The organism is Adlercreutzia sp. CNCM I-6207, assembly GCF_977072305.1.
This window is the reverse complement of record NZ_CDRVLZ010000013.1, coordinates 1-85,831: the sequence shown is the minus strand read 5'-3', so window position 1 is coordinate 85,831 and position 85,831 is coordinate 1. Positions and strand designations below refer to the sequence as shown.

Below are 85,831 nucleotides of genomic sequence, written 5' to 3'. Positions count from 1 at the left end.
TTCGACGAGGGAGGGCGCAAGGTGTACGATACGATAGCCGGCCGCAGGAGGCGGCTGGGGCTGGCCGCCTAGGCCGTCCGGAAAAACGTCCGCACCCCCCTCAGCTTGGAAAATGTGCTTTTTTGTTTTCGGAAAACACCCATTTTGACCTGGTAAAACTCAAAAAATACCAGGTCAAATCCCTATTCAAAAAAGCACATTTTCCAAGCTGTGCTAACAGCCAATTCGCGGTCACATCCTTTTCTATGGGTGTTTTCGGCAGTCGTTCCCAAGAGGGGCGCGATCTCCTAAGATAGTGCGATACGCGAAAATGGCCCCGAAGCCCAAGGAGGTTTCCGTGGAATTGTTGGAAGAGCGCATTCGCCGCGATGGCGTGGTGAAGGCGGGCGGTGTGCTGAAGGTGGACGCCTTCTTGAACCACCAGATGGACATTGAGCTGTTCTCCCAGATGGCCGAGGAATGGAAGCGCCTGTTCGCGGGCAAGCCCATTAACAAGATCCTCACCATCGAGGCCTCGGGCATCGGCATCGCCGCCGTGGTGGCGCATCATTTCGGCGTGCCCGTGGTGTTCGCGAAGAAGACCCAGTCCATCAACTTGGACGGCACCATGTATTCCACGCGCATCCAGTCCTTCACCCACAACCGCATCTACGACGTCATCGTCTCCACCCGTTTCCTGGGGCCCGACGATCACGTGCTCATCATCGACGACTTCCTCGCCAACGGCTGCGCTCTGCGCGGGCTGCTCGAGATCTGCGAGAGTGCCGGGGCCACTGTGGAGGGCATCGGCATCGCCATTGAGAAAGGTTTCCAGCCCGGTGGCGACGAGCTGCGCGAGGCAGGTTACGACCTGCAGTCGCTCGCCATCGTCGAGGCCATGGATCCCGCTACCGGCGCCATCGAGTTCCGCTCATGAGCCGCAAGAGAAACGTGGAAAGCGAGGGCGGCGTGGTTTTCATCGACCCGAAGATGAAGGCGCTCTCGTCCCTTGATGGCGAGATCGGCTGGCTGGCGGCCTTCCCCTACGGCCTGCAGCACGTGCTGGCCATGTTCGTGGCGAACTTGGCGCCCATCGCGATCATTGCGGCAGCGGCGGGCCTTCCCGAAGACTTGCGGGCCACGCTCATCCAGAACGCCATGTTCATCGCCGGCATCGGCACCTTCGTGCAGCTGTTCCCGCTGTGGCGGGTGGGCAGCGGGCTTCCCATCGTCATGGGCATCAGCTTCACGTTCGTTTCCGTGGCCTGCACCATTGCGGCGACCCAGGGCTACGGGGCGCTCGTGGGAGCGGTCATCGTCGGCGGCCTCATCGAGGGGCTGCTGGGTTTGTTCGCCCGCTGGTGGCGGCGTATCATCACACCCATCGTGGCGGCCGTGGTGGTGACCTCTATCGGGTTCTCGCTGCTCGGCGTGGGGGCGGCCTCCTTCGGCGGCGGCTCCGGCGCGGAGGATTTCGGCAGCGCCACGAACCTCATCCTCGGCACCGTCTCGCTTCTGGCGTGCCTTGTGTTCCAGGGCCTCGCCAAGGGCGCCACTAAACAGCTTTCGGTGCTCTTCGGCCTTGTCGTGGGGTATCTGGTGGCCATTCCTCTGGGCAAAGTGGACTTCTCCGGCTTCGCTTCGGCGCAGCTCTTCTCGCTGCCGGGCGTGCTGCCTGTGACGCCGGAGTTCAACCTCGGCGCCATCATCACCGTCACGCTCATCTTCCTCGTCTCCGCCACCGAGACCGTGGGCGACTGCTCGGCGCTCACGGCCGCCGCGCTGCGCCGCAACCCCACGGACAAGGAGCTCTCCGGCGCCGTGACGGCCGATGGCCTCGTTAGCTCGCTCGCCGGCGTGTTCGGCTGCTCGCCGGTCACCTCGTTCTCGCAGAACGTCGGCCTCATCGCCATGACCGGCGTGGTGAACCGTCGCGCCATCGCCACGGGAGCGGTCGTGCTCGTGCTCGCCGGCTTCGTGCCCGTGGTGAGCCTCGTGTTCGCATCGCTGCCCGAGGCGGTGCTCGGCGGCTGCACCATCATGATGTTCGGCAACATCATCGTCAGCGGCTTCCAGATGATCGCCAATGCCGGCTTCTCCCAGCGCAACATCACCATCGCCGCGCTGTCGCTGGCCGTCGGCATCGGGTTTACGCAGATGGGCGACATCTTCGCTATCTTCCCGGAGCTCGTGCAGAGCGTCTTTGCCGACAACTGCGTGGCCGTGGTCTTCGTCGTGGCCATTCTGGCGAGCTTGCTTTTGCCCAAAGATCAGAAGGTGGAGGGCCCGCTGATCGTGGAGGAGGGCAACGATTCGGTGGATATCGCCACAGACGCGTTAGAATCTTAGATCCATGGAAACCATCGCGCACATAGCCGAACACGTGCTGGAGCATTCTCTGGCCGACACCCTGTACCTCATCCCGTTTCTGTTCGTCACCTACCTGGCCATGGAGTGGCTCGAGCACAAGACCGGCGGCAAGACCCAGGAGGCCATTCGCCACGCCGGTGCGGCCGGGCCCATTGTGGGCGCGTTTCTGGGCGTGGTGCCCCAGTGCGGCTTCTCGGCCGTGGCGGCCACGCTGTACGCGGGTCGCGTGATAACGCTGGGGACGCTGTTCGCCGTGTTCCTCTCCACCTCCGACGAGATGCTGCCCATTTTCCTGGCCGAGGCGGTGCCCGGCAATACCATCTTGTCCATCATGGGGGCGAAGGTGGTCATCGGCATGGTCATGGGCTTCATCGTGGATGCCGTGCTGCGCCTGGCGCGCCGCGACAAGGAGCGCCTGCGCATCCATGAGCTGTGCGAGCAGGACCAGTGCGGCTGCAACCACGACTGTCACACCTGCGAGCAGGCCCCCGAACGCGCCTACGAGCACCACGATGACGTGGAGCACACCCATGAGCATGGGCACGGTTGGAAGGGCATCCTGAAGAGCGCCACGAAGCATACGGTGCAGGTGACGTTGTTCATCTTCCTCATCACCATCGCGCTGAACGTCGTGCTGGAAACGGTGGGGGAGGACGCGCTCGCCCAGTTCCTCGGCGACAATCCGAACTTCTCGGTGTTCGCCTGCGCGCTTGTGGGCCTTATTCCGAACTGCGCCGCCAGCGTGGTCATCGCCCAGCTGTATGTGGAGGGCGTCCTGGGTGCTGGGGCCATGCTCGCGGGACTGCTCGTTTCCGCTGGCGTGGGGCTGCTCGTGCTGGCCCGGGCCAATCGCCACTGGAAGCAGAACGTCGCCATCATCGCGGTGCTGTACGCCATAGGCGTGTTCTGGGGCCTTATCTGCAATGGCCTGGGGGTCGTGTTCTAGCGGCATCGCCGAGCGTTTCCACTCCGTAAAAACCTGACGAGCCGTCAAAAAAGTTCTTGCATCGCCCAGTCGTAAGTACTACGCTCGCAAAGTTAACTTTTTCGGTCATCAATGGGAAGAAGGCGATGGCGTTGGCAGGCCGTGGAGAAGTCATCGAGCGACTTCTTGCCGCCCATGAAGCGTGGTTCGACGTCGAGCGCGACCACGACTTCGCCGGCCGCACCTTCCCGGGTTACGCCGAGTTCCATTCCTCGGTCTCTCGGTACGTGCTCGTCAAGCGCGCGAAGTTGTGGGAGGCGGCCAGCCACGAGCACCTGTTCTTCTGGGGCACGCCCCGCCTGACCACAGGCGAGCTGGACGACTTGGTCGGCTGCGTTACCGGCGAGGGGCTCTCCCTCGTGCGGCCCGCGCCCGATCACATGACGACGTACTTGTCGCTCGCCATCGTCGCCGATGCCGTAGACGATCTCGCGTGGGAGCGCGTGCGGCGCACACGCTTCCGCAAGAACTTCGCGCTCGGCTGGCGGGGGTGGGCCGATCTGCGTCTGGCGGTGGCCGACTTGTCGCGCGGGCGCGTGACGACCAATTCACAGGGAAAACCGCTGGGGGAAACGCTCCAGGCCAATGCGTTCATCGACGGCGGCGTTGCTGTGCGCGACGCTCGTTGCGGCAACGCGAGCAGCGCTGTTCGCGACGCCGTGCGCGATGGGCATCGGCTTGACGCGTCCGCCCCGGCGTTTCCGCAAGATCGGGAGGGCCGAGCCTGCGATGGCGCGCGCCCTCTCTTTGAAGCCCAGGGCGAGAAGAGAGGAAGTACGTTATGAATGCCCTGATCATTCTTCTGGTAGCCATCGCGGTTCTCGTGTGCGGCTACGTCTTCTACGGCGGCTGGCTCGCCAAGCAGTGGGGCATCGACCCCAACCGCCCCACGCCGGCCCACGAGTTCGAGGACGGCAAGGACTACGTGCCCGCCGCGCCCTACGTGGTGCTCGGCCACCATTTCTCGTCCATCGCCGGCGCCGGCCCCATCAACGGCCCCATCCAGGCGGCCATCTTCGGCTGGGTGCCGGTGCTTCTGTGGGTGCTCATCGGCGGCATCTTCTTCGGCGCCATGCACGATTTCGGCGCGCTGTTCGCCTCCATTCGCCACAAGGGGCAGACGCTCGCGACGGTCATTGCCGAGAACATCGACGACACGGCCAAGAAGCTGTTCTGCATCTTCTCGTACCTGACGCTCATTTTGGTGGTGGCCGCCTTCGCCTCCATCGTGGCGAGCACCTTTGCTGTGGCACCGGTGCCCACTGACGACGCCGCCAAGGCCGTGGCAGTCGAGACGGGGAATTTGGCCAACATGCGCACGGCCATGATCTCGGTGCTGTTCATCGTGGTAGCCGTCATCTACGGCGTTATCACCCGTGGTCGCAAGATCCCCGCGGCCGCGAACATCGTCTCAGCTCTGGCCATCATCGTGGTCGTCGTGGCCCTCGGCTACAATCTGCCGGTGATCGCGCTGGACAACACCACCTGGATGATCCTTGTGGGCCTGTATATCCTCGTGGCCTCCGTGGCCCCGGTGTGGATCCTTCTGCAGCCGCGCGACTACCTGTCGAGCTATCTGCTCTACGGCATGATCGCCCTGGCGCTTGTCGGTATCATCGGCGCCGGCGTCATGGGCAACGCCGCCTCGCTGGACATTCCCGCATTCACCGGCTTTTCCGCTGCGGCTGGCACATCCAAGGTGGCTGCCTCGGGCTTTCTGTTCCCGGCGCTGTTCATCACCATCGCCTGCGGCGCCATCTCCGGCTTCCACAGCCTCGTGGCCTCGGGCACTACCTCCAAGCAGCTCGACCGCGAGGCCGAGGCGCAGCCCATCGCCTACGGCGGCATGCTGCTCGAGTGCTTGGTGGCGGTCATCTCGCTGTGCGCGGTGGCCTTCGTGTTCTCGGGCTACATGGACGGCACCTACGCCTCGCCGACCCAGGTCTTCGCCGCGGGCCTCTCCCAGATGCTCGCCTGCGTGCCCGGGCTCGCCGGCGCGGAGTCGGTCGCCTACGCTCTGCTTGTCTTGGCGGTGTCGGTGTTCTGCCTGACCTCGCTCGACACCGCGACGCGCCTGGGCCGCTACATGTTCCAGGAGCTTTTCACGCCCCACGGCATGGAGGCAAGCGACCTTACCGGTTGGCGCGCGGTGCTCGTGAACCCCTGGGTCGCCACCATCATCACGGTGGTGCTCGGCGTGGGGCTGGGCATGACCGGCTACCAGCTCGTGTGGCCGCTGTTCGGCGCCGCCAACCAGCTGCTGGCCGCGCTCGGGTTGCTCGCTGTGTGCGCGTGGCTGGGTAACGCCGGCCGCAACAACAAGATGTTCTACTTCCCCATGGCGTTCATGATGGTGGTGACGCTGACCTCGCTGGCGCTGACGGTGTGGGCCAAGATCGGCCTTCTGGCGGCCGGCACGATGGATGCCGCCACGGTGCTGCAGCTGGTCATCGGCGTGCTGCTCATGGTGTTCGCCGTCATCTTGGCCGTCAAGGGCTGCAAGACCATCTTCGGAAAGAAGCGGGTCGCGTAGAATCGGGTCGCGTAGAATCGGGTCGCGTAGCTGCAAGCATCCTGCTGCTGGTCTCTTCGCATTGCTGCCCCAGAACGGGCACCCGGGAATCCTGGGGGCTCGTTTCGGGGCATAATTTCGAGTTGTTAGACATAAGGGAGCGCGCTAACAGGTCTGTCGATCGGTTTGGCGACTGCGCATCTCGAGGCAACTGGGCAAAAGGCCAGGTCGCAACCTTGTCACTGCTCTGCAGCAGGATCATGCTACGGCGGAACGATCATTTTGCTCGACAGTGAGAGTCTAACAACTCGAAATTCTTGCCCGAAACAAGGACTTGGATTGTTCGAGCACTAAAGTGGGCATAGGGAATTTTGTTTCGCACCCCATAGCGCAAGGGGGTGCATCCCCGTTATAGTGTCAGGAAGCGACAAGCAAGACGAGAGGAGACGCCCATGACCGCACTTTCCGCCGGCATGACCCGCGAGCAAGCGGCTGAACTGCTCGCTGCCCACAACAAGGATCCGTTCCATATCGAGCACGGCGAGACCGTCGAGCAGACCATGCGCTACTTCGCCCGCGAGTACGATCCGGAAAACGAGGAGTTCTGGGGCATCGTGGGCCTTCTGCACGACTTGGATTGGGAAGAGCACGACGACGAGCCGGAGAAGCACACGCTGTACGCCGCGCCGCTCATCGAGGAGGCGGGTGGTACGCCGGAGCTCATCCGCGCTATTCAGTCGCACACCTCCGACTACAACACCGATCTGCCCAAGCCGGAGCTTCAGATGGAGAAGATCCTGTTCGCCACCGAGGAGCTGACGGGCCTCATCGGGGCGGCCATCGTCATGCGGCCGAGCAAGTCGGTCATGGACTTCAACGTGAAGTCGCTCAAGAAGAAGTACAAGGACAAGCGCTTCGCCGCCGGCGTGAGCCGCGAGGTCATCGCCTCGGGCGCCGATATGCTCGGTTGGGAGCTGGACGAGCTGTTCGCCCGCACCATCGAGGCCATGCAGTCCTTCGCCCCCGACCGCGACACGTTCGTCGAGCCGGAGTAGGGGCCTTCTGAGGAAGGTCGTTGGCTTTCGCCGGACGCCTTCTATGGTAAAGAACAGGCGAGCCGCCGCGGCTACGGCGGGCCGCCTCGCAATGCTTTCGAATAATTGTGTTGTGGGGCCGCTTCCGCTGTCAGACGGGGGCGGCTTTTTCTATTGCAACAACTTTGCAAAGAATCGGTGGCGGCAGGCTGGCGGGTCTACAATGGAAAGCGGACTTGATTCGGTTACCTGTTGCCCGACGGGGTGCCGGGGCCGATGCGCGAAGCAGAAAGGATGCCCATGTGGTGCAAGAAGATCCTCGTCGCCTATGACGGCAGTGCCCCCTCCCATCGAGCGCTGGAGGTGATGCGCGAGATTGCCGCCCAGAACCCGGCGGTAGAAGTGGTGCTCGTGCACGTCATGCGCCTGTTCTCGTCGGGCTCGGCCGCCGCCGGCATGGACACCGTCATGGTGGACGACGCCATGGCCATTCGCGAGGAGCTGGAGGCCATCGCCGCCGATATGGTGAACCCGACTGAGGTGCGCGTGCTCAAGGGCACGTCCCCGGCCGACCTCATCGTGAACTGCGCGAAGGAGGAGGGCTGCGACCTCATCATCATGGGCAGTCGCGGCCAAGGCGGCGTGAAGGGCTTTTTGGGTTCCGTGAGCTATGCCGTCACCAAGGAGTCGCCCATGACGGTGCTCATCGCGAAAGAAGGCGACTGCCGCTAATGGCCTCATCTGCTGCCAAGGTTGCTATTCCTTCGCGTTGCGAAAGGCCCGCGCCTGCGCCCGCACCGCTCTGGACGCGCAACTTCATCGCTGGCACCTTCCTGAACTTCTTCATCGCCGGCAACTACTTCATGCTCATGGTGGTCATGACCGCCTATGCGCTTACCGTGTACCAGGCGCCGGCCGCCGTGGCTGCCTTCTGCGCCAGCGCCTTCATCGTGGGCACGCTGTTCTCGCGTTTCGCCGCCGCGCCGATGATGGAGCGCTTCGGACGGCTGCCGCTGCTTATCGTCGGGTGCATCGCCGAGGTGGCGCTTTCGGCGTTGTACCTGCTGAACGAGCCGGTGGGCGCGCTCATCGGCGTGCGTCTGGCCCACGGGTTCTCCTACGGCGTGTGCTCCACCACCATCGCTACGGTCATTACCAGCGTGGTGCCGCCCGAGCGCAAGGGCGAGGGCATCGGGTACTTTATGCTGTCCATCACCCTTGGCAGCGCCATCGGGCCCTTTGCGGGCATTTTCCTGGCGAACAACTTCGGCTATCCGGTGGTGTTCGTTGTGGCGAGCGTGCTCGTGGCTCTTTCCATTCCGGCGGCGCTGCTTCTGCGCCCCGCATCTTCCACGAAGGTGAAGGGGAGCGAAGCGGCCGCCGAGGCCGAGGTGGAAGCGGCCGCCGATGCCGTGGCCGGTGCGGTGGCGGAGGCCCCGGACGAGGAGGCGCGCGAAGATGCCGCCGCCAACCGCGACGAGGCGCTGGCGGCCTCTACCCGCGTGCCCTCCACTCATTTGGAAGAGAAGGTCGCCGCCAAGGTGGAGCATTCGCCGCTCGCCCGTTTCGTGGAAGCCGGCGTACTGCCCATCTCGGTGGTGTGCGGCCTTCTGTTCTTCGGCTATTCCAGCCTGCTCACGTTCCTCACGCCCTACGCCACTGAGATCGGCCTGGCCCGGGCCGCCAGCGTGTTCTTCGTCGTGTACGCGCTGGCCATGTTCGTCACGCGCCCCTTCACCGGCCGCGCCTTCGACCGCGTGGGGCCTCATCCCGTCATGGTGCCGGCGTTCGTGTCCTTCGCGCTCGGCATGGTGGTGCTCGCCTTCGCGGCCAACGACTGGATGATCCTGGGGGCTGCGGCCCTGCTCGGCTTCGGCGTGGGCACCGTGCAGTCGTGCGGGTTGGCTATGGCCGTGCGCGTGACGAGCGATGCGCGCCTGTCGGTCGCCAACGCCACCTTCTACATGCTGCTCGACGTGGGCGTGGGTGTGGGCCCTATCTTGCTCGGCATCGTGGCGCCGCTCATAGGGTACGCGAATCTGTACCTCTGCATGGCCGTCGTAGGCGCGCTCGCCCTGGCCCTGTTCCTCGTTGTCGCCAAAACAGAGAAGGGCGCGCGGTAGGGGAGGGTTCTCGCGGTTGCGTCTCCGTCTCTCAGCAGGCAATGAAAAAGCCGCTCCGGAGAGCGGCTTGCTTGTGCGGAAAATGGCTGGGGTACTAGGATTCGAACCTAGGTAGCTGGTACCAAAAACCAGAGTCCTGCCGTTGGACGATACCCCAGTGCCGTATCGAACGAAAAGTGGTGGGCCCTGCGGGGATCGAACCCGCGACCTTGGGATTAAAAGTCCCCTGCTCTACCGACTGAGCTAAAGGCCCACTTCTTTACGCAATCGCATAGTCTAACGCTCCGTGCGATTTCGGTCAATGAGCAATTGGCCCACGGGGCATCCCCGTTTTTGTGCAAAACACGGCAGATCTCGTAATTGGAGGTGTTGGATGAGGGGTTTGTGAAAAGTATGACCTGGGAAAACGTGTCTTCATTCTTGAAGAACGTGCGTTCCGCACTACGAGAACTACTGTGTTTTGCACAATTGGAGGCATCGGAGGCCCAGAGCGTCGACGTGCCGGTGTGCCGCGGTGTCGGCGCGTCGGTGCGACAAAGCGCCGGGATGCAGGGTTGCAGAATAGTAGCGATGCGATGGTGTTTCGCGAGAGAGAAGTCGCAACTGGTAAACTTAACCGTGAACATCAGGGATAGCGGGGCCGCATGGCCGCCGCTTCAGGGCGTCGCGTCGACGCCCGACGCATTTCGGGAGGCAACCATGCTGCACGCCCACGATGAATCAGTTCGCGCCCACTTGCTGGAGGGCGGCTTCGGCCTGGAGAAAGAGTCGCTGCGCATCGACGGCGGCGGCTTTCTCGCCCATACGCCGGCCGACTTCGCCGACGACGTGCACATCGTGCGCGATTTCTCCGAGAACCAGGTGGAAGTGAACACGCCGGTGTGCGCCACGCCGGCCGAGGCGATCCAATCGCTGGAGCACTACAACGGCCTCGTGCAGCGGGCCATCGCGAATTTGCCCGAGCGCGAGCTTTTGTGGCCCTTCTCGAACCCGCCCTATATCCTGAACGAGAAGGACATCCCCATCGCCCAGTACTTCGGCGACGATGCCGGCAAGACGGAATACCGCGAGTACCTCTCCGACCGCTACGGCCGCTACAAGATGGCCTTTTCCGGCATTCACCTGAACTACTCTTTCGGCGAGGCGCTGCTGCGTGCCGACTACGAGCTCGCCCGCGCGGAGAGTCCCGACGCCCCCGCCATTTTCGAGGCCTACCGCGACCAGTTCTACGTGCGCCTGGCCGAGAACTGCGTGGCCTACAGTTGGATTCTCACCGCGGTCATGGCCGCGAGCCCGGTGTGCGACTCCTCCTTCGTGGAGAAGGGCCGCATCGGCGGCGACCTCTTCCAGGGCCTGGCCACCGTACGCTGTTCGGAGCTCGGTTACTGGAACTTCTTCGCGCCCATTCTCGATTATACGAGTGCGGCGGCCTACGCCGATTCCATCCAGTCCTACATCGACAGCGGCATGATTCGCTACCCCTCCGAGCTCTATTACCCCATCCGGCTGAAAAACTTCGGCCCCTACAGCCTGGAGGGCTTAAAAGAGGGCATCAGCCACATCGAGCTGCGCATGGTGGACTTGAACCCGCTCGTCCGTTCCGGTATCGACGAGCGCGACGTGCTGTTCAGCCAGCTGTTTTTGGTATGGGCCGCCGCCCAAGCGCCGGCGAACCTCACGGTGAAGGACCAGGTGCAGGCCGTGCAAAACTTCAAGAACGCCGCCCACTACGATTTGAAGACCGTGAAGATCGTCATGCCCGACGGCACCGCCTGCTCGGTGGTGAAGGCTGCCAAGCGTATCATCGATGCCATGGAAGCGTTCTTCGATGACTTCGGCACCTCGGTCCACGAATGCCTGGCCTTCCAGCGCCTGAAGTTCGAGGACCCTCACACTCGCTACGCCTGGAAGATCCGCGAGGAATACGGCCAGGGCTTCGTAGCCCGCGGCCTGCAACTGGCCCGCAAGCTCCAGAAAGGGTACGTGGAGTAGGGAAGGACCCTATCCGAAGATGGCTTTCAAGGCCATGTCACGGGTGGCTTTCATGTTGATCTTGCAGCCGCGGAGCATGATGTCGCCGATGCCGTAGATGAAGATGCCCAAGTACTGCTTGGCCGCATCGATGTCCATATCGGCCGAAACGGCGCCGATTGCCTTTCCATGCTCCAGCGCAGTTGCGAATATGGCGCAGGTCTCGTCGTACTGGGCCTGGGCGCTCTCGGTGATGGCCGGAATCTGCCCCGACGTCGATTCGACGGTGGCAACGAACCGGGCCCGCTGCTCATCGTTGCGCAAATTGCTGGTGATGCTCGCAATGAGGGCCGCGAAGGCCTGCTTGAACTCGGCGGGCTCCGTGCAGCCGAGCGCTTCGTCGGCGCTCACGTTGATGAGCGGGTCGATCATCTCGTAGGTGGCCAGCAGCAGGTCCTCTTTGGAAGAGAAGTGGTAGTAGAGGGCCGGCCTCGTGATGCCGAGCTCTTCGGCGATGGCTCCCATGGAGGTGTGGTTGTAGCCCTTCTCCGCGAAGGCCCGATAGGCGATTTCCAGTATTTGATCTCGTGTTGACATGGGGTTTTCCTCGCTCTGCAACCAATAGACTCGTTCGCTCGAAGCTTTTTCGATCGCCTATATATTACCTGAAATCTTTACAGCGTGTAAAAAAACTTACACATTGTAAAAAAATCCATTGACTTTGAGCGGGAAGGTCACTATAGTTTGCCTTACTTACAGTAAGTAAGGAACAAGAGGGGCGTTCGCAAGAGCGCGGGCAGGACGAAAGGAGCAGCAAGTGGAAATTGAGAAGTTCCGATTCCCGGGAGAGTTCGAACCGCAGACCGACGTGTTCATCAACTGGCTTCCCGACTATTGCGCCGGTGAGGACGGCGACAAGGGTCGTGAGGTGCTCGTCGAGGTGGTGAAGAATCTGCTGGGTCACGTGAACGTTCATGTGAACTGCGGCTGCGAGACCTCCCTTGAGGCCTGCAAGCAGATGCTGGCCGATGCGGGTGTGGATGTGTCCGACCCCGATACCGAGGGTCAGCGCAACACCGCCGCTGACAACGGGGATGAGAAGTTCAGCCCCTTCATCCGCTTCACCCAGTTCGACGACTGGAGCGTGTCCATCCGCGACAACGGCCCCGATGTCATGATCGACGACGAGGGCAACACGCTGGCTGTGAACATGCGCTGGAGCAACTACTCCAACAACGACAAGATGGAGCCTGCCCAGCAGCTGGCCCGTCGCTGCGGGGCACAGATGGCCATCGACCTGGATGTGTTCGATGCCATTAACTCCGATATGGTGTCCGAAGGCGGCAATCGCGAGTTCAATGGCGCCGGAGTGATGATCGCCGTGGAGGACACCGAGGTCAACAAGCGCAATCCCGAGTACACCAAACAAGAGATCGAGCAGGAGTACAAGCGCGTGTGGAACCTGGACAAGATCATCTGGATCCCGCAGCCGCTGCTCGAAGACGACGACATACGCAAGGGGCCCATCGACGAGCTGGCCGACGGCACGCTCGTATGGCCCGGCTCCTTCGCCGCCCATGCCGACGAGTACTGCCGCTTCGTGGGCGAGGACACGGTGCTTCTGGCCGAGGTGACCGACGAGGAGGCCGCCGAGAGTCCTGTCAGCGCCGAGAACAAGCGCCGCATCGACGCCGCCTACGAGATCCTCAAGAACGAGACGCTGCCCGACGGCCGCCCGCTGAAGATCGTGCGCATGCCCTTCCCGGAGCATCTCATCTTTCGCGGCAGCCAGGACAACCCCACGGTCATGGGCTGGAAGCAGTTCTTCGACGAGAACGGCGGCGTGGCCTTCGACGGTACCCCGTGGCCCGAGGGCGACTACTGCTTCGTCAACTCCTGCAGCTACTGCAACTTCCTCGTGTGCAACGACGTGGTGTTGGGCCAGCGCTACTGGCACGAGGGCATGGATCCGAAGATCAAGGAGAAGGACGAGCGCGCCAAGGCGGTGCTCGAGAGCGTGTTCCCCGGCCGCGAGGTCGTCATGCTGGACACGTACTGCCTGAACCTGTTCGGCGGCGGCGTGCACTGCTGGACCAAGAACGTGGCAATGCCCCAATAACGTGAGTTCGCAAGGGAAGAAAACAAGAGGAAAGGAATCTCACCCATGCTTAACAACTTCGTAGGAAAGGACATCATCAACATCGGCGACATGACCCCCGACCAGTTCCAGTACCTGCTGGATCTGTCCAAGATGCTGAAGGCCGAGAAGATGACCGGCGTCGATCACGCCCGCTTCCACAACAAGAACGTGGTGGCCCACTTCGAGTGGGAGTCGACCCGCACCCGCTGCGCCTTCGAGACCTCCTGCCATGACCTGGGCCTGGGCTTCACCTACCTGTCCAACTCGCACTTCGGCAACAAGGAGACGGTGAAGGACTCCATCCGCGTGTTCAGCGAGATGTACGACGCCATCGTGCTGCGCGCCCAGCGCGAGGAGGCCTACGTGCGCGAGGTGGCCGACATCGCCACCATTCCAGTCATCAACGCCTGCTGCGAGGGCGACCATCCCACCCAGATGCTGGCCGACGCCCTCACCATGCAGGAGCTTTTGGGCAACCTGAAGGGCCGCAAGCTGGCCTTCGTGGGCAACTGCGCCACCACCGCCATGTGGTACGGCCGCCTGTGCGCGCTTCTGGGCATGGACTTCTACGCCGTGGGCCCCGACGACGAGCGCTACCAGCTGTGCGACTCCTTCAAGGAGAACATCGAGGACCTGTTCGACAAGTGGGCACCGAACAACGAGATCGTGCTCACCTCCGACAAGGAGAAGCTGAAGGGCATGGACGTGGTGACCACCGAGTGCTGGATCTACCAGAACCCCGACGTGCACGACGAGGACCTGGCCGCCACCGGCGACTGGACGAGCTTGGAGTACTCTTACGACGCGTGGCTGCGCCACTCCGACATCATGGAGCCCTACCGCGTGACGAGCGACCTGATGGAAGATTACGTGAAGAACCCCGACTGCCTGGTCATGCATATGCTGCCGGCCTACCACAACGCCGACATGAAGCTGATGCAGAAGTTCCTGGCCGAGGCCAAGAACGAGCGCGACCGCCGCATCCTCACCGAGGGCATCTGCATCTCCGACGAGTGCTTCGAGAAGCACGCCAGCGAGATCTTCCGCGAGGCCGGCAACCGCCAGCCCACCATCAAGGCCTGCCTGGCCGCTGTTCTGGGCATCTAGTCGTCGACTCACCACGGGCGGGCGGCCCGCGCGGCTGCCCGCCGTTCCCGTAAGGAGAAAGCATGTCTACTGAAGTAGCAAAGAAAAGCGGAAGCGGCTACGCCTGGCTCGTCATGGTCGGCTTTGGCATGGTCATGTGCGCCACTATCGGCGCCATCACCGTCATGGGCGGCCTGTTCTACTATCCGGTGTGCGAGGAGCTGGGCTTCGATCTGTCATCGTTCACCCTGTACGTGACGCTATCCATGGTGTTCATGGCGCTGGGCATGCCCATCTGCGGCAAGATCATGGCATCGGGCAAAATCAAGCTGTCGGTGCTCATGACCGTGGCCGTGCTGCTGGAGCTCGTTCCCTTCGCCTGCATGTCCATGTTCACCGAGATGTGGATGTGGTTTGTGGCGGCTGTGCCCATCGGCTTCGGCCTGTCGGCCACCAGCACCGTGACCGCTGCGCCCACCCTGGGCAACTGGTTCCACAAGAAGACCGGTTTCGCCATTGGCATGATCTTCACCATCCAGAGTATCTTTGTGGCGGTGGCGAGCCCCATTTTCAGCAACATGATCGAGATGCTCGGTTGGCGCATGAGCTACGTGGTGCTGGCCATCATCGCCGCGGTCATGGCCCTGCCCTTCACCATCTTCGTCATTCGCTATCGTCCCGAGGACAAGGGCATGCTGCCCTACGGCTACGACCCGAACGCCGTTGAGGAAGAGGGTGGCGCGGTCGCCGAGACCGGCGTGCCCTACAAACTGGCCCTGCGCTCGGTGCCCTTCGTGATGGCCGTCCTCGTGGTCATGATGTCCATGACCATCTCGAACATGAACGTGGTGTTCCCCACCTATGCCGAGGTAGTTGGCCTTGGCGCCATTGTGGGCGGCTTCATGGTGACGGCGGCAAGCCTTGCCGATATCGCTCTCAATCCCATCCTGGGCACCACGGCCGACAAGTTCGGCCCCACCAAGTCGTTCATCGGCTGGACCGTGGTCACCATGGTGTCGTTCGTCATCCTGTACTTCAGCGTGAACAGCCCCATTCTGGCCATCGTGGGCGCGGGCATCAACGATGTCATGTACGCGCTCTGCGGCGTGGGCCTAGCCACCTTCACCATGGCCTGGTTCGGCAAGAAGGACTATGAGCGCATCTTCTCCACGGTCATGATGTTCGGCTATCTTGTTGCCAGCCTGGGCGTGCCCATCATGATGAAGATCTACGAGGTTACCGGTGCCTTCGAGAACGTGTTCGTCTTCGGGTTCATCGTCTGCGCCATCATCATCGTATGCCTGCTGGTGGGCGAGAAGCAGTCCGCGAAGCTGCCCCAGGAAACCGTCGAGGTTGCCGCCGAGGCCGCCCCGCAGGAGTAAGCCCCAAAGCCACCTGCCCTTGTGCCGGGCAGGTGGCTTTTCGCGTTTTCCGATTCTCGAGAAAAGGAGAGGATGAGGGGAATGACCTATCGCTACCATCCCGAGCTCCAGGAGCTCGTAGACGACCCCGCGGGCTTCCCGCCTGCGGAGAAGTTCGTGGGAACCCTTGAGGAAATGCGCGCGTTCGCCGACCCCCTCTACGCCGAGATGCGGGACTTGCCGCTGGCGGAGGGGGTCGTGGCGCGTGATGTGGAGATTGAGACGGCCGACGGCTATCCCATGCGGGCCCGCTGGTACCGGAAGGAGGGGTCGGACGCGCGCTCGGCGGTGATGTACGTCCACGGGGGCGGCATGATCCTCATGGGCATCGACGAGATGGACGCGGATATCTCGCGCTATGTGGCCCTAAGCGGCGTGCCGTTTCTGTCCATCGGCTACCGCCTGGCGCCCGAGCATCCGCGCCCCCAGGCCGAGGATGCCCTCGACGGGTACCTGTGGCTCATCGGCCATGCGGACGAGCTGGGCATCGATGCGCACCGCGTTGCCATCATGGGCGACAGCGGCGGCGCGGGCATTGCGGCGGGGGCCGCTATCCTCGCGCGCGACAGAGGCGTGCCGCTGGCCAAGCAGATTCTCATCTACCCCATGCTGGACGACCGAACCGTGGCCTGCGACGATGAGCTTGACGGCCTTGCACACGTGTGGTTCGCGGAGAACAACAAGATGGCCTGGGAGGCCGTGCTGGGCGAGCGCCGGGGAACCGATGAAGTGCTGCCCTGCGAGGCCCCGGCGCGCAACGAGAGCTTCGAGGGCCTGGCGCCGGCTTTCCTGGAGGTGGGCGAGCTCGACCTGTTCCGCGACGAAACCATCGAGTACGCGAAGCGCCTGATGGCGGCTCACGTTCCCGTCGAGCTCCATGTGCTCACGGGCCTCACGCACACCTTCGACACGTTCCCGCTGCCCATTGCCGACAAGGCCTTCGAGTACCGGTCCTATGTAATCTCGCAGCTGTGAGAGATCGACTTTGGAAACGAATCTTCGAGCTTAGAAACGGAGTTGGATGCAATGACATCTGCGAAAACCGTTGAACAGGGGAATAAGCCCCACTATGCATGGCTTGTGATGATTGCCTATGGTCTGATGATGAGCGGCACCATCGGCTCGTTCTCGGTGGTGGGCGCGCAGTGGTTCTATCCTGTCAGCACGGACATCGGCTGCGAACTCTCTACCCTGACGCTCTATACCACCATAGAAATGGTGTGCATGGGCCTGGCCATGCCCCTGGTGGGCAATTTGCTCACGCGCGTGAAACTGCCGGTCATCCTGATCGCGGCCGTGGCCATGGAGGTGCTGGCCACTGTGGCCATGGCCTTCTACGATGAGCCCTGGATGTGGTATGTCTCCGGTGTGTTCGTCGGTCTCGGGCTGGCGGCCACCAGCACCGTTACCGTCACGCCCACCATGGGTAATTGGTTCGCGAAGAAGACCGGCTTCGCCATCGGCGTGGTGTGGGCCATCCAGGCGCTGTACTGCGCCGTGGCAAGCCCTTTGTTCGCCACCATTATCGAGGCCATTGGCTGGCGCTCCTCATATTTCGTGCTCGCCGCGGCATCCGCATGCCTGGCGCTGCCTGCCATCGTCTTCGTTATCCGCTATCGCCCTGAAGATAAGGGGCTTCTGCCTTACGGGTACGAGGAAGCGGCTGGGCGCGCTAAAACCCTGGCTCCCAGCACCGCGCCCGGCGTGCCGGCAGCCGCAGCGTTCCGCAGCGTGCCGTTCCTCCTCTGCGTGGGCGTGGTGATGCTGTGCCAAGGGACGGCCTGTATGAACGCCATTTTTCCAACCTACGCCGAAGTGGTGGGACTTGGCGCGGTGGTGGGCGGACTGATGGTGTCCTCGGCGAGCCTCTGCGACATTGTCTTTAACCCCCTGGCGGGTGCCACCAGCGATAAATTCGGCTCGACGCGCGCCATGGTGCTGTGGACGGGCATCACCATGGTGTCATTCGTGGTGCTGTACTTCAGCAGCGAGTCGGTGGTAGGCTCGTGCGTAGGCGCTGGTTTGAACGACGCCATGTACGCCATCACCGGCGTGGGCTATTCCACCTTCGCGCTCTCCATCTTCGGCATGAGGGACTTCGAGAAGATCTTCTCGCGCATCACCAGCTGCGGCTACCTGGTTGCTAGCCTGGGCATTCCGCTGATGATGTCCATCTACGAGGCCACCGGCGTGTTCCAGAATGTGTTCGTGTTCGGCTTCATCGTCGATATCGTCATCATCGCCCTGGTCATCCTCGCGAAGAAAAGCAGCCGCACCCTGCGCTGGTTGAGCGAGTAGCCGTCGACCATCTTTTCGTGTAGGGGTGCGCGCCTGGGTTCCCTGTTGTCTCATCTGGGCGCGCCGCCCCCTTGTTTTATCTGCCAAGGTGCGCCTCCCGCTTGCATCGAGGGGCGCACCTGTGCTAGCATACCCAATTGCCGACAAGGCGGCCGCGCGAGGCAGCGCGAACAATACCTGGCGGCTCCGTTTCGCGAACGAGAGCTGCGCGGCTCGACCGCAGGCCTGACAAGCAGGTCATTTTCAAAGCCAAATCCGCTTTTTGGTTTTTTACGCCCTTGTGCGATTTTTTCTTCAAATCCTCTTGCCTTTTTGGTACTATCTTGCGTTGCTGCTTTATCAGTCCGTTTTGGAGGAGCAACTTTTGGCTAAGGAAGATGTAATCGAACTCGAGGGCACGGTGCTCGAAGCTTTGCCCAACGCGATGTTCAAGGTGGAACTCGAGAATGGGCACACCATCCTCGCCCACATTTCCGGCAAGATGCGCATGCACTACATCAAGATCCTGCCCGGCGACCGCGTGACCGTGGAGCTGTCGGTGTACGACTTGAACCGCGGCCGCATCACCTACCGCTTCAAGTAATTCCCCCTCAAGGCCCGCATAGGGTAGCCCCCGCGTGAAGACCCGGATCCTTCGCGCGCGGTCACAGCTGAGAAAACACTCGCCAGCGGCTGGGCGTGCACGTATAGAACGATCCGCATACCGAAAGGAAACGACATGAAGGTACGTCCCTCGGTCAAGAAGATGTGCGACAAGTGCAAGATCATCCGACGCCATGGCAAGATTCTCGTCATCTGCGAGAATCCGCGCCATAAGCAGCGTCAGGGCTAGGAAGAAAGGACTTTAGAACAACATGGCACGTCTCGTTGGTGTCGATCTTCCCCGCAATAAGCGCATTGAGATCGCCTTGACCTACATTTACGGCATTGGCCTCACTACGGCCAAAGAGATCATCGCCGCTACCGGCGTCGATCCCGACATTCGCGTGAAGGACCTTTCCGAGGAAGACCTCGCGAAGCTGCGCGATTACATCCAGCAGAACCTCAAGGTCGAAGGCGACCTGCATCGCGAGGTTTCTCAGAACGTGAAGCGCCTGATGGAGATCGGCTGCTATCGCGGTCTGCGTCATCGTCGCGGCCTGCCCGTTCGCGGCCAGCGCACGCACACGAATGCCCGTACCCGCAAGGGTCCGCGCAAGCAAATCGGCGGCAAGAAGAAGTAGTGAGGTAAGCAAACCGTGGCTAAGAAGCAAGTACGTACTACGCGCATCAAGCGCTCTGAGCGTAAGAACATTGCCGTGGGCGCCGCTCACATCAAGTCTACGTTCAACAACACCATTGTCTCCATCACCGATCCCCAGGGCAACGTGATCTCCTGGCAGTCCGCGGGCACCGTGGGCTTCAAGGGCTCGCGCAAGTCCACGCCGTTCGCCGCGCAGATGGCCGCCGAGGCCGCCGCGAAGACGGCCATGGAGCACGGGCTGAAGAAGGTTGCCGTCTACGTGAAGGGCCCGGGTTCCGGTCGCGAGACCGCCATCCGCTCCCTGCAGGCTGCCGGCCTCGAAGTGGCCAGCATCCAGGACTGCACCCCCATCCCGCACAACGGCTGCCGCCCCAAGAAGCGTCGCCGCGTGTAACTGAAAGGATCGTACATTATGGCAATCAACAGAACTCCGGTTCTCAAGCGCTGCCGTCAGCTGGGCATCGATCCTGTGGTGCTCGGTTACTCCAGCAAGAAGGAATCCATCCGCCAGCCCAAGCGTCGCCGCAAGGAGAGCGAGTACGCTATGCAGCTGCGTGAGAAGCAGAAGGCCAAGTTCATCTACGGCGTGCTCGAGAAGCAGTTCCGTGGGTACTTCAAGCGCGCCAAGTCCATGGAGGGTCAGACCGGTGAGAACCTGATGACCATCCTGGAGACCCGTCTCGACAACGTGGTCTTCCGCCTGGGCTTCGCCCGCACCCGCAAGGAAGCCCGCCAGATGGTGACCCACGGCCACATCTGCGTGAACGGCCGCCGCGTGGACATCCCGTCCTTCCGCGTGCGTCCCGGCGAGCTCGTCTCGGTGGCCCCCAAGGCCAAGGAGCTTCTCGTGGTGAAGAGCGCTCTGGTCTCCAACGAGCGCGTTCAGGTCCCGGCATGGCTGGAGATCGACATCGAGAAGCTGCAGGGCAGCGTGCTGTCCCTCCCGACGCGCGACCAGATTGATCTGGACATCAACGAGCAGCTCATCGTCGAACTGTACTCGAAATAATCGCGACTTTTTTAGGAGGCTACCCATACATGACAGAGTTCATGAGGCCTACCGTTACCACGGAGGAAGTCAACGACACCGTTGCCCGCTACATCGTCGAGCCGCTCGAGCGCGGCTACGGCAACACGCTGGGCAACTCCATGCGTCGCGTGCTGCTCTCCTCGCTGGACGGGGCTAAGGCCACCGCCATCCAGATCGAGGGCGTCCAGCACGAGTTCACTACCGCGGAAGGCGTCATCGAGGACATCGCCGACATCGTGCTGAACGTGAAGGGCCTGGTGTTCTCCCAGGTGTCTGACGAGGCCGACGAGGCGACCGCCCACGTGTTCGCCGAGGGCCCCTGCACGGTGACCGGCGCCGATCTGGAGGTGCCGGGCCAGTTCAACCTGGTGAACCCCGATCACGTCATCGCCACGGTTGCCGACGGCGGCCAGCTGGACATGACCATCCGCATCGGTGTCGGCCGCGGCTACGTGTCCGCCGAGCGCAACAAGCGCACGGAGGACCCCATCGGCATCATCCATGTGGACTCGCTGTTCTCGCCGGTGCGCCGTTGCACGATGAACGTGACGGACACCCGCGTGGGCCAGCGCACCGACTACGACAAGCTGGTTCTTGAAGTTGAGACCGACGGATCGCTCGCCCCCACGGAGGCAGTGTGCCGCGCGGCCAACATCATCAACCAGTACATGGGCGCGTTTTTGGCTTTGGCTTCCACCGGCGAGGAGGAAGAGGGCGAGGCTCCCTCCATCTTCGCGCCGGAGGGTCAGGAGTCCAACGCCGAGCTTGACAAGCAGATCGAGGATCTGGACCTTTCCGTCCGCTCCTACAACTGCCTGAAGCGCGCGGGCATCCATTCCGTGCGCCAGCTCGTCGAGTTCTCCGAGAACGACCTGCTCAACATTCGGAACTTTGGTGCGAAGTCCATCGAGGAAGTGAAGGACAAGCTCATTTCCATGGACCTCAATTTGAAGCTTTAGGAGACAAAGAGTTATGAGACACAACAAGAAGGGTCGCAAGCTCGGCACCGACTATAGCCACACTAAGGCTATGAAGCGCAGCTTGGTGTCCGCCCTGTTCCTGAACGACCGCATCAAGACGGTGGAGTCCCGTGCCAAGGAGATCCGCCCGCAGGTCGACAAGGTGATCACCTGGGCCAAGCGCGGCGACCTGCATTCCCGCCGTCTGGCCATCGCCTACCTGAACGACAAGGAGCTCGTCCGCGAGATCTTCGAGAAGGTCGCCCAGGGCATGTTCCAGGATCGTCCCGGCGGCTACACCCGCATCATGAAGCTCGGGCCCCGCAAGGGCGACAACGCCCCCATGGTCATCATGGAGCTCGTGACCGAGCCCTGCGTGCCCAAGGCCGAGCGCAAGGCTGCTGCCGAGAAGAAGGCCGCTACCAAGAAGGCTGCCCCGAAGAAGGTCGCCAAGAAGGCCGACAAGTCCGAGGAGCTCGCCGAGGATCTGGGCTTCGAGGCCGACGGCACCGTCGAGCAGATCGAGGCTGTAGACGCCGCCGAGGCCGTTGCCGAGAACGGCGCCGAGATGACCGATGCCGAGAAGGTCGAGGCCGTCGAGGAGAAGAAGGCCGAAGAGGCCGAGGCGTTCCGCGAGACCGAGGAGACCGCCGGTGATCCCGCCGAGGCCGCCAAGGAGGAAGCCGAGAAGGCCGAGGCCGAGGCTGCCAAGGAGGTCGAGACCTCCGAGGTGGAGAAGGCTGAGGAAGAGAAGGCCGACGTCAAGAGCGAGTAATCGTTCGACTGGGAACTTCGGGTGCGCCGCGCGCCCGCCAGCCGCAAAAGCGGAGCGTGGAAGCATCGTTCTATACCGGAGAAGCCGCCCTCGGGCGGCTTCTCTGCGTTTCCTCCCGTAGGGGGCGACCTCGGTCGCCCCTTGCCGCAAGCGCGGTATGACTTGCGGCGCGGGTCTCATGACGGCAAGGCAACGCGCGTCCAACCTCTGAATTACTATCGGCCCGCTCAAGTTTACCTTGCTGCTGAGGCCCATAGAATACTCCTTGCAAGGGCAACCGATCTTGCTCCTGCAGTGTAAGTTCATGGGTATCGCACCGATTGAAAGGAGCCGGATCATGGCTGACAAGGATACGCTGATGGAGGAGTTCGTTGCGACCGAGGCCGCCAAGAACGAAGATGCCGCCAAGGATCTCGAGCGCGTCGAGCAGCAGGTTGTGGCCGAGGCCACCATGTCCACCGAGTACGATGACGCGCTGGGCAACGAGCAGGCTGCCGCCGAGGATGCGGAGACTGCCTTCGAGTTCGAGCAGGCCGAGATTGCGGCCGAGCAATCGCTCTAACATCTGCATGCGGGCCGTGCGGTTCGCCGATTCGAGGCCGGTTCGCTAACTCGCCGGCTTCATGATGACTCCACCAAGCCTGGGCTCTTCCTTAACAGGAGCCCGCGGGATGGCTTGACGGAATTGAAAGAAGGCGCCCCTTGAGCATAGGGGCGCCTTCTTTTGCGTCTCTGCACAAAACACGAGCGCACACCGGCGTCTGGCCGATGGGGGAGGGATGGCGTCCGTGACGATGGGGGCTCTGTGGGATACTGGCGACATGGAAAAAGCCTCGATATATTCTGTCGCATCCGAGAAGGGGGACGCCGGTGCTGCTCGCGCAGACGCTGCGAAACGCGCAGGCGGTGCGAGATGCGGCGCCGGCGAAGCTCGCCGTGCCGCGCGCATCGGTGCGAAAGGGACACTGCGCACCGTGGACGCCCGTGTGAAGATCGGGCTGCTCGTGGCCTATTCCGTGGCGCTTTTCTGCACGGAAAACCTTCTGGGTCTGGGTGTGGCGGCTGCGCTGCTGGCGGCCGTGGCCTCCGTCGGGGACGTCCCCGTTGCCCGTCTGCTGCGCGAAGGGGCCTTCGCCTACCTCATTGTCGGCTTCCTGCTCGTCTACAATGTTGCAGCCTCTGGGTGGCTTGCGGGAATCGCGGTGGCCCTCCGGCTGCTTCTGCTGGTATGGGCGAGTCTTTTGCTCATGGCGCTTTCCACGCCTGCAGAGCTTTCCGAGGCGCTGCGCCAGCTGCTCTCCCCCCTGGGCCGTCTGGGACTGCCCGTACGCGACTTCACGACGTCGCTTTCCATCGCCCTGCGGTTCATGCCGCTGCTTTCCGAGGAGCTGAGGGCCGTGAGGGCTGCCCAGGCCTCGCGGGGAGCCGCCTTCGAGGGCGCAGGGCTCGTGGGGCGCCTGCGTGCCTATGGGGGCCTCATGGTGCCGCTGCTCGTGGGGCTTTTCCGTCGGGCCGATCGCCTGGCATCCGCTATGGAGGCGCGCTGCTACGGAGCTTCCGGCGTGCCGACGTCGCTTGACGGGCGCCGTTTCGCCTTTGGCGACGGGGCGGCCCTCCTCGTCGGCGTTGTCGCCTGCGCCGCCTTCGCGCTTATTCCCTAGGAGCTTGCGACAAGGTCGCTGTCGTCCTCGTCGACTATCGGAATGCTGCGCGACTTAGGGGCATCGGGCGATTCGCCCGCCTTTAGGCGCTTTTCGCTCTTTGCCCGCGCCGGTGCCAGCTCGCTTATCAGGATGGCGGCGAAAATGAGGACGAAACCGACTGCCATGCGCCCGGTGACCACCTCACCGTAGAACAGCACACTGGCCAGCACGCCGAACACCGATTCCAAGGACAGCAGAAGCGAGCCTTGGGCCGGCGACACGTGGGCGAGTCCGACGTTCTGGAAGAGATAGCACAGCCCCGAGGCGAACACCACGAGGTAGAACAGGTTGAAGGCGAACTCCGGCGTGAGAGCCGCCAGGTTCGGTGCAGGCTCGGTGAGAGCGCCGACGACAAGTCCCGCAATGCCGCCGAAGAGGAACTGGTACACGGTGAGCGCGAGCACGTTGAAGCGCTTCGAATAGCGCGCGATGGCGATGATCTGCGCCGCGAAGAAGACGGCGCACAGAAGCGTCATGGCATCGCCGAACTCGAAGGCGAGCGAGCCGGCGGTGAGCGACACGAGCCCGATGCCCGTGATGCAGAGAGCGGCGGCGCCCACGTTGGCGAAGGTGGGGCGCTTGCCGGCGACGGCCCACAGCATGAAGGGAACAATGACGCAGTAAGTGGCCGTAAGGAAGGCGTTCTTGCCCGGCGTGGTGTCGGCGAGCCCCACCGTCTGCACCCAGAACGCGAGGAAGGTCACGGCGGCCAGCACAAGTCCCGCCTTAAGGCACGGCCCGTTCAGCGTGCCCGCCAGCGACCGATGGAACACCGCGGCCATGAGCAGTCCCGTCAGGAAGAAGCGCACGCCGATGAGCTGGGCCGGCGGCAGCACGTCGACGGCGTCCTTCATCACCACGAAGGCGAACCCCCAAATAATGGTGGCCGCCAACAGCATGAGCTTGTACACGAAGCCCGGGATATGTCTCTTCTCAGTCACAGCCAGCCATTATAGTGCGGCCTTTCGCGTTTCGCCAGGTTACTGCCAGCCAACGGGGGCGCAACGGAATCTTGTTGACGGATGCGGGCGCGCGGAGCGGCCGCATGATGGAAGGTAAGCATTGAACCCGACCAGAGAGGACGTGCGCTATGTACTATTCCAGCGGCAACTACGAGGCCTTCGCCCATCCGCTTCCGCCCGAGGGCGTGGAAAACAAGCAGGCCTACATTATCGGCAGCGGCCTGGCGGGACTCGCTGCGGCGTGCTTTCTTGTGCGCGACGGCCGAATGCCCGGCGAGAAGATCCACATTCTGGAGCGCGACCCGCGCGCCGGCGGCGGTTGCGATGGCTGGGAGTACCCGGGGCTCGGCTTCACCATGCGCGGCGGCCGCGAGATGGACAACCACTTCGAGGTGATGTGGGATCTGTTCCGCGACATCCCCTCCATCGAGGATCCGTCGGTATCGGTGCTCGACTACTACTATTGGCTGAACAAGCGCGACCCCAACTACTCGCTGTGCCGCGCCACGCAGGATCGCGGCCGGGACGCCCATACCGACAACAAGTTCAACCTGTCCGACAAGGCCTGCATGGAAATCATGAACCTGTTCTTCACCCCGGAGGAGGAGCTGCAGGACAAGGTCATCACCGAGTACTTCTCCGATGAGGTGCTGAACTCGAACTTCTGGTTGTACTGGCGCACGATGTTCGCCTTTGAGAATTGGCACTCGGCACTGGAGATGAAGCGCTACGTCACCCGCTTCGTGCACCATTTGGGCGGCCTGCCCGATTTCTCGGCCCTGCGTTTCACGCGGTACAACCAGTACGAGTCCATGATCCTGCCGATGGTGAACTACCTTGAGGCGCACGGCGTGGACTTCCAATTCAACACCCATGTGACCGACGTGCGCTTCAGTTGCGACGACGCCAAAGACGACAACCGCAAGCTGGCCACGGAGATTCGACTGGTGCGTGAGAACAATCCGGCGGCCATCGATGCCGCCGAGGGGCTGCCCGAAGACGGCAAGACGGCCCCGGCTGCCGATACGGGCCGCGAGGAGACCATTCCGCTCACGGAAAACGACCTCGTCTTCATCACGCCCGGCAGCCTGGTGGCCCACTCCTCCTTCGGCAGCCAGGACGCCCCGGCCCGCTTCGCCCCCGAGCTCACCCCCGGCGACGGCTGGGATCTGTGGAAGAAGATCGCGGCCCAGTCGCCGGAGTTCGGCCGCCCCGAGAAGTTCTGCGGCGATCCGGAGAAGAGCAACTGGGAGAGCGCCACGGTGACCACGCTGGATGAGAAGATCCTGCCGTACATCGAGAAGATCTGCAAGCGCGACCCGCTCTCCGGCGGTGTGGTGACGGGCGGCATCGTGTCGGTGAAGGACTCCAGCTGGCTGCTCTCCTGGACCATCAACCGGCAGCCGCAGTTCCGCGCCCAGCCCGAGGGACAGGTGTGCGTGTGGCTCTACGGCCTGTTCACCGACGTGCCCGGCGACTACGTGAAGAAGCCCATGCGCGATTGCACCGGCAAGGAAATCTGCGAGGAGTGGCTGTACCACCTGGGCGTGCCCGAGGAGCAAATCGAGGAGCTGGCCGAGCATTCCGCGAACACGGTGCCCTGCATGATGCCCTACATCACGGCCTTCTTCATGCCCCGCGCCGATGGCGACCGTCCGCTCGTCGTGCCTGAGGGCGCCGTGAACTTCGCCTTCATCGGCCAGTTCGCCGAGACGCCGCGCGACACTATTTTCACCACTGAGTACTCCATGCGCACTGGCATGGAGGCGGTATATACGCTGCTCGCCATCGACCGCGGCGTGCCTGAGGTGTGGGGCAGCGTGTTCGACCTGCGCGTGCTGCTGAACGCGACGGTGCTTCTGCGCGACGGCAAGCCGGCCACGGACATGAACATGAACGTGCTGGAGAAGCTGCTGCTGTCGAAGGGCTTGAAGGAGATCGAGCACACCGACATCTACGGCCTTCTGAAGGAATTCGGCGTCATTCCGACCACCGACGAGAACCGGGACGTGCCCGTGCCCGCCACGGGTGCCGTGTGGCCGGGCATCCATTAACCCGCCTCTGCGCCGTTGTTGGGGCTCTGTCTGAGGGCGAGAGCCGTCGTCCTTGTTGGTTGCGGTGCCCGATTGGGCCCGGCAGCGACCCCTGTTTTATGCGCCCCGTGCGGAATGAACCCGCGCGGGGCGCTTGCGCTTGCGTCGTTCGTGCTATGATGGTGAACGCTGATTAGAAGCATCAACCAACCTTCAAGGAGGCACTACATGAGCGTCATCATCGATGTGTACGGGCGCGAGGTTCTCGATTCTCGCGGCAACCCCACCGTCGAAGTGGAAGTCGTGCTGGAAGACGGCGCCTTCGGCCGCGCGGCGGTTCCTTCGGGCGCTTCCACGGGCGCTTTCGAGGCCGTGGAGCTGCGCGACTGCGACAAGAGCCGCTATTTGGGCAAGGGCACGCTGGATGCCGTGGCCCATGTGAACAACGAGATCGCCGACGTGCTCATCGGCCTCGAGGCCGAGGATCAGCGCATGGTGGACGCCGCCATGATCGAGGCCGACGGCACGGAGAACAAGGGCGCGTTTGGCGCCAACGCCATCCTGGGCGCTTCTTTGGCCGTGGCCAAGGCTGCCGCGGAGGCCGCCGAGCTGCCGCTGTACAAGTACGTGGGCGGTGCGAACGCGCATCTTCTGCCGACGCCCATGATGAACATCCTGAACGGCGGCGTGCATGCCGACAACAACGTGGACTTCCAGGAGTTCATGATCATGCCCGTGGGCGCCCCCACCTTCGCCGAGGCTCTGCGCTGGTGCGCCGAGATCTACCACACTCTGAAGAAGGTGCTGCATGATGCGGGCCTTGGTGGCGGCGTGGGCGACGAGGGCGGATTCGCTCCCAACCTGAAGACCAACGAGGAGCCGCTGGCCTACATCGTGGAGGCCTGCGAGAAGGCCGGCTACAAGCCCGGTACCGACATCCTGTTCGCCATGGATCCCGCCTCCACCGAGTTCTACAACGCCGAGACCGGCAAGTACGTGCTGGCCGGCGAGGGCCGTGAGCTGACGAGCGACGAGATGGTGGACTACTGGGAGGCGCTCGTGAACAAGTACCCCATCGTCTCCATCGAGGACGGCATGGCCGAGGAGGACTGGGACGGCTGGAAGAAGCTGACCGACCGCATCGGCGATCGCGTGCAGCTGGTGGGCGACGACCTGTTCGTCACCAACTCCAAGCGCCTCGCCAAGGGCATCGAGCTGGGCTGCGCCAACGCCATTCTCATCAAGGTGAACCAGATCGGCTCCCTCACCGAGACGCTCGAGGCCATCGAGATGGCCAAGCAGGCCGGCTACGCCTGCGTCATGAGCCACCGCTCCGGCGAGACCGAGGACGTGACCATCGCCGATCTGTCCGTGGCCTGCAACACCGGCCAGATCAAGACCGGCGCCCCCTGCCGGTCCGACCGCGTGGCCAAGTACAACCAGCTCATCCGCATCGAGGAGCAGCTGGAGGGCCAGGCCCAGTACGCCGGTATGAAAGCCTTCTACAACATCAAGCGCTAGAGGGCCGAGCAGGGGCTCGCAGTCCACAAGGTTCGCCTTGGGAGGCGAGCGCACAAACGACTAAAGAAGGGCCGCTTCATAACGAGGCGGCCCTTCTTCTGTTTCGCGGCAGCCAGCTGGGATCGCTTTTGCCTGTTCTCGGTCGACGAACCCCTCTGTTTCTGCACGAAATCTCGAGTTATAAGCGTCCGGAATCCGCAGAAGAACTCGCGGCTGAGAACGGCTTTTGCAAAATGCCTGGTCAAAGCGTTGCGCTTGGTAAGGGAGTTCCCGGCATCGGGTTGCGGGCGTGCCCGAGACGCTGATAACTCAAGATCTCATGCAGAAAACGGGTAGCTCGTTGACCGAGATTTCTTCAGAACGGCCTTGGGGAGCCCAAAAGCACGCCGGCGGCGTCTTCGCGTTGCTATGCTATGCGGAGCGGGTGCCCGGTTGCGGGTCGCGGGGGAGGAAGGAGATATGCAGATACATGTTCATTCCCTCCGCGATTTTCTGAAGGACGCGTATCGAAGGGTTGCGGATTCCGCGTTCTATGCGGCTGATTTCGGTCTGAGCTATGCCACATCGTTCGGCCAATTCCTTTTGCGTGAAATTTTGGCTTTGCCGGGCCTCGATCATAGCGCGCATGAGAGCAGCTTCGGGCTGAAACTCGTGGCTAGCCTCAGCGAATTCAGGGTCGAGGAACCCTGAAACCCCGAAGGAGCGGTAGCAGAAAAGCCGTATTTGCGCAACATCGGTTGAGTTTGGCCCCAGCGGCTGCTGACCTGCTGCGAGGAGCTGATGGGGTATACTGGTTGCAGGTTGCGTTCCGCGATTCGGGGGTGGGGAAGGAGCTGTCCGTGGACACCGCATATCTGCGCGAGTACATCGAATTCTCGCGCTCTCTCAATTTCGCCCAGGCGGCTGCTGATCTGTTCGTGTCGCCACCGACGCTGCGGGCCCATATTCACGCACTCGAGGAGGAGGTAGGGGCGCCTCTTACGGTCAAGCGCGTCGGTCAGTTGGAGCTATCGCCAGCCGGCCGTCTTTTTCTGAAGCGTGCTCGTGCCATAGTGAAGCTGGTAGAGGAAAGCGCGGAAGAGTGCCGGGCGCTGGCGGAAGCCTCGTCGTCCATAGTGGTGGGCACCCTCGATTACGCTCCCTTCGAGGAGTTGCTGACGCGTGCGCTGCACGCTTTCCGACGGGATCATCCTGACCGATGCCTCGAAATGCTCATGGCGTCGGGCGCTTACGCGAACATGGAAGCGGTGGAGAGCGGCAAGGCGGATCTTTCCATTTTCGTTCAAGTGAGGCGACGAGATGGCGGGGAAGAGGCGCTGCCCGATGAGCTGCCTGCCGGAGTGGGGGCTTTTCGCTTTAGCGAGGGCGAATGTCGTTTTTGGATGAACCGCTCCTGTCCTCTGTTTGAGTGCGATCGCGTGACGGCGGCCGACTTGGACGGCTTCACGATGCTCTTGGGGAATTCCGCGAATATGGAACGCGCGGGCCGCGTGCTCATCGAATGGTTTGCAGGGGTCGGGGTAGCCGTGGAGCCCGACAATCAGCCTTGTTCGAACTATCTTGACCTGTATCTGTCGGGAACGGGCGAGACGTTCGGCATTGCGCTGGGGGGAGTGCGCTCGGGTCTGCGGGCGAGCTCCGACATCAAGATATTCGCGGTCGACGATTTTACGGTGCCCTGCGATCTCTATGTGATCTACAACGAGGAGCGCATCGGGGAGAACGGGAAGCTGTTCGTCGACTGCCTGAAGGAGAGCATTTCTTCGCTGGAATAATGTCTTCTGGGGGTGATGAAGCCTCGGCTGGTGGCAGGGTGCGCTGGCGCCTCTGTCGGCGGTGCAACATGACGGCGCCCCGTCGGTTGGACGGGGCGCCAGGGGAGGGCTAATGATAGGTTGTGGCGAAAGATGGCTGACTAGATCTCGCCGATGATAGAGCCTGCGGCCATGTACCCACCGAGGAACGATAGTCCCACATCACCGTACAGGCCGTTGAAGGGCTTGCCGGCGAGGTTGTTCTCGCCGTTCGAGCCGCCGGCGGTGTGCCAGCCAGCGTAAAGCCCGGGAATAACGGCGCCTTCGGTATCGATGACCTGCATCTTGGGGTTGATGCGCAGTCCGCACTTGGTGGCGAACAGGTTGCCGCCAAGTTTCGCTCCGTAGTAGGGCGGCTCGCTGATGGGGATGAGCCACGAGGGATCGTACTTGTAGGTGGGAACAGTGTCCTCTCCGGCCTCGCAGGCGGCGTTCCAGTCCTTAACAGCCTGCACGAGCACGCTTTCGCGCAATCCGAGGGCCTCTTCCAACTCCTCGATGGTATCGCATTCCTTGACGGCGCCGGCATCGACCATCATCTGGAAGGCATTGCGCCAATCGCGCTGCCATTCGGGAACGCGGTCGATAAGAGGGTCGTCGTCGGGGATGACCTTTCCGATGTTGCGCAACCTTCTAGCCCAAAAGCCCCAATCCTTTGGCGATGTTGGCGATGAAGTCCTGGACGTTGGTGACGATGCCGCGGCTGGCGAGGCTGCCGCGATCCACTAATTTGTTCACAGCGAACTCGGCGATATCCACGCAGTAGAAGTACACCGGGCGAATGGTGCCGTCGTCCATCACGCGATAGCTCGGCGTCATGTTCCCCGTGGCGATGGTGTGCAGCATGGTGGCCATGCAGATGACGGTGGTGGCGCTGCGAATGTGGTCGCGCATGGCGTCCTGCGCCTCGTAGGCGTTGCCGTACACGCCGGGCAGAGGGCCGTCGTCGCGGATGGATCCGGCCAGCACGTAGGGCACGCCATTGCGCACCAGCGCGTTCATGATGCCGTCGCACACGCCCTCTTCTTCGATGAACCGCTCGATGGATCCCCAATAGCGCACGCGGTTGATGGTGTCCAGGTGGTGGTAGTGGCCGTTGGGGCGGTTCTCCTGGGTGTCGATGTCCTGGCCGAGGGACGTGTGGAAGTAGGCCCCTTCCAAATCGTGGGTGGCGAGAGCATTGCCGGCGAACACCGCGTCCGCATAGCCGGCGTCGATGATTTTCGCGAAGGCCTCGCGGGAGTACCCGTTGAACGTGAAGGCCGGCCCCATGACCCACACGATGGAGCCGTGGTCGCGGTCGTGGCGCAAAAGCTCATAGAGCTCGTCGTAGTCGCGCGAGAAGGCGGTCTCGCGGGAGCGGCCCAGACGGAAGGCGAAGTTGTCGTGGCCGCCCGGGTGCGGGGCGCCGTCCTCCGATGTGGCCAGACCGCGGAAGCCGTCGGTGTAGACGAGAATGCCCTCCTCGCCGTTTTCCGTGCGTCCGCAGGCGATGAGATCGCCGGCGCGGATGTGGCGGAACTCGCGCACGAACACGTTGCCGCCTTCCACGACGGCCACGCAATCCATGCGGGAATCGCGGGCGAGCGTCCATTGCCCTGCGATCTTCAGATACTCCGGATAAATGGACATGGCGTGGTAGCCCTCCGGGGCCACGAAATCCTTCGGCGCGGGCACGAGCGTCACATCGGGCGCGGCGGCGAGGTGGGGGAGCGTGAAGTCGGGCGGCGTGTAGGGCGTGGGTGTAAACGGCGCGGGCGAAAACGTCATGGTCGCCTTCTTTCTCTGGGTGGCTGAGGCCATTGTAGCGCTTCGGCCGCCGGTTCCCAAGGAATGTGAAACTCTGCAGGCAAGAGATCTCATGCAGAAAAGCGGTAGTTCGTCGACCGAAGTTATGCCAGCGAAGGCTCGGGTTCCAAAGTGGATGTTTGGGCGGTTGCGGGGCCGGCTGCGGGCCCGGTTGCGGAGATGGAGGAGGACGGGGAGCGGCAGTTCGCCGAAGGATTGTGAAAGCGTGATGACTTCGGCATCGAAATTATTCCCAGAGGGCTAGAATGGGCCTATGGCTACTGCTATCGACACATCCAAGGAAACACACGCCGACGTCGCCGCCGCCGAGGTGCTGCGGCGGTTCGTTGGCTACTACAAGCCCTACAAGGCGCTCTTCTTCGCCGATCTCGTGGCCGCCTGCATTTTGGCTGGGGTTGACCTGGCCTTTCCGCAGCTGCTGAACTTCTTCACCCGCGAGTTCTTCACCGAGTCGCCCTCGGTCATCTTGGGTAGCCTCGGGCTCATCGCGCTGCTCTTCATCGCGCTGTACGCCGCGCGCACGGGCTGCCAGTGGTTCATCACCTACTGGGGCCACGTCATGGGCGCGCGCATGGAGGCCGACATGCGCCGCGATTTGTTCGAGCAGTACCAGCGCCTCTCCTTTGGCTACTACGACCGCCACAACACCGCCGTCATGATGTCGAAGATCACCACCGATCTGTTCGACATATCGGAGCTCGCGCACCACGGGCCGGAGAACCTGTTCATCTGCACGCTCAAGATCGTCGGCTCCTTCGTGCTGCTGTTCATGATCAACGGGCCGCTCACCGCCATTATGCTCGTCGTCACCATCGTCATGGCAGCGCTGTCCTTCGCGCTGAACTATTGGCGCCGCCGCATATTCCGCGAGAACCGCGAGCGCATGGCCGGCATCAACGCCGCGGTGCAGGATTCCCTCGGCGGTATCCGCGTCGTGAAATCCTTCGGCGGCGAGGACGCCGAGCGCGAGAAGTTCCGCGCGGCCAACGAGGCGTTCCTCGACACGAAGAACCGCTCCTACAAGTTCATGGGCGCCTTCCACGGGCTGAACTCGCTGTTCACGGGGCTTCTGTACACCATCGTCGTGGTGGGCGGCGGTTACTTCGTGGCCGCCGGAACGCTCGCCGTGACCGATTTGGCCATCTACGCCCTGTACGTGGGCATCTTCATGGCACCGGTAGAGCAGCTCATCAACTTCACCGAGACTCTGCAGAAGGGCTACGCGGGCTTCCGCCGCTTCATCGAGGTGTTGGCCGAGCGGCCCGACGTGGCCACCAAGTCCGGTGCGCCCACCTTGGCCGAGGCCTGCGGCGGCGAGGTGTGCGGCGCTGTGGATTACCGCGACGTGACGTTCTCTTACGATGGCACCCACCCGGTGCTCGACGGGCTCGCGCTTTCCATCCCCGCCGGCACCTCGGTGGCGCTCGTGGGGCCCTCGGGCGGCGGCAAGACCACCACCTGCTCGCTTCTGCCCCGATTCTATGATGTGGCCGCGGGCGCGGTGACCATCGACGGCGTGGACGTGCGCGACGTACAGTTGGTAAGCCTGCGCGAGGCCATCGGCATCGTGCAACAGGACGTGTACTTGTTCGGTGGCACGGTGGGGGAGAACATCGCCTACGGCCGCCCCGGCGCCACCCAGGCCGAAATCGAGGAAGCGGCGCGCAAGGCCAACATCCACGAGTTCATCTGCTCGCTGCCCGACGGCTACGACACGCTCGTGGGCGAGCGCGGCGCGCGGCTGTCCGGCGGTCAGAAGCAGCGCATCTCCATCGCGCGCGTGTTCCTGCGCGACCCGCGCATCCTCATTTTGGACGAGGCCACGAGCGCGCTTGACAACGAGAGCGAGCACGCCATCCAGGCGTCGCTGGCGGAGCTCTCCCGCGGGCGCACCACCATCACCATCGCGCACCGCCTGTCCACCATTCGCAACGCGAGCCTCATCGCCGTGGTGGAGGACGGCCGCGTGCTTGAGCAGGGAACCCACGACGAGCTGCTGGCCCGCGACGGCGTCTACGCCCGCTACTACCGTATGCAGTTCGGCGATTAGAACGGGAGCCGAGATTCGCTTGAGGACGCGTTCGCCTTTCTAGAAAACAAAATCATCGGTTTCGTGCAGGAAAAAGTGCGATCGTGCGAGTTCTGAGGGATCAAATACTCGCACGATCGCACTTTACTCTGCATGAAGAAGATCTTCGGGGGTTTTCAACTCGCACAATCGCACTTTTTTCTGCGCGAAGGGGGTATGAGACGGTTTTGCGGGATGCTAGCTTCTTGAGGGCGGAAGATGCCGAAGCTCGGTTGGCTTGTCGCAGACACGGAAGGGGCGACCGTCGCGTGCCCGGCTTGGATCGAAGGTGAAAACGTCGCTCTTTTTGGTCGCGGTTATCCTGCAATAGTTATAATGATTCCCAGTGAAATGACGACGGTTGGATTCCGCGGCCGCGGCATTGCTGCAGCGCGGTGGTGTGGTGGCGTGGAAGGGAAGGACCGATCCTGTGAGAGAAATGATTCCGTTGGAAGAGGCCCGTGCGCTCGTGTGCGGGGCTGTGGAGAAGTTGCCCGTGGAAACGGTGGAGCTGCTGGACGCTGTCGGGCGTGTGGTGGCGGCCGACCAGACAAGCGACATCGACGTGTCGCCCTTCGCGCACTCGGCCATGGACGGCTTCGCCCTGCGCGCCGCCGAGATTGCCGATGCCGCCGAGGAGAGCCCCGCGATGCTGCGGGTCATCGCCGAAATCGGCGCCGGCGACGTGTTCGAGGGAACCATCGGGGAAGGCGAGTGCGTGCGCATCATGACCGGCGCCTGCCTGCCTGCCGACGCCGATGCCGTGGTGAAGTACGAGATCGTGGGCGTGGTGGAAGGCGACGGCAAACCCGGCTCGGTGGTGTCGTTCTCGGCCCCGACGAAAGTGGGCTCCAACATTCGCGCCGCCGGCGAGGAAGCCCATGCGGGGGACGTGGTCGTGGAGGCGGGCGATGTGCTCACCGCCGCCGGCGTCGGCTTTCTGGCCGGTTGCGGCGTGCTGGAGGTGCCCGTCTACCGCCGACCGCGCGTGGCCGTCATTGCCACGGGCAGCGAGCTCGTGCCGCCCTCCGAGGTGCCCGGCCCCGGTAAGATCCGCAACTCCAACAGCTACGCCATGGCCGCCTGCGCCCGGGAGGCCGGCGCCGAGGCCCATATGCTCCCCATCGTCCAGGACACCTTCGAGGCCCTGCGCGACGCCGTGGCGCAAGCGGCCCGCGAGTACGACTTCGTCGTCACCACGGGCGGCGCCGCCAACGGCGACTTCGACTTCATCAAGCCAGTGGTGGCCGAGCTCGGCGAGCTTCTGATGACCACGGTGAACATGCGTCCCGGCAAGGCCCAGACCTTCGGCATCGTGGAGGGCACGCCCGTCTTCGGCCTGCCCGGCAACCCGGCGGCCGCCTACGTGGGCTTCCAAATGCTCATCCGCCCGGCGCTGCGCACCATGCAGGGCTACCGCTTCATGGATCATCCCGTCGTGAAGGCGCGCCTCACTGCCGACGAGAAGAACCGCGACCCGCGCCGCATCTACCTGCGGGCGAACCTGACGCGCACCGCCGAGGGCTATGAGGTGACGCCGGCCAAGAACCAGAGCTCGGGGCTGTTCGGCCCCATCCAGAAGACCAACTGCCTGGCCGTCATGCCCGAGGGCACCGAGCCTCAACCTGCGGGCTCCATCGTCGATTGCCTGCTGCTCGATATTCCGGAAGAAGTCGTTCTCTAGGAGAAGCCATGACCATCAAATTCGCCATCATCACGTGCTCCGATACCCGCACTTTGGAAACTGACGAGGCGGGGCAGAAGCTGGAGCAGCTCATTGCCGAGCAGGGTTGGGAGTGCGTCCGCCGCGTTGTGGAAATGGACGAGCGCCCGTTCATCGCCGGCGCGCTCATCGACGCCTGCGACAACACCGACGCCGACATCGTGCTCACCTGCGGCGGCTCGGGTCTCTCGCTGCGCGACGTGACCCCCGAGGCCACCCGCGACGTGGCCGACCGCGAGGTGCCCGGCATCGCTGAGGCCATGCGCGCCCACAGTGTCGCCATCACGCCCTTCGCCATGCTCTCGCGCGCCATCTGCGCCCAGCGCGGGCACACGCTCATCATCAACCTGCCCGGCTCCACTAAGGCGGCCACCGAGAACTGGGAAGGTATCGTGGAGGCGCTGCCCCATGCCGTGAAGATGATGGCCGGCGAGGGGCACAACACGCAGAAGGATCTCTCGGAGAAACTCGCCGCCGCCGCGGCCCGGGGCGAACTCGGGTAAGGCAGCGGGTACGCAAGGGCCTTTGGCTTCGAAGTCGCGATGGAGGGTTGGCTGCGGATGCGCTTGCCGTATGGCTTTCCGGGACTGGGTTCTCGCGGTCGGAAGTCTTTGCCCCATGCCAAAAGAGCGCGTTCCCGTGCGTCGGGTCTGCGCTATACTTCATGAGGAACGTGTTCTAGATGCGGCCGCGCTCGATAGGGCGCGGCTGTTTGAGGTGGTAGCACTATGACTGATCTTCCCAACGGGTTCACGGGGTTTTCGCACCGAGATCCGAACTTCGTGTCCGCGGGCGACGCCCTGCGCGGCTCGCGGTACGACGACACGCCGTTCGCGGCGCGCAAGCAGGCCCAGGCCCGCAATCTGGCCGAGGCTTGGTCGCCGGCCGGCGCCGAGCGCGTCGGCGCGGGCGTTGCTGCAGAGGGCGGTTCCGATGCAGTCGCTCGCGGGGCCGGAGCACGCCCCCTGTCCCAGCTGTCCTCGGCGGCCAGCGATGTGCTGCGCTTCGCTGAGCAGGGCACGGCGGCTGCCGGCGCTCCGCGCTTCGATCCGGACAAGCTCGCCCGCATTCCCGAGGTGGATCGGCGCTGGGCCTGGGTGGAGATCGACCTGAACGCCATCCGCCACAACGCCTCGGCCGTGAAGCAGCGCCTGAATCCGGGTACCCGGCTCATGGCCGTGGTGAAGGCCGACGGCTACGGCCACGGCGCCGTGCAGTGCGCCAAAACGGCGCTGAACTCCGGGGCCGAGTACTTGGGCGTGGCCACGGTGGACGAGGCCATCGCCCTGCGCGAGGCCTACGTGAACGCCCCTATCCTCATTCTGGGCGAGCCCCCGGCTACGGCCATCCCGCTGCTTCTGGCCTACAAGATCATGCCGGCGGTCTACACCGCCGAGTTCGCCATCCGCTATGCCGAGGCCGCCGACGCCTTCGGGGTGTCCGCGCCCTTCCATCTGAAGGTGAACACGGGCATGAACCGCATCGGCGTGCGTTGGGACGAAGTGGTGGAATTCGCGCGGCAGATATCGTTTCATCGGGCGCTCGATATGGTGGGCACCTTCACCCACTTCGCCACGGCCGACTGCCCCGGCACCATCGACTTCGAGCGTCAGGTCAAGCGCTTCTACGAGGCTGTAAACGCCCTGCGCGCCGCCGGCATCAACCCCGGCATCGTGCATGCGGCGAACTCTGCGGCCGCCATCCGCTACCCGGAGGTGCAGCTGGACATGGTGCGCCTCGGCATCTCGCTGTACGGCTTCTACCCGTGCCCCGAGGCCTACCCGATGATCGATCTGAAGCCGGCCATGAGCGTGAAGGCCCGCATCACCGATGTGAAGACGCTGCCGGTGGGCGAGGGCGTCAGCTACGGTCTGAACTACCGCAGCCCCGGCGCCGTGAAGATCTGCACCATGCCCATTGGCTACGCCGACGGCTTCCGCCGGGGCCTTTCCGGCCGCACCGACGTGCTACTGGCCGGTCGCCGCTTCCACCAGGTGGGAAACATCTGCATGGACCAGTCCATGTTCGAAGTGAACCTGCGCCAGCGCAACGACCTTGATCCGCAGATCGGTGATACGGTGACCATCGTGGGGGAGCAGGGCGAGGCCTCGGTCACCATCGATCAAATGGCCGAAACGCTGGGCACCATCCAGCACGAGGTGGCCATCGGCTTCGGCTGCTCCCGTCTGCCGAGGTTATACGTGTAGAAAGCGATGCGCAGCGACCGCCAAGGTGCGCAGCAGGTTGAAGGAGAGCGATGCGCAGCGAGCGCCGGGAGGGGGTGCCGCGCGCAGTTCATTCTATGGCATACGAAAATGCCGCGACTCTCGGTGAGAAATGCCATAGAATGCTGTTTGAGCACGGCACCCCCTCCCGGCGCTCGCCCGAGGCGAGTCCCGACGAGGAACTCAAGAAAGAAGGACGCCCGATGGAGCACCCCCACATTCCGCTAGAAGACTTGCAAGTCCAGGTGGCCGCCTGCCGCCGCTGCCCCTTGTGCGACGGTCGCACGCAGACGGTGTTCGGCGTGGGCAATCCCAATGCGAGGGTTCTCATCGTCGGCGAGGCCCCGGGCAAGAACGAGGATTTGCAGGGCGAGCCCTTCGTGGGCGCGGCCGGCAAGTACCTCAACGAGCTTCTGGCCATTGCCGGGTTGTCTCGCGAGGACGTCTACATCGCCAATGTGCTGAAGTGCCGTCCCCCTTCCAACCGCGATCCGCGTCCCGAGGAAATTCAGGCCTGCACGCCGTTTCTGCGCGAGCAGACGCGTACCATCAACCCGGAGTACATCGTCACGCTGGGCAACTTCTCCACGAAGTTCATCCTGAAGACCGACGTGGGCATCACGCGCCTGCACGGCACGCTGCAGCGGGCGGGGCGTTTCAAGGTGTTCCCCATTTTCCACCCGGCTGCGGCCCTCTACGACAGCAAGAAGCGCGAGGCCCTGGAGAACGATTTCGCCACCTTGGGCGAGCTTTTGCGCGGCGAGGCCTAGAGCCAGCGCTTCTTCTTGAAGAACACCACCATCACGATGATCATGATGGCCGCCAGCGCGATGATGGTGCCGGCCATGTAGGGCCAATCGAGCCCTGGCATGACGGTGAGGTTCATGCCGAACCAGCCGGTGACGAGCGTGAGCGGCGCGAACATCACCGTGACGATGGTGAGAATCTGCATGGTGGAGTTCTGCTTCAAGTCGATCTGCGTCTGATGCAGCTCGTAAAGCTGCAGGCTGTACTCGCGCAGCATATCGGCGCGGTCGGACAGGTGGTTCGCGTGGGTGGTGATGTGCCCGAAGGTCCGGGCCTCCTCGCGGCTCATGACCTTGTTCTCGTTGTCGGCGATGAGGTCGGCCATGACGCCGATCTGCTGGTAGTAGGAGCCCATGCGCATGGCGGCGCGCCGGTAGCTCATGATGGTCTGCGACGAGATGTCGGCATGGTGGCCGATCATGGCGTCCTCGAGGCTTTCCATGGCGTCTTCCATGGAGGAGAACCAGCTGAAATCGTCGGCGATGAGCGTCTTCATGAAGGCATACAGGGTATGCGAGGTGGTGGGCTTCGTGAGGATGCCCGTGGCGGCCACTTTGTCCAGGGTCTTCTGCGCGATGTCGCCGTCGTCGATGAGGATGAGGTGGTCGGCTTCCAGGTAGAACGACATGGTGTCCGGATCGCCCGTGGGGTCGGATTTGTCCGGCACCGAGAACGAGCCGATGATGTAGGAGGGGTACAGCTCGACGAAGTTGGCCGCCGCCAGCTCGAGCGCCGCCAGCTCTGCCCGCGCCTCCGGAGCGATATGCGTGAGCTGGCTGAACTCGTGGGAGGTGAGGATCTTGACCAGGGGCGGCTTGCAGTTTTCCTCGTCGCAGGGCGCTGCCAGCGGGTTCGGCCGGTTCAGGTCGTAAATGGCTGCCATGGCTCCTCCTCTCGTCGCGCGGCCTCTCGTGCCCGGAACCTAGTATAGAATGGAGCCGTGATATGCCCCATCGGTTACCGGGTTTGTAAGAAAACGGTAGCCGCGTCCTTGAAGGAGAACGTGCCGTGGAAGATGCGCGCCACTTCGATCCCGTTGCCTGGATAAACACCCCGCGATGGCAGGCCTCGCGCCTGGGGCTCTCGCGCATGGTGGATCTGCTGGAGCGCTTGGGGCGCCCCCAGGACGAGTTGCGCTTCATGCACGTGGCGGGTACCAACGGGAAGGGGTCGGTGTGCGCGTATGTGGCCTCGGTGCTGCAGGCGGCCGGCTACAAGGTGGGCCTGTTCACGAGTCCGTTCATCCTCTGCTTCGAGGAGCGCATCCGCGCGAACGGGGAGAACATTACGGGCGAGGAGCTCGCCCGGGCCGTGGCGGCGGTGCGCCCGGCGGCCGCGGCCGTGGAGGCGGCGTGCGGGGATCATCCTACGGAGTTCGAGCTCATGGCGGCGGTGGCCTTCGAGCATTTCCGCGCCGTGGGCTGCGATATCGTGGTGCTGGAAGTGGGGCTCGGGGGGCGGTTGGACGCCACCAACGTCATCGAGGCTCCCGAGGCGAGCGTGATCTGCCGCATCGGGCTCGACCATACCGATTTGCTCGGGGACACCCTGGCCGCCATCGCCGGCGAGAAGGCCGGCATCGTGAAGGCGGGAGCGCCCGTGGTGAGCTGGCCCCAGGAGAGCGAGGCCATGGCGGTCATCGAGGCCGTGGCCGCCGAGCGCGGTTGCGAACTTTTCGTGCCCGACTTCGGCGACTTGTCCGTGGAGCCGCTCGCGGGAGCGGCCCTGCGCCGGTTCTCGTGGAAGGGGAGGGGATTCGAGACGCGTCTGCTCGGCAGCTACCAGCCCTTCAACGCGGCGCTTGCCCTGACGGCGGTCGACGTGCTGCGCGGGCGCGGGTGGGCCATCTCCGACGAGGCCGCTTTCGCAGGCATCGCCTCCGCCCGTTGGCCCGGCCGTTTCGAAGTGGTGGATACCGCGCCGCTTACCATTGTGGACGGTGGTCACAACCCTCAGGGGGCCGAGGCCCTGGCCGCCTCGCTCGCCGATCTTCTGGGGGAGGAGGGACGCGCCTCGGTCGACTTTGCTTTGGGCGTGCTGGCCGACAAGGACTACCCGGCCATGGTGCGCGCCGTGGCGCCGTGGGCCCGCAGCTTCTCGGCGTACGCCCCGAAAAGCCCTCGCGCCCTGGCGGCCGACGAGCTGGAGGGCTGCGTGCGCGAGATTATGGTGGAAGAGGGCCGGGCCGATGACGTGCCCGTGCGCACGTGCGGCGCTCCCGCCGATGCCCTGCGCGCAGCCCGCGCCGCCGCCGGCCCGGAAGGCTGTGCCGTCGCCTTCGGCACCCTTTACGCCATCGCCGACCTCATGGGCGCGTTGTAGCGAGCTTGCTGTTTGCGAAAACGACTTGATGCATGAAAAAGGGCGCCCCCGAAAGAGCGCCCTCCGAAAGTACGAAAAGCCCGTGGACCGACGCGTCCCCTAGGGTCGCGTGCCGGTGACGTCCTCGGCTTCCTCGGCCTCGGCCTCGTCGCGGATCTCGTGCACGACGAACTCCGCCACGCCGCCCTCGGCTTCCAGCACCTCGCGCACATCGTCGACCAGATCCTCGTCGCCGCAGCCGAGAACCACGTCGTCGGCCATATCGGCGGCCTCTTCCCCGGCCGTTTGGCGCACCACCTCATCCAGCGAGGCGGACACGTACGAGATGCCCTGGCGCTCGGCCGCCTTCGCCTGCATGAACAGGAACAAAAAGCCGATCACGCCGGCCAGAAGCGAGGCCGACAGAATGCCGATCTTCGCATCGGCGATGAGCACGGCCTCGGGGAAGGCGAGGTTCGCCACGAAGATGGCCATGGTGAAGCCCACGCCGCCCAGGATGCCGGCACCCAGCATATGGATCCAGTTAACATGATCGGGCAGGTTGGCGATCTTCAGCTTCACCGTCAAGAAGCTGAAGAGCAGGATGCCGATGGGCTTGCCCAGAAGCAATCCGAAGAACACGCCGAAGAACACCGGGCTCGAGACCATAGCGAGAACATCGCCGCCAAGGAAGCTCACATCGGCGTTGGTCAGCGCGAACAGGGGCAGCACGGCAAAGTACACCCACGGGTACAGCATATGCTCCAAGCGCGTGGCCGGGGGTACCACCTGACGAGCAACACTGGAGAGCCGGGTGACGGTGAACATGTAATCCTTCTGGAGCGTCACCGGCTCGGTCTCCACATAGGCGGCGCGCGCCTCGCGAACCCGGTCGCCCGACCAGGTCATGAACTTCTGCAGATCGACGCGCGACCCCGTAGGGATCGTGAAGGCGAGCAGCACGCCGGCGATGGTGGAATGAACACCGGACATGAACACAGCGAACCACAACAGGCAGCCCACCAGCATGTAAGGCGTCAGGGCGTACACGTGCGCCCGGTTCATCAGTACGAGCACCACGAGAATGGCCGCAGCGATGGCAAGCCACATGAGCGAGGGGCTCTGGCCGTAGAAGATGGCAATGACGAGAATGGCGATGATGTCGTCGGCCACGGCCAAGGTGGAGAGGAACACGCGCACGCCGTTGGGCACGCGGTTGCCGAGCAGCGCCATGATACCCAAGGCGAAGGCGATATCGGTCGCCGTCGGCACGCCCCAGCCGTGGGAGGTCTCAGGGTTGGTGGCGTTGAAGATGGAGTAGATGACGATAGGGGCCAGAACGCCGCCGCAGGCCGCGATGATGGGCAGCGCCGCCTGGCGGATGTTCGTGAGCTCGCCGACGGTCATCTCGTATTTGATCTCTAACCCTACGAGCAGGAAGAACACCGCCATGAAGATGTCGTTGATGATATGGGCCAGCGACATCTCGCCGATAAAGCCGCCGACGCCCACCACTACATGGGTGTGCCAGAACTCCTCAAAGGGCTCGAAGAACGGCGAGTTCGCGATAACGAGGGCCACAATAGCCGCCGCCAGCATGATGGCCGCCGCCTTCGTGGACGAACTCGTAAATTGGATGACTTTCAACCAGCGACGCTGATGCCCCTGGACTTCATCAATGAAGATATGATGCGGATCGGGATTCTTCGCAGTGGGTTCCATGCCTTACATCCTCAATTTCTCTTACCGACTCAGCCGCCTGCGAGCAAGACGGCTTCACAGATATCCGTTAATTGTAACCGCTTTCCCTTTCGCTTCAGCGAAAATCCCTATCTGTAAAGTCCCCGTAGCAGCCTTTTTCACACGAAAACGAGAACCGTTCGACTTCAAAGGCGCTGCATTCCGAAAACAGTCCTCAGACGGCAATCGTTTTCTTGCAACCTCAAATTGCTCGGTCAATCTCGCGAAAAGTGCGCTATGCTGTTTTTTCCAGTTTGGAAGGGTGCGTTTTACGCATGGTGCGCTCAGATGCCCCAGCGGGCTCGCGCCTTCCACGCTGATTGTGCAAGCAACGAGGTAAAAGAGGTGGAAATCATGACGATCACCGTGTCCGGACGCAAAATGCCCGTCACCGACGCCCTTCGTCAGTACGCTGAGGAGAAGGTCGGTAACGCGATCAAGGCTGTGGACGCCGACACCGTCTCCACGGAAATTGTTCTTTACACCGAGAAGAACCCGGCCAACCCGCTGCCGGCTATTTGCGAGGTTACCGTCCGCGTCAAGGGCCACATCGTGCGCGTGGAGGAAAGCGAAGAGGACATGTACGCCGCCATCGACGTGGCTGCCGCCAAGGTCGCCCGCCAGCTGCGCAAGTACAAGACCCGCGTGCTGGACAAGAAGGTTCGCGCCACGGAGCGCATCGTCGACTACGCCCACGAGGACGCCCACCCGGAGAGCGAGCTGGATCTCGACCGTCTGATGGACGAGCTGTCCGAGGACGAGATCGTCCGCCGCAAGGAGACGGAGTTCACGCCCATGACCGAAGAAGAGGCGCTCGTCCAGATCGATCTTCTGGGCCACGACTTTTTCGCGTACACTGATCGCGACACCAATCTGGTGCACATCCTGTACCGCCGTGAGGACGGCGGCTACGGTCTGCTCACCCAAAAGGAGGATTAGTTCATGGCCACTATCGACACCATCGCCGGCGTTCTCGAGAGCAACCTCGACATCGACCCCGCCACCGTCACCCCCGAGGCGACCTTCGAGTCCCTCGGTATCGACTCGCTGGACATGGTCGAGCTCATCTGCGACTTGGAGGAGGCCTGCGAGGTCGACTTCGGCGAGCCCGAGGGGCTTGTCACCGTGGGCGATCTCGTCGCTTACATCGACTCGCTGTAAGCCGCCCGCCGCACAGTATCGCCAACGAGGGCCCCGCAGCCGTGAGGTTGCGGGGCCTTTTTCGTTGTCTGGTTCCCTGTGTCTGCGCCGCAAGAGGCCCGTCTGGGCTCGTGCCGCTTTGCCGGAGGAAACGTGTCTGAGCCCCGTTCGATAAGAGCGGTCGCGCTCCACTTCCATAAGAATCGATTCCGGTCGGCCTTCCGGTAATGGTCGCTTCACGCTTCGTCTCGTCTCGCTCGGTAATTGAAGACCCCTGGCATTGCATGAAATCGCGAGTTGTAAGCGTCTGAAAGCTCATTCTTGTCTTCGAATTTAATATCTTGCGATAAATCCAGGTGAATGTAGCTCCTTCAGGTATCGCTAGGACGCTTACAACTCGAGATTTCATGCAGAATCGCGTGGTTTCGTTGACTGAGACATTTCCCGATGCGTTCCTCTATTGACGAAAATACCCCCTAGGGGTATAAATGCTGCGAACATAAGGACAACATCGCAAGCGAAGGAGCGCCATGGCGGACGAGAAAACGCGTAGCGGAGGAGGGGCGGCCCAGGGGGTGGCGAAGGCCGGCGCGAATAGAACGGATCGGACGGATAGAGCAGATCGGACGGGTAGAGCAGATCAGGCGGACCAGGCGTCCGATTGTCCCTGTCGGCACAAGAGCACGCCGCGCAGCATGGAGCTGCAGGCGGATATGCAGAAGCGGCTGAACCGGGCCATCGGTCAGCTTACCGGCGTGAAGGCCATGATCGAGGACAACCGCTACTGCGGTGATGTGCTCACGCAGCTGGCCGCCGCCGAGTCCGCCGTGCGGCGGGTGTCGGAGATGGTGCTGGCCGAGCATATGCGCACCTGCGTGGTGGAAGAGGTGCGCGCCGGCAACGATGAGGTGATCGACGAAGTGATGGCGCTCATGCGCCGCTTCTCGAAGTAAGGAAGGCGAGCTATGACCCGGCAAGAGACGATTCAGCAGAAGACGACCCAGCAAGAACCGATCCGGCAAGAGCTGCCGCAGCCCAACGGCGAAGCGCCTCGCGCCAACCTGCGCCTGGCTATCGACGGCATGCACTGCGCGAACTGCGCGGCCAACATCGAGAAGCACTACCGCGCCACGCCTGGGGTGGTCGACGTGGCGGTGAACCTGGCGAACAACACCGGGCGCGTGGTGTTCGATCCGGCCCAGGCCAGCGTGGACGACATGCTCGCCGTCTTCGACAACCTGGCCTTCACGGCCGAGATCATCCCCGATGACGCGCCCTTGGTGGACGAGAGGCGCCGCGCCCGCGAGGCCGTCCGGGCCAAGCGGGACCGCAAGGTGTTCGGCGCGGCCGCCGTGCTCACGGTGATCATCGTGGCCATCGGCATGATTCCCGGCTGGCACATGGGGGTGGGCAGCGCCCTGGCCGGTCTGTTCGTGGCCGATCCCACCCATGTGCAGGCCATGTTCGCGGCGAATCTCCTGTTGTTGGCGCTCACGGCCCCCGTGCAGTTCGGCTGCGGCGCGCGGTTCTACAAGGGCGCCTGGGGCTCGCTCAAGGGCGGCTCGGCGAACATGGACGTGCTGGTGGCGCTCGGTACTTCCATCGCGTTTCTGTTCTCGCTGTGGATCACGTTTCTGCCGGTGGTCACGGGGGACTGGGAAAGCCATGCGGCGCTCGCCATCAACGATGGCATGCCCTATTTCGAGACCTGCGCCATGCTCGTCACCTTCGTGCTGTTCGGCAAGATGCTGGAAAGCCGCGCCAAGGGCGCCACGAACCAGGCCATCGAGTCGCTCATGAACCTGACGCCGCCCACGGCTCGGGTGGTGCGCGGCGGCGAGGAGCGCGAGGTACCGTTGGCCCAGGTGGTGGCCGGCGACACCGTGCGCGTGCGGCCGGGCGAGAAGATGCCGGTGGACGGCGTGGTGGTGGAAGGCGCCACGGAAGCGGACGAGTCCATGCTCACCGGTGAGACGCTGCCCGTGGTGAAAGCCGCAGGCGACGCGGTGACCGGCGGTACCCAGAACACTACCGGCTCCGTGACCGTGCGCGCCCTGCGCGTGGGCGCCGATTCCACGCTGGCCCGTATCGTGCGCGCCGTGGAGGACGCCCAGGGCACCAAGGCTCCCATCCAGCGCATCGCCGACCGCATTGCGGCGGTGTTCGTGCCCGCCATCCTGCTGATCGCGCTCGTCGTGTTCTGCGTATGGTTCTTCCTCGTGCCGGCCGGCCCCGACGGGCGCCTGGTGCAGGCGCTCATGCCGGCCATCGCCGTCATCTGCGTGGCCTGCCCCTGCGCGCTGGGCCTAGCGACCCCCACGGCGCTCACCGTGGGCATGGGGAAGGGCGCCCAGCTCGGCGTGCTCATCAAGGACGGCACGGTGTTGGAGACCATGGGCAACCTGTCGGCGGCCGTTTTCGACAAGACGGGCACCCTCACCCAGGGCGAGCCGGCCGTGGTGGCCTGCGACGTTCCCGATGACGCCCTGCGCCTGGCCGCCGCCCTGGAGGAAAAAAGCGAGCACCCCCTGGCCCGCGCCGTCGTGACCTATGCGGCCGAGCGCGGCCTGGTGCCGCTGCCGGCGGCCGCCTCCTTCGAGGCCGTGGTCGGCGAGGGCGTGCGCGGTGTCGTGGAGGGCCGCGAGGTGTTCGTGGGCGTCGGGAAGGTCGCCGGCGACGGGGCGGGGGCTGCAGGCTCGCTTGTGTCCGTCGACGGCGTGCCCGTGGGCCGCATCCAGTTCCGCGACGAGCCCAAGCCGGACGCGGCGGCCACGGTGCGCGAGCTGTCCCGCGATTTCTCCGTGACCTCTTACATGGTGACCGGCGACGCGGCGCCCACGGCCCGGACCATCGCCGAGGAGGTGGGCATCGCGCCCGACCACGTGTTCGCCGGCGTGAAGCCGCTGGAAAAGGCCGATTGCGTGCGGGCCGTGCGGGGCGCTGCCGACGTCGCCATGCTCGGCAAGGCCGCTGGTGAGGCCTGCGACGCCGAGAAGGACGACGAGCGCATTTTGGAAATGGAGGCGGCCGACCCGGCCTTCATAGCCGCCTCTGACCCCGACATGGGCGCTCCCGCCGAGCCTGTGCCCCTCGAGTCCCCGGCGGAGGCCGCCCAAGATGCGGCTGCCGGCGCGAAGACCGTCGTGGCCTTCGTAGGCGACGGCATCAACGACGCCCCGGCGCTGGCTGCCGCCGACGTCGGCGTGGCGCTGGCCTCGGGCACCGATGTGGCCCTGGATGCCGGTTCTGTGGTGCTCATGCGCAACCGCCTGTCCGACCTCATCGTGGCCCTGCGCCTGTCGAAGGCCACCATGCGCAAGATCAAGCAGAACCTGTTCTGGGCGCTCATCTACAACTGCATCATGATCCCGCTGGCCGCCGTGGGCATCCTCGCCCCGGCCCTCGCCGGCGCCGCCATGGCCCTCTCCAGCGTCAGCGTCGTCAGCAACTCCCTTTTGCTGAAGCGATTCAAGTAAGGGGAGCGGGCGTGAAGCCGGGAGGGATACCCGCGCAAAACGCGAGGTGAGGGCCGGGCCATCGTGTCATAGGGGCGCCCCTCGCAAGATGCGGGCGCCCCTTCTGGCAAGTTTTCCGAGTTTTTCGACATGCTCGGTTCGCGCCAAAGCCTCTCGTGGCGTTTCAGCTGTCTTGATCTAGCGATATTCGCTATATGAGGCAGGAATTCCGCCTCGGGCGCCTTTGTCGCCGGCCCTTCGCGTCGAAAAGCGCGAAAAACTTGCCAAATTCGGCCGAATCTCTCTGCGCAGTCTTAGGTCTATCCCTCCATCCGGAAGCGCCAAGCGCAGTTGCAGGTGTCGTCGGCGATGGCGGGGTAGCAGCTTACGCACTCGCACTGAATGCGATCATCCAGGCCAGCGGCAAAGCCGGCGTATTCCAACTCGCCGACGCTTTTGCAGGGATGAAAGTCCATGCCCTTGCGCTTGCGGGCGTTTTGCACGCGGCAGTCGGTGATGCGGAAGGCGAGCGAGCCGTCGTCTTCCCAGCGAATCTCCCATTCGTTCGCAAGTGAGGTGCAGCGCAAAGGCAGCGCCTCGGCGAGTCCCTCGAGACCGCAGCTATCCGAAAGGCCGAGTAGCTTCTTCAGGCGCCGGGCCTCGCTGGGCACGAAGCGTCGCCAGGCCGTGCGGTCGTGCTCCATGGCCGCGTCCATGCCCTGCTCGCGTTCCAGCGACTGGAACCACGTGCCGTCCAGCGCGATGAGGTCCTTTGCAGTGATTTCCAAAAGTTCGATGAGCTCTTCGCGGGTCAGTGCATCCAATCCTTGGGCCATGGTCGTTCCTTTCCCTCGCGTCGACCTGCTCGATTATAGGCTTCTTGCGCTATACTAGGCCAATCGGAAATGAGCGCCGTGGGGCGCGCGAATGGCTATAGAAGGGCGTTGCATGGAAACTGCTGCGATTATTTTGGCCGCGGGGGCCGGTACCCGTATGAAGTCGAAGAAGCCGAAGGTGGTTCACGAGGTGCTGGGCCGCCCGCTCGTGCGGTGGGTCGTGGAAGCGGCCAAGGAGGCGGGCGCCGATAGGGTCGTCACCGTGGTGGGGCATATGCGCGACCAGGTGATCCCTTTGGTGGAAGGCGATACCGAGATCGTCGTGCAGGAGGCCCAGCGCGGCACGGCCGACGCGGTGCTGGCCGCCGCCGATGCCCTGGCCGGCTTCGACGGCGCCGTCGTGGTGCTCTCCGGCGACTCCCCGCTCATTCAGCCCGAGACCATTCGCCAGATGGCGGCTCTGCGCGAGGAGCACAACGCGGCGGTCATCGTGCTCACTATGGAGCTTGAAAACCCCTTCGGCTACGGCCGCATCGTGCGCGATGGCGCCGGGGAGGTGGCCCGCATCGTCGAGCAGAAGGACGCGAGCCCCGAGGAAGCGGCCATCACCGAGTGCAACTCCGGCGTCTACTGTTTCGACGCCCGCGCCCTTTTCGACGCGCTTTCCCAGGTGAACTCCGACAACGCCCAGGGCGAGTTCTACCTCACCGACGTGCTGGCCATCAGCCGCGCCGCCGGGCGGCCCGTGCTCGCCTATAAGACGAGCGATGCGGAGCAGTGCCTGGGCGTGAACTCCCGCGGTCAGCTGGCCGAGGCGACCCGCGTCATGCAGCGGCGCATCAACGACGCGCACATGGCCGCCGGCGTCACGATGTGGGATCCGGCCACGGCCTACATCGGCCCCGAGGTGGAGATCGCCCCCGACGTGGAGCTTCTGCCCAACGTCATGCTGCTGGGGAAGACGACGATCGGCGAGGACAGCGTCGTGGGCCCCGACAGCCGCCTGACCGACACGCGCGTCGGTCGCGGCTGCCGCATCGACGAGACCGTGGCGGTGGAGGCGCTCATCGACGACGGCGCCACCTGCGGCCCGCGCGCCTATCTGCGTCCGGCGGCGCACTTGTGCGAGGGCGCCAAGGCCGGCACCCATGTGGAGATCAAGAAATCCACCATCGGCAAGGGCTCGAAGGTGCCGCATCTGTCCTACATCGGCGACACCACCATGGGGGAGGGCGTGAACATCGGCGCCGGCTCCATCACCTGCAATTACGACGGCGCGAACAAGCACGCCACTATCATCGGGGACGGCGCCTTCATCGGCTCCGACACCATGATGGTGGCGCCCGTGACCATCGGCGCCGGTGCGCTTGTGGGCGCCGGCTCCACCATCACCAAGGACGTGACGCCGGGAGCGCTGGCCCTCGGGCGCGCCAGACAGCAGGAGATAGAAGGCTGGGTGGCGGCGCACCCCATCGAGAAGAAGAAATAGTCGGTCGGGCCGCTTCAGCCCGCACGAAGCGGCCCATCGTACTACAATAATCGAAGCTGAAAGACCCGTCGCAGAAGGGACGCACCCCATGACCGAGATGACCAAGCGCATGATCCTGTTCTCCGGCTCGGTGAATCCGGAGCTGGCCGAGGAGATCGCCAAGTATCTGAACGTGAACCTCGGCAACATCAAGCACGAGAAGTTCGCCAACGGCGAGATCTACGCCCGCTATCAGGAGTCCATCCGCGGCGCCGACGTGTTCCTCATCCAGTCGGTGTGCGCGAGCGAGACCTTCGACGTGAACGACGCCCTCATGGAGCTGCTCATCATGGCCGATGCCGCCAAGCGCGCAAGCGCCCGCTCCATCTCGGCGGTCATCGCGCACTACGGTTACGCCCGTCAGGACCGCAAGGCCGCCCCGCGCGAGCCCATCACGGCCAAGCTCGTGGCCGATCTGCTCGAGGTCTCCGGCATCGACAACATCATCACGGTGGATCTGCACCAGGACGCCATCCAGGGTTTCTTCGACATCCCCGTGAACCACATGACGGCCATGCCCATTTTCGTGGACTACTTCCGCAACAAGGGTTTCGATCCCGAGCGCTTGTGCGTGGTCTCGCCGGACGTGGGTCGCGCGAAGGCGGCGAAGAAGTTCTCCACGGCGCTCGATTGCGACATCGCCATCATGCACAAGGACCGCCCGAAGCACAACCAGGCCGAGATCACGGCGCTCATCGGCGATGTCACCGACAAGATCTGCATCCTTAACGACGACATGATCGACACCGGCGGATCCCTTGTGGCCGCGGCGGCCACGCTGAAGGCCAAGGGCGCCGCCGAGGTGTACGCCTGCGCTACCCACGGCCTGTTCTCCGGCCCGGCCTACGAGCGTTTGGAGAACTCCTGCATCGAGGAAGTGGTGGTCACCAACGCCGTGCCCGTGCCGCTGGCGCGCCAGACCGGCAAGATCAAGGTGCTCTCCATCGCGCCGCTGTTCGCGCAGACCATCGATGTTGTGTACAACAACGGCTCTATTGGGAAATTGTTCGAATAGCTGCTTGGCTGTCCGGCCCGAGTCCCCGGGGAGGAAGCCCGCGCTCAAACAGCATTGAGGCGCGGATCGCTTCGAGGGCTTCGGGCTCTCCCTTTTTGCACTTCAATGAACTGCGCGCGGGCCCCCTCCCCGGGGACTTGGGCCTACTCTTCCAAAGATGAATGACGGAAATAGGTGACAAGTTGTATATGATCGCGGGCCTGGGGAATCCGGGCGAGGAGTACGAGCACACGCGGCACAACGCCGGGTTCGATACGGTGGACGCGCTCGCCGACGAGCTGGGCGTGCGCTACTGGAAGAACGAGGGCGGGGCGCTCGTGGGGAAGGCGAGCTACCGCGGCCACGAGCTTCTACTTGTGAAGCCCCAGAGCTTCATGAACACCTCTGGCGGCCCGGTGAGCAAGCTCATGCGCGCCTATGGTGTGGCCCCCGACCATCTCATCGTCGTCCACGACGAGCTGGACATCGAGCCGGGCACCATCCGCGTGAAGTTCGGCGGCGGGCACGCCGGGCACAACGGGCTGCGCTCCATCTGCGACAAGCTGGGCACGCGCGACTGGTTCCGGGTGCGCATCGGCATCGGGCGGCCGCCGGGACGCAAGCCCGTGGTCGACTGGGTGCTCTCGCGCCCGCGCAGCAAGGACGACACCGAGGCTTTCGATCACGCGGTGTCCGAGGGTGCGGACGCGGTGCTGTGCCTCATCGACAACGGGCTGGAGAAGACCCAGCAGAAATTCAACTAGCTCGAATTCCAAGATCGAGCGTTATAATGGCGGAGGGGCGCGGTGCGTCCCTCCGTTCGTTTTGTAGCCACGTGCCAGATTTCGGGTGCCCGAGCGAAATCTCGAACGCCCTGTCATGCTGAAGGTACGGAGGTTTCCATGCATCTTTCCGAGAAGGGGCACACCTACGCCCTGTTCGCCATCGTTGTCATCACCTGCGCTTTGGGCTCGCTCACCCAAACGGTGATGAACTCCATGCTCACGGAAGTGTGCGACGACTTCGCCATCGATGCGGCGCAGGGGCAATGGGTCACGACCATCTACATGCTCACGATGGGGGTCACGGTGCCGGTGGTCACTTACCTTGCGCGCCGGTTCTCGTTGAAGCGCTTGGTGTACTTGGCGCTGGGCTTCTACCTGGCGGGTTCCGTGGCCGGTCTCTTCGCTCCGGTCTTCGCCGTGCTTATTGCGGCTCGGGTGCTGCAGGCCATCGCCACGGGCATTACACTGCCGCTCGTGCAGTCGGTGGCTATGACGCGTTTTCCTCGGGAGCGCACGGGCACGGCTATGGGCATCGGCGGTATCGCTATGGGGTTCGCGCCCAATATCGGGCCGCTTATCGGCGGTGCGCTCGCCGGCAGCTGGGGATGGCGCAGCTTCTACATCATACTTGCGGGCCTTCTCGCCGTGCTGTGGGTCGCCAACGCAGTTCTGGTGAAGAGCCACGGCGACCACGATACGCGCCCGGTGTTCGACTACCCGTCGTTCGTGCAGTCCACGCTGGGCTTCGGCGGCCTTCTGCTGGGAGCCTCTAACGCGGCCACGATGCCGCTGTCCGCCCCTTCGGTGTGGTTGCCGGCGCTTCTGGGTGCGGTGTTTATCGCGGTGTTCGTGCGGCGCCAGCGCGTGATCGCCCATCCGCTCATCTGCTTGGATATTTTCGCGTCGCGTCACTACCGGCCCGGGTTCGTGGCGCAGAACTGCCTGTTCGCGTCGTTCATGGGCATCACGCTCGTTCTGCCGCTGTTCATCCAAGGGCCCTGCCATATGACGGCACTGGATGCTGGCATCGCGTTCATCCCCGCCACGGTGGTGGCGCTGTTCGTGAACCCGTTGGCCGGCGTGCTGGTGGACAAGGTGGGCGCCCGGGCCGTGTGCATCACTTCCTCGGTCTTCCTCACGGTGGGAGCCGCCTCGTTCATGTTCGTGGGCCCAGGCACGCCGCTGTGGGTCCTCACGCTGCTGCAGGGTGTGCGCGCCGTGGGTGTGAGCGGGCTGGTGGGGCCGCTGAACTCCTATGGGTTGTCGGGCTTGAGCGGCGGCCTCGTCATGGACGGCAGCGCGTTCTTCGCCACGGCCCGTCAGGTGTGCGCCTCGCTGGGCACGGCACTTATGATGCTGATCGTCACCGTGGTGGGTGCGGCCGTAGCCGTCGCGGATCCGGCCGCTGCCGGCGCTGCTGCCGTCGACGGCGGGGCGAGCCTGTCCGCGCTGCCCTACCAGCTGGCTTTTGCCCTCTCCACGCTGTTCGCCGCCGCCGTGCTGGTGACGGCCCTTTGGAAGATACGCTGAGCAGAAAGCGAGTTTAACTCGCTGAAATGGCTTGAAAATGACGAAACATCGGTTTTGCGGCCCTTAAAAGTTAGAATAAACTAACCTTCATCTGCGGTTTTCCGAGACAAATCACTCCTTTTTCGCTGCGGTGGGTGCCGTTTTGCCGATGTTTCGTGATTTCCAAGCCATTTCGCCCGAGAAAGCACCGTTCTGGCCGATCTTTCGTGATTTCCAAGCCATTTTCCCCGGGACGGTATCAACCTGGCCGATGTTTCGTCATTTCCAAGCCATTTTGCTCCCGAAGGGCTTCAGTGCTCGTTTCGTTGAGGGGATGGAGCCGCTGGAAAGAGCCATGGTTTATAATCGATGGCGTATCGAATTGACTTGCGAAGCGTGCCTCGCGGCTTGGTGGAGGCGCGAGATGTGATAAACGAACGGGGCCGGCAATCCTGAGGTTGGGCGCGGTCTCCAATGTGAAAGGCGGCCTTCGTGGCGTTTCTTCTCGGTTGTGAAAAGGTGCGGGTGGAATTCCCCACGAAGACGGTGTTCGAGGGACTGTCCCTCGGGGTGGACGAGGGGGCCCGCATCGGTATTGTGGGCCAGAACGGCGATGGCAAGTCCACGCTTCTGCGAGTGCTCTCCGGCGACGTGGAAGTGGACGACGGCCGCGTCATCCGCACCCGCGGCGTGTCGGTGGGCATGCTCGGCCAGAGCGACGACTTACGCGATGGGGACACCGTTGAACGGGCCGTCGTGGGGGACCGTCCCGAATACGAATGGGCCGGCGACCCTCGGGTTCGCGCCATCATCGCGGGGCTGCTCGAGGATGTGGATTGGAACGCGACAGTGGGCACCCTTTCGGGCGGCCAGCGGCGACGGGTCGATCTGGCCCGGCTGCTCATCGGTGACTGGGACGTGCTCATGCTGGACGAGCCCACCAACCACCTGGACGTGCGCGCCATCACCTGGCTCGCCGAGCACCTGAAGACCCGCTGGCGCCGCGGGGCAGGGGCGCTGCTCGTGGTGACCCACGACCGTTGGTTTCTCGACGAGGTCTGCGAGGCGATGTGGGAGGTGCACGGCCGCCGTGTCTGGCCCTTCGAGGGAGGCTTTTCCGCTTACATCATGCAGCGGGTGGAGCGGGATCGCCTGGAGGCTCTGGCCGAGCAGAAGCGCCAGAACGCCCTGCGCCGCGAGCTGGCGTGGCTATCCCGCGGCGCCCGCGCCCGGGCCACCAAGCCCAAGTTCCACGTGGCCGCCGCCCAGGCGCTCATTGCCGACGTGCCGCCCTTGCGCAACGAGCTGGAGCTCAAGCGCATGGCCATGGCGCGCCTCGGCAAGCAGGTGGTCGATCTGAAAGGCGCATCGCTGCGCTTCGGGAACCGCGTCATCTTGGACGATGTCGACTGGATCATCGGCCCCGGCGATCGCTACGGCATCGTGGGCGCCAACGGCATCGGCAAGACGACGCTTCTGCGCATCATCCAAGGGCTGCAGCCGCTCGATTCCGGGCGCGTGAAAATCGGCCAGACCGTGCGTTTCGCCGTGCTGTCGCAGCATTTGGACGAGCTGCGCAAGCTCGGCGACGACCGCGTGCGCCAGGTGATCTCGCGCTACTCGCGGCGCACGATGCTCGACGGCAAGGAGATGACACCGGGGCAGCTGCTCGAACGGCTCGGGTTCACCAAAGATGACCAGAACGAGCCGGTGTGCGACCTGTCCGGTGGCCAGAAGCGTCGGTTGGCGCTCATGCTCATCTTGCTGGACGAGCCCAACGTGCTCATCTTGGACGAGCCGGGAAACGACTTGGACACCGACATGCTGGCGGCGGTGGAGAGCCTGCTCGATGGCTGGCCCGGCACGCTTCTGCTCGTCACTCACGACCGCTACCTCATGGAGCGCGTGACCGACCACCAGTTCGCGCTCATCGACGGCAAGGTGCGCCACCTGCCCGGCGGCGTCGACGAGTACCTGAAGCTCGCGGAGGAAGCCGACCGTGAAGCGGCGAAAAACACTGAGGGCGGCCGCGGGGATGGCTCTGGAACTCGTCCTGGAAACGGCATCGCAAACCGTCCTGGTTCCTCCGTCGGGGGCGACCTTGGTCGCCCCTCGCCCGCGGCGTCCAATGATTCCGGGAATGCGGCCGCCCCTTCCACCCCTGCCCTCTCCGGCGGCGAGCAGCGCGCCCTGCGCAAGCTCATGGCTTCCAACGAGAAGAAGATCGAGACCTTAAAGGGCAAGATCGAGAAGAAGCAGCTGGAAATGGCTGCCGCCGACCAGTCCGACTACCTGGTGCTCACCGCCATGCAAGAGGAGATCGCCGACTTCGAGGCTCAGATAGAATCCCTCGAGCTGGAATGGTTCGAAGCCGCCGAGAAACTGGGGGAGTAGTGGCCGCGTACAAGACCATAGCCGCTCCCGCCGAGGCGGAGATCGTCGAGAAGAAGAGCCGCTTCATCGGGCAGATCGCGCCGGTGTCCACCGAGGAAGAGGCGCTCGCGTTCATCGCTGAGGTGAAGGCGGCCCACCGCATGGCGCGTCACAACGTGTATGCCTATGTGCTGCGGGGCGGGCGCGTGCGCTACACCGACGACGGGGAGCCGGCCAAGACGGCGGGCATGCCCACCCTCGAGGCCATTCAGCATGCGGGCTTGGAAGATGTGGCGGTGGTGGTCACCCGCTACTTCGGCGGCATTCTGCTCGGCACCGGCGGCCTGGTGCGCGCTTACACCGACGCCACGAAAGCGGCCATCGAAGCGGCGGACATCGTCACGGTGTCGGTCTGCGTCGACATCGTTCTGGAAGTTCCCTACGGTCTGTACGAGCAGCTGTGCCGGGTGGCCGAGGGCTGCGGCGCGAAGCTTGCCGAGAGCGACTTCGCCGAGAACGTCCTGCTCACCTTCCGCATGCTCGACGGCACCCAGGCCTCCTTCCTGGAAAAGCTCACCGAGCTCACCCGCGGCCAAAGTGAAATCATCGTGACGGAGCCCTTCGACGCGGCGTTCTAAGGGGCGCGCCTGTGCTATAATCGCTCTTGCCTAAAGAAGGGCGCCCCAAACGGAACGCCCTTCGGCGAGGGTGCCTAATCCTCGTCATTTTGCGAGGGGTTCCCGCCGTTATTCGGCGGGTTCTCTCTTATTTGGGCCAAAATGGCCACAATTAAGGAGGCCACCCCAAGCAAGACTTGGACTAAGGCCAGCGTATCGCTCATCTGCATCACCCCCTTTCCTAGCTAGCATCGTGGTGGGGTGAATGCAGAGGGCGTATGCTCCCTGCGAGGTTGATTATAGCATACAAATGTTCGTAGATTGGTGAGAATTCGACATGTACGGATTGAAGACGGAGAGCTCGTTCGATGCCTCTCATTTTCTGACCGATTACCACGGGAAGTGCGAGAACTTGCACGGGCACCGCTGGCGCGTGGTGGCCTATCTGGAGGTGGAGCACCTGCAGAAGGAGGGCACCTGCAAGGACATGGTGGTAGACTTCGGCGAGTTCAAAGCCGAGCTGCGCGCGCTGACCGAGCGGCTCGACCACCATTTCATCGTGGAGGAGGGCTCCCTTGCCCCCGACACCCTGACGTGCCTCGAGCGTGAGGGCTTCGCCCTGTTCATCGTGCCCTTCCGCACCACGGCGGAGAACCTCGCGAAGTGGTTCTTCGACGCGCTCGCTGAACGCGGGTTGCCCGTGGCTCAGGTGGAGGTCTACGAGACCCCCAACAACTGCGCCTACTACCGGGAGCAGCGATAGCCCATGGTGCCCGAGGAAGAGAACGACGGCCTGCTGGATGCTGAGCGGCATCAGGCGCGCCATACCATTGCTCCCCGTGCTCAGCTGTTCCCCGTGGCGGAGAAGTTCGTGTCCGTGAACGGGGAGGGCCTGGCGGCGGGGCGGCCGGCCGCTTTCATCCGGTTCGCCGGCTGCAACATGTGGTGCACCTACTGCGACACCCGCTGGGCGAACCATCCGCTGGTGGAAGTGGAGGGCTGGAGCGTGCCCGACCTCGCGGCCTGGGTGGCCGAGACCGGCGTGTCGTGCGTGACGCTCACTGGCGGCGAGCCGCTTTTGCAGCCCTACCTGCCCGATTTGGTGCAGACTCTGCTCGCAGTGGACGACCCGCGCCCCTTGCGCGTGGAAATCGAGACCAATGGCTCGCGCGACTTGAGTCCCATGGCGCATCTGCGTGAGGCCTGCGTCGAGGCGGGGCTGCCCGGCAGCCTGCATTTCACGGTGGATTGGAAGACGCCCACGGCCGGCGAGGCGGTGTCCGCCGCCATGCGCCGCGAGAACTATGAGCTGCTGGATACGCGCGATGCCGTGAAGTTCGTCGTGGGCACCGAGGATGATCTGGCCTTCATGGAGTGCTGCGCCGACGAGGCGGGCCTGTGGGATCGCTGCGCGGTGCTGGTGAGCCCGGTATGGGGCGCTATCGAGCCGGCGGAAATCGCCGCCTACCTCATCGATCACGGCCTCGACCGCGCCCGTTTGCAGTTGCAGCTGCACAAGATCATCTGGCCCGACGAGACGCGCGGGGTTTAAGGATTTGGAAGGATAGGAACCATGACCAACAACAAAGCCCTGGTGCTGTGCTCCGGCGGCGTGGATTCCACGACGCTTTTGGCGCGGGCTGTGAACAAGTACGGAGCGGAAAACGTGTATGCGCTTTCCATCAGCTACGGGCAGAAGCACGTTCGCGAGATTGAGGCGGCCCGCGCCGTGGCGGCCCATTACGGTGTGCAGCAGCGCTTCCTCGACCTGGGTGCCATCTTCGCCGACAGCGACTGCTCGCTTCTGGCCCATTCCGATGCAGCCATCCCCGAGTCCAGCTACGCCGATCAGCAGGCCGAAGGCGACGGCGGCCCGGTGAGCACCTACGTGCCCTTCCGCAACGGGCTCTTCCTCTCCTCGGCGGCCTCCATGGCCCTCTCGCTCGGCTGCTCGACGGTCTATTACGGCGCCCACCACGACGACTGGGCCGGCAACGCCTACCCCGATTGCTCGCTGGAGTTCGTGGAGGCCATGAATCGCGCCATCGTGGAGGGTACCGGCGGCGAGCTGTGCTTGGAAGCTCCGTTCGTCACCTGGTCGAAGGCCGACATCGTGCGCGAGGGGCTGGCCCTTGGCGTGCCCTACGAACTGACCTGGTCGTGCTACGAAGGGGGAGAGGCGCCCTGCGGCCGTTGCGCCACCTGCCTCGACCGCGCCGCCGCCTTCGCCGCCAACGGCGTCGAAGATCCGGCTATGAGATAATCAAGCAGAGTTGAGTGTAGCGGGATGTGGGGTATTGCTCACCAAGCGAGTTCCGAGAGCGTTCGAAACAGGCCTAAACGTCCTGTTTCGCCGAGCGAGGACTGTCTGAGCGACTGAGCGGTACCCCGCAGCCCGCCCCCAAGGAGTTGCTAAAGAAGAGGAGCTGGGAATGAAACCAATGGACATGGCTGAAGCGCTGTTTGGCAGCGACGATGATGCAATCGGGAAGCCCGAGGGATCGGTGGATACTTCGGCTATGGCCGCCATCGCGGCCCATCTGGCTCGCGAGGATGCCGGCCCCGCGCCAGCGACTGCTCCCGCCGCTGCCTCGGCTGGCCGCGATGAGAATGAGACTCGCGCCGGCGGCGTCACCCTGCTCGGCAACCAGCATACCCAGTACCCGACCGACTACGACCCGTCGGTACTGGAGACCTTCGAGAACAAGCACCCGGGAAACGACTACTTCGTGAAGTTCAACTGCCCCGAGTTCACGAGCCTGTGCCCCATCACCGGCCAGCCCGACTTCGCCACCATCTACATCTCCTACGTGCCCGATGTGCGCATGGTGGAGAGCAAGTCGCTCAAGCTGTACCTGTTCAGCTTCCGCAACCACGGCGACTTCCACGAGGACTGCATGAACATCATCATGAAGGACCTCATCGCGCTCATGGATCCGAAGTACATCGAGGTCTGGGGCAAGTTCACCCCGCGCGGCGGCATCTCCATCGACCCATACTGCAACTATGGACGCCCCGGCACCCGCTGGGAGGAAGTGGCCTGGACGCGCCTGTCCCAGCACGACCTATACCCCGAGAAAGTGGACAACCGCTAGGCGCTGTGCGACTCGCTGCCGAGCGTCGATTGACGGCTTGCGATGAGCTGCCCGGGCGGTGCCGTGGGAAATTGCCGCGCCGCCGTCGTGCTGCGGTGACAGAATGCGAGCTTTATGCGAAAATACCTTCCGAACTACGAAGAAGAACGCACGTAAGGTAGCTAGCACATTATGACCGCCCAATTCAGCATCCGGGAGGCCGATCCGCAGATCGTCGCGCGTCTGGCGCACGACCTCGGTCTGCCCCGCTTCATCGCGACGACCCTCGTGGCCCGCGGCATCACCACGGTGCGGGCCGCCAAGCGCTTTTTGAATCCCTCGCTGGACCGCGACTGGCGCAACCCCCTGGAAATCCCGGGGCTGGCGGAAGTGGCCGACGGACTCATCAACGCCATCCGCGAGAAGAAGCGCATCGTCGTGTTCGGCGACTTCGATTTGGACGGCATCTCCGCTACCACCGTGCTCACCCGGGGCCTACGGGCTCTCGGCGCCTGCGCCTTCCCCTTCATTCCCCGTCGCTTCGAGGAGGGCTACGGCATCACCGCCGCTGCCTTCGAGCGCGCCCGGGCCTTAGAGCCGGACGTCATCGTCACCGTGGATTGCGGCATTGCCTGCAAGAGCGAGGTGGCCGACATCCTGAAGGCAGGGGTGGAGGTCTACATCACCGACCACCACGAGGCGGCCGACCTTGTGCCCGAGGGCGTTCCCGTGGCCGATCCGAAGATGGCCGATGATTGCCCCAGCGCTATCCTCGCCGGCGTGGGCGTGGCCTTAAAGCTCGTGCAGGTGCTCGGCAGCCGCCTGGGCTTTCCGCATTTGTGGCGCAGCTACACCGACTTCGCCACCTTGGGCACCGTGGCCGACCTCATGCCCATGCGCGACGAGAACCGGGCCCTTGTGGCCGACGGCCTCACTCGCATGAACACCAATCCGCGCCCCTGCATCGCCGCGCTTCTGGCCACCACGGGCCAGGCCGGCAAACCGCTTTCGGCCACGAACCTGTCGTTCTCCCTCATCCCGCGCCTGAACGCCGCCGGGCGCATGGGCAATGCCGATTTGGCGCTTGATCTGCTCATGTGCGACAACTACGGCGAGTGTTGCGCCATGGCCGAGGCCCTGGAGGACGTGAACAACCAGCGGCGCGCCATCGAGGCGGAGTTGTCGGACATCGCGAAGGAGCAGGCCGGCAGGATCTACCACGGCCAGCGGGCGCTTGTCGTGGCCGGCGAGGGCTGGCACGAGGGCGTGAAGGGTATCGTGGCTTCCCGCCTCGTGAACACCTACGGGGTGCCGGCGCTCCTGTTCACCATCGACGGCGACGAGGCCCGCGGTTCGGGGCGCTCCGTGGGCAACGTGAATCTCTTCGAGGCGGTGGAGTCGATCTCGTATCTCACGAAGCGCTTCGGGGGCCATGGGGCGGCCGTGGGCGTCACCATCCCCACCAAAAATTTGAAGGCCTTCGCTCAGCGCCTCGACGCCTATATGCAGAAGCTGCCGGAGGCGGCCTTCCATCCGCTGACCGAGGTGGACGCGCTCGTGAGCCTGGACGAGCTAACGCTCGAATCCGTGGCGCTCGTGGAGCGGCTCGCCCCCTTCGGCCAGGAGAACCCCCAGCCCACCTTCCTCGCGCGGAACGTGACGCTCGTGAACACCCGGGCCGTGGGCCAGACCAAGGACCATTTCGCCTGCACGCTGACGAACGGGCGCGCATCGGTGGCCGGCATCATGTTCCACTGCGCGGCCATCGACGCGCTGCTCGTGAACGACGCGGTGGTGGACGCCGCCTTCACGGTGCAGATCGACGAATGGCGCGGCCGCCGCTCGGTGAAGGCCATGCTGGAAACCGTGGCCCCGGCGCGCAGCTGCTGCGCTTTGGAGGCCTGTCTTGACCCGGACGCCGTGTCGTTCACCGCCGATCTGTTCGCCGAGGCGGAAGGGGAACCCGACCTTGCGGCCGCCGACGAGGCGCCCGAGCCGGCGCTGCCCGACTTGGCCCCCCGCCGCGCCCAGTGGGAGGAGACGGCCCGGCGCGATCCGGACGGCTTGGAGGCGGCCATTGTGAAGGCCATCATCGGCGACCGCCCGCTGCATCCGGCCCAGCGAGAGATTCTCGATCGACTGCGGGCGGGGAAGTCCACCTTCGCCGTCATGGCCACGGGACGCGGCAAGTCGCTGTGCTTCCAAACCTATGCCGCCTTCCGCGCGCTGACCGACCATGCCGCGAGCCTGTTCATCTACCCCTTGCGGGCACTCATCGCCGACCAGGTGTTCCATCTGCGGACGAGCCTCGAACGCTTCGGTATCGCGAGCGCCGTCATTACCGGCGAGTCGACGCCCGAGGAGCGCGCGGCGGTGTACGCGGGGCTTGCCGACGGGAGCCTCGATATCGTGCTCACCACGCCGGAGTACCTCATGTTCCACACCGACGAGCTGGCGGCCTCGGGGCGCGTCGGGTTCGTCGTCGTGGACGAAGCGCACCACATCGGCCAGGCCAAGGCCGGCCAGCGCGTGGCCTACACCCAGCTCGACCGGGCGCTGACCCGGCTCGGAGACCCCGTGGTGCTCGCGGTGACCGCCACGGCCAACGACGCCGTGGCCGACGACATCGATGCGGTACTGCCCATTCAGGACTCGGTCATCGACGAGACGGCTCGCGACAACCTGTACCTGGACGACCAGCGAAACATCCCGCACCGCGACGACTATTTGGCCTCCCTGGTGGCCACGGGCGAGAAGACCGTCATCTATGTGAACTCCCGCGAGCATTCCGTGGCGCTCGCGCGCATGCTGCGCCGGCGGGTGCCGCAGCTCGCCTGCATGATCGGCTTCTACAACGCGGGGCTCTCCCGCGACGAGCGCAAGCGCATCGAGGAGCTGTTCCGTCGCGACGACTTGAAGGTGCTCGTGGCCACCTCGGCCTTCGGGGAAGGGGTCGATATCCCCAACATCCGGCACGTGGTGCTGTATCATCTGCCCTTCAGCGACGTGGAGTTCAACCAGATGAGCGGCCGGGCCGGGCGCGATGGGAAGCCGGCGTGGGTGCATCTGCTCTACGGGCGCGGGGACGCCTCCATCAACGAGCGCATCTTGGCCGACACCACGCCGGACCATGACGTCATGGCCCAGGTGTACCGCAAGCTGCGCTCGCTGCAGCGCAACACCCCCGACGACTACTTCTGCGTGGCCGACGCCGATTTGGCCGAGGCTGCCTCCGATGCCTTCCGCGCCGTGAGCCCCACCTCCGCCGCCTGCGGTCTGGCCGTGTTCCGCGAGCTCGGGCTCATCGAGACGCGCACCGTCTACGAGGGCGGGCGTCCGCGGCTGTGGGTGCGGGTGCGCGAGGGGGCGTCGAAGGTGGAGCTCACCGATTCGGTGCGCTACCGCGAGGGCATCGACGAGCGCACGCTGTTCGGCGGCTTCTGCCGCTGGGCGCTGGGCACCGACGGGCCGACGCTCACGGTGCGCCTTTCCCATCCCATCATGCCGAAAAACCGGCCGGGCCAGGGACATTAACCAGTAACGATCCGCGGATGCGTCCGCGTTAAGGAGAAGGGAGGCGCCCGTGAGCGTCGAGAGAGACGATTCCGTCCGCGCCGCGGCCGATGCCGTCAGCGCCGGGAAGGCCACCAAGGCGACGGTGGACGCGCTTTTGGGCCGTCCGCATCCCACGGCCGATTCGGCCATCGAGCGCGGGCCCGCCACGCCCGAGGACCGCTTCGCCGAACTCGCGCGCCTGACGAGCGCGTACATGGACGCGCCGGAGGAGGCCATGCTGCGCCGTGCCTTCGAGTTTGCCCGCGCCGCTCACGCGGGCCAGTGCCGCAAGTCCGGCGAGCCGTTCATCATCCATCCCATCGAGGTGGGCATCATCCTGGCCGATCTGCGCATGGACGCCGAGACCATCACGGCGGCGCTGCTCCACGACACCGTGGAGGACACGAAGGTGACCGCCGAGGAAGTGGAGCGCACCTTCAACCCGCAGGTGCGGGCGCTGGTGGAAGGCGTCACCAAGATCACCCGCATCGAGGTGGAATCCCTCACCGACGAGCAGGCGGCCACGATCCGCAAGATGTTTGTGGCCATGTCCAAGGACATCCGCGTCATCGTCATCAAGCTGGCCGACCGCCTGCACAACATGCGCACACTGGCGGCCCTGCGCGAGGACCGGCGCATCTTCAAGTCCCGCGAGACGCTGGAGATCTACGCCCCCATCGCCCATCGCCTCGGCATCAATTCCATCAAGTGGGAGCTGGAGGACCTCTCCTTCTTCTACCTGGAGCCCAACAAGTACAAGCAGGTCTCCCGCATGGTGACCGAGTCCCGCGCCGAGCGCGAGAAGTACCTGGCCGACGTCATCGCCGTGCTCCACGAGGAGATGGGGAAGGTGGGGATTTCGGCCCAGATCATGGGGCGTCCGAAGCATCTGTACTCCATCTACCAGAAGATGACGAAGAAGGGTAAGGGCTTCTCGGAGATTTACGACCTCATCGCCGTGCGCATCATCACCAGCTCGGTGAAGGACTGCTACTCGGCCCTGGGCGCGGTGCACACCTTGTGGCACCCCATGCCCGGCCGCTTCAAAGACTACATCGCCATGCCGAAGTTCAACATGTACCAGTCGCTGCACACGACGGTCATGGGGCCAGCGGGGCGTCCCTTGGAGGTGCAGATCCGCACCGAGGAGATGCACCGCAATTCCGAGTACGGCGTGGCGGCCCACTGGCGCTACAAGGAGACCGGCGCCTCGCGCCCCGGCGCCGCCGACAACCTGGACGCCCAGCTGGCGTGGCTGCGCCAGATGGTGGACTGGCAGGACGAGACCGAGGACTCCCGCGAGTTCTTGAAATCGCTGAAGATGGACCTCGACGACACGGAGGTCTTCGTGTTCACGCCGAAGGGCGAGGTCATGAGCTTGCGCGCCGGTTCCACGCCGGTGGACTTCGCCTACGCCATCCACACCGAGGTGGGCAACCACTGCGTGGGCGCCAAGGTGAACGGCTCCATCGTGCCTCTGTCCTACCAGCTGCAGGTGGGCGACCGCGTGGAGGTGCTCACCCAGAAGAGCGCGAGCCCCTCCCGCGACTGGCTGAACATCGTGAAGACGCCCTCGGCCCGCAGCAAGATCCGCTCCTACTTCTCGAAGATCACCCGCTCCGACGACATGCAGATGGGCCGCGACATGCTCGTGCGCGAGATGCGCAAGCACGGGCTGGGGCTATCCAGCGCCCAGTCGATGCGGGCGCTGAAGCTGGTGGCCGAGGCGCTCGGCTTCAAAGACCCCGATGAGATGTACGTGCACATCGGCACGGGCAAGGAGAAGGCCCAGCACGTCACAAACCGCCTGCTGAAGATCCTGGTGGACAAGGGCAACGAGGAGGCGGAGAAGCCCACGGTGGGCACATCGGCCTCCTCCACGGGCATCATGGCCCCCATGCTCACGTCCGTGAAGCGCCCGAAGAAGCACGAGACCCACTCGTCCCAGGGCATCGTGGTGAAGGGCGTCGACGACGTGCTCGTGCGCCTGTCGCGCTGCTGCAACCCCGTGCCCGGCGACGACATCTTGGGGTTTGTGACCCGCGGCCGCGGCGTGTCGGTGCACCGGGCCGACTGCCCCAATGCGCTCGACTTGAAACGGCATCCCGAGCGCATCATCGAGGTGGAATGGGAGGGGACGCCCACGGCGGCCACCTACCAGGTGGAGATCTATATCGAGGCGCTCGACCGCATGAACCTGCTTCTGGACGTGACGCGCGTCATTTCCGAGATGGGCGCCAACGTGCTGTCCTGCAACACCACCACCCACCGCGATGGCATGGTGGAGATGCGCTTCCTCTTCCAGCTGTCCGACTTGGCGGTTATCGAGCGCATGACAAAGCGCCTGTCCGCCATCGACGGCGTCTTCGATGCCCGTAGAATGATGCCCCAAGGATCAAGTAAGAAAGGTTGAGAAATGGCGACGGATTTGTATGAGATAAGTGGATTGTGCGTCGATGTCGAGTATATGGTCATGGGCGTGCTCGCCAACAACGTGTACATCGTATCCGACGGCGAGGGCACTATGGTGGTGGATCCGAGCTGCTCGGTCGACAAGATTCTCGCGGCCCTGGGTGACCGCAAGCTGGACGCCATCGTGCTCACCCACTCCCACTTCGACCACACCGGCGCCGCCGCCGAGCTGCGCGAGGCCACGGGTGCGCCCGTCATCGCCTCGGCCGTAGACGCGCCGCTTATCGAGGAGCCTCGCGACGAGGATCTCTCAACCCGCGGCGTTCCCTGCCCCGTGGATCGCACGGTTGCCCACGGCGATGTCGTGGAAGTGGGGAACATGAAGTGGAAGGTCATCGCGACGCCCGGCCACACCCCCGGTTCCATTTGCCTGTTCGATATCCCGCAGTTCGGCAACCATCCCAAGGGGCTGCCGGTGCTCATCTCGGGCGACACGCTGTTCGCCGGCACCGTCGGCCGCACCGATTTCGCAGGTGGATCGATGGCCGACATGCGCGCTTCCTTGAAGAAGCTCGCGGCCCTGCCCGATGACACGGCGGTCCTTCCCGGCCACAACAACCTCACCACCATCGGCGCCGAGCGCCGCCGCGTCTTCGCCCTCTACGGCGACCCCGAGTAGGCCCTGCAAAAGACGCCCCGCGGGAGGGGTGCGGGGCGTCGGGGGGAGGGCTATATAGGGGTGAGGAGAACGGAACGCGCTAGGCGGAGATCGCCACCACATCGGCCTCGGTGATGGGCGTGCTCGCCTCGAGCTTGCCGCCAGTGGCCGCCTGGATGCCGCAGATGCGACCGGTCATGATGCAGTGGCCGGCGGACATGCCGGCCTGGTACATTGACCAGTCGGGGGCGCCGCACAGCTGGCCGGCCGAGAAGCCGGTGACCCACAGGTTGGGGATGACCTCGCCGCCCACGCCACGGGTGGCCTGGTAATTCTCGTTCACGGTAGCGCCGGCGCACAGAGCCGAGACGCGCACGTGCTTGTGGATGCCCCAGTAAGGAGCTTTCTCGATCTTCTTCAGGTACTTGGCCTGCTTGCCGAAGTCGGCGTCGAAGCCAGCATCGCACAGCTCGTTGTAGCGCTCCACCGACTTCTTCAGGGCATCGGCAGGGATTCCCAGCTTGCCAGCCAGCTCGTCAAGGGTGTCGCAGCAGTAGGTGTCGATGAGCCCCTCGATGACATTGGCGCCGCTCTCGGGGGAGCGATCCATCTCAACGTCGGGCATGTAGTTTTGCATCTTCTCTTTCTCGGTGGGCTTGCCGCCCCACTCGGTCACCTGGGCAATGTAGTCGTCGTCGAAGATCTGGGAGTACCAGCCGGGTTTGGGCTGGTTGCGCAGCACGCAATTGATCTCCTCGAAGATGCAGTCCTCATTCATGAAGCGCTCGCCGTTCTCGTTTACCGTGAGGAACGGCTCGTCGAACATGGGGCCGGAATCGAAGTCGTGCATCATGTGGGAGTGACCCACGGGCACGAACCCACCGCCGATGGCCATAGCCATGAGGATGCCGTCGCCGGTCTTGTTGGTTTGCTTTCGGTCGAAGTCCTTCACGTCGGGGCAGTAGCGCTCCACGAGGCTCTGGTTGTTCTGGTAGTCGCCCGTGGACAGGATGACGCCCTTGGTGGCATTGAACTTGATGTAGTCGTTTCCGCTCTTGCCGATGACGCCGGTGACGGCGCCGGACTCATCGGTGACCAGCTGCACGCCAGGAGTGGAATAGAAGAACTCCACGCCGCGCTCGGCAGCCATATCGGCCAAGTGCTCGATCATGGTGCCGTTGTTGTAGGGTTTGGGGCCGAACATGATGGAGCGGCGCGAGCACTTCGATCCGTCCTCGTACTCGGTCACAGCCGTGGGGCGTACCATGTAGGGCGGGAATCCGGCTTCTGCGGTGCGCACCTGCATCCAGCGGATGGCCTCACCGGAGTACTTGGCGTAAGTTTCGGCCAAGCCGCGGTCGGCGCGCCAGCCGCAATCCTCCAGAAAGCCCTGGATGTAGTTCATGACGCCCTGCTCGTCGCTCTCGTCCAGAAGGACGCCGGAGCAGGTGCCGCCCTGGGAAATGGGCTTCGATTCTTTTTGGAGCACGGCAACGGTGGCGCCCTCCTCAAGGGCCGACAGGGCCGCCGGCACCCCGCCGGTTCCGGCGCCGACCACTACGACATCGTAGGTTTTCTCTTCGCTGAACTCCGTGATGGGTTCAATCTCGACGGGTGAGTCTTCGAAGTCGCTCGCCTGCAGCCCCGCCGGGTACTCGATGCCACCAGTTTCAGCGGTCTTCGGGTTCTCTCCGCCACTGGGAGCGCAGCCGGCAAGTCCTGCTCCTGCCGCTCCTGCGGCGCCCATAGCGAGCGCGCCTTTCAGAAAGTCTCGGCGATTCAATTCCACGATTCCCTCTCCTTTCGTATTCGGTCGTGCGGAACGACGGCGCGGTACTGCTGCACCCGACTTTGCGAGTGATGACGTCGCCCCGACGCTTTCGCGCTCTTCAAAACTATCAGAAATGGCGCTCTTTTCGCCTACTACAAACGGTATGAACTTGCTGATACCGCATCGGTTCATACTGTTTTTCTGATATAACAGGGAAGGGAGGATGATAGATGGATTTCGTTCGGCGTTTTGCCGCGTGCACGCCTCAGAGCGCCTCGGTTGTGGCGGGTCTCGCCTGTGCGCTTATTATGATGGAAGTGCAGCGGATGCCCGTGGCTCACAGCGTGAGCTTTTCTATGTTTGCGCCTGTGCCTTATTTGGCTGAGGCGTTCGCACTGATGGTATTGGCATTTCTGGTTTGGCGTTATCCTGCTCGTCGGTTGAGCAACAGTGCGATATTGCGCGGAGCTGTCGGCTTTTTGGCGACGCTCTCCACGTGGCTTGTTCTGTGGGGGACGGGGCTCGACGAGACGCTCATGTTTGTGGTTCGCGCGGTTTACCGGGCTTCTACGGGGCTGCTTGTAGTGCTGTGGGCCGAGCGGCTCATGGGACTTGGTTCGTGGCGCGAGGGGTGTCTTATTGCTGCTGCGATCATAGTTTCCGGGGCGCTTACTTGCCTGCTTTCGGTTGTTCCGGCCAATGTGCTGGAGGGCATTCTCGTGCTGCTTCCTCTTGTGGCTGCAGGGGCCTTTCTGACATATCGGGGCCGACCGGGAGACGGAAGTTCCTCGGCGCTTCCCTCAATCTCTCCGGCAGAGCATCATCCGCTTCCCGCTTTTTCTCTTGAAACGACGCGGGATATTGTTGCCGCTGCGGGGCTTCTCGCCTTCCCGCTTTTGTGCCGTAGCCCCATGATCTCGACGCAGTCGGCTTGGATGCCGTTGCAGGATGGCTTTACCATGGATCAGGCCATGCAGCTCTCCATTGGTGCCGGCACTATCCTGGGCGGGGTGGCAGTAGCGCTTATCATTCGCTTCGCCTGGAATCGTATCTTCGTGCTTGTGCTTGATCTGCTTGTCTTGCCGTTATCGCTCGTCTCGCTCTATACTGCTCAGCTGGTCGGTATGCTGTTCGTGCTTCATTTCCTTATTGTGGACTCCACCTACAAGGTTGTCCTGTTCTATATCATGATGGTGCCGTTTTTGTTTCCAGAGATGCGAAAGGGCCCGCGCTCGGTGGTGCCCCTCTATGCTTCCTTTGCCTTTATGATTGCCATGCGCGCTCTTTTCTCGGGTCTTCATTCCCTGCTGCCCGAATCGCTCTACGCTACGTTGGTGGCAGTAGTGGTGCTGCTGTCCTTTGCTGGAGCAGCCTTGCTCGCTTTGCTGTTGGTGCATCGCCAGATGACTCGGCGGGAACCATCGCCAGAGGCGACGCCTTCGCAAGTGAGCGGTGCGTCCGAAACGTCCCCTCTCGGGCAGCGTCCCGACATCGTAGCGGCTTGCAGCGCTTTGGGCGACCGCTTCGAGCTGACGCCGCGCGAGCGGGAAATATTCCTGCTCTTGGCTCAGAATTACCGGGCGCCCTATATCGCTGAGAAGTTGGTGGTGAGCCAATCGACGGTGAAGACGCATATGCGGAACCTATACGCGAAGCTCGGTGTCCATTCGCAAGCGGAGTTGCTTTTGCTCGTGGACGAGGAGGCTGCGAAGTAGCACCTCGAATAGATGGTGCGATTTCTCCCGCCTCTCGCACCCCTGATTTTTCAAAAAAATTGGCAGTCTGTCTTGCTGACGGCGTGTCATAGGGTAGACTTGGGCTACTGCGCATTTTCTGGGTGCAGCTTATCTGTTGGAAGGAACTCCGTGACGATCGAGTGGACCTTTTTCCTCTCCGAGCTTATGCAGAACCCCATCCTTCTGGTGGTGACCCTGCTTAATATCGGCGTTATCATCGTGAACGGCGCGACGGATGCGCCCAATGCCATCGCCACGGCGGTCTCCACCCGGGCCATGAAGCCTCGGCACGCCATTATCATGGCGGCGGTGTTCAATTTCCTGGGGCTTTTGCTCGTGTCGCTGGTCTCCACGGCGGTAGCCCATACCATTTTCTCCATGGTGGACTTCGGCGGCAACTCCCATCAGGCCCTGACGGCGCTCATGGCGGCGATGGTCGCCATTATCGTCTGGGGCGCGGCGGCCTGGTGGTTCGGCATCCCCACCTCCCAGTCCCATTCGCTCATCGCCGGCCTCACCGGCGCGGCCATCGCCGTTCAGGGTGGCCTGGACGCCATCAACGGCGCCGAGTGGATGAAGGTCGTCTATGGCATCCTGCTCTCCACGCTGCTCGGGTTCGGCCTGGGCTGGATCAACTACAAGGTCATCGGCCGTATGTGCCGCAATGTGGATCGCCTGAAGGCGAACTCGTTCTTCAAGTGGGCGCAGATCTGCTCTGGCGCCGGGGTGGCTTTCATGCACGGCGCCCAGGACGGCCAGAAGTTCATGTCCATCTTCATGCTGGCCATCATGATGACCGCCGGCATGGGCATGGATCTGTCGGGCGTGGCTATGCCCATGTGGCTTATGATCTTCTGCGCCTTCAACATGGGCTTCGGCACGGCCGTGGGCGGCGAGCGCATCATCAAGTCCGTGGGCATGGATATGGTGAAGCTCGAGGCGTTCCAGGGATTCGCCGCCAGCCTCTCCACGTTCGTGAGTCTTATGCTCGCCACCTTCGGGGGCTTGCCGGTTTCCACGACGCACACCAACACGACGGCCATCATGGGCGTGGGGGCCGCGAAGAGCCCCAAGTCCGTGAAATGGTCTATCGCCATCGATATGGTGAAGACGTGGGTGCTCACCTTCCCCGGGTGCGGCATCCTGGGCTTCGCCTGTGCCAAGTTGTTCCTTATGATCCTGTAACACGAGAAGGGAAGTCCAGTGGCCAAGAAACACAAGTACGATTACTTCGACGCCTACGAAGAGCTGTCCGATCTGGCCGTGCAAGAGGCGAGCGTCCTTGTGCGCGCCATGGAGAACTTCACCGATGCCGCTGCCCTGCGCGCGGTGCTCGATGAGGCCCATGCGCTCGAGCACGCCGGCGACATGATCAACCACGACATCTACAAGCACGTCGGCAACGACTTCATGCCGCCGTTCGATCGCGAGGACATCGTGGCTTTGGCCGGCGCGCTGGACGAGATTCTGGATGAGATCGAGGACGTGCTGCAGTACTTCTACATGTTCGACATCCATCAGATTCCCGAGGACGCCCTGCGCTTCGCCACCCTCATCCGCAAGTCGTGCAAGGCCGTGGACGCCGCCATGGAGGATTTCCGCAACTTCAAGAAGTCGAAGAACTTCAAGCAGCTGGTCATTCAGGTCTCCGACAACGAGGAGGAGGCCGACGCGCTGTACGTGGAGGTCATCCGCAACCTGCACGTGAACCACGCCGACGAGCCCATGCACGTGCTGAAGTGGTCGCGCCTGTACGCCTTCATGGAGAGCTGCTGCGACGCCTGCGAGCATACCGCCGATCTCATGAGCACGATTCTGTTGAAGAATATGTAGGCTCAGGATCGGGGAATCGGTACACCTACGTAGGGGCGGCGCTTGCGCCGCCCTTTCTGCATTGGCGGACGTTCTGGCTCGGGAGTGCCGATCGAGGCCGGCCCCTACGGGGATGTCTGCAGGCCAAGCGGCGGGCTTGTCCAGTGCGCGGCGACGGTCGCCGTATTTCCGTGCAAGATTTTTCGTTAGAGAGAGCGCGTCCGGGCGATTCGTGCAGGATTTTGCGATAGGGAGACTCTAAATCGGTTGTAGGATCGCCTCGGCCTCTCCCTATCGCAAATTCCTGCACGAATTTGGTGTACCCGGTGACGGGAGAGCGTCATGAACGCTTCTTCTGGTCGCGGGGGTTGTGCTGGGGCTTCTTCGGGTCGGGGGTTTGCGGTTCGAAGGGGTCGAAGGCCGGTTCGTCGTCGGCTTTTCGTGCCGCGTCCGCGTCGGCGCCTTCCGCGCCTTCCGCGCTCTTCGAATCCTTGGCTTCCGCGGCGGAATCCTTCACCGCCGCCTGCGGGCCGGTGCGGCGGGGCTCGTGGTCGAGGCCGATGATGCGGTAGAGCTCGTCGCGGTCGACGAACAGGCGATCGGAGGGATCGGGGGCCGGTTCGGAGGCATGCTCGTCCTCATCGGCCAGGGGCACCACGAGCTTGTCCATGAGCACGGTGGGCTGGAAGTGTTCGCCGTCGTCGTCCATCCAGCGGCCGCTCAGGCGATCGTAAAGCTTCTTGCCCTTCCTCTTGAAGCGATCGAACTTGGTTGTGCCCTGGCGCTCGCGGGCCGTTTTGCCTATGGGCACGTGTACCTTGCGCGCTATGAAGCGCATCGGTCGCGCCACGCTTTCCACCACGGTGTCCGAGTAGTCGCGGGGCGGCTTGGTGCGCCAGCCCATGATGAGGGACAGGTAGCGCAGAACCATGATGAGGCCGGCGCACAGGATGCCCGCCGTGTCGGGCAGGATGCCGTTGGCCTTCAGCGGGCAGTAGACCATGCAGCCGATGAGGGCCGCGCTGCCGTAGATGGGGCCGGTTTGGAAGGCGACGGGCGGCCGGTTCATGAGCACGTCGCGGGAGATGCCCCCGCCGATGGAGGTGATGGTGCCGAGCACTACCGAGGGGATGACGGTAAGGCCCGCCGAGAGGCTCTTCGACGCGCCGATGATGGCCCACAGGGCTACCGAGATGTTGTCCAGGAGGTCGACGATGGGGTCCAGGTAAGTGGCCAGCTTGCCGAAGTAGAACACTGCCACGCCGGCCAGGGCGCAGGACAGGAGAAACCAAGGGCTTTGGAAGGCGTACAGGCCGTAGTTCTGCAGCAGGATGTCGCGGATGATGCCGCCGCCCATGCCGGTGATGCAGGCGATGGCCACGGTGCCGAAGATGTCGTAGCGGGCGCGCACGGCGGACATGCCGCCGGACAGGCCGCCGGTGACGGTGGCGGCGAACTCGAACCAGAAGGGGAGGTCGAAGGCGGTCTCGAGGGTCATGAGCATTCCTACCGATTCCGCACGTCGGGGACGTCGTCGCCGGCCGCGGCGTCTTCCACAGCCACGACGAGGGCCACCACGGGCTCGCCGTAGAAGTTCACATCGGCGGTGAGGCGGTGGGAAGCGGCCAGATCGAAGTCGTCGGCGTCCATGACTTTAATGGCGCTCAGGGCGCCTGCGCGCGCCTGGTCGTACAGATCCCAGAAGCTGGCGCGGCTGACGGCCTCGGTGGCCGGATGGTGCCAGGGAGCGCGCTCGCCGTTGGCGAAGGCGGAAGTGGCGCGCTCGGCGGCCCGGTGGCTCATGGCCCCGGTCATGGCGTGGGGGCGCACGAGGCGCTCGGCAGCGGAAAGCACGGCGCGCTTGGCGCCGGTGGGGGAGTAGAGGGCCCGCTGGGCCGCGCGCTCGGCTCGCACGGCGCTTTTGAACATGGTTTTGGGCATCGTGAGGCCGAAGGCGTCGTCGACGGCTCCGGCGTACAGACGGCCCACGGTATCCAACATGCTGTCGCGTCCGCGCAACACCGAGGTGGCGGGATGGTAGGTGGTCACGGTCTCGCCGCGCTTGGCCGTCAGCACAAGCTCGTCCAGCTCGGTCTCGATAACGGCGTGCACCTCGTGGGCGTCCTCGGCCGTAAGGCCTTCCACGCCAGCGCCGCACAAGGCATCGACCTGGCTAATGATGAGCGGATGCACCGTGCTGTCCAGCAGGTAGTGGCACACGTAGCCCAGCGCGTAGGCGCGTCCGACGGAGCGCTCCTGCGCCGGCAGCTCGCGCACAGCGCTCTTCAGGGCCACGAGGAATTCTGCCGGGCGCGTCCGATGCAGCGTTGAGGCCAGCTTTCCCACGCGGCGGTAGCGCGGATCGGGCGCGACGAAGAACAAAGGATCGGGGCCCTGGTTGCCCAAAAGGAAGGCCTCGGCCGCATCGCGGGAACCTCCGATGGTATCGAAGGTCTTGCCGTACACGTCTTTCCCGAACAGGTCGTGCGTGATGATGGCCGGCATGGCTTCTCCTCTCCGATGGCGTTGCCCGATGTTGAATGCAAAGCGATCATGATAGGTACACAGGCCATCATAAACAATGGTGCGGCCGCCAGCGGACGGTGGGTGTCGTCCGTCGGAAAACCGACATACTAGGTAGACGGAGCAGACGGTGCTCCTTTGGCGAGCTGGCCGGCGTCACCTGTCGGGGTGGCCGGGGGTGCCTCGGCGGGGTGGTCGGCATCCCCGGGGCCGGATGGCCGCTCGCCGCCCGTGGCCGCTGATGGCATTCCGACCGAAGATGCGCCCGTACGGGCTGCGCTCGCCCTCATTGACCTTACAACTTTGCTATAGTGGTGCCCACTTGCATTTTCGACTAGTTCCGTATCGAAGGAGAGCAAGCGCAATGGCTCTGATCGTCGCGAAATTCGGGGGCACGTCGGTTGCCTCCCCCGAGCGCATCAAAAACGTCGCCAAGCGCCTGGTGGGCATGCGCCAGCGCGGGGACGAGGTGGTGGCCGTGGTGTCTGCCATGGGCAAGACCACCGACGAGCTCATGGGGCTCGCCTCCGCCATCACGACGGCGCCGCCGGCCCGCGAGCTGGATCGGCTGCTGTCCACCGGCGAGCAGGTTTCCATGACGCTTCTGGCCATGGCCATCGAGGCTTTGGGCTACAAGTCCATCAGCTTCACCGGCCGCCAGGCGGGCATCGAGACCAACGGCACGCACAACAAGGCGCGCATCGTGAAGGTGCACAACGAGCGCATCTTAGACGCGCTGGACGATGGCGCCATTCCCGTGGTCGCCGGGTTCCAGGGCATCGACGCCAACGGCGACATCACCACGCTCGGTCGCGGCGGGTCGGACACGACGGCGGTGGCCATCGCCTGGGGCATTAATGCCGACGTCTGCGAGATCTACTCCGATGTGGACGGCGTCTACACCACCGACCCGCGCATCGCGCCCCGGGCCCGCAAGCTCGATTCCATCTGTTACGACGACATGCTGGAGCTCTCCAGCGCCGGCTCGGGTGTGCTGCAGAGCCGCGCGGTGGAGTTCGCCCGCAAATGGAAAGTGGTCATCCATTCCCGCTCCGCGTTCTCGGAGGCCGAGGGAACCTACGTCAAGGAGGAGTACGAAATGGAAGAAGCCGTCATCACCGGCATCGCCAGCGACACGTCGGAAGTGAAGGTGACCATCCGCCAGGTACCCGACGCGCCGAATGTGGCCGCCCGCGTGTTCGGGGCGCTGGCCGCCGCCAACGTGAACCTGGACATGATCATCCAGAACGTGTCCGAGGCCGGCTTCACCGATATCTCCTTCACGACTCCCGGGGCCGATCTGCCCCGCGCCAAGGAGACCATGGAGCGCATCGTGCCCGAGATCGGCGCCCGCGAGTTCATCGTCGACGAGGACATCGCGAAGGTGTCGCTCGTGGGCACGGGCATGAAGTCGTCGCCGGGCGTCGCCTCGCGCACGTTCCAGACTTTGGGCGACAACAACATCAACATCGTGGCCATCTCCACCTCGCCCATCCGCCTGTCCATGATCGTGGACGCGGCCCAGGCAGTACAGGCCGTCCAGTGCCTGCACACCGCCTTCGGGCTCGATTCCGACGACGTGTTCGTGGAAACCCAGCTTTCCGCGGAGGAGATCGCCGCCAAAATGAAGAAAGGACGTTAAATGACCTGGACGAAGGAAACGCCGGCAAACCCCGTGGTGGCTGTGGCCGGAGCGACGGGTGCGGTGGGGCAGGAGTTTTTGCGCGTGCTGCACGACGTGGATTTCCCGGCGAGTGAGGTTCGCGCTCTTGCGAGTGCGCGCTCGGCTGGCAAGAAGGTGCCCTTCGAGGGGTGCGGACTCGTGCCGGCCGGCGAGCTTACCGTGCAGGAGATGACGCCGGAGTCCTTCGAGGGCGTCGACATCGCGCTGTTCTCAGCCGGCGCCTCCGTGTCCAAGGAGATGCGCGAGGCGGTCACCGCTGCCGGCGCCGTCATGATCGACAACTCCAGCGCCTTCCGCATGGATGAGGACGTGCCGCTGGTGGTGCCCGAGGTGAACCCCCAGGACGTGGCCTGGCATTCCGGCGTCATCGCGAACCCGAACTGCTCCACCATCCAGATGGTCGTCGCGCTGAAGCCGCTTTACGACCTCTCCCCCATCAAGCGCGTCGTGGTGTCCACCTACCAGGCTGCTTCCGGTGCCGGCGCGCCGGCCATGGCCGAGCTGTACGACCAGACCCGCGCCTTCCTGGACGGCACTCCCGAGGACGAGTTGGAAATCTCCGCTTTCGCCCACCGCATCGCTTTCAACACCATTCCGCATATCGACGTCTTTTTGGACGACGGCTCCACCAAAGAGGAGTGGAAGATGGTCGTCGAGACCAAGAAGATCATGGGCGACCCCGCCATCGAAGTGGCGGCCACTTGTGTGCGCGTGCCGGTGCTGCGCTGTCATGGCGAGGCCATCAACGTGGAGTTCGCCGATGAGGTGACCGTGGAGGCGGCCCGCGCGGCGCTCGAGGCGGCCCCCGGCGTGGAAGTGATGGATGACACCGCGAACAAGGTGTACCCGATGCCTGGTCTGCTTGTTGGCACCGACGGCACCTTCGTCGGACGTTTGCGCAAGGATCCGACCGTGCCCCACGGCATCGCCTTCTGGGACGTGGCCGACCAGATCCGCAAGGGAGCGGCCCTGAACGCCGTGCAAATCGCCCAGCTGCTTCTGCCGTAGAACAGGCGTCATCCTGAGCGAGCGAAGCGAGTCGAAGGATCTCCAATGGAGTCCCGCTATGGGGCTCCATTTTTCTGCGCGGGCCCGTGCGGCGGCATTGTGCCTACTGGGTCTCGGACAGTCATCGGTCTTTTGCGCGTATCTCGCCCGCGCCGCCTATCGCGATGATCCGAACGACTGATGGCCCGCTCGGTCAACGAACCCCTCGGTTTCTGCATGAGATCTCGAGTTATAAGCGTCTCGGGAGTTGCTGAGGGGCCGGCGCGAAAGCACCGCAGTTCTGCGCGCTTCTCTGAACTGGTGTTTTCCAAAAGTCCTTTCTAGCTGTGATCTTTCTTGGAAAGAGATGACGCTTATAACTCGAGATCTCATGCAGAAAAGGGCATCTTCGTTGACTGAACCCGTCGGCAATCACTCTGCGTGAACCGCCAATGTTCTCAGGACGGTCGTTGCGCTTCGTTTTCCCGTGAGCGAGGACGGTTCGTGCGAGCTACTTCTGCCAAGCAGTTCAGGCCTTCTTTCAACGTGCAAAGGCGCGGTTGCGATAAAAGTAACTGTTCTGCTCATGAATGTCGGTTCGGCAGATTTACCGCATGTACGCCTCGCGACAGCTAAAGCCTGTTATCTTGCAGCACATGGAAGTGATCTTCAGTCATACAACAGCTTTGGATTTTCTCAGGATGTGGTCGTGCAATCATCCTCTGGCTTTGCGTGCCTTCCACGATCTGCGTTCGCGTGATGTGGGGCACCTTCCTTCCTCCCATTTGAAGGGCTTCAGCTCGCTTGCCCGTGCCGCAGATACCGAGGCTGCTGTTCGTGCGGCCATCGAGAGTGCGAAAAGGCCCAGCCTGAAGCGAATGCTCGAAGAGCTATGGGGCAACGCCACGGTCGAGCGCCCTCTTCACGTTCTCGCGCGGCCCAAAATCGGGCGTCATTCCACGAAGCGTGTTTGCTTCCATCAGCTTGCTGCGCCGCTGCCGCGTGGGGCCTTTCTCGAAATCGCTCCCGGCGTGGCCGTATGCTCTCCTGAACTTGTGTTTGTCCAACTGGCCGAAACCCTCCCTATGGGCGAGCTCATTGCTTTGGGATATGAGTTTTGCGGATGCTATCCCCTTGAGGCGAATCGTTCGGGCGCGCTCGTGCGGGCGCAGCTTACAACGCCGGCCCGACTCTCCGCGTTCGTTAACCGCGTCGAGCGCATGAAAGGCCTGCGGAAAGCGCGCATCGCTGTTCAGTTCGTCTACGCGAAATCTGCTTCTGCCAAGGAGGCGGAAATGGATGCGTTGCTTATGACGCCCATGCGGTGGGGCGGTTTGGGCCTGCCTCCGGCACTCGCCAACGAGCCGGTTGCGCTTTCGGAGGAGGCGGCGCGCATCGCACGGGGCGATCGGGTGGTATGCGACCTTCTGTGGCCGCAGGCCCGCGTTGCGGCGGAGTACGACGGCCTTGCCTTTCATGGCGGGCGACATCAGCAGGCGCGTGATTCCCGGCGCCGCGACGCCCTCATCGCCGATGGCTTCGATGTTGTAACGGTTACGTCTTCGCAGATCGATAGCGTCTCAGAGTTCATCGAGATAGCCGACGCCCTCTCGCGCAAAACAAGAGGCAGAACTCCTGTGCGCCCTGTCTCGTTTCTCGACCGCCATCTGCAGCTTCGCCACGAGCTGCGCGCATTTCACCACCAGCACTTTCCGCCAGTCTCCCCCTCAGAAGAGGACGATGCGTAGCTCACGTTCGCAAACCGTGCGGCCTGCTGAGATGGGTCAAGCAAGAAGGCGCTTCGTGCGGCCGAGTTCGGGATGGGTGCCGGAGCATCACTTGAAGATGATCATCGGCCTTCGGTCGACGAGCTGCCCTGAAATTGCAGCAGATCGCGAGTTGTAAGCGTCCGATGTCGAGATGCCGAACGGAATCTTTTTGATCTGAAGAGCGTGACCTGGGGGTTTGCTGAAAAGATCCTTCGAAGTGCCTCAATGGGCTGCTCGCAGACGCTTATAACTCGAGATCTCGTGCAGAAATTGGAGGGTTCGTTGACTGAACCCAATGCGAGTCGCGGAATCGCCGCAGGCTCCTTCTCAGATTGCCTCGGACTTGTTGCGAAAGACGGCGCGGACGAGGTATTCCACGTTGCCTTCGGGGCCGGTGATGGGGGATTCGACCACCCCGGTTGCGGTGAACCCTGCGGCGGCGAGGGCGGCCTTTACTTCCTCCACAGTGCGCAGTCGCACTGCCTCATCGCGGACGACGCCCCGGTCGGTCTCGTCGTGGGCCGATTCGAACTGAGGTTTCACCAGGCCGATGAAGATCGTGCCCGGGCGGCTGAAGCGGGGAAAGAGGGGGGCGAGTGCTGCCAGGCCGATGAAGGATACGTCGATGACAATGAGGTCGAAGGGTGCTCCGACCTCGGCGGGATCGGCGTCCTTGATGTTCGTGCGCTCGAAGACGGCCACTCGCGGGTCTTGGCGGATCTTCCAGGCGAGCTGCCCGTAGTTCACGTCGAGGGCCGCCACGCGCGAGGCGCCCGCCTGCAGCAGGCAGTCGGTGAAGCCGCCGGTGGACGAGCCGATGTCCAGGCAGTTCATGCCGGCGACGTCCTGCTTGAACGCGTCCAGCGCCCCCTGGAGTTTCTTGCCGCCGCGGGAGACGAATTGCTTGCGGCCGCGAATGAAGATGTCGGCTGTGGGCGCGACCTTTATCGCGGCGCTCGTGGCGTACACGTCGTCTACCCGCACCTCGCGCGCCATCACGGCCCGCAGCGCGGTCGCGCGGTCGGGAAACTTCCCCCGCTCTACCAACAGGTCGTCCAGGCGCATTTTTTTGAGCTTCGTAGTCATGGGGCTATTATAACGCGAGCGTCTGCGTGCTCGATGCGATGAGCCGATCTCGTTGGCTCCCGCTCGAGAAAGGGGCGGCACAGAAAGGCGCTCCAGCCTTGAAGCGCCTTTCTGTTGGCGATGAGAAACGGGCTAGAATCCAACACCCGGCATTCGCTAGACCGTGAAGGCCTCGTCGAGGTTGTTGGTGCCGCTGTAGAGATAGTAGACGTTGGGCTCGGTACCGACATTTTCCAGGAGCCGTTGTCCGCTGCTAGCAGCTTTTGCCACCGCAGATGTTGGATCGTCCAGGTCACCAAAGATGCGGGCGTCGGCGACGCAGGTTTTCACGCACAAGGGCTCATCGCCGTTTTCGCGGCGGTCGGAACAGAAGGTACACTTTTCGGCGACGCCTTCCGTTCGGGCCGCAAAGAGTATCTTTTCGGGTGGCGTGGGGCCTGCGTCTCCGTGATTCGACTCGATGGTTCCCAGAACGGTACGAGCGTGGTAGGGGCAGGCGCTCTCGCAGGAGCCGCAGCCAATGCACTGCGATTTGTCCACCTGGATGACCCCCTCATCATCGATATAAGTGGCTCCAGTGGGACAGGCGTCGAGGCAGGCGGGGGAACTGCACTGCATGCAGAGGGTGGGCAGATAAGTTATCTCTAGAGCGGGGAAAGAGCCAGTAACGTATTCTTTCACGTGAGACCACCGATCGCCTGCCGGAAGAGCGCGGGATACGGCGCAGCCTACCGAGCAGGCGTGGCAGCCGATGCACCGGTCGAGATCGATGACCATTCCAAGACGTGTCATAGTGAATCACTCCTTACAAAAGCGCTAGGCTTTGACGACTTCGAGCAAGAATGAGGAGATGTCCGGCGATTGGGAAATTGGGTCACGGGCGACGTTGTCTACGAGCGCATTCATGTTGCTCTCCGGCGCGTCCCAGGGATTACCCCAGCCGCCATCTACCCAGGCGACGCCAGGCATGACACGCTCAGAAATGCGAAGAGTGAATAGCGCCTCTCCGCGATGGGAAAGTGCTTTTACTCGGTCTCCGTCTGCCAGGCCGCGGGCTTTGGCATCGGCCGGTGAGAGTGAAAGCTCAGGCTCGGGGTGGTTCTCCAAAAGATAGGGATTGTTGCGATACTTGTAGTGTACGAAATGCACGGTACGGCGGTTGGTGCCGACGAGGGGGTAGTCTTTTGCAAGCTCGGGACTGCCCTCCGGCGTTCCGAATCCCGGTACGTAGTTCGGGAGCGGATCCTGGCCGTTTTTTCCGAAGGGGAGGTTCAAGAGCAGCACTTTACCGTTGACGGTATCGAAGCCCGGTTCACCATCGGGGCGTAGGCCGCCCGTTTCATATTTGCGGTACTCATGGGTGCCCACGATGCGCACGGGATCTTGCTGGTAGTCGGCGAGGGTGAGTCCGCTGGGGGCGAGAGCGTATTCAATGAACTCTTCGTCGGTGGACCAAGGGTAGTCCTCGTCGAGTCCCATGGCTCGCGCGAGGCCGAGCTCCATCTGGTATGGTGTCATGCATTCGTGAAGCGGCTCGATGGCCGGTTGTCGCAGGGCCACTACGGCACCTTGCTCGGAGGGATAGGTGCGGTAATCATAGCGCTCGGCCCAGGACACGTCGGGCAGCACTACATCGGCCAGTTGGTTGCAGGTTTCGGTCATGAACAGCTCGGTGTAGCAGATGAAATCGAGGGTTCGGAGCAGATCGAGATTGCGGTGGTAGTCCCCCTGAGCCATGATGGTGTTGGTGTGGTAGCCCATAAGCGCTCGGGGTGTGTATGGCTCGCCGGTTTCGATGGCATCCAGGGCGCCCGGCAGACCGTTTAGGAACAGCGGGTAGCGTTCCGCATTCACGTTGGGCGCCTCCACCTTCACGGTAGTCTTGATGCCCGTGGGATTGCCATTCTCTACTGCTACGGGATGGCCCACTACCGTAGGGAAGCAGACGTTGCAGCCCTCTTTGTCCAGTTTTCCGCAGATGGCTCGCAAGCAGCCGATGGAGCGCACGGCCTGCACGCAGTTGCTGTGGAGAGCCAGGCTGTTTCCCTCGTGCAGGGCCGCCCGCTCGGTGGTGGCATACAGGCGCGCGAGTTCGCGGATGGTGTCGGCTGGGACGCCGGTGATGGGTTCGGCCCACTCGGGAGTGTACTGCTCCATGCAGGCGCGATATTCATCGAACCCGTGGCACCACTGCTCGACGAACTCGTGGTCGTAAAGGTCTTCCGCGATAATGGTGTTGGCCATGGCGTTAGCGAGCGCTCCGTCGGTGGAGGGCTTTATGGGAATGAACTGATCGGCCTTTGCGGCGGTCTCGGTGAAAATGGGGTCGATGACGATGAGCTTGGCCCCTCGTGCCTTGGCATCCAAGATGGGGGAGGCGTTGCCGTGCTTCCCGTAGCACATATAGGCGCCGGGACGTAGGGAGGCGAAGGGGTTGCCGCCCCAGCAGATAATGAGGTCGGTGTTATTGTAGTCTTCCTCATCGCGGAACCCATAAGTGGTCTTGAGCGCCACAAGTCGCGGCACAAAGCACAGATTCGGTGCTCCCACCATGTTGTTGGTGCCGTATCGGGCGTAAAACTCGCAGAAGGCGTTGCGTACGATGTTCTGGACAGGCGCTCCGTTCGTGTACAAGAGGGTATGAGCGCCGTACTTCTCTTTGATGGCGCTCAGCTGCTCGGCGATGTAGGCGAACGCTTCATCCCATGTGCATTTCTCCCACTTCGAGCTGTCGCCACGGTATTGCGGATCGCGCTTCATGGGGTACTTGAGGCGATCGGGCGAGTAGATGACATCGACGAAGGCTTGGCCTTTCGGGCAAAGGGCGCCTTTATTGAAGGGATGGTCGGGATCGCCCTCGATGGACACAGCCACCCCGTCGGACACGGTAACCACCACCCCGCAGTCGTTATGGCAGTTGCCGCAGGTGGTGCGCACCCGGCTCACGTTGGTAAGCGCCAAGGGCGTTTCTGGCTCGTGGGCCTCGGGTTCGGACGCTTTCTCATGCTGGGGCTGGCAGCCGACAAGGCCGAGCGATCCTAGGGCCACCGCTCCGGCAGTGGTGGTGAGAAACTTTCTCCGACTTAAATTTGCGCTCATTTCCCTCTCCTCTCTCCGTAGGGTCTTTGGCGGGCTCGCAAATAAATAGGCGACGCGGCAGGTTGTCTGCTCTGGTCCGTATTGCGGGCATACTAATTGTGCGACAAGGGAAAAAGGGAAACTTCACCCCGCTGGTGGTAGATCGAAATACCACCCAGGTGAGAAGCGATAGTATGGTAGTGGTAGGATGGGATTGTTCTAGGGGAATACGGTTGCTCGAGCGGTTGCATGTACGGAGGGGGCGTCATGGTACGTACGGGATGGGGAGATCTCTTTTCGGACGATCGTCGGACGACGGTTTTGCGCGCTGCTGGTCTTGGCTGCTTCTTTGTATGGTTCTGGGCCGCCCTCCAAAACCCCGACATCCCGCTGTATCGCCCAGCAGGCCTGCTGTCTGATTCGGCTTACTGGCTTTTGGCGTTGGCGAGTGCTGTCGCCGCTTGTGGGGCGGCGCTCGCTCTGGCTCGCCGGCGATTGGCGGGTAGGAAAACGATGGAGAGCGGCTTGACGTTAGGTCTGACAGGGCTTTACGTGGCTGTTTACGTACTCGCTGCCGTTGGAGGAACGCGAAACGCCCTCGATGGAGTTCTTATTGTGGTAACGGGCGTATTGGCGGGTTGGCTGTTCGTTTCCTGGGGTGTCTCGGTGGGCTCTCGCAATCCCCGTGCGGTGCTGTTCGTCACCTGTGTCGCCTCTGTTGTTGCCTTCGTGCTTGTTGCCATGTTGTATCAACTCGAGAGAATGTGGTATGCGGTGGTCATTTCTCTTCTGCCGCTCGTATCGGTGGGCCTGCTTCTGGCGGCTGGTGTTGAGCCGGAAATGGACATCGGTCCCGATGGGCCGTCGGGGAATGCTTCGTCGTTCCGCCAGCGGCTGAAGCTTCTTGCGACTATTTTTGCCCAAGGTATGGCATTCGGGCTCCTGCACGCCCTTTATGGCAGCGTTTCCCTGGAGAAATGTTCCGATCCTTTCTGTCCGCTGCGGTTTCTGAATGGCTTCTTCCCTTCGGTGGCAGTGGAGAACTTCTACGGATTCATGAGCATCTTCGGCGTTCTGTTGGCTGCCGTGGTAGTGCTTGTCGGAGCCAGCATGCTGAGACTCAACTTTCGTAAGCTCATCTACGTAGTGGGATTCCCCCTTATGGCCTTAGGGTTCCTCGTGTTGACGGCCGATGCAGGTCTGCGCACCCCGGGGGCGACGAGTCATGCATCCGGGGTGAATTTCACTATGGGCGAGGTGGTCTATGTAGCTGGCTACTATTATGCCGTTATTACGATGTGGGCCTTGTGTTCGTATTTGGCCCGGACTGGAAAGGACGATCGGGCGGTCTTGTTCGCCTGGACGGGCTTGGCGCTCTTTCTCGGGCAGTTCGTGGGTTTTCTCGTGAGTGCGGCAGTGGGTTTCGCGGCGTTTTCTGGTGCCGTATTCTGCGTCATCGCTCTGTTCTTGCTCATGCTCGTGAGCCTGCTTATTGCTACGGATGAGGGTTTGTGGGGAGAATGGGGCGGTGCGCGTCCCGATGACCGTGATCGGCCGAGCGCCTTTAAGGCTGCCTGCGAATCTATTGCTCGAGAGAGCCGACTCACGCCGCGAGAGAGTGATGTGTTCGTCCTGCTAGCGCGTGGCCGGAACGCTTCTGTGGTTGCGGAGCAATTGGTGGTTACGAAAGATACGGTGAAAACCCATAGCCGTAGCCTCTATCACAAGCTTGGGGTGCACTCTCAGCAGGAGCTCATTGATCGGGTGGAGGCTGAAATAGATCTCTATCGCGACCAGCGTTTTCGTCCAGGCAAGAAGAAGTAGGGGGGCTAGCTTTTGAGTAGAGCTGCGCTAGTTGCATCGAGCTTCTGGATTAGCAACCGGCGATCCAGCCCCTTCAGTTGCGCGATGCCGGAAAGGGCGTTGTTCAGCTCGGCGCGCCAAACTTCGGCGGGTAGGTTGTCGTCCTTGCGGGCGGGCATGTCGGTTTCCAGGAGTAGCTGACCTAGGGGAATCTGCCGGGCGTATTCGCGTCCGCGCCGCGACGCCAGCATGCGCGGCCCCACCGAAAAGAGGCAGCCAAGCTTGACGGCTCGATGCAAATCATCGGAAGTGCCTGAGAACCAGTGAAAGATCACGCGATGCAGCGCAAAGGTGCTGGCTTGTTCGAGCGCATCGAGTGCTGCTGCGGCGGCATTGATGGCGTGGATGGAGATGAGCTTCGGCGCAGTGTCGGTGGCGCTGCGGGTGAGGGTGCCTTCGCTGGGTGGGTTCGCCTCGGGGCTCGTGGTTGCGATACAGGTTCGGTTTTGCCCGCTGGTTGCTGTCGCGCCTTCGGGATTGGTGGGTGCCAAGGGCGCTGCGGACTCGTTGCATGTGGCCAGAATACAGGCGAAAGCGCTCGTCTGCAGGGCACGGCTCTCTTCCGTATCGCGCGGGCCGGCGAAGTCGAGCCCGATCTCCCCGATGAATCGGGTCGTGCGCGCAAGCTCGCAGAACCGGGCCAGCTCGGTTTCGCCCACGCGCCCGTCGGCGATCCACCAGGGGTGTGCGCCCAGGGCCACAGCGACGTTCGGCGCATCGGCCAGGGCTGCGCGCAGCTGCTCGTATTCCGTCGGCTCCACCGTGCACGAGAGCGCGCCGATGCCCGCTTGCGCCCCCTCAGCCGCTACGGTGGCAGGTGCGGGTGCAAATCCCACATGGCAGTGCATATCGTAGAGTTTTTCCATGAACAGCAGCATACCACGGCCGAAGGGGTCGCCGCGAAATCGATGAAAACATGGAAGGTAGCGCAGCGTTAAGCGCGAGGCGGATGGCGGCAGTCAGATTTGGGCTGGCATGCAGAGGCGCAGTCGGGCCGAGGCGTCCTGGGAGAACTCCGCGGCGAGTCCGCGCGCGTCAGGCGGCTGTCTCGTACGGGTCGCGCGCAGCTCGCCGATTCTGTGGGCACGCCGTGGCAAGTGGGTAACGGATGCCGTCATGCCGTTAAAGAGGTTGACGTGCGGCCCGGGTGTTCTAGAATCGACAACCGTACGGAACATACGACGATTTGCAAAGGAAGCGATCGATTTTATGGCGGAGCTACTCGAGGCCATCATGCTCATCTGCTTCGGTCTGTCATGGCCGTTGAACGCGTACAAGAACTATCGAGCCGGCACAGCGGTTGGTACCAGCTGGCAGTTCATCGCGCTGATCACTGCCGGTTACTTCGCCGGTATCGCGGCCAAGTTCGTTTCCGGCAACCTCAACTGGGTGCTGATCGTCTACTTCATCAACGTGGTGTGCATTGCCGCCAACTGGCTCGTCTACTTCCGCAATCGCCGCCTGGACGCGCAGCGCTCAACCGAGGTGGTCATGGAGGAAGAGTCTTTCGTCGTGGTGGCCTAGGCTGTCACTGTCCTCTACTCCTCGTCGAAAGGCATCTCTTGTATCCTTGAAGCGCCGTAGTCTCTCCTGCCTCTCTAGATGCAGAAGGTTCAGTGCGCGCTGACGCAATTATGCGCGAGGGACGGAAGCAGCATTTAGCTGGCAGCTAATGCGGAGGACTCCGCGACTCTTTAGAATAGGATGGATTTGAGTCGCGTTTGCGTTTCTGCGACACTCCCATTCTTTTCTGATGGTTCGGATATACCGATCGAGCTTGATTGGAGTATGCCATGCTTATTAAATGTCCCGAGTGCGGCGCCGATGTGAGCAACAGGGCTTGCGCTTGTGTAAAGGTACTGTCAATAATCTTGCGCAAATTCCAGCAGGCGACCGCCAGCCGTCGGCATGATCACTCGTCCAGCAGCGACACGTCCAGATACCTCCTCGACCC

72 protein-coding genes, 2 tRNA genes and 3 pseudogenes are annotated in these 85,831 nt (G+C 63.4%); 59 read left to right on the top strand and 18 right to left on the bottom strand.

Annotated elements, in window-relative coordinates; translation table 11 throughout:
* The 9 genes from ACW4QM_RS07995 to ACW4QM_RS07955 all read left to right on the top strand — a co-directional run.
* Positions 1-296: hypothetical protein (locus tag ACW4QM_RS07995; RefSeq protein WP_455798353.1), on the top strand; the 296-nt coding region annotated here is incomplete at its 5' end.
* A gap of 41 nt (positions 297-337) precedes the next feature.
* Complete coding sequence (locus ACW4QM_RS07990; protein WP_022740429.1) at positions 338-916, top strand: xanthine phosphoribosyltransferase; 579 nt, start codon at positions 338-340, stop codon at positions 914-916.
* Positions 913-2,328: a uracil-xanthine permease family protein gene (locus ACW4QM_RS07985; protein WP_114549682.1), complete on the top strand. Its 1,416-nt coding sequence runs from the start codon at positions 913-915 to the stop codon at positions 2,326-2,328. The genes ACW4QM_RS07990 and ACW4QM_RS07985 overlap by 4 nt, the downstream gene beginning before the upstream one ends.
* Before the next feature lie 4 nt (positions 2,329-2,332).
* On the top strand, positions 2,333-3,295 hold the full coding sequence (locus ACW4QM_RS07980; protein WP_161127360.1) for a putative manganese transporter: 963 nt from the start codon (positions 2,333-2,335) through the stop codon (positions 3,293-3,295).
* Positions 3,296-3,420: 125 nt separating this feature from the next.
* On the top strand, positions 3,421-4,119 hold the full coding sequence (locus ACW4QM_RS07975) for a hypothetical protein (protein ID WP_455798352.1): 699 nt from the start codon (positions 3,421-3,423) through the stop codon (positions 4,117-4,119).
* Positions 4,116-5,867 (top strand): carbon starvation CstA family protein, encoded by a 1,752-nt coding sequence (locus ACW4QM_RS07970; RefSeq protein ID WP_173112234.1) that lies wholly within the window; start codon positions 4,116-4,118, stop codon positions 5,865-5,867. The genes ACW4QM_RS07975 and ACW4QM_RS07970 overlap by 4 nt, the downstream gene beginning before the upstream one ends.
* Before the next feature lie 431 nt (positions 5,868-6,298).
* Positions 6,299-6,901, top strand: a complete 603-nt coding sequence (locus ACW4QM_RS07965; protein ID WP_114539640.1) for an HD domain-containing protein — start codon at positions 6,299-6,301, stop codon at positions 6,899-6,901.
* Positions 6,902-7,180: 279 nt separating this feature from the next.
* Positions 7,181-7,612: a universal stress protein gene (locus tag ACW4QM_RS07960; RefSeq protein WP_114539641.1), complete on the top strand. Its 432-nt coding sequence runs from the start codon at positions 7,181-7,183 to the stop codon at positions 7,610-7,612.
* Positions 7,612-9,003, top strand: coding sequence for an MFS transporter (locus ACW4QM_RS07955; protein WP_114539642.1), 1,392 nt, complete (start codon positions 7,612-7,614; stop codon positions 9,001-9,003). Before ACW4QM_RS07960 ends, ACW4QM_RS07955 begins: the two co-directional genes overlap by 1 nt.
* Before the next feature lie 83 nt (positions 9,004-9,086).
* On the opposite strand, the gene ACW4QM_RS07950 is transcribed toward ACW4QM_RS07955, so the two are convergent.
* Together ACW4QM_RS07950 and ACW4QM_RS07945 are read right to left on the bottom strand one after the other, a co-directional pair.
* Positions 9,087-9,160 (bottom strand) — tRNA-Gln (locus tag ACW4QM_RS07950).
* A 20-nt stretch (positions 9,161-9,180) separates the two neighbouring features.
* Positions 9,181-9,256 (bottom strand) — tRNA-Lys (locus tag ACW4QM_RS07945).
* A 446-nt stretch (positions 9,257-9,702) separates the two neighbouring features.
* On the opposite strand from ACW4QM_RS07945, the gene ACW4QM_RS07940 reads away from it, so the two are divergent.
* Positions 9,703-10,995: a hypothetical protein gene (locus ACW4QM_RS07940; protein ID WP_114539643.1), complete on the top strand. Its 1,293-nt coding sequence runs from the start codon at positions 9,703-9,705 to the stop codon at positions 10,993-10,995.
* A gap of 9 nt (positions 10,996-11,004) precedes the next feature.
* Here the strand turns inward: ACW4QM_RS07940 and ACW4QM_RS07935 are convergent, their stop codons facing one another.
* Entirely contained in the window at positions 11,005-11,571 is a 567-nt protein-coding gene (locus tag ACW4QM_RS07935) for a TetR/AcrR family transcriptional regulator (RefSeq protein WP_114539644.1), read from the bottom strand.
* 220 nt (positions 11,572-11,791) lie between these two features.
* Between ACW4QM_RS07935 and ACW4QM_RS07930 the strand changes: the two genes are divergently transcribed.
* The 14 genes and pseudogenes from ACW4QM_RS07930 (at position 11,792) to ACW4QM_RS07865 (ending at position 23,587) form a co-directional block, all read left to right on the top strand.
* Positions 11,792-13,093, top strand: a complete 1,302-nt coding sequence (locus tag ACW4QM_RS07930; protein ID WP_114539645.1) for an agmatine deiminase family protein — start codon at positions 11,792-11,794, stop codon at positions 13,091-13,093.
* A 45-nt stretch (positions 13,094-13,138) separates the two neighbouring features.
* Positions 13,139-14,221: an ornithine carbamoyltransferase gene (locus ACW4QM_RS07925; RefSeq protein ID WP_114539646.1), complete on the top strand. Its 1,083-nt coding sequence runs from the start codon at positions 13,139-13,141 to the stop codon at positions 14,219-14,221.
* Between the two features lie 62 nt (positions 14,222-14,283).
* Positions 14,284-15,582, top strand: a complete 1,299-nt coding sequence (locus ACW4QM_RS07920) for an MFS transporter (protein WP_114539647.1) — start codon at positions 14,284-14,286, stop codon at positions 15,580-15,582.
* A gap of 81 nt (positions 15,583-15,663) precedes the next feature.
* Positions 15,664-16,596 carry an alpha/beta hydrolase gene (locus ACW4QM_RS07915; protein ID WP_161127356.1) on the top strand — a complete coding sequence of 311 codons (933 nt, stop codon included), beginning with the start codon at positions 15,664-15,666 and terminating at the stop codon, positions 16,594-16,596.
* 51 nt (positions 16,597-16,647) lie between these two features.
* On the top strand, positions 16,648-17,919 hold the full coding sequence (locus tag ACW4QM_RS07910; RefSeq protein ID WP_114539649.1) for an MFS transporter: 1,272 nt from the start codon (positions 16,648-16,650) through the stop codon (positions 17,917-17,919).
* Positions 17,920-18,283: 364 nt separating this feature from the next.
* Complete coding sequence (gene infA, locus ACW4QM_RS07905) at positions 18,284-18,502, top strand: translation initiation factor IF-1 (RefSeq protein ID WP_016309306.1); 219 nt, start codon at positions 18,284-18,286, stop codon at positions 18,500-18,502.
* 135 nt (positions 18,503-18,637) lie between these two features.
* Positions 18,638-18,751 carry a 50S ribosomal protein L36 gene (gene rpmJ, locus ACW4QM_RS07900; RefSeq protein ID WP_016309305.1) on the top strand — a complete coding sequence of 38 codons (114 nt, stop codon included), beginning with the start codon at positions 18,638-18,640 and terminating at the stop codon, positions 18,749-18,751.
* A 22-nt stretch (positions 18,752-18,773) separates the two neighbouring features.
* A complete protein-coding gene (rpsM, locus tag ACW4QM_RS07895; protein WP_022740416.1) occupies positions 18,774-19,142 on the top strand; it encodes a 30S ribosomal protein S13 in 369 nt (122 codons plus the stop codon).
* Between the two features lie 15 nt (positions 19,143-19,157).
* Positions 19,158-19,556, top strand: coding sequence for a 30S ribosomal protein S11 (rpsK, locus tag ACW4QM_RS07890; protein ID WP_022740415.1), 399 nt, complete (start codon positions 19,158-19,160; stop codon positions 19,554-19,556).
* An 18-nt stretch (positions 19,557-19,574) separates the two neighbouring features.
* Entirely contained in the window at positions 19,575-20,171 is a 597-nt protein-coding gene (rpsD, locus tag ACW4QM_RS07885; protein ID WP_022740414.1) for a 30S ribosomal protein S4, read from the top strand.
* Positions 20,172-20,200: 29 nt separating this feature from the next.
* Positions 20,201-21,151 (top strand): DNA-directed RNA polymerase subunit alpha, encoded by a 951-nt coding sequence (locus tag ACW4QM_RS07880; RefSeq protein ID WP_022740413.1) that lies wholly within the window; start codon positions 20,201-20,203, stop codon positions 21,149-21,151.
* A 13-nt stretch (positions 21,152-21,164) separates the two neighbouring features.
* Positions 21,165-21,599, top strand: a pseudogene (gene rplQ / locus ACW4QM_RS07875) (50S ribosomal protein L17); the annotation flags it as partial.
* 664 nt (positions 21,600-22,263) lie between these two features.
* Positions 22,264-22,488, top strand: a complete 225-nt coding sequence (locus ACW4QM_RS07870) for a hypothetical protein (RefSeq protein ID WP_114549710.1) — start codon at positions 22,264-22,266, stop codon at positions 22,486-22,488.
* Between the two features lie 412 nt (positions 22,489-22,900).
* Positions 22,901-23,587 (top strand): energy-coupling factor transporter transmembrane component T family protein, encoded by a 687-nt coding sequence (locus tag ACW4QM_RS07865; protein ID WP_306506571.1) that lies wholly within the window; start codon positions 22,901-22,903, stop codon positions 23,585-23,587.
* On the opposite strand, the gene ACW4QM_RS07860 is transcribed toward ACW4QM_RS07865, so the two are convergent.
* Positions 23,584-24,570, bottom strand: a complete 987-nt coding sequence (locus tag ACW4QM_RS07860; RefSeq protein ID WP_237974649.1) for a DMT family transporter — start codon at positions 24,568-24,570, stop codon at positions 23,584-23,586. The genes ACW4QM_RS07865 and ACW4QM_RS07860 overlap by 4 nt on opposite strands.
* Positions 24,571-24,719: 149 nt before the next feature.
* Between ACW4QM_RS07860 and ACW4QM_RS07855 the strand changes: the two genes are divergently transcribed.
* Positions 24,720-26,645: an oleate hydratase gene (locus tag ACW4QM_RS07855; RefSeq protein WP_306506569.1), complete on the top strand. Its 1,926-nt coding sequence runs from the start codon at positions 24,720-24,722 to the stop codon at positions 26,643-26,645.
* Positions 26,646-26,852: 207 nt separating this feature from the next.
* Positions 26,853-28,145 carry a phosphopyruvate hydratase gene (gene eno / locus ACW4QM_RS07850; RefSeq protein WP_022740406.1) on the top strand — a complete coding sequence of 431 codons (1,293 nt, stop codon included), beginning with the start codon at positions 26,853-26,855 and terminating at the stop codon, positions 28,143-28,145.
* Positions 28,146-28,556: 411 nt separating this feature from the next.
* On the opposite strand, the gene ACW4QM_RS07845 is transcribed toward eno, so the two are convergent.
* Positions 28,557-28,763, bottom strand: a complete 207-nt coding sequence (locus tag ACW4QM_RS07845; protein WP_373691005.1) for a helix-turn-helix domain-containing protein — start codon at positions 28,761-28,763, stop codon at positions 28,557-28,559.
* Positions 28,764-28,984: 221 nt separating this feature from the next.
* On the opposite strand from ACW4QM_RS07845, the gene ACW4QM_RS07840 reads away from it, so the two are divergent.
* The gene (locus ACW4QM_RS07840) at positions 28,985-29,920 is read left to right on the top strand and encodes a LysR family transcriptional regulator (protein WP_157011957.1); all 936 of its coding nucleotides are present in this window, start codon (positions 28,985-28,987) and stop codon (positions 29,918-29,920) included.
* A gap of 140 nt (positions 29,921-30,060) precedes the next feature.
* Here the strand turns inward: ACW4QM_RS07840 and ACW4QM_RS07835 are convergent, their stop codons facing one another.
* Together ACW4QM_RS07835 and ACW4QM_RS07830 are read right to left on the bottom strand one after the other, a co-directional pair.
* On the bottom strand, positions 30,061-30,588 hold the full coding sequence (locus ACW4QM_RS07835) for an FAD-binding protein (RefSeq protein WP_237975157.1): 528 nt from the start codon (positions 30,586-30,588) through the stop codon (positions 30,061-30,063).
* Between the two features lie 4 nt (positions 30,589-30,592).
* A complete protein-coding gene (locus ACW4QM_RS07830; protein ID WP_237975160.1) occupies positions 30,593-31,729 on the bottom strand; it encodes a putative NPN-dependent ornithine cyclodeaminase in 1,137 nt (378 codons plus the stop codon).
* A 292-nt stretch (positions 31,730-32,021) separates the two neighbouring features.
* Between ACW4QM_RS07830 and ACW4QM_RS07825 the strand changes: the two genes are divergently transcribed.
* The 5 genes from ACW4QM_RS07825 to ACW4QM_RS07805 all read left to right on the top strand — a co-directional run bounded on the left by ACW4QM_RS07825 (position 32,022) and on the right by ACW4QM_RS07805 (position 38,554).
* Positions 32,022-33,818 (top strand): ABC transporter ATP-binding protein, encoded by a 1,797-nt coding sequence (locus ACW4QM_RS07825; RefSeq protein WP_237975168.1) that lies wholly within the window; start codon positions 32,022-32,024, stop codon positions 33,816-33,818.
* A 448-nt stretch (positions 33,819-34,266) separates the two neighbouring features.
* Entirely contained in the window at positions 34,267-35,520 is a 1,254-nt protein-coding gene (locus ACW4QM_RS07820) for a molybdopterin molybdotransferase MoeA (protein ID WP_237975173.1), read from the top strand.
* Positions 35,521-35,528: 8 nt separating this feature from the next.
* The gene (locus ACW4QM_RS07815) at positions 35,529-36,062 is read left to right on the top strand and encodes a MogA/MoaB family molybdenum cofactor biosynthesis protein (protein ID WP_117283910.1); all 534 of its coding nucleotides are present in this window, start codon (positions 35,529-35,531) and stop codon (positions 36,060-36,062) included.
* A gap of 225 nt (positions 36,063-36,287) precedes the next feature.
* A complete protein-coding gene (alr, locus tag ACW4QM_RS07810; RefSeq protein WP_455798351.1) occupies positions 36,288-37,766 on the top strand; it encodes an alanine racemase in 1,479 nt (492 codons plus the stop codon).
* A gap of 221 nt (positions 37,767-37,987) precedes the next feature.
* Complete coding sequence (locus ACW4QM_RS07805; protein WP_173115130.1) at positions 37,988-38,554, top strand: uracil-DNA glycosylase; 567 nt, start codon at positions 37,988-37,990, stop codon at positions 38,552-38,554.
* Here the strand turns inward: ACW4QM_RS07805 and ACW4QM_RS07800 are convergent.
* Positions 38,551-39,474 (bottom strand): magnesium transporter CorA family protein, encoded by a 924-nt coding sequence (locus ACW4QM_RS07800; RefSeq protein ID WP_455798350.1) that lies wholly within the window; start codon positions 39,472-39,474, stop codon positions 38,551-38,553. The genes ACW4QM_RS07805 and ACW4QM_RS07800 overlap by 4 nt on opposite strands.
* A 125-nt stretch (positions 39,475-39,599) precedes the next feature.
* Here ACW4QM_RS07800 and ACW4QM_RS07795 point away from each other — a divergent pair, with 125 nt between their 5' ends.
* Complete coding sequence (locus tag ACW4QM_RS07795; RefSeq protein ID WP_455798349.1) at positions 39,600-40,913, top strand: bifunctional folylpolyglutamate synthase/dihydrofolate synthase; 1,314 nt, start codon at positions 39,600-39,602, stop codon at positions 40,911-40,913.
* A 99-nt stretch (positions 40,914-41,012) separates the two neighbouring features.
* Here ACW4QM_RS07795 and nhaA read toward each other — a convergent pair whose 3' ends face one another.
* A complete protein-coding gene (gene nhaA, locus ACW4QM_RS07790) occupies positions 41,013-42,614 on the bottom strand; it encodes a Na+/H+ antiporter NhaA (RefSeq protein ID WP_022740395.1) in 1,602 nt (533 codons plus the stop codon).
* Positions 42,615-42,986: 372 nt separating this feature from the next.
* On the opposite strand from nhaA, the gene hpf reads away from it, so the two are divergent.
* The 4 genes from hpf (at position 42,987) to ACW4QM_RS07770 (ending at position 47,248) form a co-directional block, all read left to right on the top strand.
* Entirely contained in the window at positions 42,987-43,571 is a 585-nt protein-coding gene (hpf, locus tag ACW4QM_RS07785; RefSeq protein WP_114539663.1) for a ribosome hibernation-promoting factor, HPF/YfiA family, read from the top strand.
* 3 nt (positions 43,572-43,574) lie between these two features.
* The gene (locus ACW4QM_RS07780; RefSeq protein ID WP_016309287.1) at positions 43,575-43,793 is read left to right on the top strand and encodes an acyl carrier protein; all 219 of its coding nucleotides are present in this window, start codon (positions 43,575-43,577) and stop codon (positions 43,791-43,793) included.
* Positions 43,794-44,485: 692 nt separating this feature from the next.
* Positions 44,486-44,725 carry a metal-sensing transcriptional repressor gene (locus tag ACW4QM_RS07775; protein ID WP_371130576.1) on the top strand — a complete coding sequence of 80 codons (240 nt, stop codon included), beginning with the start codon at positions 44,486-44,488 and terminating at the stop codon, positions 44,723-44,725.
* Positions 44,726-44,737: 12 nt separating this feature from the next.
* Positions 44,738-47,248 (top strand): heavy metal translocating P-type ATPase, encoded by a 2,511-nt coding sequence (locus tag ACW4QM_RS07770; RefSeq protein WP_173112268.1) that lies wholly within the window; start codon positions 44,738-44,740, stop codon positions 47,246-47,248.
* Between the two features lie 299 nt (positions 47,249-47,547).
* Here the strand turns inward: ACW4QM_RS07770 and ACW4QM_RS07765 are convergent, their stop codons facing one another.
* Positions 47,548-48,063 carry a DUF6125 family protein gene (locus ACW4QM_RS07765; protein ID WP_114539666.1) on the bottom strand — a complete coding sequence of 172 codons (516 nt, stop codon included), beginning with the start codon at positions 48,061-48,063 and terminating at the stop codon, positions 47,548-47,550.
* Positions 48,064-48,175: 112 nt separating this feature from the next.
* Between ACW4QM_RS07765 and glmU the strand changes: the two genes are divergently transcribed.
* The 7 genes and pseudogenes from glmU to ACW4QM_RS07730 all read left to right on the top strand — a co-directional run bounded on the left by glmU (position 48,176) and on the right by ACW4QM_RS07730 (position 55,890).
* Complete coding sequence (gene glmU / locus ACW4QM_RS07760; RefSeq protein WP_173112271.1) at positions 48,176-49,552, top strand: bifunctional UDP-N-acetylglucosamine diphosphorylase/glucosamine-1-phosphate N-acetyltransferase GlmU; 1,377 nt, start codon at positions 48,176-48,178, stop codon at positions 49,550-49,552.
* Positions 49,553-49,640: 88 nt separating this feature from the next.
* Positions 49,641-50,606 (top strand): ribose-phosphate diphosphokinase, encoded by a 966-nt coding sequence (locus ACW4QM_RS07755; protein WP_022740387.1) that lies wholly within the window; start codon positions 49,641-49,643, stop codon positions 50,604-50,606.
* Between the two features lie 182 nt (positions 50,607-50,788).
* Positions 50,789-51,349, top strand: a complete 561-nt coding sequence (gene pth / locus ACW4QM_RS07750; RefSeq protein ID WP_114539677.1) for an aminoacyl-tRNA hydrolase — start codon at positions 50,789-50,791, stop codon at positions 51,347-51,349.
* 138 nt (positions 51,350-51,487) lie between these two features.
* Entirely contained in the window at positions 51,488-52,900 is a 1,413-nt protein-coding gene (locus tag ACW4QM_RS07745) for an MFS transporter (RefSeq protein WP_114539668.1), read from the top strand.
* Positions 52,901-53,371: 471 nt separating this feature from the next.
* A pseudogene (locus tag ACW4QM_RS07740) lies at positions 53,372-53,812 on the top strand (ATP-binding cassette domain-containing protein); the annotation flags it as partial.
* Between the two features lie 483 nt (positions 53,813-54,295).
* Positions 54,296-55,273, top strand: a pseudogene (locus ACW4QM_RS07735) (ATP-binding cassette domain-containing protein); the annotation flags it as partial.
* Positions 55,273-55,890, top strand: coding sequence for a YigZ family protein (locus ACW4QM_RS07730; RefSeq protein ID WP_114540585.1), 618 nt, complete (start codon positions 55,273-55,275; stop codon positions 55,888-55,890). The pseudogene ACW4QM_RS07735 and the gene ACW4QM_RS07730, both read left to right, overlap by 1 nt.
* Positions 55,891-55,964: 74 nt before the next feature.
* Here ACW4QM_RS07730 and ACW4QM_RS07725 read toward each other — a convergent pair whose 3' ends face one another.
* On the bottom strand, positions 55,965-56,093 hold the full coding sequence (locus ACW4QM_RS07725; protein WP_269434844.1) for a hypothetical protein: 129 nt from the start codon (positions 56,091-56,093) through the stop codon (positions 55,965-55,967).
* Between the two features lie 113 nt (positions 56,094-56,206).
* Here ACW4QM_RS07725 and ACW4QM_RS07720 point away from each other — a divergent pair, with 113 nt between their 5' ends.
* From ACW4QM_RS07720 to ACW4QM_RS07690, 7 genes are all read left to right on the top strand, one after another.
* A complete protein-coding gene (locus ACW4QM_RS07720; protein ID WP_114540586.1) occupies positions 56,207-56,632 on the top strand; it encodes a 6-pyruvoyl trahydropterin synthase family protein in 426 nt (141 codons plus the stop codon).
* Between the two features lie 3 nt (positions 56,633-56,635).
* Positions 56,636-57,421 (top strand): radical SAM protein, encoded by a 786-nt coding sequence (locus ACW4QM_RS07715; RefSeq protein ID WP_302222591.1) that lies wholly within the window; start codon positions 56,636-56,638, stop codon positions 57,419-57,421.
* Positions 57,422-57,442: 21 nt separating this feature from the next.
* Positions 57,443-58,132: a 7-cyano-7-deazaguanine synthase QueC gene (queC, locus tag ACW4QM_RS07710; RefSeq protein ID WP_161127347.1), complete on the top strand. Its 690-nt coding sequence runs from the start codon at positions 57,443-57,445 to the stop codon at positions 58,130-58,132.
* Between the two features lie 169 nt (positions 58,133-58,301).
* Complete coding sequence (gene queF, locus ACW4QM_RS07705) at positions 58,302-58,964, top strand: preQ(1) synthase (RefSeq protein WP_261797815.1); 663 nt, start codon at positions 58,302-58,304, stop codon at positions 58,962-58,964.
* Positions 58,965-59,135: 171 nt separating this feature from the next.
* On the top strand, positions 59,136-62,477 hold the full coding sequence (gene recJ, locus ACW4QM_RS07700; protein ID WP_302683545.1) for a single-stranded-DNA-specific exonuclease RecJ: 3,342 nt from the start codon (positions 59,136-59,138) through the stop codon (positions 62,475-62,477).
* Positions 62,478-62,526: 49 nt separating this feature from the next.
* Entirely contained in the window at positions 62,527-64,911 is a 2,385-nt protein-coding gene (locus ACW4QM_RS07695) for a RelA/SpoT family protein (protein ID WP_455798348.1), read from the top strand.
* 3 nt (positions 64,912-64,914) lie between these two features.
* The gene (locus ACW4QM_RS07690) at positions 64,915-65,589 is read left to right on the top strand and encodes an MBL fold metallo-hydrolase (RefSeq protein WP_161127344.1); all 675 of its coding nucleotides are present in this window, start codon (positions 64,915-64,917) and stop codon (positions 65,587-65,589) included.
* A gap of 79 nt (positions 65,590-65,668) precedes the next feature.
* On the opposite strand, the gene ACW4QM_RS07685 is transcribed toward ACW4QM_RS07690, so the two are convergent.
* Positions 65,669-67,357, bottom strand: a complete 1,689-nt coding sequence (locus ACW4QM_RS07685) for an FAD-dependent oxidoreductase (RefSeq protein ID WP_455798347.1) — start codon at positions 67,355-67,357, stop codon at positions 65,669-65,671.
* A gap of 212 nt (positions 67,358-67,569) precedes the next feature.
* Between ACW4QM_RS07685 and ACW4QM_RS07680 the strand changes: the two genes are divergently transcribed.
* The 3 genes from ACW4QM_RS07680 to ACW4QM_RS07670 all read left to right on the top strand — a co-directional run bounded on the left by ACW4QM_RS07680 (position 67,570) and on the right by ACW4QM_RS07670 (position 70,908).
* The gene (locus tag ACW4QM_RS07680) at positions 67,570-69,054 is read left to right on the top strand and encodes a response regulator transcription factor (protein ID WP_455798346.1); all 1,485 of its coding nucleotides are present in this window, start codon (positions 67,570-67,572) and stop codon (positions 69,052-69,054) included.
* Positions 69,055-69,204: 150 nt separating this feature from the next.
* Complete coding sequence (locus ACW4QM_RS07675) at positions 69,205-70,260, top strand: inorganic phosphate transporter (protein WP_302234082.1); 1,056 nt, start codon at positions 69,205-69,207, stop codon at positions 70,258-70,260.
* Between the two features lie 18 nt (positions 70,261-70,278).
* Positions 70,279-70,908 (top strand): DUF47 domain-containing protein, encoded by a 630-nt coding sequence (locus ACW4QM_RS07670; protein WP_022740373.1) that lies wholly within the window; start codon positions 70,279-70,281, stop codon positions 70,906-70,908.
* Positions 70,909-71,227: 319 nt separating this feature from the next.
* Here the strand turns inward: ACW4QM_RS07670 and ACW4QM_RS07665 are convergent, their stop codons facing one another.
* Both ACW4QM_RS07665 and ACW4QM_RS07660 read right to left on the bottom strand, forming a co-directional pair.
* Positions 71,228-72,385: a trimeric intracellular cation channel family protein gene (locus tag ACW4QM_RS07665; protein ID WP_302234081.1), complete on the bottom strand. Its 1,158-nt coding sequence runs from the start codon at positions 72,383-72,385 to the stop codon at positions 71,228-71,230.
* A gap of 8 nt (positions 72,386-72,393) precedes the next feature.
* The gene (locus ACW4QM_RS07660) at positions 72,394-73,392 is read right to left on the bottom strand and encodes a zinc dependent phospholipase C family protein (RefSeq protein WP_302808107.1); all 999 of its coding nucleotides are present in this window, start codon (positions 73,390-73,392) and stop codon (positions 72,394-72,396) included.
* Between the two features lie 382 nt (positions 73,393-73,774).
* On the opposite strand from ACW4QM_RS07660, the gene ACW4QM_RS07655 reads away from it, so the two are divergent.
* The 3 genes from ACW4QM_RS07655 (at position 73,775) to ACW4QM_RS07645 (ending at position 77,829) form a co-directional block, all read left to right on the top strand.
* The gene (locus ACW4QM_RS07655; protein ID WP_022740370.1) at positions 73,775-75,052 is read left to right on the top strand and encodes an aspartate kinase; all 1,278 of its coding nucleotides are present in this window, start codon (positions 73,775-73,777) and stop codon (positions 75,050-75,052) included.
* The gene (locus tag ACW4QM_RS07650; protein ID WP_173112298.1) at positions 75,053-76,102 is read left to right on the top strand and encodes an aspartate-semialdehyde dehydrogenase; all 1,050 of its coding nucleotides are present in this window, start codon (positions 75,053-75,055) and stop codon (positions 76,100-76,102) included.
* Positions 76,103-76,737: 635 nt separating this feature from the next.
* Positions 76,738-77,829: a hypothetical protein gene (locus ACW4QM_RS07645; RefSeq protein WP_455798345.1), complete on the top strand. Its 1,092-nt coding sequence runs from the start codon at positions 76,738-76,740 to the stop codon at positions 77,827-77,829.
* 348 nt (positions 77,830-78,177) lie between these two features.
* Here the strand turns inward: ACW4QM_RS07645 and ACW4QM_RS07640 are convergent, their stop codons facing one another.
* The 3 genes from ACW4QM_RS07640 to ACW4QM_RS07630 all read right to left on the bottom strand — a co-directional run bounded on the left by ACW4QM_RS07640 (position 78,178) and on the right by ACW4QM_RS07630 (position 82,035).
* A complete protein-coding gene (locus ACW4QM_RS07640; protein ID WP_302808109.1) occupies positions 78,178-78,936 on the bottom strand; it encodes a TlyA family RNA methyltransferase in 759 nt (252 codons plus the stop codon).
* Between the two features lie 156 nt (positions 78,937-79,092).
* Complete coding sequence (locus ACW4QM_RS07635) at positions 79,093-79,728, bottom strand: 4Fe-4S dicluster domain-containing protein (protein ID WP_302808110.1); 636 nt, start codon at positions 79,726-79,728, stop codon at positions 79,093-79,095.
* 24 nt (positions 79,729-79,752) lie between these two features.
* Complete coding sequence (locus tag ACW4QM_RS07630; protein ID WP_455798344.1) at positions 79,753-82,035, bottom strand: molybdopterin-containing oxidoreductase family protein; 2,283 nt, start codon at positions 82,033-82,035, stop codon at positions 79,753-79,755.
* Between the two features lie 246 nt (positions 82,036-82,281).
* Between ACW4QM_RS07630 and ACW4QM_RS07625 the strand changes: the two genes are divergently transcribed.
* Positions 82,282-83,838 carry a helix-turn-helix transcriptional regulator gene (locus tag ACW4QM_RS07625; protein ID WP_302808112.1) on the top strand — a complete coding sequence of 519 codons (1,557 nt, stop codon included), beginning with the start codon at positions 82,282-82,284 and terminating at the stop codon, positions 83,836-83,838.
* 5 nt (positions 83,839-83,843) lie between these two features.
* Here ACW4QM_RS07625 and ACW4QM_RS07620 read toward each other — a convergent pair whose 3' ends face one another.
* Complete coding sequence (locus tag ACW4QM_RS07620; RefSeq protein WP_455798343.1) at positions 83,844-84,755, bottom strand: TatD family hydrolase; 912 nt, start codon at positions 84,753-84,755, stop codon at positions 83,844-83,846.
* 331 nt (positions 84,756-85,086) lie between these two features.
* Here ACW4QM_RS07620 and ACW4QM_RS07615 point away from each other — a divergent pair, with 331 nt between their 5' ends.
* Positions 85,087-85,401 (top strand): hypothetical protein, encoded by a 315-nt coding sequence (locus ACW4QM_RS07615; RefSeq protein ID WP_114539982.1) that lies wholly within the window; start codon positions 85,087-85,089, stop codon positions 85,399-85,401.
* Positions 85,402-85,831: the final 430 nt, after the last annotated feature.

Coding starts and splice junctions, on each gene's coding strand:
- ACW4QM_RS07985 (WP_114549682.1), top strand. CDS start 913: ATGAGCCGCAAGAGAAACGTGGAAAGCGAGGGCGGCGTGGTTTTCATC.
- ACW4QM_RS07980 (WP_161127360.1), top strand. CDS start 2,333: ATGGAAACCATCGCGCACATAGCCGAACACGTGCTGGAGCATTCTCTG.
- ACW4QM_RS07975 (WP_455798352.1), top strand. CDS start 3,421: ATGGCGTTGGCAGGCCGTGGAGAAGTCATCGAGCGACTTCTTGCCGCC.
- ACW4QM_RS07970 (WP_173112234.1), top strand. CDS start 4,116: ATGAATGCCCTGATCATTCTTCTGGTAGCCATCGCGGTTCTCGTGTGC.
- ACW4QM_RS07965 (WP_114539640.1), top strand. CDS start 6,299: ATGACCGCACTTTCCGCCGGCATGACCCGCGAGCAAGCGGCTGAACTG.
- ACW4QM_RS07960 (WP_114539641.1), top strand. CDS start 7,181: ATGTGGTGCAAGAAGATCCTCGTCGCCTATGACGGCAGTGCCCCCTCC.
- ACW4QM_RS07955 (WP_114539642.1), top strand. CDS start 7,612: ATGGCCTCATCTGCTGCCAAGGTTGCTATTCCTTCGCGTTGCGAAAGG.
- ACW4QM_RS07940 (WP_114539643.1), top strand. CDS start 9,703: ATGCTGCACGCCCACGATGAATCAGTTCGCGCCCACTTGCTGGAGGGC.
- ACW4QM_RS07935 (WP_114539644.1), bottom strand. CDS start 11,571: ATGTCAACACGAGATCAAATACTGGAAATCGCCTATCGGGCCTTCGCG.
- ACW4QM_RS07925 (WP_114539646.1), top strand. CDS start 13,139: ATGCTTAACAACTTCGTAGGAAAGGACATCATCAACATCGGCGACATG.
- ACW4QM_RS07920 (WP_114539647.1), top strand. CDS start 14,284: ATGTCTACTGAAGTAGCAAAGAAAAGCGGAAGCGGCTACGCCTGGCTC.
- ACW4QM_RS07915 (WP_161127356.1), top strand. CDS start 15,664: ATGACCTATCGCTACCATCCCGAGCTCCAGGAGCTCGTAGACGACCCC.
- ACW4QM_RS07910 (WP_114539649.1), top strand. CDS start 16,648: ATGACATCTGCGAAAACCGTTGAACAGGGGAATAAGCCCCACTATGCA.
- rpmJ (WP_016309305.1), top strand. CDS start 18,638: ATGAAGGTACGTCCCTCGGTCAAGAAGATGTGCGACAAGTGCAAGATC.
- rpsM (WP_022740416.1), top strand. CDS start 18,774: ATGGCACGTCTCGTTGGTGTCGATCTTCCCCGCAATAAGCGCATTGAG.
- rpsD (WP_022740414.1), top strand. CDS start 19,575: ATGGCAATCAACAGAACTCCGGTTCTCAAGCGCTGCCGTCAGCTGGGC.
- ACW4QM_RS07880 (WP_022740413.1), top strand. CDS start 20,201: ATGACAGAGTTCATGAGGCCTACCGTTACCACGGAGGAAGTCAACGAC.
- ACW4QM_RS07870 (WP_114549710.1), top strand. CDS start 22,264: ATGGCTGACAAGGATACGCTGATGGAGGAGTTCGTTGCGACCGAGGCC.
- ACW4QM_RS07855 (WP_306506569.1), top strand. CDS start 24,720: ATGTACTATTCCAGCGGCAACTACGAGGCCTTCGCCCATCCGCTTCCG.
- eno (WP_022740406.1), top strand. CDS start 26,853: ATGAGCGTCATCATCGATGTGTACGGGCGCGAGGTTCTCGATTCTCGC.
- ACW4QM_RS07845 (WP_373691005.1), bottom strand. CDS start 28,763: ATGATCGAGGCCCGGCAAAGCCAAAATTTCACGCAAAAGGAATTGGCC.
- ACW4QM_RS07830 (WP_237975160.1), bottom strand. CDS start 31,729: ATGACGTTTTCGCCCGCGCCGTTTACACCCACGCCCTACACGCCGCCC.
- ACW4QM_RS07825 (WP_237975168.1), top strand. CDS start 32,022: ATGGCTACTGCTATCGACACATCCAAGGAAACACACGCCGACGTCGCC.
- ACW4QM_RS07815 (WP_117283910.1), top strand. CDS start 35,529: ATGACCATCAAATTCGCCATCATCACGTGCTCCGATACCCGCACTTTG.
- alr (WP_455798351.1), top strand. CDS start 36,288: ATGACTGATCTTCCCAACGGGTTCACGGGGTTTTCGCACCGAGATCCG.
- ACW4QM_RS07805 (WP_173115130.1), top strand. CDS start 37,988: ATGGAGCACCCCCACATTCCGCTAGAAGACTTGCAAGTCCAGGTGGCC.
- ACW4QM_RS07800 (WP_455798350.1), bottom strand. CDS start 39,474: ATGGCAGCCATTTACGACCTGAACCGGCCGAACCCGCTGGCAGCGCCC.
- nhaA (WP_022740395.1), bottom strand. CDS start 42,614: ATGGAACCCACTGCGAAGAATCCCGATCCGCATCATATCTTCATTGAT.
- hpf (WP_114539663.1), top strand. CDS start 42,987: ATGACGATCACCGTGTCCGGACGCAAAATGCCCGTCACCGACGCCCTT.
- ACW4QM_RS07780 (WP_016309287.1), top strand. CDS start 43,575: ATGGCCACTATCGACACCATCGCCGGCGTTCTCGAGAGCAACCTCGAC.
- ACW4QM_RS07775 (WP_371130576.1), top strand. CDS start 44,486: ATGCAGAAGCGGCTGAACCGGGCCATCGGTCAGCTTACCGGCGTGAAG.
- ACW4QM_RS07770 (WP_173112268.1), top strand. CDS start 44,738: ATGACCCGGCAAGAGACGATTCAGCAGAAGACGACCCAGCAAGAACCG.
- ACW4QM_RS07765 (WP_114539666.1), bottom strand. CDS start 48,063: ATGGCCCAAGGATTGGATGCACTGACCCGCGAAGAGCTCATCGAACTT.
- glmU (WP_173112271.1), top strand. CDS start 48,176: ATGGAAACTGCTGCGATTATTTTGGCCGCGGGGGCCGGTACCCGTATG.
- ACW4QM_RS07755 (WP_022740387.1), top strand. CDS start 49,641: ATGACCGAGATGACCAAGCGCATGATCCTGTTCTCCGGCTCGGTGAAT.
- ACW4QM_RS07745 (WP_114539668.1), top strand. CDS start 51,488: ATGCATCTTTCCGAGAAGGGGCACACCTACGCCCTGTTCGCCATCGTT.
- ACW4QM_RS07725 (WP_269434844.1), bottom strand. CDS start 56,093: ATGAGCGATACGCTGGCCTTAGTCCAAGTCTTGCTTGGGGTGGCCTCC.
- ACW4QM_RS07720 (WP_114540586.1), top strand. CDS start 56,207: ATGTACGGATTGAAGACGGAGAGCTCGTTCGATGCCTCTCATTTTCTG.
- ACW4QM_RS07715 (WP_302222591.1), top strand. CDS start 56,636: ATGGTGCCCGAGGAAGAGAACGACGGCCTGCTGGATGCTGAGCGGCAT.
- queC (WP_161127347.1), top strand. CDS start 57,443: ATGACCAACAACAAAGCCCTGGTGCTGTGCTCCGGCGGCGTGGATTCC.
- queF (WP_261797815.1), top strand. CDS start 58,302: ATGAAACCAATGGACATGGCTGAAGCGCTGTTTGGCAGCGACGATGAT.
- recJ (WP_302683545.1), top strand. CDS start 59,136: ATGACCGCCCAATTCAGCATCCGGGAGGCCGATCCGCAGATCGTCGCG.
- ACW4QM_RS07690 (WP_161127344.1), top strand. CDS start 64,915: ATGGCGACGGATTTGTATGAGATAAGTGGATTGTGCGTCGATGTCGAG.
- ACW4QM_RS07680 (WP_455798346.1), top strand. CDS start 67,570: ATGGATTTCGTTCGGCGTTTTGCCGCGTGCACGCCTCAGAGCGCCTCG.
- ACW4QM_RS07665 (WP_302234081.1), bottom strand. CDS start 72,385: ATGACCCTCGAGACCGCCTTCGACCTCCCCTTCTGGTTCGAGTTCGCC.
- ACW4QM_RS07660 (WP_302808107.1), bottom strand. CDS start 73,392: ATGCCGGCCATCATCACGCACGACCTGTTCGGGAAAGACGTGTACGGC.
- ACW4QM_RS07655 (WP_022740370.1), top strand. CDS start 73,775: ATGGCTCTGATCGTCGCGAAATTCGGGGGCACGTCGGTTGCCTCCCCC.
- ACW4QM_RS07650 (WP_173112298.1), top strand. CDS start 75,053: ATGACCTGGACGAAGGAAACGCCGGCAAACCCCGTGGTGGCTGTGGCC.
- ACW4QM_RS07645 (WP_455798345.1), top strand. CDS start 76,738: ATGGAAGTGATCTTCAGTCATACAACAGCTTTGGATTTTCTCAGGATG.
- ACW4QM_RS07640 (WP_302808109.1), bottom strand. CDS start 78,936: ATGACTACGAAGCTCAAAAAAATGCGCCTGGACGACCTGTTGGTAGAG.
- ACW4QM_RS07635 (WP_302808110.1), bottom strand. CDS start 79,728: ATGACACGTCTTGGAATGGTCATCGATCTCGACCGGTGCATCGGCTGC.
- ACW4QM_RS07630 (WP_455798344.1), bottom strand. CDS start 82,035: ATGAGCGCAAATTTAAGTCGGAGAAAGTTTCTCACCACCACTGCCGGA.
- ACW4QM_RS07625 (WP_302808112.1), top strand. CDS start 82,282: ATGGTACGTACGGGATGGGGAGATCTCTTTTCGGACGATCGTCGGACG.
- ACW4QM_RS07620 (WP_455798343.1), bottom strand. CDS start 84,755: ATGCTGCTGTTCATGGAAAAACTCTACGATATGCACTGCCATGTGGGA.
- ACW4QM_RS07615 (WP_114539982.1), top strand. CDS start 85,087: ATGGCGGAGCTACTCGAGGCCATCATGCTCATCTGCTTCGGTCTGTCA.